We start from the raw sequence: 108,647 nt of genomic DNA on the forward strand, positions 1-108,647 counted from the left end.
AGGTGCACCAATCTGCAGGGGCATGATGACGTTGGCGAAGCCGGCGAACAGCGGGGTGGCGAACATCAGCAGCATCACGGTGCCGTGCATCGTGAACAGCTGGTTGTACTGCTCCTTGGTCTGCAGGATCTGCATGCCGGGCTCGAACAGCTCGGCCCGGATCAGCAGGGCCATGACGCCGCCGAGGCAGAAGAACACGAAAGAGGCGATCAGGTACATGTACCCGATGGTCTTGTGGTCTGTGGAAGTGATCCAGTTGACGACGATGCGTCCCTTGGATTTAGGAACCACGGGAGCGGTGAGCACTCCGGTGGGTGCGGATTGAGTGTATGTAGCCACGTCGCTCCCCTTACTTAATTTCGTTCAGGTTCGGGTTGCGGTCGTACTCTTCGCCGAGGAGACCCGTGTTGCCAGCATCGCGCAGTTCGTCCATGTGGGCCGCGAATTCGGCCTCGGACACTACCTTCACGCGGAACAGCATTTCGGAGTGGTACTCGCCACAGAGTTCGGCGCACTTGCCGTCGTACGTGCCCTCTTTGGTGGGGGTGAACCTGATGTAGTTGGTCTTGCCCGGGATCATGTCGCGCTTCTGCAGGAAGGCGGGAACCCAGAACGAGTGGATGACATCGCGGGAGTTCAGTTCCAGGTCCACGGACTTGCCAACGGGCAGGTACAGCGTGGGGAGCTTCTCTTTATCGATGGTGTCGCCGGTGAGGTGTGCCTGCACCCCGGCCTCATGGACGTCGTCTTCGACGACGTCGCCGGCCTTGTAGTTGAAGTCCCAGGCCCACTGCTTGCCGCGGACGTCCACAACGACGTCGGCGGGCTGTGAGCGGTCATCGATGGCCTGCTGGTCGCGGTCGGTGAAGTAGAAGAACACCAGGACCATGAACAGCGGGATGGTCAGGTAGAAGACCTCAAGCGGCAGGTTGAAGCTGATCTGCTTCGGGAAGCCCTTGGTCCCCTTGCGGCGGCGGTAGGCAACCAGGCACCAGACGATCAAACCCCAAGTAATGATGCCTACAACAAGTGCGGCGATCCATGAGTTGACCCAGAGGTCCATGATCCGGTCAGTGTGATTGGTGGTGCCACGCTCGGTGGGCAGCCACCCCTTCTCTACCTCTGGCGAACATCCAGTCAAAACCAACGCGCCGGCAAGTGCCAAGCCTGAGATCGAAGTGATCGTTTTGCGTCGGCTGCCGGTTCGGTTCTGCGAACTCACAGACGGCCCTTCCTACTTGTTGCTGTTACCCGGCAACGTTGGCTGCCCGGGCACACTAAAAGTTTTACTACTCGGTGTAGAGCTTACCGCTCCGCCGGGCGTTTCGCCCACATGTCGGCACAGTGCGGCCGTGCCGTTTCGGGCACGGCCGCACGAGGTGCCGCCATCGGGCGAAAAGTCCGGGTCAGTGGAACGAATCCCCGCAGGCGCAGGAGCCGCCGGCGTTGGGGTTGTCGATGGTGAAGCCCTGCTTCGAAATGGTGTCCTCAAAGTCAATGCTGGCCCCGCTGAGGTAGGGCACGCTCATCTTGTCGACGACGACTTCAACGCCGTCGTAGTCGCGGACGGCGTCGCCATCGAGCAGGCGCTCGTCAAAGTAAAGCTGGTAAATGAGTCCGGAGCAGCCGCCCGGCTGGACAGCGACGCGGAGGCGGAGATCGGTCCGGCCTTCCTGTTCGAGGAGGCTGCGTACCTTGCCTGCGGCGACGTCAGTCAGCTTGACCTCGTGGGCGGCCAGTTCATCGCTGGCAGCGCTGGTGGTTTCGGTGCTGTTCTCATTGGTTGCGGTGCTCATTGGCCTACCTTCTTAGGACGGTCCTCGGCGGCCCCGCATCAGCGGTGCCTGCCCCTACGGAAACGGTATGGGCTATAGCTACATGCTACGTCGGTCAGACGTATAGCTCTAACTCCTGACGTAACCGTGGAAGGCTGATTGTTGTTCCCTGGGCGTGGCTCGCACCCCCGACGGCGGCGGTGGACTCCTCGGCCGCCGTCGAAAGTTCAGTCCAGCCCGTCGGCATTCAGGCGGGCAAGCAGCAGCGCCTCCGCCACGATGGCATTCCGGAAATCCTCCAGGTGGAGGGATTCGTTGGCGCTGTGCGCCCTGGAATCAGGGTCCTCCACGCCGGTGACGAGGATCTGCACGGCCGGGTACAGCTCGGTCAGGTCTGCGATGAACGGGATGGAACCACCGATTCCCATTTCCACGGCAGGCACACCCCAGGCTTCGCGCAGTGCCCAGAGTGCCAGGGAGGCTGCTTTCGAGGACGTGTCTGTCAGGAACGAATTACCGCTCTCCCCCGGAGTAAACACGACCTTCGCGCCAAACGGCACGTTGGCCTCGACGTGCCGACGCACGGCGTCCATCGCGTCGGCGGGAACCTGCCCCGGCGCGATCCGGAGGCTGAACTTAGCCCTTGCTCGCGGCAACAGCGTATTCGATGCCATATCCACGGCCGGGGCATCAAAGCCGATGATGGACAGCGCAGGCTTGGTCCACAGCCGCGAGGCGATGCTGCCGGAGCCCGCCAATTTGACACCCTCAAGCACCGAGGCGTCCGCCCGGTATTCGGCTTCCGTGAGGTCCACGGCCACGTCGTCACGGGACACCAGGCCGTCGATGGCCACGTTGCCCTCTTCATCGTGGAAGGTGGCAATGAGGCGTGCCAGCAGCGTAGGAGCGTCCAGGACTGGGCCGCCGAACATCCCCGAGTGCACTGCGTGCTCCAGCACCTGGACTTCGATGGTGCCGTCCACCAGTCCGCGCAGGCTGGTGGTCAGGGCAGGAACGCCCACTTTCCAGTTGCTTGAGTCAGCCACCACGATCACGTCGGCGCGAAGCAGTTCCCGGTGGGCTTCGAGGAAGGACCGGAAGGTGGGCGATCCAGCCTCCTCTTCGCCCTCGAAAAAGAACGTCACGCCCAAGCCCAGATCGTCCGCGAGGACTTTGGAGACGGCCGAGTAGGCCGCCACGTGCGCCATGATTCCCGCTTTGTCGTCGGCAGCGCCCCGGCCATAGAGCCTGCCGTCCTTTTCGACGGCGGCAAACGGCTCCGTCTCCCACAACGCCGGATCTCCAGGTGGCTGAACGTCATGGTGGGCGTACAGGAGGATGGTCGGCTTGCCGTTCGAGGCCTCGCGGCGGGCGACGACAGCGGGCCCGCCCGGAGTGCCGTCTTCCTTGTCGCACCGGAGGATCCGGACGTCTTCCACGCCCGACCGCGTCAACAGATCCGCCACGGCCTGGGCGCTGCGGTCCAGGGGTTCGGGATCGAAACTTGGCCAGGCGATGCCGGGGATGGACACCAGTTCCTTAAGTTGGGCCACGGTGGCCCCAAATGCCTGGTCGATAGAACGGCGGAGTTCCTCGGCGTGGATGCTGCCTGCAGGACTGCCGGAGTTGTGCGGGGTCGCCGCTGTGGGAGAAGTCATGGCAAAACCCTACCTGCGCCGGGCACAGCGTGGGCCACACCACAACCCGAAGCTGTTAGGCACTTTCGGCGACGGCGGGCACAAAGATATGGGACTGCCCGCGCGTGACGCCGGACCCCCGCCGTCACGGGGCCGGAGGCACGCCGCCGCAGGGTATTCTGTTGGGGTGTTCGGACGTAAAAAGGAAGCGCCCTCGGCGCAGGAAATCATAGACCAGCAGGCCGCGGAAGCAGCCGCCCGGCAGGACGCCGCGGCAGGCAAAGGTGTGCCCACTCCCAAGCGCAAAGCGCAGGAAGCAGCCCGCAAACGCCCGCTGGTGCCGGAGGACCGCAAGGCCTCCAAGGCGGCTGAGCGCCAGGCAGTCCAGGACCAGCGAATGAAGATGAGGCAGGCACTGGACACTGGTGACGAAAGGTTCCTGCCGCTGCGGGACAAGGGCCCGCAGAAGCGCTTCGCCCGCGACTACGTCGATGCCCGCTTCAGCCTGGGCGAGTACTTGATGTTCGGCGCACTGGTTTTTGTCATCATTTCGCTGCTGGTGCCGTCCACCAGTGATCAGATGATTTACGTCCTGGGCGGTTTCTGGGTGATGTTCCTGGCCGTTTTCGTGGACGTCTTTATCCTGTCCCGCAAGCTCCGTAAGCGGCTGGCCGCGAAATTCGGCGAGGTGGAGCGGGGCGTTGTCTGGTACGGCTCCATGCGGTCGCTGCAATTCCGCAAACTGCGTTTGCCCAAGCCGCTCGTCAAGCGCGGCGAATACCCCTCCTGAACTTTCCGGCCGGTGCACACGCGTCGGCCCTGAGCTACGGAAAACCCCGGCGGTGATACCGCCGGGGTTTTTTGTCTCTGCGGAGCCTCAGGCCCGGCGGTTCTTGGCGAGCTGCCGGTTGATCCGTGCCGCCCAGAAGGGCCCTTCATAAAGGAAGGCTGTGTAGCCCTGGACGAGTGTGGCACCGGCATCCAGGCGGTCCTGGACATCCTGGGCATTCTCGACGCCGCCAACGGCCACCAGCGTGAGGGCACCTCCTGTGGCGTCCCTCAGCCGGCGAAGCACCTCGAGCGAACGCTGCTTAAGTGGGGCGCCGGACAGGCCACCGGCACCGCATTTTTCAACACTCTCGGGCGGCGAGCTAAGCCCGGAGCGTCCGATGGTGGTGTTAGTGGCAATGATGCCGTCCAGCCCAAGGTCAAGCGCCAGGCGTGCGACGTCGTCGATATCTTCGTCGCTGAGGTCAGGCGCAATTTTGACCAGCAAGGGAACGTGCCGGCCCGCAGCCCGGTCAGCTTCCTCCCCCACCGCTGTCAGCAGCGGGCGAAGGCTCTCAACGTCCTGCAGCAGCCGCAGCCCGGGGGTATTGGGCGAACTGACGTTGACTACCAAATAGTCGGCAGCGGGCGCGAGGCTCCGGGCACTGACCAGATAGTCCGCGACGGCGTCCTCGAGTTCAACGACCTTGCTCTTGCCGATATTTACGCCGATGACGGGACGGACGCCGGGGTGCCTGCGCTGAAGCGCGGCACGCGCAGCCTTCAGCCGCGGCTCAACGGTGGCAGCGCCGTCGTTATTGAAGCCCATTCTGTTGATGACCGCCCGGTCCTGGACCAACCTGAAAAGGCGGGGCTTCGGATTGCCCGGCTGCGCCTGGCCGGTGATGGTTCCTACTTCCACATGCCCAAAGCCCAGTTCGGTGAGAGCCTCTATTCCGTGGCCTTCCTTGTCAAAGCCCGCCGCGAGGCCAAACGGCGAGGGGAAGGTAATCCCGAAGGCCGTGGTCTGCAGTGACGGCGACGGTGCAGTGAACTTCTGCAGGATCCTGCCGGCACCGGAGGAATGCGCAAGCCTGATGCCCTTGAATCCGATCTTGTGGGCGCGTTCGGCGTCCATCCATGAAAAGGCCAGCTTAAAGAATGTGGGATATACGCGCATGCCTCTAGTTTTCCGTCTGCGACGGCACAGACCAAACCGGAACCCCAATATCGGCCAATACGCCGGCTGGGTGTCGGAGCAAGCGGCTACTCATGAGTAGGGACGCGGACTAGCATAATTCCATGATCTGGCACCCGGATATCCTTGGTGACGACTTTGAAGCGTGCAGCTTCGAGGCGGCCGGTGATGACGGTGTGGCGCGCACCGCGACGCTCGTGAGGCACCGCCCGGCTGGTGCACCGGTCACAAAGGCTTCCAGCCGCCGTCGGGCAGTGCTCTTCCTGCACGGCTGGAGTGACTACTTTTTCAATGTGGACCTCGCCCGGTTCTGGACAGAGCGAGGCTACGAATTCTTTGCCCTGGACATGCACAACCATGGCCGGAGCCTGCGCCCGGATGCCCCCGGCGGCTATGTGGCAAACCTCGCGGACTACGACGCGGAGATCAGCAAGGCAATCGGCATCATCAGCGGCGATGGGCCGGAGCCGGAGCTCACCATGATGGGGCATTCCACCGGTGGACTGGTTGCCGCGCTGTGGGTGAGCGACCACCCTGGGGCCGCCTCGCATCTGATCCTGAACAGCCCATGGCTGGAAATGCATGGCAATTCGTTGGTCCGCCGTGCCGCCTCCACCATGGTTGGACCCATGGCCCGCTTCCGGCCCGAGGCCATATTGCGCCTTCCCGAACGGGGCTTCTACTGGCGCACCATCAGCAGTTCGGCTGAAGGCGAGTGGGCCCTGGACGACCGATACCGGCCGCCGATGGCATTCCCGTTGCGTGCGGGTTGGCTAAGCGCCGTCCTTGCCGGGCACGCGAGGGTGGCACGGGGCCTGGGCATTGAGATCCCCATCCTTGTCCTCCTTTCGGGAGGAAGCGCGAATGGGCCCTTCTGGACCGAAGAAATGCGGCGCACAGACGCCGTCCTCGACGTTAACATCATTGCCCTGCGGGCATTGACGTTGGGGCGCACAGTAACGGTGGAACGGATCGACGGCGCCCTGCACGATGTCTTCCTCTCGCCGGCCCGGGTCCGCGCCGATGCGTACGCCCGGCTGGAGCGATGGTTGCGCGGTTACGCCGGGGCAAGCTCCAATGACACCGCTCGGGATTCCTACCCGGGCTGACCCTTTGCAGCGCTGCCCGGCAACGCGGCATCCACCGCACCACCGTAGCGCCGGTCCCGCTGGGCGTAAATTTCGACGGCGTCCCAGAGGGTCCGCCGGTCCACATCAGGCCACAGCGTGTCCATAAAGACAAACTCGGCGTACGCTGACTGCCACAGCAGGAAGTTGGACAACCGTTGCTCCCCCGAACTCCGCAGGAACAAGTCCACGTCCGGCAGGTCCGGTTCGTCGAGATACTTCTGGATCGTCTTCTCGGTGATGGCGCCAGGCTTGAGCCGTCCCGCCGCCACCTCGGCGGCAATCGCCGATACGGCATCGGTGATCTCGGCGCGTCCGCCGTAATTAACACACATGTTCAACGTGCACGTGCTGTTGCCGGCGGTGTATTCCTCCGCCTCTTCCAGCTCCCGAATGACCGAACCCCACAGCCTGGGCCGGCGTCCCGACCAGCGGACCCGCACGCCCCACGCGTCCAACTGGTTCCGCTGGCGTCGTAGCACATCCTTGTTAAAACCCATCAGGAACCGGACCTCTTCGGGCGAGCGGCGCCAGTTCTCGGTGGAGAAGGCGTAGACACTCACATACTCGATGCCGAGTTCGATGGCACCTGCCATGACATCCAGCAACGCTGGCTCCCCCGCCTTGTGCCCCTCAATCCGGGGCAGTCCGCGCTGGTTGGCCCAGCGGCCGTTGCCGTCCATCACGATGGCCACGTGCCGGGGAATGAATTCGGCAGGAATCGACGGCGCCACCGCACCTGAGGGGTGCGGGTACGGTGCTACCACGGGGGTGGTCCGCTTTCGGGACGGGCTGTTCTTTCTTCCCAAGGCCACAGTCAGCTACGCTCCACATGTTTGAGTGATTTCACGACACGTTCCAAGTGCCATTGCAGGTAGGCCGCTACCAGTCCGGCAGCTTCCCGTCGATGAGCGGGCAGCGATCCATCCGCCGTCGGCCAATCCCCTGTCAGCAGGGCACCCAGCAGGACAACGGTTTCCGCTGCCGGCGCCGGAGAGCCGGGCGGGCGGCAGTTGCCGCACACCATCCCGCCTACGGGGGCCGAAAACGCCGTGTGCGGTCCAGGGGTGCCGCAGCGGGCACAATCCGTAAAGCTGGGAGCCCAGCCGCCGGTGGCTAGAGCCCGCAGGAGGTAGGAATCCAGAATTAGCCCGGCGGAGTGTTCATCCCGGCTCAGCGATGCCAGCGCCCCTACGAGCAGGTTGTACTGGGCCGTTCCCGCTTCGCCGTCGACGTCGGTAAGCTTTTCGGCGGTTTCCGTCATGGCCGCGGCCACCGTGTAGCGGCCATAGTCCGCGGCGATATTTCCGCCGTAGGCGCCCTTGGCGATGGCCTGGGTGACGATGTCCAGCGTTTTCCCGGACACGAGCTGGAGGTCGGCCACCATGAACGGTTCAAGTCTGGCGCCGAAACGGCTGCTGGTCCGTCGCACACCTTTGGCGACGGCCCGGATCTGCCCGTGGTGCTTGGTCAGCAGCGTGATGATGCGGTCGGCCTCGCCCAGCTTGTGGGTGCGGAGCACCACGGCGTCATCCCGGTAGGACCGGGCAGCGAAGGATTGTTGGACCACGCTTAATCTTCCCATTGTCTGGCGGAATGCGGCCCATTGGGACGGGCAGGCGTTGCGCGCCGGGTGCCGGCGCGCAACGCGTTCCGGGTCAGGCGCGGGCGTCCCTGATGGCGCGGTTGACGGCGGAGATGACTGCCTTGAGAGAGGACATGCTGGTGTTGGCATCGATGCCGATTCCCCACAGGACCCGCTCCCCCACTGCGCATTCGACGTAGGCTGCGGCCATGGCGTTGCCGCCTTCGGACAAGGCGTGCTCGCTGTAGTCGAGGACCCTGACGTCAACGCCATCCTGGCCGAGGATGTCCAGCAGCGCGGCGATGGGGCCGTTGCCGGTCCCGGTCCGGCTGACCTGGCTGCCGTCGATGCCGAGGGACGCGTGCAGCGTCATGCCGCCGTTCTCGTCAGTTTCGGTGCGGACAGTGCCAAGGGAATAGCGCCCCCACTGCCCTTCGGATTCACTCGCAGGCAGGTATTCGTCCTGGAAGACCTGCCACAGCTGGGCTCCGCTGACCTCGCCCCCCACGGTGTCGGTGCGCTTCTGGATCACTCCGGAGAATTCGATCTGGGCGCGGCGCGGCAGGTCCAGGCTGTGCTCGTTCTTGAGCAAGTAGGCCACGCCGCCTTTGCCGGACTGGGAGTTGACCCTGATGACGGCTTCGTAGCTGCGGCCCAGGTCCTTGGGATCCACCGGCAGGTACGGGACCTGCCACGTGAAGTCGGCTACGTCCTTGCCTGCGGCGGCAGCGTCGCGCTCCAGCGCTTCGAAGCCCTTCTTGATGGCGTCCTGGTGCGAGCCTGAGAACGCCGTGAAGACCAGGTCCCCGCCGTACGGGGAACGTTCGGCCACGGGCAGCTGGTTGCAGTACTCCACGGTGCGCCGGACGTCGTCGATGTCCGAGAAGTCGATCATCGGGTCAATGCCCTGGACGAAGAGGTTCAGCCCCAGCGTCACCAGGTCGACGTTGCCGGTCCGTTCGCCGTTGCCGAAGAGGCAGCCTTCAATCCTGTCAGCACCGGCCATGTAGCCCAGCTCAGCGGCAGCGACGCCGGTGCCGCGGTCGTTGTGCGGGTGCAGGGACAGGATGATGCCCTCGCGTGGGTGCAGGTGCCGGCTCATCCATTCGATGGAATCGGCGTAGACATTAGGGGTGGCCATTTCGACCGTGGCCGGCAGGTTAATGATGACCTGGCTGTCTGCGGAGGCTTCAAAAACATCGGCGACGGCGTTGCACACACGGACCGCATACTCCAGTTCCGTGCCGGTGAACGATTCCGGGGAGTATTCGTACGTCACGTGCGTATCGACGAGCGTTTCCTCGTACTTCTTGCACAACCGGGCGCCCTGGAGTGCGATGTCCAGGATTCCGTCTTCATCCTGGTTGAACACCACGCGGCGCTGCAGGACGGACGTGGAGTTGTAGAGGTGGACGATGGCCTGCTTGGCGCCTACCAGGGACTCGTACGTCCGCTCAATCAGGTGTTCACGGGCCTGGGTCAGGACCTGGATCGTGACGTCGTCGGGGATGTGGTTGCCCTCGATGAGCTGGCGGACGAAGTCAAAGTCGGTCTGGGACGCTGACGGGAACCCGACTTCGATCTCCTTGTAGCCCATGCGGACCAGCAGGTCGAACATCTTCATTTTGCGGGCGGGGCTCATCGGGTCAATCAGGGCCTGGTTGCCGTCGCGCAGGTCCACTGCGCACCAGCGCGGAGCCTTGGTGATGATTTTGTCCGGCCACGTGCGGTCCGGCAGTTCAACCGTGATCTGTTCGTGGAACGGGCGGTACCGGTGGGCGGGCATTCCAGAGGGCTTCTGTGCGTTTCGCATTACTATCGGGGCCTTTTCTATGGTTCTTATCTGAAAGGTGGCCGGGCAACACAAACTCCGCGACGAGGATGGGCCTTGCGCTAGATCGCGTCTGAGGCCTCGCCGCGGCAGATAAGAAGAAGGAGCTCTGCGCGCACCTTTTGAGGGTAGCACGCGTGCGTAAGATGAGAGTGCACCACCGTCCTTATCGTCCAGCATGCAGACGCTGCGCCAGTGCCGGCACCGGCACGGACCGTCGCACGAAGGAGCTTACGTGCCCATCTCGGGGATCGATCTGTCCAACTTTGACCACAGCGTCCGGCCGCAGGATGACCTGTACCAGCATGTGAACGGGTCCTGGCTCAAGTCCACCGAAATTCCTGATGACCGCCCACTGGAAGGAACATTCACGGCCCTGCGGGACGGAGCAGAGATCGCAGTCCGGGACATCATTGAGGAAGCCGCCGGCAAGGGCGAAACAGCCAGCGGCATCGAACGGAAGGTCGGGGACCTCTACAACAGCTTCATGGATGAAGCAACGGTGGAGGCAAAGGGCATGGAACCTATCCGCGACCGGCTGGCCCAGGTGTTCGCCACCAGCACGGTGGCGGAGCTCGTGGCACTGGCCGGCAAGCTGTTTCGCGCCGATGTCTCAGGGCTTTTCTACATCTACCCCGCCCCGGATGCCGGGAACCCGGACCGAATCCTGCTGTACACCGGCCAAGGCGGCCTCGGATTGCCGGATGAGTCCTACTACCGCGAAGAGAAGTTCGCGCCGATGGTCTCGGCATACAGTGAGCACGTCCGCACGATGTTCACCCTTGCGGGCATCGACAACCCCGGGGACGCGGCCGCCCGGGTGGTGGCGCTGGAAACCCGGCTGGCTTCGCACCACTGGGACAACGTCACCCTTCGCGACCCGCAGAAGACGTACAACCTGAAGACCGCCGAGGAGGCCGCCGGGCTGTTCCCCCTGCTGGGGACCTGGTTCGACGCCGCCGGAATCGATGCCGACAAACGGCAGGAAATTGTTGTCAGCACACCGGACTTCTTTACCGGGGCCAGCGGACTGATCGAGTCGGAGCCCCTCGCGGTGTGGCAGGAATGGCTCGCGATGCGGGTTATCGGTGCGGCCGCGCCCTATCTTTCACAGGTCTTCGTGGATGCCAACTTCGCGTTCTACGGAACCACCATCAGCGGCACGCCACGGAACAAGGACCGCTGGAAGCGGGGTGTCGGCGTCGTTGAGGCAGCCCTCGGTGAAGCCGTAGGCCAGATCTATGTCTCCCGGCATTTCCCCGAGACGCACAAGGCACGGATGCAGACCCTGGTGGCCAACCTCATCGAGGCCTACCGCCAAAGCATCACGGGCCTTGACTGGATGGGCGAGGACACCAAAGCCGAAGCGCTGCGGAAGCTCGCCGCGTTCCGCGCGAAGATCGGCTACCCGGACAAGTGGATTGACTACTCTGCGGTGGAGATCGATCCGAAGGACCTGTTGGGGAACATTGAGCGGGCCCACAATGCCGACGTCGACCGCCATCTGGATGAGGTGGGCAAGCCCGTGGACCTGAACAAGTGGCTGATGACCCCACAGACGGTCAATGCCTACTACCACCCGATGCTGAACGAGATCGTCTTCCCGGCAGCCATTCTCCAGCCGCCGTTCTTTACCGCGGACGCCGATGACGCCGTCAATTACGGTGGCATCGGGGCTGTCATCGGCCACGAAATCGGCCACGGTTTTGACGATCAGGGATCCCAGTTCGACGGCGGCGGCGCGCTGCGCAACTGGTGGACAGAGGAGGACCGGAAGGCGTTTGAGGAGCTAACGGCCAAGCTCGTAGCCCAGTACGATGCATTGTCCCCGTACGCCGCGCCGGGCCACAACGTTAATGGCAGGCTGACGCTTGGCGAAAACATCGGCGACCTCGGCGGTTTGACCATCGCCTACAAGGCCTATCTCATCAGCCTTGACGGCAAGGAACCGGAAGTCCTGGACGGGCTGACCGGACAGCAGCGCTTCTTCGCCTCATGGGCTGCCGGGTGGCGGCAAGTCATCAGGTCGGAGGAGGCCATCCGGAGGCTGGCCACCGATCCCCACTCCCCCAACGAGTTCCGGACCAATGCCATCGCCAAGAACTTGGATGCCTTCCATGATGCCTTTGGCGTGACCGAAGCGGACGGCATGTGGATGTCGCCCAAGGACCGCGTCAGTATCTGGTAACCACCCCTCAGCAAAGGCGGGCCGGCACATCAGTGCGGCCCGCCTTTGCTTGCTTCTGAAGTGCCCGTCAGCCGGAGACGATGAGTTCCGGATTGGCCTGTTGGCAGACGGCGTCGCCGGCAGTCTGGTTCACGATGTCCTCGGGTAGGGCCACGGCCCCGTACTTGGCGCCGCTGGTGAAGTCGGTTCCAAGGTAAACCTCCACACCCACCAGGGCGGGGGCGGGCAGGATCTGTCCAGCAGGAATCCCAAGCAGCGCAGCCACGTCCGTGGCCACGTCCTCGAAGCCAGGTCCGTAGTACACCACAGACTGTGCCACTGCCTGGGCTTCGAGTTGTCCGGTCTGGGCGAAGCCACCTGAGACCAACGCCTGGACAATCTCCTGCGCGCGCCCGGGAACGCTGGTGCCGTTTGCCACCGTCACGGGCTGGAGTGTTTTGTCGTAGGGCGGCAGCGGCGTCGTCGTTTCCGTGGGCGCCGCAGTGGGTGGAGCGGTTGCCGGGTCAGTGGGTGATGGCGACGGCGTGGTGGGCGCCGTGGGATCAGTGAGGTCCACGTCCTTGCGGAGTGCCGAGAACAACTGGGCGCCTGCCGGCTCAGCGATCTCCAGCCGGTTCACGTCCAGCCGCGCAGTGGTGGTGGGTACGGCAACGAAGGCGACCTTGCTGATGTCAATGTCCTTGAGCCGGTTCCCGATGGTGAGCAGTGACGGCACAGATGCCAGTCCCTCGTCCACGGTCAGGTTCTGCGTGACCACGTCAGCGATGCGGAGCATCTTGGAGGGGTCGGACAGGGTGCCTTCGTCTTTGATCTTGCGGGTCAGGGAGGAGAGGAAGCCCTGCTGTGCCTTGATCCGCCCGAGGTCCCCGCCGTCGGCGAAGGCATGCCGGGTGCGCAGGAAGGCGAGGGCCATTTCGCCTTCCACAGAGGATGTGCCCTTTGGGAGCCGGAGGCGTGAATCCGGATCGTAGACGGCGTCACTAATACAGACTTCAACACCGCCCACGGTGTTGGAGAGTTCCTTGACAGCGTTGAAGTCCGCCATCATGAAGTGGTCGACTTCGAGCCCGGTGAGCTTGTTGACGGTGTCAACGGCACAGCCTATGCCGGCTTGGGCCATGGCCTCATTGATCATGACTCCGCTGCGGGCCGGGTAGACCTGGTTCGTCTTCTGGTCCTTGCACTGGGGAATGTCCACCAGCAGGTCACGGGGGAAACTGATGACATTGACGCGCTTGTTGTCGGCGGAAATGTCCATCAGCATCATCACGTCAGATTGTCCATACCCGCTGGAGTCCTCGGCCGTGCCGTATTCGGAGTTCTTGCCGTCCCTGGTGTCAGAGCCGAGGATCAGGATTTGCATCCGGTCGTTGGAGTCGCTGACAGGCTGGGCGGTGCCGTCCCCTGCGGTGAGCGGTGCTTTGGAGATGTTTGACTGCAGGCGGAAGTACCAATAGCCGGCGAAAGCCAGGCCGCCTACCACCACAACGGTGACGAGCGCGGTGGCTACTTTCAGCCATACCGGCATCCCGCGCTCGGGCCCAAGGTGGCGGGCGGCGCCCACCGCGGCATCTTCCGCGTGACGGGAAACTGGTCCTGATCCGGCTGACAGATCAGCTCCGTACTCGCGCTTGTCGCGGCCTCGCACCACAGGATGTACCTTCCTCTAAAATCTGAATCCGGCCCATTTTAGTAGTCCAGGCTGGGAAAAAGCCGGGTGCCGCCGTCGGGGCACAGGCTAAGACGTTCTCAGAAGCCTAGCTTGACCAGCTGTTTGGGGTCGCGCTGCCAGTCCTTGGCTACCTTCACATGGAGATCAAGGTAGATCCGGGTGCCCAGCAGGGCCTCGATTCCCTTTCGGGCATTCGTGCCCACTTCGCGGAGCCTGCTGCCTCCCTTGCCGATAATGATTGCCTTCTGGGAGGGCCGTTCCACATAGAGGTTCACCCGCACGTCGAGCAGTTGGTTGTCCTCTGCCCGTCCTTCGCGGGGTACGATCTCGTCCACGACCACCGCCAGGGAGTGGGGCAGCTCATCGCGAACTCCCTCCAGGGCGGCCTCGCGAATCAGCTCAGCCACCATTACGGCTTCGGGCTCATCGGTAAGTTCGCCGCCGGGATACAGCGGAGGCGACGGCGGCATGTGGCTGATGAGCACATCGGCCACAGTTTCGACCTGGAAACCGTCAGCGGCTGAGACCGGAACGATGTCCTTCCAGCCTTCGTCCCCGAAGACCTCACGGCCGAGGGCGGCGACGGCGAGGAGCTGTTCCGTCAGCGCCTGGCGATCAACCAGGTCCGCTTTGGTGACGATGGCGATGACCGGCTTGTTGCCCACTGCGGCCAGCTGGGCAGCGATGTACTTGTCGCCGGGACCGATCTTTTCGTTGGCCGGGAGGCAGAACCCGATGGCGTCCACCTCGGCCAGGGTGTCTGCCACAAGATCGTTAAGGCGTTTACCCAGCAGCGTGCGGGGACGGTGCAGCCCGGGGGTATCCACCAGGATCAGCTGGGCGTCGTCACGGTGGACGATCCCGCGGATCGTGTGCCGGGTGGTCTGGGGCTTGGCCGAGGTGATGGCCACCTTCTTGCCCACCAACGCGTTGGTCAGCGTCGATTTGCCGGCGTTCGGGCGCCCCACCAGGACCGAAAAGCCGGCGCGGAAGCCACCGAAATCTTCATTGGAAGGGGCTTTACTTTTCTTGCTCACGTGGAACTCCCTGCTGGGTTGTTTCCGCCTCGTCGAGGAGGTCTTCAAGGTCAGTGTCTACTTTTGGTACGGCTGCCGCAACGATGTGGCTGACGCGGTTGCGGCGGCCTTCAAGCCGTTCGGCGCGCAGCGAGATGCCGCCCACCTCGACGGTGCTTCCCACGATCGGCACCCGGCCGAGGGCCTTCGCCAGCAGCCCGCCAACGGTGTCCACTTCGTCGTCGTCGAGTTCAATATCAAAAAGCTCGCCGAGGTCATCGATGCTCATGCGGGAGCTGACCCGGTAGGAGCCATCATCCAGTGCCACGGCTTCGGCACTTTCGGTATCGTATTCGTCCACGATTTCCCCGACGATCTCCTCGATGAGATCTTCCAGCGTGACCAGGCCCGCCGTGCCACCGTATTCATCGATGACGATGGCCACATGCGTGGATTCTTTCTGTAGCTCACGAAGCAGGTCGCTGACCGGCTTGGACTCCGGAACGTACCGCACCTCACGGGCCAAGGACTCGACAGGCGGTGGTTCCTCGTCCGGCGCCAATTCGTGCAGAGTGGCTGCGACGTCCTTCAGGTAGACGATTCCCAGGATCTGGTCCGTATTGTCCTGGATCACCGGAATCCTGGAATAGCCGGAGCGCAGGAACAAGGACATTGCCCGCCTGAGGCTGGACCCGGCGTCGATGCTGAGGATGTCAGTCCGGGGAACCATGACGGCGCGCACCAGCGTGTCGCCAAAGTCGAAGACGGACTGGATCATCTCCGCCTCGGTGTCCTCAATCATGTCCGATTCACTGGCCCGGTCCACAAGTTCGCGGAATTCCTGTTCGCTGAAGAATGCTTCGTCCCCGCCGGGCGCACCGGGCGCCGCAGCACTGCCCAGTGCCACCAGCCATGCCGGAATGGGACCAAGGACCCAGGTGAGGAACCGGATCAGCGGGGCCGTGAACCTCACGACAGCTGCCGAATGGAGCCGTCCGAGTTGCCGGGGAGAGACGCCAACGATCACGAAACCGAGCAGGGCCATGATGCCCGTGGCTGCCAGCCCGGCGAGCCAGACGTTGTCCAGCAGGCTGTGCAGCAGGACGGCCACGGCCACTGCCGAGGCCATCTCGAACCAGATCCGCCAAAACCTCAGCGCGCGGATGTGCGCCACCGGGTGGGCCATGATGCTTTTCATGGCGTTTCCGCGGCTCCTGAGGAGAGCCTCTTCGGCGTCGTGCCGTGGAAGGAAATTGAACGCAGCCTCAGCCGCGGTCAGGATGGCGGCAATGCTGAGGAAAGCCAGGGCCATGCCAACAAGGAGCAGGGGCGTCACTGCGTGGTCTCGGCGGGAGCTTCTTTGCCGGTGAAGCCGGACAGCAGTTCGCGCTGGAGCCCAAACATTTCAGCTTTTTCTTCGGGCTCTGCGTGGTCGTACCCCAAGAGGTGGAGGATACCGTGGGTGGTCAGCAGGAGCATCTCATCCTGGAGGGAGTGGCCCGCATTTTTGGCCTGGACTTTGGCAACCTGCGGGCAGACTGCAATGTCACCCAGCATTCCCTGCGGAGTGGGCCGGTCCGGAGTTCCAGGGGTCAGTTCATCCATGGGGACGGAGAGCACGTCTGTGGAACCGGGCTCGTCCATCAATTCAAGATGAAGTTTTTCCATCGCTGGTTCATCCACGAGGAGAATGGACAGTTCAGCCTGGGGGTGGATATAAAGCTGGCCAAAGATGTACCTGGACAGTGCAACCAGCTCCGCCTCGTCCACTTGGATACCGGATTCGTTGTTCACTTCAATGCTCATGCCCGCTCCCCCTGCTTTTCACGGCTCACCGAGTGCTTCACCCGGTTCCGTTGGACATCGTCCCAGACGCTGTACGCCTGCACAATGTCACCGACAAGGCGATGGCGTACGACGTCCGTCGCGTCCAGGACGGAGAAATTGATGTCCTCGATACCGCGCAGGATCTCCTCCACGATCCGCAATCCGGAACGCGTCCCAAACGGCAGGTCCACCTGGGTGACGTCCCCGGTCACCACCATTTTGGAACCAAAGCCGAGCCTGGTCAGGAACATCTTCATCTGTTCGGGTGTGGTGTTCTGCGCTTCGTCAAGGATGATGAAGGCATCGTTGAGCGTACGTCCGCGCATATAGGCCAAGGGCGCCACTTCGATGGTGCCGGCGGCCATCAGCCGCGGGATGGACTCCGGGTCCATCATGTCGTGCAGCGCGTCGTAGAGGGGACGGAGGTAGGGGTCGATTTTGTCGCTGAGCGTGCCGGGCAGGAAACCAAGCCGCTCCCCCGCTTCGACGGCCGGCCGGGTGAGGATAATGCGGCTGACTTCCTTCTGCTGAAGCGCCTGGACGGCCTTCGCCATGGCGAGGTAAGTCTTGCCGGTTCCGGCAGGACCGATGCCGAAAATCACCGTGTTGGCGTCGATCGCGTCTACGTAGTTTTTCTGGTTCAGCGTTTTGGGCCGGATGGTCCTGCCCCGGCTGGAAAGAATGTCATGGGTCAGGACATCGACCGGGTTTTGCAGGGACTGGCTCCGCAGCAGCGCCACCAGTTGCTGCAGCACTGCGGGGCTGATCACCGTGCCACGGGCTACCAGGCCCCGGACCTCCTGTAGCAGCCGCATGATCCTGGGGACATCGGCCGCCGGGCCGCTGATGGACAGTTCGTTGCCCCGCACATGGAAATTGACGGCGGGAAACTGATCTTCGATGAAACGCAACGCCTCATCGTGGCTACCGAGCGACTGGACCATCTGATCGGAGTTATCAAAGACAACCACCTCCGTCCGGATGCCGGGAAGGGTGTGGGGAAATTCTCCTGCGGTGCGCTCAGTGTTCAGCCGGCGCTTTCCGTTAGCTGATTCAGTCATGGTGCTGGCCCGCAGGCCTATGGTCCCCTCCAGTTCAAGTACGTAATCCCGCAGACCGCCGTGGCGTGTGGTCCCGCCCGTCGGAGGTCTCCGGATTCATACCATCTTACGCCAGCGCGCCGCTGTCAGCGGCTGGGGGCAGCCTTCCGCCAGTGCCGGAACGGCCCATGTGGGCGGGAAGTTGCCGTCATTAGGTATCAACTTCATATCGGCCTCATATCGTTCCCGTTGCAGTTGTACCGGGCAGCCGTCTTGCGCCACCGAGGCGACTTTCCTTATGCAATGCTGGAAATTCAAGGCCGTCCGGGGACCGGCTGCATCATCGCTGCCAGGAAGGATAGTGCCATCACCGTGCCGGGACCAGAAACGCCCCTTGCCTTGGGTACTGCCCTGGGGCGCATCCGCTCCACCGCCCTGCTGAGCCTCCTGCCTGCCGTCCTGATCCTCACGGGCTGCATCGCGGAGCCAGGGCCGGAGCCCACTGTGGTGCAGAATTCAAGCCAGGGCACCGAAAACACCTCGCCAGGGGTGCCGGCCACCAGCGCACCGCTCGAGACCACACAGTCGTCGAACAAGGCACCCGTCTATTGGATCGGCCGCAGCAACAGCAACGTTTTCCTGTACCGCGAGTTCAGGGACGTGCCCGAACAGGAAAACCCGGTTACAAGGGCACTGCGGGCCATGATGTCTGATAAACCGCTGGACCCGGACTTCTTTACCCCATGGCAGAACCCCAAGAAACTGGCCACGTCCATCTCGGGCAAAAACGTCATCACAGTGGACGTCTCGGAAGATGCCTTCAACAGCAACCTCGACGCCGACATGGCCGGCCGCGCCATCCAGCAGCTCGTCTATACGGCCACGGCAGCCGGGGCGAGTTCCGGGCTCATTGACTCCGGCCAGCAGATCCAGGTGATGATCCTGGTCGACGGCCACACGGACTATCTTGCTTTTGACCACGTGCGCCTCGGCACGCTCATGTCCCGGAGCCCGGGCATGGTGGCGCCGGTCTGGATTATCGATCCGCAGGAGAACGTAGAAGTCGCCGACGGCAGCGTGAAGATTACTGGCCGCAACACCCTGGCCGGTGGCAAGCTCCGCTGGCGGATCCTGCGCGAGGAAGACAACGGCGACAAGACGCCGTACCTGACCGGGGAAACCACAGCCGCGACCGAGGCCGCCCAGTCCGGAGTTTTTACCTTGGCCTTAACCCTCACGCCGGGCAACTATGAGCTTCGCGTCGCGCAGGCGGACACCTCAGGAAACGACCAGGAGCTGAACGTTGATACGCGCAGCTTCAGCGTGCGCTAGCTCGACTGTCAGAGCCCAGGTGCGGACCAGCGGCCCAACACATCGCTGGCCAGGACGACTGCAGCGGGGCCGGCGGTGGACGACCTGAGGACGTGGTGCCCCAGAAGCGCCGTTACGGCACCGGCACTGCACAGCCTGGTCACTTCACGCGGACTGATCCCGCCTTCCGGTCCCACAATGAGCAGGATTTCGCGGGTTTCGCTGCCGTTCGCAGCCGCCTGCCAATTCTCCAAAACGGACCGTAACGGCCGGACAGCGTCCTCGTGCAGGACGATTGCGAGATCGGCCACGCCGGCAGCCGCTGCCAGTCCGGGGGTTTCGACGGCGGCGCGCACCTCAGGAATCCAGGCCCGCCGGGCCTGCTTGGCCGCCGCCGTCGCCACCGACTGCCACTTGGCATGTGCCTTGGCTGCCCGTTCGCCCTTCCACCTCACGATGGACCGTTCGGACTGCCACGGGATGACCGCGTCAATCCCCAGTTCGGTGGCAGTTTCAACTGCTAGCTCGTCTCGGTCGCCCTTGGCCAGCGCCTGCACCAGGACAAGCCGGATGGCGGGCTTTTCTTCGACCGTCAGCGCCGAACACTCCACTGTCAGCTCCGACGGCGACGCCGCCACGACCGTGCCGGTCAACCGCTTGCCGGCCCCGTCTGCGATGTCCACGGACTCGCCGGGGGCAAGCCGCTTGACCGCTACCGCATGCCGCGCCTCAGCCCCTTCCAGGACAAAGTGGCCCCCTGGGACCATGTGGTCCAGCGTCCCGGGAGCGCTAAAAAAAACCGGATTGCTCACCCCTACAGGTTACCGAGCCGGTCCCGCAGCTTGGCAAAGACGCCGCCGCTGGCCGCGAGTTTGCCCTCAGTGAACTGCTCGCCGCGCAGTTTGGCCAGTTGCCGCAACAGGTCTTCCTGCGCCGAATCCAGTTTGGCCGGGGTCTCCACCTGAAGGTGTACCTTGAGGTCGCCGCGGCCATATCCGCGAAGGTGTGTCACGCCCAGGCCGCGCAGGGTGATGATCTCCCCTGACTGGGTTCCCGACTTGACGTCGATTTCCTGCAGCCCGTCGAAGGTTTCCAGGGAAAGTTCGGTTCCCAGCGCGGCAGCGGTCATGGGGATGTTGAGCGTTGCATGGAGGTCGTCGCCGTCACGTACGTACGTGGCGTCGTTGTTGACCCGGATCTCAACGTACAGGTCACCGGCCGGGCCGCCGGCCGGGCCTGCCTCGCCCTGGCCCGACAGCTGGATGCGGGTTCCGGTGGCTACGCCTGCAGGGACCTTGATGGTCATTGACCGCCGGCTACGGATCCGCCCCTGCCCGCTGCATTCGTTGCAGGGGTCCTTGATCACGGTGCCGAAGCCTTCGCAGCTGCCGCAGGGGGCGGCCGTCATGACCTGGCCAAGGATGGAGCGGACCGCTCTCTGGACCTGGCCGCTGCCGCCGCAAATGTCGCAGCGTTCCGGGTGGCTTCCCTCCCGGCAGCAGGAGCCGTTGCACGTGGGGCAAACGACTGCGGTGTCCACCTCAAGCTTCTTATTGACCCCGAACACGGCGTCGCGGAGTTCAATCCGGACACTGATGAGGGCGTCCTGGCCGCGCCGGACCCGTGATGCCGGACCCTGCGATCCGCCAGCGCCGAAGAAGGTATCGAAGATGTCCTGGAAGGCGAAGCCCTGTCCGGCGTAACCGCCGCCGCCGAAGCCGTTGTCGGTACCGTTTTCGTTGCCGGTGGTGTCGTAGACCCTGCGTTTCTGCGGGTCGGAGAGTACCTCGTAGGCGTGGGTCACGGCCTTGAAGCGGTCCGAGGCATCCTCACCGGGGTTGACGTCCGGGTGGAGCGTGCGGGCCAGCTTGCGGTAGGCCTTCTTGATCTCTTCCCCGGTGGCTTCCGGCGAGACTCCAAGGACGTCGTAGTGGCTGCTCAAAGTTCGTATCTCTTCCTGTTTGTACTGCTGCAGTCGGACTGCTTGTACTGCTCTTGTTGCCTGGGGCCCGGCCAGTTGCTGTCAGGGGCCCAGAATCCTCGAAAGGTAGCGGGCCACGGCCCTGACTGCTGCCATGGTGGTGGGGTAGTCCATGCGGGTAGGACCGAGCACCCCGATCTTGGCTGTGCTGTCCGGGCCGTACGCCGTGGCGACCACCGACGCTTCGGTGAGCCCGTCGTACGGGTTTTCGCGGCCGATGCTGACCGTCACGCCGCGCGGATCCTGTGCCATCTCGCTCAACAGGCGCAGCATGACCACTTGTTCCTCAAGCGCTTCCAGCACCGGGCCGATACTCAGGGGAAAGTCGACGTTGGACCGTGCGAGGTTGGCGGTGCCGGCCATGACCATGCGGTCTTCGCGGCTGCTGTGGGCAAGGACCTCCAGACCGTGCGCCAGGGCCTGCGCAGCCTGCCGCTGTCCTGGGCCCAGGCCGGAAACAACTGCCGGCAGCGACTGGGTCAACTGGCTCAGCGGCGTCCCTGCGAGCGAACCGAGGAACCGCCCCCGAATACCTGCCAGGGCGTCGTCACCAAGGTCCTGCCCGACGTCGACCACTTTCTGCTCCACCTTGCCGGTGTTGGCGATCAGGACAACAAGGACCTGGCGGGGAGCCAGCAACACGAACTCGATGTGCCGGATCGTGGCGCGGCTCAGGTGCGGGTACTGGACCACTGCCACCTGGTTGGTCAACTGCGACAGCAGCCGGACAGTGCGCTCCAGGACGTCGTCGAGATCGTCCGGGCCCTCCAGGAGGGTCTGGATGGCACGGCGTTCTGCCGGTGACAGCGGCTTCATGGCCGAAATCTGGTCGACAAACAGCCGGTAGCCCTTGTCTGTGGGGATGCGTCCGGCGCTGGTGTGCGGGGCGGTGATGAGGCCGTCGTCCTCAAGGGCTGCCATGTCGTTGCGGATCGTGGCGCTGGAGACGCCCAAATGGTGGCGTTCGACCAGCGCCTTCGAGCCCACAGGTTCGCGGGAGTGCACGTAGTCCTCAACGATGGCACGCAGTACTTCAAGTTTGCGCGGCTCGCTCACACTCCACCTCCATCCATGGTCACAGGCCGCCGGTTTCCCCGGCGCGTGCACCGGCCGCCGTCTTGGCGCGGCTTAGCACTCGACATGCCTAAGTGCTAACAGTCTAATATGACTCACCCCGTTGTTAGCATTGGTACCGCTCCGGGCGAAATTCCGGGCCAGGATCTAGGCAAGGCGGAACACATCCATGCAGTACCAGAACTGGGGTCCCCGGGAGATCGCCGTCCCCGTGAGGAATCAGCTCCCTGAAGTCCCGGTAGAGCGCGGGATGGTCCTGGAAGAGGTCCAGTCCGGCTGGGTGGGCGCCGTCACGCGGGTCGAGAAGTCAGGCGGAATGCATGTGGTGGCCCTTGAGGACCGGCGGGGCAAATCAAGGTCCTTCCGGCTCGGATTCGGTTTCCTCTTGGAGGGACAGCCGATCCGACTGATGCCCCCGGCGCCGCGGCAAGCCACCGCCCCGGCCGGGCGGACGGCCTCGGGCTCGGTCCGGGTAGCCGGTCAGCGCGCCCAGGTGGCCAAGGCCAGCAGGATCTGGGTGGAAGGAAAGCACGACGCCGAACTGGTGGAAAAAGTCTGGGGAGACGACCTCCGGGTGGAGGGCATCGTCGTCGAGCCTTTGCATGGAATCGATGACCTCGCTGCGGCCGTGGCAGACTTCGCACCGGGGCCGGGCCGCCGGCTTGGAGTGCTCGTTGACCACCTGGTTCCCGATTCCAAGGAATCGCGGATTGCGGATGCCGTGATGGCATCCCCGGGCGCTGCCGGCAATGTCCTGATTGTGGGGCATCCGTACGTTGACGTATGGCAAGCCATCCGGCCTTCCGTGCTGGGAATTGAAAGGTGGCCGGTGGTCCCACGTGGCCAGGACTGGAAGACCGGCATCCTCGCGGCGTTCGGTTGGCCGCATTCCACGAAGGAAGATATCGGCCTGGGCTGGCAGAAACTCCTGGGGGCGGTCCGCAGCTACGCAGACCTTGAAGCCTCGCTGCTGGGCAGGGTTGAAGAGGTCATCGACTTCCTCACCGTTCCCTAGCAGTATTCTTGGTACTGCAGTTGCCAGTGCGCTTGAGCCCGGCACACTGTAACTTTGAATGTTCTACCCCCGCACCATTGCTTTTCGAAGGAAGACACCGTGGCAGAAAACGCACACGAACACAGGGACAACCAGAGCGGCCAGGGCCGCTCCGAGTACCATGGCGTTCCAGCAAATGCGCTGCCGCTAACGGCCAGCGAAGACCGGCAGTGGGCAACCCTGGCGCATTTCGGCGGCATCCTCGGGTGCGTGCCGTCGCTGCTGATCTACCTCATCTTCCGGGAACGTGGGCCGTTTACCGCCCAGGAATCCAAGGAGGCGCTGAACTTCAGCCTGCCGCCCACCATCGCGGCCGTTGTGGCCAACCTTCTGGTGTTCATCCCTGTGGTCGGCAACATTTTCGCCGTGATTGCCACCCTCATCTGGATCGCATTGACTTGCTACTCGGTTGCCGCCGGCATCCACGTGAACCGGGGCCAGCCGCACCGCTACCAGTACAACCTGCGGTGGATCAAATAAGGGTCAGCTTCCGCTGGCTCCGCTAAGCGGCGTCAGGAGGTCCCGAGCCGGGCTTGCAGGAAACGACTCCCGCGTCAGTCCGGCAGGATCCTGCGGACCACGGCGTCAGCCAGCAGACGGCCCTTCAGCGTCAGGACGAGGCTTCCCTGAAAGGCGGAGGCAGGGTCCACCAGCCCGTCGGCGATGAGTCCAGCCACTTCTTTCCGGCCTGACTCCCCCAGCGAACTGATGCCCACACCTGAGACGAGCCGTGCCTCAAGCATGATCCGCTCCATGTCCCGGGTGCCGTCGTCGAGCGTTTCCCGCCCTGCTGCCGGCGAGAGCCCTTGAGCCAACCGGCCGGCGTAGGCGGTGGGGTGCTTGACGTTCCACCAGCGCACGCCGCCCACGTGCGAGTGGGCTCCGGGACCGATGCCCCACCAGTCGTCGCCGCGCCAATAGGCCAGGTTGTGCCGGCACGCCTGCTCCGGCGTCCGTGACCAGTTGCTGACTTCATACCAGCTCAGACCCGCTTCGCGAATCAGCTGGTCCGCGAGTTCATACTTGTCCGCGTGGTCGTCGTCGTCGATTCCGGGGACTTCACCGCGGCGGATCTGGGCTGCCAGCTTGGTACCGTCCTCCACGATCAGCGCGTAGGCGCTGATGTGATCAGGCTGGTACGACAGGGCCGTCTCAAGGGAGTACCGCCAGTCGTCCAGTGACTCTCCCGGTGTGCCGTAGATCAGGTCCAGGCTCACAGCCAGTCCGGCGTCCCGCGCCCATTGCACCACTTGCGGCACGCGGCTGGGGGTATGGGTACGGTCCAGGACCTTCAGCACATGGGGCACGGCGGACTGCATTCCGAAGGAAACCCTGGTAAATCCGGCATCCTTGAGGACGGCAAGGGATTCCGGGGTGACGGAGTCCGGGTTGGCCTCGGTAGTGACCTCAGCGCCGGGCTCCAGGCCCCACTCGCCAATGGCAGCGCCGAGAATTCGGGCCAGGTCCCCGGCCGGAAGCAGCGTTGGCGTCCCGCCGCCGAAGAACACGGTGCTCAGCGGCCGGTCCGGAATTCCGGAGTTCCGCAGCACTGCTGCTGCGAAGTCCACCTCTGAGACGGCCGTGGCGGCGTAGGCATCCTGCGACGCGCCGCCTCCCAGCTCCGTGGCCGTGTAGGTGTTGAAGTCGCAGTATCCGCAGCGGACCGCACAGAACGGAATGTGCACGTACAGCCCGAACGCCCGGTCCGCCGAACCTTCCGCTGCCTGGGCGGGCAGCAGACCGTCCGACGGCGCGGGGTCGCCGAGGGGAAGAACGCTAGGCACGGGTGCGGCCTCCGGTGGTTCCGGCCACGGTCATCACTACTTCTTGGCCTTGTCCTTGGACTCGTCGGTGGTCAGCGCGGCAATGAAGGCTTCCTGCGGGACCTCTACGCGGCCCACCATCTTCATGCGCTTCTTGCCTTCCTTCTGCTTTTCCAGCAGTTTGCGCTTTCGGGAAATGTCACCGCCGTAGCACTTGGCAAGAACGTCCTTGCGGATGGCCCGGATGCTCTCCCTGGCGATGATCCTGGAACCGATGGCAGCCTGGATGGGCACCTCGAACTGCTGGCGGGGAATCAGTTCGCGCAGCTTGGTAGTCATCATTACACCGTAGGCATAGGCCTTGTCGCGGTGCGTGATGGCCGAGAACGCATCCACCTGCTCGCCTTGGAGCATGATGTCCACCTTCACGAGGTCGGCCACCTGCTCGCCGTCCGCTTTCCAGTCCAGTGAGCCATAGCCGCGGGTCTTGGACTTGAGGATGTCGAAGAAGTCGAAGACGATCTCGGCCAGTGGCAGGCGGTACCGGATTTCCACACGGTCCTCGGACAGGTAGTCCATGCCGCCCATCACGCCGCGGCGGCTCTGGCACAACTCCATGATGGCGCCCACGAACTCGTTCGGAGCCAGGATGGTAGCGGACACCATCGGCTCACGGACTTCGGCGATCTTGCCGGAGGGGTATTCGCTGGGGTTGGTCACATGGACAACCTTCTTGTCCTCCAGCGTCACCTCGTATTCCACGTTGGGGGCTGTGGAGATCAGGTCGAGGTTGTATTCGCGTTCGAGCCGTTCCCTGGTGATTTCCAGGTGGAGCAGCCCAAGGAAGCCCACGCGGAAGCCAAATCCAAGAGCGGCGGACGTTTCTGGCTCATACACCAGTGCGGCGTCGTTGAGCATCAGCTTCTCCAGCGCATCGCGGAGCACCGGGTAGTCCGTGCCATCCAGCGGATACAGGCCGGAGAAGACCATGGGCTTGGCATCCGCATAGCCAGGAAGGGAATCAGAGGCAGGCTTGGCAAGGTTGGTGACGGTGTCGCCAACCTTGGACAGCCGGACGTCCTTAACGCCGGTGATGAGGTAGCCGACTTCGCCAACACCAAGGCCTTTGGAAGGGGTGGGTTCCGGGGAGCTCACGCCGATCTCGAGGAGTTCGTGCGTGGCCCTGGTGGACATCATCTGGATGCGTTCGCGGGGGTGCAGCATGCCGTCGACCACGCGGACGTAGGTGACCACGCCGCGGTAGGTGTCATAGACCGAGTCGAAGATCATGGCGCGGGCGGGGGCGTTGGCGTCGCCCACGGGTGCAGGCAGGTCGCGGACGATTTTGTCCAGCAGCGCTTCGACGCCCATACCGGTTTTGCCGGAGACACGAAGCACGTCGTCGGGGTCGCCGCCGATCAGGCTGGCCAGTTCCGCGGCGTACTTTTCGGGCTGGGCAGCCGGGAGGTCGATCTTGTTCAGGACCGGGATGATGGTGAGGTTGTTTTCCATCGCCAAGTAAAGGTTGGCAAGGGTCTGGGCTTCAATGCCCTGGGCCGCATCAACAAGGAGCACCGCACCTTCGCAGGCCGCAAGCGAGCGGGAAACCTCATACGTGAAGTCCACGTGGCCGGGTGTGTCAATCATGTTCAGCGCGTAGCTGGTGCCATCGAGTTCCCAGGGCATACGGACGGCCTGGGACTTGATGGTGATGCCGCGTTCGCGCTCGATGTCCATCCGGTCCAAGTACTGGGCCTTCATGTCGCGGGACTGGACCACTCCGGTGTACTGCAGCATCCGGTCGGCCAGGGTGGACTTACCGTGGTCAATGTGCGCGATGATGCAGAAATTCCGAATAATGGCCGGATCTGTCGCGGCGGGCACCGGGGCGGTGCGGGCCATGGGAGACACGCAGGGTCCTTACTGTTGGCATTCACACGGCCACCACCAGGACACGCCGACGGCGCCCTGCGGACGGGCCGCACATTTTCAACCTCCAGTGTCCCACGTCAGTGCCTGTCGCACCGCATCCGGCCGACAACTCTCCAGCGACATAGCCAGGGCCGCGTTTCCCACGCAGCGATAGGGTTGTCCCATGGCACTGAACTTCCGCTCACTGGTCAATGCGTTCCGGACGTCTATCCGCGTTTTCGACACGATACGGCGGGACCAAAGGACCGCCACCCCCGGCACCAAGGTGGGCAGCCCGGCGCGGACACCGGCGAAACGGGCAAAGCCTGCAGCACCAGCATCCGCTTCCGCCGGCACAGGGACCGCAGCCGATTACCCGGGCGACTTCCACGGCGCTGTAGCCGTCAAGTACGCCCCACATCCTGACGGCTCGCCCGATCCGGGTGAAGTGGTGTGGACCTGGGTGCCCTATGAAGAGGACTACACCAGGGGCAAGGATCGTCCTGTGCTGCTGATCGGGCACAACGGCCGCCACCTCCTGGGGCTTATGCTCACGAGCCGCGACCACGACCAGGAAGCCCACGCCAGCCAGGACTACGTGGATATCGGCACCGGCGCCTGGGACCGGCAGTCCAGGCCAAGCGAAGCCAAGCTTGACCGAATCCTGCAAGTCAGCCCTGATCGGATCCGCCGCGAGGGTGCAGTTCTTGACCGGCAGCGCTTCAATGTTGTCGCGGCTGCACTCCAGAAGCGACACGCGTGGGACCAGGTCCGCTAAATGGCCAGCCTTCGGGCCAATCTGCTATTCTTTATAGCTGTGTGTCCGTGCAGGTCGACGGCCACTGATGGTTGGCCGCCATAGGTATCCCCACGCCGCTCAGTCAATGGCCAATCTGAAAGCCCTCTAGACCATTTCCGCATTAAAAAGAGAGTTCACACGTGGCTAATATCAAGTCCCAGAAGAAGCGCATCCTCACCAACGAGAAGGCACGCCTGCGCAACAACGCAGTCAAGTCTGAGCTGAAGACGGCCATCCGCGCCGTCAACACCGCCGTTGAGTCCACCGACAAGGATGCAGCTGCTGTTGCCCTGGTTGCCGCCAGCCGCAAGCTGGACAAGGCTGTCAGCAAGGGTGTTCTGCACAAGAACAACGCAGCGAACCGCAAGTCGGCGATCTCCAAGAAGGTCAACGCACTGTAAGGTTTCCAGTTCCCTGAACTGATGGTTGTGGCCGGCACCCCTGGGTGCCGGCCACACCGCTTTAAGCGCTACTCAGTCTGGTCTCATATGCATTTTCAGATGCTATGACTCGGCGCTTCCCTTCGATGTGTGGTTCAGGCGGAACTACCTGAGACGAGCAGGAGGGAGTTGATGATGGCGACGACGACGAAGAGAATCGCCAGGCGCCAGTTCTGGGCTCCAAGGACTGTCTTGGCAGCTGCAATGTAGATGCCGGCTGCGATGGCGCCGAACAGGATACGCACCCAGGCTTGACCGAGGAGGCCGATCGCGTCGGGCTGCAAAAACAGTCCCATGATGAGGACAGTGGCCAAAAACGGGATTTGACCCAGAAGAACCCAAAACCAGCTGGCCCTGAGGGTGGGGCCATGTCCTTTGACGATGCCCTTGTACATAAGCCTCAGTACGAGGCCTTGTAGAAACGACGCCAGGATACTCCAGACAATGACGCCCACGCGAAGGAAGGTGACGAGCACTTCGCGGCTCGAAAACTGGTTGTGTTCGGCATTTTCTGTAACTAGCCGTTCAATGCCGGTTCCTACCGCAAATTGGGCAGCTGCACTGTATGCAAGCAGGAGGCAGATGATCCAGACGGGGTTGAGTTTCTTCAGGCTCTGCGGAGTGGGATGACTGGACGTCTCTGGGTTCGCGGAGGTCATTACTTACCTTTCAAGTAGTGCGTGTTCGGCCCACTCGGCAAGTGCCGCCAGGATGTAGAAGATGGCGGGGGCAGTGAGTACTTCGCCCATTGTCTGAGCCATGCAGCGCCAGGTGCCTTCTTTTCTGATCGTTCCGAGAAGTGTCGGCCAGAACAGACGTGCCCCTTGGATGGTGAGTGCCCACGCCACGGTCTCGAGGGGCACATGGACCACGGTGAGCGCAACGGTCTGTTGCAGGCCAACAGCGGCGGTAGCGGCAACCAGGCCCATCCCGAGCCAAAAGCCGTTGAGGATCATCATGACGATCGCACCGTAGTGGGTCAGAAATAGTGCGAGAACGGCCAAGGAAGCGTTGTGCAGAAGAATTCCTGGCGCGCTAATGGAGGTTAGGTCGCTGGTGCTGTCCCACGTGAAGAGAGAAGCAAGACCAATCCCACAGACGATAGCGATCAGAATCTTCAAGAAATCGATGCCCAGATACGGGAAGCGAGTGAGAGGAGTGCTCACCTTCGCGCTCCTGTTGGGCTCAGTTCGACCGCATCATTTTGGCGGACCACGAGATCGTAGTCGGTCCAGTGGTTTTCTTCGTGGGTAGCCACGAGGACCAGACGGCTTTTCCCTACGGTGAGAATGGACTTGCGTGCAGCCAAAGAGGCTTGCTGGTCCAATCCGTTGTTTGGCTCGTCCAGCAGTAGGACATCGACGTTCTTGAGTGCCAAGGCCACCGTCAGAACAAGTCGCTGGCGTTGTCCGAGGGATAGGTCTCCAACCTTGATTGGCATCATCTCTTCCGTCAGAAGATGACGCCAGTCATCTTCTGACGGAAGAGTCAGCGGTCTGACCATAGCCAAGTGTTCTTCGACCGTGAGGTAGTCGAGCGTAAGAAACTCCGTGTCCAGATAGGCCGCCGTGAAGTCCTTTCTCCACCGCGTGATCTCCGTGCAGGATGTCGCGATCACCCCACCGAGGAGCTTGAGCAGGGTCGTTTTGCCGCATCCATTCGGCCCTCGAAGCGCAACAACGCCTCGGTCCGGAAGATCCACAGAGGCTGCGTCGAAAACGAGGTGGGATCCAAAGGCATGATCTACACGCGACAGAGATTTCATGTGTCCTCCGTCTCGGTGGCTGATAGTTCACGCAGCCATGCAGGGGCGTCTTTGAGAGCAAGGACTGTCAAGAGAACAGCCACCAGAGCAAGCGCGCCGGACGTGAGGCCGAGCCAGGGAGTTTGTGCTGCTGGCGGTGTGATCGTTCCCAGAATGCCTGAGAACACAACCGCAAGCCCGGCGCAAAGCGCTGCGCCTAAGCCGGCCTTGGATTTCTGCACCAATTTCGAAATGTGCGAGGCTGGCAAAACGGCAGTCCGACGCTGGACAATCAAGGCATCGATGCTGATCTCTAAAGCGACAAGTGCAAAAAGCAAGAGTGGCACCTGAGTATATTTTCCTAAAAAGAAGAATACGCATAGCCCCAAGGTCAAAGGTGTAGTCACGACTGTTGCGGCCACTAGGCTGTGGAAAATAATCGGCCGTACCCAGGATGGTCTAAGCCGTACGAGGAATAAGGCAAAACCCAGCGTTTCAGGCGAAGCGATCCTTGCGAAGGATGACCGGTAAAGAACCAACCCCAAGAAGAAAACAGCAAGAGCAATATACGGTGCCGTCCTCGGCCATGGGGTCTTTTCCATAATTGACAGAGCCAAGCTTGACAACAGGAAAATGCTTCCTGATTTGATTGATAAATCAGTCAGCAATCCTCGGCTACGCAGGGCGCGGGGGTCAGCGGTGGCCCTGTAAAGGGCAGGTGTAGAGGTGGCGATAATAACGGTACCAGCCAGAATCAACAACAACGCGGAACCAAAACCGGAGCCTAGGTTTTCACCGCCCGCCAACCACGACGCATTCGCAAGAATAATAATGAGGCTGCTCGCAGATAAGACACCAATCAAAACAACGAGCACCCGGATGGTGATTCTCTTCAGAGGTGCCACGACAAGAATTGATGAACCAAACAGAGCCCCGAAGGCTAATAGATTACTGGCGTGGTGCCACTGCAGGTTCTGAAGGACGAGCATACTGGCAAGACCCAGATCCATCAGGACCCAACCCGCGCGCATCCCCGCCTCCAGGGGTATCGAAACGGAATTCCAGCAACGGTGGGCCTGCCTATAGCGACGCCTCGCCTGTAAAAGCGTGACTGCCAACAACACGGCCGCAATGCTCACCACGTCAGGAGTGCTGAGCGGAATTCCCAAGGTGACTAATCCAGCCGACTGAGGCGTCCACAAAAAACCGACGCCGATGATGAGTAATGTCAACAAGTACCCGAAGATCAGTACCTTATTTACCGCTGCAGCGTGAGAGGGAAAACCTATGCTTTTCAGAAGATCCTGGAGTCGGTGGGACCTGCGCCGAAAATCGTCTATGAAGGTGGCTTTACACCCGGAGAGGACCACAGCGCATTCACGCGGACGCCGTTGGTTGACGTGAGGTGATTTCATTGTGGCCATCTCATGGGCTGGTACGAAGGTATTAGGCGTTTACCAGGCAACGAACTGCTTCAGAGCCCATTTCTTGGCCAGGCCAAAAATGAGCCCAGCCACTGCGGCTCCAATGCCGAAAGACGCCACCACTGCTGCCGCCGCCGCGGCCCAAGACAGAGCATTGAGCGCAAAGTAGAGGTTCGTGGCAAGACCAGAAGAAATGCCTAGGGTGGCAACGGCCTGAAAAGCCACCGACATTGTGACGATGAGCGCCAAGGAGGCCCCTCCCACTTTCGCCACGTTGCCTTGGACTGAGCCGTTGGTACGATTCGGACTCTCAACGAGAGCTGACATGAATGTTCCTTTCGTATAGTGACTTTCTTAGCCACTCATGGAAACGCGCCCGACACTTAAGGGGGCTGACATTTCGGGCACGCCATTCGGTGGGGTCAGCTCCCACGACGAACGCTAAGGCCGAAAAAGTCAGGTAGGTGGCCGTTCGCCTGAATTTCAGTGTTGATCGGCGCGAATTTGAGTGGATGCGAGCCGCCTATGAGTAGGTACACGGGGAAAGACCCGCGGCCCTGTGGCACGCCGATGACTTTCCGTGGACGGGCGAGAGCTACCGATCCATGGTCCTGTGTTGCGTTCCTGGAAAGGGGCGGAGCGGCTGTTCAGGCAGCTTCCGCGCTCCGGGACGTACGCGGCTCAAGTTGGCCAGCGGCTAGCAAATAGCCGCCCGGCATTTGGTCCTCTAGCGGCCCCGGGCCGAGGCGGCAATGACCGTGACGGCGTGCTCCACCGCGTAGACCGGATCCCGTGAGAGTCCTTTGACCTGGGCGTCTGCTTCGGCAGTTACCTGGATGGAGCGCACCAGGCCCTCGGGTGTCCAGCGCCGGACGTCCCGCTGAGCCTGTTCCACGAGCCAGGGCTGCATCCCGAGGTCACGGGCTATCTGGGCGGAAGACCCCTGGGCGCCCGCCACTTTGGCTACCGTCCGCAGCTTGGCAGCCAGCGCGGCCACGAGCGGAACGGGGTCGGCTCCAGTGGCCAGGGCGTGGCGCAGCGCAGAAAGCGCTGCTGGACCGTTGCCCGCCATGGCGGCGTCGGCAACCTTGAAGGCCGTGGCCTCGATGCGGCCGCCGTAATAGCGGTCCACCAGCTCAGGGGTCACGGCCCCGGTTGCGTCCGCAATCAGTTGGTTGCAGGCCGCCGCGAGTTCGGCAAGGTTGGCGCCCACTGCGTTGACCAGCGACTGGACGGCGTCGCCGCTGATTTTGCGCCCGGCAGCCCTGAATTCTGCAGTGACGAAAGCGGTCTTGTCTGCATCTTTTTTCAGCGGCTGGCAGTCCACTACCGGCCAGCCCCCCGCCTTGACAGCATCAAGGAGCTTCTTTCCCCGGACACCCCCGCCGTGGCGCAGGACGAGGACTGCATCAGGTTCGGGGCGGGCGACGTACGCGAGGGCATCTGCCAAGAAGGAGTCGTTCATGCTTTCAACGCCCTCGACCTCGATCAGCTTGTTCTCGCCGAAGAGGGAGGGGCTGACGTGCAAAGTAAGTGACCCGGGTTCGTAGGTTCCCGCGTTCAACCGGGTGACTTCGACATCCGGCGAAACAGCCCGCACCTGTGCCCTGACACGGTCCATGGCCCGGATCCCCAAGTACTCTTCCGGACCGCCAATCAACACCACTCCGGCAGGTTCTACATCCCGCCAGGTGGCCGCGCCGGACGCCGTCGCCCTGTTTCGTGCATTCGGCGCAGCGGCCATTCTGGGTTCCTTCCGGAAGTGTTAGTGCAGTGTCTAAGCCTGCCATGACGGGGCCGTAGCTCCAAGCCATCAGAACTATCGCCCCGTTGCAGACATAGGGGCGCAGCCCCATCAGGACACCATGGTCTGAACTAAAAGGTGAAGCCCGGACGAGCTGGAAAATGTAAACGCACGTGCCTTCAGGTGCACCGAGCAGTAACCTGACGCTCGGAGGGGAAGACATGATACTCACTGCACAGATCAAGAAAGCGGCCGACGGCTGGCTCGACCTGCGCGTGATCGAGATGCCGGATCTTGAAGCCCACGCCCGAAAATGTCGAGGACATCCCTGACGCAGTCCGCGACGCCGCGGAAAGACTTACCGGACGCCCCGGACATGACTTCGACGTCGAGGTCAGGTACTAACGCCTACCGTCCAAACGGTCCCCTCCGGAGTGCCGGGGCGTGAGCGCAGCGCGAAGCAACTCGGGGACGAAAAACTGTGGACAGTCAGGATTCTCCGACAGAACTGCGTGATTATTCCATTCGTTGGATGTATCTTCAGTGAGGGGCGTCTATCGCCTCTCACTGGGGGAATTTCGTCGTCCCCGACACATTCAACGAAAGGGATCGACAACGATGAGTTATCAACCTAGGGCCCTGAGCCGTGCTTTGCTGGCGGCAGGCCTGACCGCGGCGCTCTGTGCCGGAGCGACCGCTACGGCGCTGCCGGCGGCCGCCGCAGAGACGAAGCTTCGGGTCGTCCAGCACAACACTGACCAAATTCCGGAGCGCTGGAACGATGTCCTGAAGCTTGCTGGCGACAATGATGTACTGCTCGCTGAAGAGGTCTGCGAGGCTTCGTACGAGACTGCAAAGGCGGCCCATCCCAACTGGACGTTCTCGTTCCACCGGCAGAAACAAACCACTGCGGGCAACGCTGCGGCCGTCTGTCCGACATCAGAAGACGGCACGACCTGGAAGGGGCTGGTCGCCGTTCACACCGGCGCCGGCACCGCCACAGACGTTAATTTCTTCGGCGCCGAAGTCAATAAGGCGAAGGGCCAGACCTTTGGGATGGCTTGTGTGAAGTTTCGAAAGGACGGCAACAAGGTGAATGCCTGCGCGACGCACCTGCAGGCGTACGGCGATGATGTGGATGCAGACCGCACCGAGCAGACCCAAAAAATCAAGAACATCACTAAGCGCTGGATCCACGATGGCATTTCCGTCGTCGTCGGAGGTGACTTCAACACGGGCCCTCAGACAGAGGCAATGACAAACATGTACCAGTACAACGGTGAGGGAAAGTTCGTGGAAGCGCACCAGCTCCAGACCGGAAAGGCGGCTCGCGCGGGCGTAGACACGGTCGACGGTCGGAAGATCGACTATGTATTCTTCTCCGCTAAGCAGACCCCGTTGAAGTCAGGGGGGACCTTTCACGTAGATCGGGTTAAGGACGGACACGCGATCCTTACCGCGACGGCCAACATCAAATAGACCAGTGAGCGGTCGGTCAGTTCAGTCGTTGGAGGACAGGACTGACCGTTCCGTTCCGCTCCGTTGACCCGCTGTGTTTCGGTCATTTAGGCGGAGGCCATGACCGACCATGGGACAGCTGACGAACATACCGAAATATCCAACACGCAAACGAGACTGAGCTAACGGCTGTAGTACCCCATCTATTCGATCTGGATCTGGGGGCCACTGATCCTCCTGGCCTCATGCAATCTCTCCACAGCTTTCACCGCGACCTGCTGAAAGTCGTACAGCGACAAGCGTGCTTGATCACTAAGCCGGCCCAAGAGCCCCTGCTGTCCCCAGTCCGTTTGCGGTGCTGCCCAGGGCCGCGGAAAGTCCGCCCAGCCTGGCACTGTCCATTGTGGCGATGCTTAGCCGTTCGGCCGCGAGGACGGCCTTGCTGGTGAGGGAACCAGCCTTGAGCTGGGATGATGCTCCTCGTGACAGCAGGAGCGTGCCGATGTTGAATGTCGCGCCTCGTGCTGCCCAGTTTGGGTTCGTGTCGGTCTCGTCCGCTTACACGAAGGCCGGTCCCATTGACGCGAACAGGTCCAAGGCCTGCTGGACCGCCGGCGCTTCACGGTCCTTCCTGTCCTGATCGAATGCCGACAACGGCGTGGCTGCGAGTGTCCAAGCGGCCGCGTTCAGCGCGTTCACGCCGATCCTGGTCCGTTCGTCGCGCCAGGTCATGTCATGCGAACTGGATAGCGTCGACCCCGCGTCTCGATGGTCTCTCCGAGACGCGTTTCTGGAACGTCAGTCGGCGGTTCCCGAGCCGTTGCGGGAATCCCCTTCAAATTCCCTGCCCAGCGTTCGCTCGCACCGTGGCTCCAAGCCACGAGGTGGACCGCGGTACGGGGAGCGCGGCCATGCCGGCCAGCGGAGGCCTTCCGCCTTTTCGAGAAGTCGCTCGATGCGGCCGTGCAAGCCCAGCAACAGGTCCGCTGCCATCCGTGGGCGGAGTGCAAGCAGCACCATTGCCAGCGTCAGTACCGACAACGCCACCATGGTCATCACCCCGAAGCCTCCTTCCGGCCACCGAAGTGAGGAACCGGGCAGAGCCGCCATAAACCTGGCCGTCCCGGCAACGCCGCCGCAGAAAACCCCCGCCACCGCGATGAGTACGGTTGCAGCCCATGGCGCCAGTACCGTCAGGGGAACAGCGGCTGTGCCGAGCAACGTCACCGGGGCAACGAGCGGGGCAGCCGCGATGTTCGCCACCAATGAGTAGGTCGAGAATTGTGGCTGCAGAAGCACAATTACGGGACCGCACAGCAGCTGGGCGGACAACGGCACGGCGAACGCTGCCGCCGCCCACCGGGGCACCCAAACAGGAGCCAGGTCCACCAACCGCTGGCCAAGCACAATGATTCCCAGGGTTGCGAGGACCGACAACAGGAAGCCGAAGCTGGTCCCCAGGCCCGGATCGAACAACAGAAGCCCGATCACGGCGAGGCAAAGGAAGCTCAGTCCCCGGCCCGTTCTCCCGCCGGCCAGTGACGCGAGGGCTATTGAACCCATCAGGGCAGCGCGCAGGACACTGGCATCGGGGCCGACCAAGAGGACAAACAGTCCCAATCCGGACAGTGCCAAGGCGGCCGCTGGCACCCTGGGCATGCGCAGGCTGCGGGCCAGCAGCAGGAGGGCACCAAGCACCAGACTGCAGTTGGCGCCGCTGACGGCGGTCAGATGGGTCATGCCCACCGACTGCATGGCGCCATTCAGCCCTTCATCCAAGGCGCTGGTGTCCCCGGTGACCATGCCGGGCAGGAGACCGGCGGGGTCGTGCTCAAGGAACGAGGCGGCGGCGACGTAACGGCTGCGCAGTTGGCCCGGACCCTCCTGCCAGCCCAAGGAGCCTCCTGCCAGCAGGCCCGGAGCCGATGAGGCCGCCAGGATACCGGCCTCGGTCTGCCCCGGATCTGCGGGCTTGAGTTTTCCGGTGGTGCGGAGGCGCTGACCGGCCGCCACGGCGCCCCAGTCGCTTCCGCCCATGACCACGATGTCGGCGTTGGCCCGAAGCAGCTGGCCACCGGTGGTGACTTCAACCGCCGCGGCCGGTACGGCCCACGGGCGAAACGGCTCGAGGCGGTCCCGTGACCTCCAGGACGGCCACCACAGATTCGCCGTCCCGCACGGCATCGGCGAAGGGACCGTGGTTGCGCTGCGAGGACGAGACCGCCGAATGCGCGGCGGTGGACACAGCCAGGAGCACGGCAAGGGCGGCAGTGATCAGGAAGCTGCGGGGAACGGCACTCCGCACGGCCTTGCCAAGGAGAAGGCCCGCGAGAACCAGTAGTCCACAGCTGAGGACCAGAAGGGCGTCCGGCGTCAGCCAGACACCTGCGATGGCGGCACCCCAAACCAGCAGGGCAGCCGGAGCAAGACGGACGTCCGTGCGCCGCCTCGGCCCGTCTACAGCCGGAGTCTTGGGCTTCCCACGGACGTTCTCCGCAACCGCCCGGCGGACCTTTTCCTGTATAGGACTCCCCTGCACTTTCGTGCCGGTCCTGAAGGGTTCCTCTGCCGGCCGGGTGCGGTGTGCGGTGGATTCGACAGCATCAGGCGTCCGGACTGCCGACTCCACAAACCGGTTCCACCGGCTGGGGCTACCCACGGCGGCCTGCTCCTGCCGGACACATCACTCCACGCTCACCAAAGGAAGCAGCGTTTCGAGCATTTTCGGTCCCACGCCGTCCACCGCATCGAGCTCCTCGACTGACGTGAACGGGCCGTGCTCCTTACGCCAATCCACTATCCGCTGGGCCAGCACGGGGCCTACTTTGGGCAGGGTCCCCAGCTCTTCAAGACCAGCGGAGTTGAGATTGGTCTTGCCCCCCACGGAACGTGACGCAGCACCGCCGGCAGCCGAGCCGCCCTCCTCTCCCGAAACGGCACCTGCGGAGTCGGCCGGGAGGGGTTCACCCTGCCGCGGCACATAGATCTTCTGCCCGTCCACGACGACGGCTGCCAGGTTGAGCCGGTCAAGGTCTGCCCCAGGGGTGCCTCCGCCAGCGGCAATGAGGGCATCATTGACGCGGCTTCCCGGCGACAGTTCCACGACGCCCGGCCGGGCAACCGCTCCCGCCACATGCAGCACGGCAGGACCGCCACTCACGGGCTGCGAAGGCTCCGCAACTGTTCCCGCGGTCTGACCACCCTCCATGTCGGGGCTGGCCGACACCGAGCTTCCGGACGACGCCGCCTCACTGATTGGCAGCACTTCGGGACGGCCGGCGGAAACCTGCCACCAGAACCAGGCACCACACAGGACAGCCACAGCTCCCACAAGCAGGGCGGATTTCAGTCCAAGCCGCCACCTCAGGACCGGCCCCCTGCGCACGGGGACCGACGGGGTGCTTGCGCGGATGGCGGGCGCGTGATCGGAGGACGCTCCCCCTCCGAAGCCTTCGGCCGACTGGGAAGACTCCCCCTGGCCGGAGCTGCCGTAGACAAAGGCCTCCTCACCGCCGGGTAACAGCCCGGCGGAGGAAGATCCGAGTGTGGCCTGCAAACGGCTTCCGGCATGGCGCGCCCCAGGACTGGCGGCTCCAGCTTCACGGCGTGACATATCCCCCACGCTAGGGAAGTCCGCCGGAACGGGACAGCGCCGGCAGCGGCTATGTGGAAAGTCCGGGGACGTCGTCGGCCAGCCCCGGGGAGTAGCCCTCCCCCACGATCACAGCCAGGACGCCCAGGCCGGCGTGGGCGGCCAGCACCGCAGGAAGCGAACTGATCTGGGCGCGCGGGCAGTGAGGCAGCGCAGCGGCCAGCCTGTCGGCAAGCGCTTCAGCCTCGGCAGGATTTCCGAAGTGGTGGACGGCGAGGCTGACGCGGCCGGCCGGCCGGGAAGCTGCGTCCTCGGCAGCGATCTCCTCCAACCGGGCAACTGCGCGGGCTGCAGAACGGACCTTTTCCAGCGGAACGATCTTGCCGCCGTCGACCGCGAGGATGGGTTTGATGGCCAGCATGGTTCCCACCAGGGACGCGGCCGCCCCGATCCTGCCGCCCCGGCGGAGCTGCTCCAAACTGGGGACATAAAAGTACACCTTGGTCCGGCCAAGCTGTTCCTGTGCGACGGCCGCCACGGCGGCTGCGTCGCCGCCCGCTGCGGCTGCGACCACAGCGGCCTGCACGCCCAGGCCCAGCGCCATTCCGACTGTCCCGGAATCGACAATTTCGACAGGGATGTCCACCCGGCTGGCCGCGAGCCGGGCCGCATCTGCGGTCCCGGACAAACCGCCGGAAATGTGGATCGAAACAACGGCTTCGTAGCCCCGCCGTCCGGCGGCACGGAACGCCTGTTCGAACTGCCCGGGTGACGGACGGGAAGTCTTAACGGATTTGCCGCTGGCGAGTGCCAGTGCAATGGTTTCGGTGATGTCGTCTTCGCCCTCGCCGTAGATTTCCTCACCCACCATCACGGGCATGGGAATCACAGTCAGGCGCCCGTCGCCGGCGAAGGCTGCGACCCAGTCGGCCGGCAGCGCGGCTGCGGAATCGGTGACCACGGCAGTGCGGACGACGTCGGCCGGGCCGGCACCCGCTGCCCCCGGACGGGGCACGGGCCGGAAGGCCGCCAGACGGTCCCGGAGCCAGAGCCAGGCAGCGGAATCACGGTCGGGCAAGTGCGCCTCCTGGAATTTTTTGCCGGCCGCCGGAAGGATCCGGCGGCCGGTGACCCGGCTAAGCCGGGACGATGTTCACCAGTTTAGGGGCACGCACGATGACTGTGCGGATACCCCGCCCATCGAGGGCGCGCTGAACGTTTTCCGACGCGAGGGCCAGTTCACGCAGCTCGTCTTCACTGATCTCCGGGGAGACCTCGAGACGGTCGCGGACCTTGCCCTGGACCTGGACGACAGCGGTGACGGTTTCCTGCACCAGGAGCGCTTCGTCGTGGGTTGGCCAGCCGGCGTTCGCCACGGAGGCAGGGTGGCCCAGGACGTTCCACATGTCCTCCGCGGTGTACGGCGCGAAGAGACTGAGGATAACGGCAACGGCCTCCGCGGCTTCGCGCACCGCAGGATCGGAACCACCGGCGCCGCCAGCCGCATCAATGGTCTTGCGGGTCGCGTTGACCAGCTCCATCAGTTTGGCCACCACCACGTTGAACTTGTTGCTGTCCAACAGGGCCGCGGCGTCGGCAATCGTGCGGTGGGTCAGCGAACGCAGCGCCCGGTCGCCGGAGGCGGCGTCGGTGCCGGGGGTGCTGGTGACGTCCTGCGCCAGCCGCCAGGCGCGGGCCAGGAACTTCGCAGAGCCCGACGGCGAAACATCCGCCCAGTCGACGTCGTCCTCCGGAGGGGAAGCGAAGATCATGGTGAGCCGGACGGCGTCCACACCGTACTTATCCAGCTGCTCACCAAGGTCAACGCCATTGCCGAGGGACTTGCTCATGGCCTTGCCGCCGTTGAGGACCTGGCCCTGGTTCAGCAGGGCGCTGAACGGTTCGTCGGCGTCGATCATGCCGAGGTCGTGGATGACCTTGGTGAAGAACCGGGCGTAGAGCAGGTGCAGGATGGCGTGCTCCACGCCGCCGACGTACTGGCCAACTGGCATCCAGTCGTTGATCTTCGCGGGGTCGAAGGGGCCGTCCGTGTATTCCGGGGAGACAAACCGCAGGAAGTACCACGACGAATCCACAAACGTATCCATGGTGTCGGTGTCCCGCTTCGCCGGTCCGTGGCAGTTGGGGCATTCAACATTGACCCAGGCCTCGGCGGCAGCCAGCGGCGACGTCCCCTTCGGCGAAAGGTCCTCGCCACGGAGATCTGCGGGGAGGGTGACGGGCAGCTGCTCGTCCGGTACCGCAACCTCACCGCAGGCGGGGCAGTGAATGATGGGGATGGGCGTGCCCCAGAACCGCTGCCGGCTCAACAGCCAGTCACGCAGCCGGAAGTTGACGAACTTCTCGCCGGTGCCCTGCTTTTCAAGGATGCCAATGGCGGCGGGGATGGCCTCAGCCTTTGGCAGGCCATCGAGGACGCCTGAGTTAATCAGGGTGCCCTCCCCCGCAGTTGCCTTACCGGAAGCAGCCGGGTCCTCCTCGCCGGTGTCCAGCACGGCGCGGACGGGCAGGTCGAAGGTCTTGGCGAAGTCAAGGTCACGCTGGTCGTGGGCCGGGACAGCCATGATGGCTCCGGTACCGTAGTCGGCCAGCACGTAGTCTGCGGCCCAGACGGGCAGCTTCTCGCCGTTCAGCGGGTTGACGGCGTACCGGCCGGTAAAGACACCGGTTTTTTCGCGTTCGGTGGACTGGCGTTCGATCTCCGTGAGGGCTTTGACCTGCTCGCGGTACGCGTCCAGGGCGCCGGCATGCTCTTCCGTGACCAGCTCGACGGCGAGCGGCGCGTCAGCGGCGACCACGAAGAACGTGGCGCCGTAAAGGGTGTCGGGGCGGGTGGTGAAGACCGTGACGTCCTTGGCGGGCTTGCCGCCGTCGGCCTCGATCACAAAGGTGACGTGGGCACCTTCGGAACGGCCGATCCAGTTCTTCTGCATGGCCAGCACGCGCTCGGGCCAGTGGCCTCGTAGCTCCTCCATGTCATCGAGGAGCCGGTCGGCGTACTCGGTGATCTTGAAGTACCACTGGTTCAGGGACTTCTTGGTGACCGCGGTGCCGCAGCGTTCGCAGGCCCCGTTGACCACCTGTTCGTTGGCCAGGACGGTCTGGTCCTTAGGGCACCAGTTGACCGGGGAATCCTTGCGGTAGGCCAGGCCACGCTCATAGAAGCGCTTGAACAGCCACTGGGTCCAGCGGTAATACTCCGGGTCGGAAGTGTGCAGCCGCCGTGACCAGTCCGCGGAGATCGCGTACCGCTTGAACGACGCGGCCTGCGTTTCGATATTGGCGTAGGTCCACTCGCTGGGGTGGGCGTTGCGTTTGATGGCGGCGTTCTCCGCCGGCAGGCCGAAGGAGTCCCAACCGATCGGATGCAGGACATCGAAGCCCTGCTGGCGCAGGTACCGTGCCACGACGTCGCCCATGGCAAACGCTTCGGCGTGGCCCATGTGGAGGTCGCCCGATGGGTACGGAAACATGTCCAGGACATAGCGGCGCTCGCGGGAACCGTCATCGGCTGGGGTAAAGACCTTGAGGTCTTCCCATACCTGCGGCCATTTGGCCTCCATAGCCGCGAAGCTGTAGGTGCCCTCCTCAGGCCCCTCAGCTGCCACTGCTGGTGTTCCGGTCTCTGTCTCCGGCTGAACGCTCACTGCTGCCCTCTTCTGTTCTGTTACGGCATCTGTGCGGCCGTAACTTCTCTGATCCCTTCTGCTGCCGGCCCGGCAAACCTGCCCGGACACACAAAAGCCCCTCTCCATGGAGGGGCTGCCGCGCGGCGATCCGGTTGACTCCGGATACCGGGCGGCTAGCTAAGCAGAAGGATCGCACGCATAGAACTACTTTAGCGCACCGGGAAGGGACGCTGCGGTGACCTTTGCCTACCCGTTGCGGCCGGGCGTGAATAGACTGAAATCCGCTGTGCAACAACGGACGGGACCGGTGACCCTGGTGAGTGAAAACATCCTGTTTCCCCCTCTCGGCCACCCCGCCGCGCTGGCCCGGGAGGCCGTCGGCAGCAAGGCTGCTGCGCTTTCGGCCTTGGCGGCAGCAGGTTTCCCGGTACCGCCCGGCTTTGTGGTCACGGGCACTGCCCTTGAGGCCGGAGTATCCCAAGGTGTGACCGGAGGCCTTCAGGCGGCAGCAGCCGCTGCCGGCCCCGGCCCGTATGCAGTAAGGTCCTCGGCCGCTGCGGAAGACCTGCCCGGCGCATCCTTCGCGGGCATGTATGAGAGCTACCTCAACGTGGACGCAGCCGGCCTGCCCGGGGCCGTGGAGCGCTGCTTTGAATCGGCCAGGGCTGACCGCGTCAGGGCCTACGAAGCCTCTATCAGGACCGGCGCCGGCGAGGGGCCGGACACGTACGACGGCGCCGCGGCAGGTGCCTGGTCCGGCATGGCGGTTCTCGTGCAACAGATGGTGGACCCTGTCACCGCGGGCGTCGCCTTGACCGCCAACCCGCTGACCGGAGACCGCAGCGAAACCGTCATCTCCGCGGTTCCGGGCCTCGCCGACGGCCTGGTTTCCGGCGTGGAGACGGGCGAGGAATGGATTGTGCGCGAGGGGCGGCCCGCCCTGGCCCGGGGCGCGGCCGGTGTTCTTTCGGAGGAAAGCGCGACGGCGGTGGCCGCCACTGCGGCGCAGGTGGCCCGGCACTTTGGGCGCCCGCAGGACATTGAGTGGGCACTGGACAAAGCGGGCAAGGTCCAGGTTCTGCAGGCCCGTCCGATGACCGCCCTCCCCGATCCTGTTTCCTGGAACCCGCCCGGAAGGGGCACCTGGCTGCGGAACTTCCGCCTGGGCGAATGGCTGCCTGAGCCGGTCACTCCGCTGTTCATGGACTGGGTCATACCGCGGATCGATGCCGCCTACAACCAGGCCGTCTTCGCGTCCGCCGGCATTTCCGTGCCCATGGGGCATGGGCTGGTCAATGGCTGGTACTACGTCGCCCCGCCGAGCCCCAGGGCGCTCCCCCACCTGCTGTTCGGCGGCGAACCCCGGTCCCTGCCGTACTTCTTCAACTCCGTGGTGCGGCCCATGTTCGACCCCGCCGGGGCGGACAGGACAGTGCTGCGGGGGCTCGAAGACGAATGGCGCACCCAGTGCCTGCCCTCATACCGGGCACTTGTGGAGTCCTCGAGGGGTGTCGTGGAAACGGCTGCCCTGCCCGAGCTGATGGACATCGTGGAGCGTGTGGCGCAGAAAGCAGGAGAATATCTCTGGTTCTTTGCAGCCACCGGCGGTGCTGCCTGGAAGATGGAGATGGCACTCGCGCGGTTCTGGCGCCGAAACATTGCCGGTGCGCCCGCCAGCCGGGCCGCACAGGGCGCATTGGACGCCACCGGATACCAAACACTTCTGGGCGGCCTGGCTCCTGCCCTGCCTGCAAGCGTTCCGCACGCTGTCTACAGCCTCGACTGGTATCACCGGACCGCGGGCGAGCAGCCCGACCCCCACCCAGCGACGCCCCAGACGCCCCAGACGCCCCAGACGCCGAGTATCAACACTCCGCAGCACGTGACTGCACCGCCCGCAACTGAACGGCGCCGGGCGGCTGAGGCGTTGTGCCGTGCGGTGCTGAAGCGGACACGCCAGCTGCACAGGTTTGACACCCTCCTCAGCGCGGCCCAGCACTATGCCCTGCTCCGCGAGGAGCAGGCGAGGGACTTCACGCTTGGCTGGCCGCTGCTGCGCCAGTGTGCCACCGAAATAGGCACCCGCCTTCGGGACAGCGGAATCATCGCCGACCCCGCGGACATCTACTTCCTGACGTTCGATGCCCTGCGCCTGGACGCGCCCCCGCAGCACGAAGAAGTAGCCCGGCGCCGCAAGGAATGGGCACGGCAGCGGAAGCTATCAGCTCCGCTGCAACTGGGAAAGATGCCGCCGGTGGTAGGCAACATGTTCGACCGTATAGCCAACTCGGCACGCAGCACCAGGGACGTGCCGACAGGTGCCTTGGTGGGGCATCCGGCCAGTCCAGGGCGGGCGCAGGGCCGGGTGCGCGTGGTTGACGGTCCGGAGGGATTCTCCCGGTTCCTGCCGGGCGAGATCCTCGTGGCCAAAGCCACGGCGCCGGCATGGACCCCCCTGTTTGCTGTGGCTGCCGCCGTCGTGACGGACGGCGGCAACCTGGCCGCGCACGCTTCCCTCGTGGCCCGCGAGTACGGCATCCCCGCCGTTGTTGGTACCGGCAACGCCACCGAGCTCCTTCGGACAGGGCAGCTGGTTACTGTCGATGGCAACGCGGGGACTGTCGAAGTGGGGAGTCTTTCAGATCAACGGGGTTCTCACGCATAGGCCAGGCTGAGCATCAGGGCCTTCAGCTGTGCATACTGCTCTGTAGCCATCCACGCCCGCGCTGCTTCCCTGCCCGCGAAGGCCGGCTCGGGCGGGGTGTTGAAGATGACACTGGTGATGGAGGCACCACTTCCCATGGTCAGAATGTCACAGCCCGCCATGCTCACCACCGAACAACTACCTCACGTCGTCATCCACCCAGTCCATCGACTTCGTGACGGCCTTACGCCACAGGCGGAGCTGGCGGTCCTGTTCGGCCTGGTCAAGCTGCGGTTCCCAGCGCTTGTCCTCGGACCAGTTGGCCGACAGCTCTCCGAGGTCCTTCCAGAATCCGACGGCGAGGCCTGCGGCGTAGGCCGCGCCCAGGGCGGTGGTTTCCACGACCTCGGGCCGGATTACCGGGACGCCCAGGATGTCCGCCTGAAACTGCATCAGGGCATCGTTGGCAACCATGCCGCCGTCGACCTTTAGCTCCGTGAGCGGAACGCCTGAGTCCGCGTTGACAGCGTCCAGCACCTCGCGGGTCTGGAACGCCGTTGCTTCCAGCGCTGCCCGTGCAATGTGGTTCTTGTTGACGAAGCGGGTCAGGCCCACAATGGCCCCGCGGGCGTCGGAGCGCCAGTACGGGGCGAAGAGGCCGGAGAACGCCGGGACGATGTAAACGCCGCCGTTGTCCTTGACTGACGCCGCCAGCGTCTCCACCTCGGGAGCGCTGCTGATCATGCCCAGGTTGTCCCGCAGCCACTGGATCAGGGACCCGGTGACAGCGATGGAGCCTTCCAGTGCGTAGTGCGGTGCGGCATCTCCCAGCTTGTACCCGACGGTGGTCAGGAGTCCGTTCTTGGAGTGGACGATCTCCTCCCCAGTGTTGAAGATGAGGAAGCAGCCAGTGCCGTAGGTATTCTTGGCTTCGCCCGCCTGGAAGGCCGCCTGGCCGAACGTGGCCGCCTGCTGGTCCCCGAGGATGCCAGCTACGGGGACTTCGCGCAGCAACTGCGACGTGTGGACCGTGCCGTAGACCTCGGAGGAGGATTTGATCTCCGGCATCATGCTCAGCGGGACACCGAAGATCCCCAGGATCTCCTCGTCCCAGCTCAGGGTCTCGAGGTCCATAAACAGGGTGCGGGAGGCATTCGTGACGTCAGTGACGTGCACGCCGCCATCGACCCCGCCAGTCAGGTTCCACAGGACCCAGGCGTCGGTGTTGCCGAAAATAAGTTCACCGGCTTCCGCCTTGGCCCGGGCACCTTCCACGTTGTCCAGGATCCATTTGATCTTGGTGCCGGAGAAATAAGTGGCCAGGGGAAGGCCCACCTTGTGCTTGAACCGTTCCGGCCCGCCGTCCTGGGAGAGCTCGTCAACGATGCTTTGGGTCCGGGTGTCCTGCCAGACGATGGCGTTATAAACAGGCTCGCCGGTGGTCTTGTCCCACACTACGGCGGTTTCGCGCTGGTTGGTGATGCCGACGGCGGCAATGTCGTGCCGGGTCAGGTTCGCCTTGGAGAGCGCGGAGGCAATGACCTCCCGGGTGTTGTTCCAGATCTCGGCGGGGTTGTGCTCCACCCAGCCGGCCTGCGGGAAGATCTGTTCGTGCTCCATCTGGCCCGACGAGACTATATTGCCGCTGTGGTCGAAGACGATGGCCCGGGAGCTGGTGGTGCCCTGGTCAATGGCGATTACGTACTGGTTCATGATGACGTCCTTGTCTGTATACGGGGTGTTGGCTGAACGGTCAGGCGGCGGCAGTAATGATGATCGGGGCTATCCTGGCGACAATACCGCCCAGGGCACCACCGGCCAGGGGTCCCACTACGGGAATCCACGAGTAGGCCCAGTCGCTGGTGCCCTTTCCTTTGATGGGAAGCAAAGCGTGAGCAATCCGGGGCCCCAGGTCACGGGCCGGGTTGATGGCGTAGCCCGTGGGTCCGCCGAGGGAAACACCGATGCCCACCACGAGCAGGGCGACGGCAAGAGGTCCCAGGCCCGAGGGCGTTCCGCCGAGGGTGAGGATCACAAAAACCAGCACGAAACTGCCGATGATCTCGGTGACGAGGTTCCACGGCGTGGAGCGGATCGCCGGGCCCGTGGAGAACACGCCCAGTTTGCTGGCCGTCTCGAGGTCGGCGTCGAGGTGCTGCTTATAGGCGGCCCAGCAGACCACTGCGCCGAGGAAAGCCCCCAGCATTTCGCCGCCGAAGTACGTCAGGGTTGAAGCAACATCAATCGGGACCTCTGGGGCATAAGGACGCTTGCCCTCAACCAGGATCCCGAGGGTGACGGCGGGATTGAGGTGTGCGCCGGACTTGGCAGCAACGAAAACACCCGCGAAAACGGCGATGCCCCACCCCCAGGTCACCATCAGGAACCCGCCGCTGTAGCCTTTGGTGCCCTTTAACGCAACGTTGGCGACCACCCCGCAACCCAGGAGGGTGAGCATCGCAGTTCCGAAGACTTCGGAAAGGAAAACAATTCCAAGAGACATCTTTGACTCCTCTATATCTGTTGTCGGTCCATCGCGGTTGCAGGACCGACCGTAGGGCCGGGGCACGGTGGTGCCCCGGCTTTCAGCCGGGTTGCCTAGGCGACCAAACTGTGGATCTCTACTCGGTGGAGACGCTCCAGCACGTCGTGGGCAGCCCGGATCTGCGCGGCCGTTGTGGCGGGATCCCAACCCAGCGGACCGGCGAGCACCTCCGCCACCTCGTGCAGCAGTTCACCCGTCACCAGGCCGCGGAAGGCAAGGGACGTCCGGCGGATGAGCACATCTGCGAGGTGCCCGATCTGCTCATTGGCGGCCATAAATTCCAGCTCGCGGACACTGAGCTCGCGCGTGGAGTGCAGGAGCCGGTCAGCGCCGCCGTCGAGGTAGTCCATGACTTCCTCGGCGCGGGTGCCATAGCGCGTCAGCAGGACCGCGGTCCGGTCGGCGTCGCGGCTGGCGGACATGTGGGCCTTAATCCATTTCTGGACCCCCGCCTCGTCCTCAGGAAAGCCGGTCCCGCCTCCGATGGCGAGCTTCGCCGTCGAAACCTTCCGTTCCATCCCCAATTCGGCGAGCACGTCGTTGGCCATATGCTCGGCCAGCGCGCGGAACGTTGTCCACTTGCCACCCACCAGGGAAAGAACGACGGCGCCTGCCGCCCCTTCGCGCCGCTCGATCCGATAGTCCCTTGAGACAAATCCTGGCTGGGTTGCGTCGTGCCGCGGGAGCGGGCGGACACCGGAGAACGTGTAGACGATCTGCCCGCGGTTCACCGGGATGTCGGGGAAGACGTGGCTAATCAGTTCAAGGAAGTAGTCGATCTCGCCGTCGGTGCACACCGCGTCCTGGCCCATGTCGGCCTCCACGTCGGTGGTTCCCACCAGGACCCTGTCCCCCATCGGGTAGATCAGGACGATCCGCCCATCCGTGTGCTCAAAGAAGATTTCGCGGCCACGGCATGCTTCGAGCAGTCCGGGGTGGTCCAGGACAATGTGCGAGCCCTTGGTGCCACCCATGAACTGGGAGCCGGCGCCCATCGCCCCGTTGGTCAGGTCCACCCAGGCCCCGGTGGTGTTGACGATGACATCCGCGGTGAAGTCAAAAACGTCGCCGGTGAGCTCGTCCCGCAACTGGACGGTGCTTCCCGCTGTGCGGCCGGTACTGCCGGGCGCCGCGGCGGCTGTCATGGACTGCAGCGAAAGGTAGTTGCTGGCCCGGGCCGTGGCGTCAGCGGGGCCGTCGACGCCCAACCCGGCCTTCTCCCCGTCCTGGAGGACGTCCAGGGTGAGGCGCTCCGGATTGTGCACGGACGCATCAAAGTAGGTGGCCGCATATTTGATGCCGGGGTGGAGGTGCGGCAGTTCGGCCAGTGCACGCTTCCGGCCCCGGAACTGGTGGCGGGGAACGGATCCGCCGTCACGGGAGAACGAATCGTAAAGGCTGAGCCCCACCTTGATGAGGAACGCACCGCGCTCCTTCGGCTTGCCCTGCTGCTTGTGCGTCAGGAAGCGCAACGGGGCCGACAGCACCCCGGAGAAGGTACTAAAAATCGGAATCGTGGTTTGGAGTGGCTTCACGTAGTGGGGCGCGATGCGGAGCAGGCGGTTTCGTTCCACCACTGATTCCCGGACCAGCCGAAACTCGCCGTTTTCCAGGTAGCGGATGCCGCCGTGGATCATGTGCGAGGAGGCACCGCTGGCACCTTGGCAGTAGTCTCCGCGCTCCACCAAGGCAACATCGACACCCTGCAGGGCAAGATCGCGGAACGTGCCCACGCCGTTGATTCCGCCGCCGACGATGAGCACTTTTGCCCGCGGACGCTGCCGCAGGGCCTGCACTGAAGAACGCGCTCCGGAGGCTGCAGACGGCGTGGCTCCGCTGTGGCCGAACAAATCATGGGTTCCCAAAACAACTCCCTTGGGTTTGGTGTATGCGGCTGCCGCCTGGCGAACCGCAGGTCTCCCACTATTGTTTGAAGTAATGGAAAATAGAGTCAACCTCTATGCACAAACGTGCAGAATGGATTCCCCCATGTCACCCTCACGCCACTCCGACACCCTGCGGGCCGCGCAGATGTATTACTTGCAGGACCTCACCATGGACGCCATCGCCCGGGAACTGCGCACGTCCCGTTCCACGGTTTCCCGGCTCCTGTCCTCGGCCCGGGACTCCGGCCTCGTCCAGATCCAGATCCGCAATCCAATGGATACCGGCCCGGAACTGGAGGGCATGATCCGGGACGAGTACAACGTGGACGTGCACGTTGTCCCAATCCTGGAAACCCTGAACGAAGCTGAAACCCTGGACCGCGTAGCCATGCAGGCCGCACGAACGATCGGGCCGCTGGTGGATTCCAACGCCATCATCGGGGTGGCCTGGGGCTCCACGCTGAGCGCAGTGAGCCGGCACCTCACCCGCAAGATCACCCACGACACCGTCATCGTCCAACTCAACGGTGCGGGGAATATGCACACTACGGGCATCACGTACGCCAGCGACATCATGCGCCGCTTCGGAAGTGCCTACGGCGCCCGGGTGGAGCAGTTCCCGGTACCGGCGTTTTTTGACCACGCAGCGACCAAGACGGCCATGTGGAATGAACGCAGCGTGCAACGGATCCTGGAGCTCCAGTCAAGGATGAGCATGGCGATCTTCGGCGTGGGTTCGGTGGACGCCGACTTTCCAAGCCACGTCTACGCAGGGGGCTATTTGGACGAAAGTGACCTCAAGATCCTTGCAGAATCGGATGTTGTGGGCGACGTCGCAACCGTGTTTTTCCGTGGTGACGGGTCTTCTGACGGCATCGTACTCAATGAACGGTCCACCGGCCCTGCGCTCGCGGAACTGAAGCAGGTCCGGCGCCGCATCTGCGTGGTGTCCGGGGCGTCGAAGATCAATGGCCTGCGCGGAGCCTTGACCGCGGGGCTGGCGACCGACCTGATCCTTGATGAAGCAAGCGCGCGGCGCCTGGTCAGTTTCGACGGCCCCACCTGACGGAGTCTGTGTACAGAATGGGTAGAGTCGTTGCTATGAAAACCTCTCCCCGGCTCAGCCTGAACAACGGCGTGCTGATCGACCAGTTGGGATATGGGCTGTACAAGGTTCCGGTCGCGGAGGCGTCCGCCCTGGTGGCCACGGCACTGGGCGCCGGTTACCGGCATTTCGACACCGCAGCCATGTACGGGAATGAAACCGGAGTGGCCCGCGGGATCAGCTCCTCCTTCGGGTACGACGGCGGAACCGGAAGTGGCGGCTCAGGGGAAGCGGCGCCCGCGTTGTCCCGGGAGGACGTTTTCATTACCACGAAGGTCTGGAACGATGACCAGGGCTATGACGCAACGCTCCATGCGTTCGATACCTCCATGGTGAACCTCGGCCTGGACTACATAGACATGTACCTGATCCACTGGCCCTGCGCCCGGCGCGGGCTTTTCACGGAAACCTACCGCGCCCTGGAAACTCTGTATCGCGAAGGCAAAGTGCGTGCCATCGGCGTGTGCAATTTCCAGCCCGCCCACCTGGACCGACTGCTGCATACGGCGGAGGTTGTGCCGGCCGTCAATCAGATCGAACTGCATCCCTGGCTCCAACAGGCTGAGCTCCGGGAGTTGCATGCTGCACTCGGTATCCTGACGGAGGCGTGGAGCCCCCTGGGGCGCGGGCAGGTCCTGGCGGACCCCGTGGTCCTGGCCTGCGCCGCCGAACACGGGGTGACGGCGGCACAGGTCATCCTGCGATGGCATGTCCAGCTGGGCCACATCGCCATCCCCAAAGCCAGCTCGGAGCCCCGGATCCGCGAAAATCTGGACGTCTTCCGCTTTGCGCTTTCGGACCGCGACATGACTGCGCTCGCTGAACTTGACCGGGGATACCGCACCGGGTCCCACCCTGACAACGTCAACTAGGACCGAGGGCCATGAAAACAGCTGACTCCCCGCCTCCCACCACGCCGTCCTACTTCAGCCATGAACTCGCGGCCCGGACCCAGGCCTCTGAGATAGAGCTCAACGGCAGCACCGTGGCCTACTGGACCTATGAACCGGTACAGGCGACACCGGAGACACGGACCATTCTGGTGATCCACGGCTTCAGGGGTGATCACCATGGGCTGCTCAGGGTTGCGGACCAGTTGCCGGGAATGCGGATCATCATGCCGGACCTCCCCGGCTTCGGCAGCTCCGGGGCCTTTGCCTCAGGAACCCATTCCGTGGAGCACTACGGCACGTTCATCACTGACTTTATGGCTGCCTTGGGCCTCGGCCCGGACACCGTGCTGCTGGGCCATTCGTTCGGGTCCATCGTTGCCGCGCACTTCGTGGCAGCCTACCCCGGTGCAGTGTCACCGCTGATCCTCATCAATCCGATTGCGGCACCGGCGTTGGAGGGGCCGAAGGGGATCATGACGAAACTTGCCGTCCTCTACTATCGGCTCGCGGCCCGGCTCCCCCGGAGGCTGGGCCTTGCGTTGCTCCGCAGCCCCCTGATCGTCCGCGTCATGAGCGAGGCCATGGCCAAAACCCCTGACAAAGAGCTTCGCCGGTTCATCCACGGCCAGCACCATGCCTACTTCAGCGCATTCGCCGACCGGGACAGCCTGCTGGAATCCTTCACAGCTTCCGTCAGCGGAAACGTGGCCGAGGTGGCCGGGCAGTTGTCACTGCCGGTCCTGCTCATCGCCGGCGAGAAGGACGAGATTGCGATGCTGCCTGACCAGCACCGCCTCGCCGCGCTGCTGCCTGACGGCACCCTTAAGGTGATCCCCGGCGTCGGGCACCTGATCCACTACGAAACGCCCGCGCCGGCCGCCGGCTTCATCCTCACTTTCCTTAAGGACCACCCCGCGTGAAAATAGTCGTCGACGCCCGCTTCACCCGGACCGACCACCATGACGGAATCAGCCGCTATGGAGCCAGCCTGATAGCCGCAACGGCAAAGATCGCCGACGTGTCCATGCTCATCAGCGATCACCGGCAGCTTGCCCTGCTCCCCGACGTTCCCTACACGCTGATCAACAGCCCGCTCTCCCCGATGGAGCTCTTCGTGGCGCGGAAGATCAACCCGCTCAAAGCTGACGTGGTGGTGTGTCCCATGCAGACCATGGGCACGTGGGGCCGAAAGTACGGACTGGTCCTGACCCTGCACGACCTCATCTACTATGAGCACCCCGCCCCGCCGGGATTCCTGCCAGCACCCGTGCGCGTCTTGTGGCGCCTTTACCACAAGGCGTACTGGCCACAGCGGCTCCTGCTCAACCGGGCTGACATCGTGGCCACCATCAGCAGCACCACGGAAGCACTGATGGCCAAGTACCGGCTCACCAGCCGCCCCGTGCGGATCATCAGCAACGCACCGCAACCAGACCAGGAGCCCCGGGACGCAGCCGCCGGGGCGGAGCACTCGCTCATCTACATGGGTTCGTTCATGCCCTACAAAAACGTGGAGACCATGGTGGCCGGAATGGCCGAACTGCCCGACTTCACCCTGCACCTGCTCAGCAGGATCACCCCCCAACGCAGGGCCGAACTGGAGATCATGGTGCCCCAGGGCGCCAAGGTGGTGTTCCATAACGGGGTGACTGACGACGAGTACGCCACCCTGCTCAAGAGCGCAACTGCCTTGGTGAGCCTCTCCCGGGCGGAGGGATACGGACTGCCACTCGTGGAGGCGATGGCACTGGGCACACCGGTCATCGCCAGCGACATCCCCATCTTCCGGGAGGTTGGCGGTCACGCTGCGTCCTACGTTGACCCCGGCTCTGCCGCGGAGTTTGCCACCGCCGTGAAAAAACTACGCGACGGCGAGCATTGGCAGGACGTGTCGCGGCGCTCCGTGGCGCGGGCGGCAGAGTTCACCTGGGATGAATCCGCCCGGCAACTGGTTGACGTGGCCCATGACATCGTGGCGGCCCGGTCAGGCGGCCGGAAACGTCCGACTGATCCGGCCTGAGCGGCCTAGGCGGGCCGACCGCACTACAGGACATCCACCCCGTCCAGGCGGAGCTGTACCGGTTCCTCGATCCGCTTGGCCGCAGCCGCTGCACGGGCGGCACGCAACACCCGGGTTACCTTCGCTGCCTGCCCATACGGGAAGAACAATAGCGTGCGGACGTCTTCGCCCAGCCGCTGGGGCGTGGCCGCGCCGACGAGCAGCACCGGCGCCGGTCCTGCCGTCCGCAGGGTCACCCCGTCTGCCTCCAGCTGCTTTTCCACACCCTCGGTGAAATGCACGACGGCGGCACGCGGGCCCGTGACAGAGGCGATCCGGACCGCAGGGGGCAACTGGAGCTCCACCCGGAGCGCCAGTTCGCGCTGGGCATAACCGGCGGGATCCCAGCGCAGCAAGGCGCCAACTGCAGCGGTATCGGCCGCCGTGATCACCACGAGCCCACCGTCGGAGGCGGGCCGCACCAGGGCGGCGGCGTTGAACCAGCGCCGGACGGTGTCCTCCCCCGCCCGGAGGTTTTCGCGGCGGAGAAGCGAGTCGCCGTCCAGGAGCAGTGCCGCGGCATATCCCCCGTCCGCTACCGGCTCGGCACCCACCGTGGCGACCACGAGGACCTTTCCGTTGCCGACGTCTGTCTTGACGTGATCCCCTGATGAGGTGACCACCGCCTTGCCGGGGAACGCCCGGCCCAATTCCTCGGCGGTCCGCATCACCCCGGTGGCGCCCTTGCGGAGCCGGCGGCCGCCGCAATGGCTGCACTCCCAGTCCGGGGCCGGGGTGGAGCACCAGCGGCACTGGGGCATTGCGGCGCTGCCACTGGCACCGGCAATGGCCAAGGGGCCCTGGCAGGATCCGCAGCGCGCCGGCTCGCGGCAGGTTTCGCACACCAGCGACGGTGCGTAGCCGGCACGGGCCACCTGGACCAGGACCGGCCCCCGTTCCAGGCCCTCCTTCGCGGCGCGCCAGGCCGCCCCGGGCAGCCTGGCGATGCGGGCCAGCGGGTCACGTTCCTGTTCGAAACTGTCTGCAGTGTTCAAGACCCTGGGTACGGTGGAGCGGACTGCCGTGCGTTCGGCGACCACAGGCATGGCCCAGCCCGTTTCCACCAGCCGCTGCAGCTCTGTGCTGCGGCTGTGACCCGCCATCAGGCAAGCAGTGCCTTCCTGGCCGGCGCGCAGGAGCAGGACGTCGCGCGCGTGCGCGTAGGGAGCACGCTGCTCGATGTGGAGGTCGTTTCCGTCGTCCCAACAAGCCACAAGGCCGAGGTCGCGGACCGGCGCGAATGCCGCCGACCTGGTGCCGATGGCCACCTGCGCGGAACCGTCGAGCACGCGCAGGAAGTTCCGGTACCGCGGTGTTGGGCCGTCCTCGGCGGTCAACCGGGCGACGTCATCGGCAGGCAAGAGTGCCGCCAGCGCCTTTTCGAGGCGGTCCAGGTCACGGTAGTCGGGAACCACCACCACAGCACCCCGGCCGGAGGCACGGACCGCAGCAACGGCTTCAGCGATCAGTTGCGGCCACGCCGAACGCCCAAAGCCCTGGAGGGGACTGAACACCGCGCGCGGAGAACCGCCCTCCCTCAGGTGACGGACAAACGCTTCACCGTTGCGGTACGCCTTCCAACCGCCGGACACAGCATGGTTAGCGGCTGCGGCTGTGTCTTCGACGTCAGAACCCCCGCCCGACGGCGACGCAGGGCCTGATGCCTCTGCCTCCACGGAACGGGCCAGAAACTCCTTTTCAAGCTTGGCCACCCGCGGCGGAACCGCAGCGCGCAGCACATCACTGAGGGTTCCGGCGTAGCGCGCGGCGACTGCCGAGGCCAGGTCCCGGACGGCCGGAGTCAGGACAGGCACCGGCGAGATGACCTTGTACAGCGGAACCAGGGTATGGCCGGCGTCAGATTCGGCGGCGCGTTCCATGATGAAACCGCCCAGTTCCTGGCCACTGAACTTGACCTTGACCCGCACTCCGGGCTGCGCAGCGGCATCGAGGTCCGCCGGCACAATGTAATCAAACGGGCGGTCAAGGTGGGGCAACGCCGACTCCACCAGCACCCTGGCAACCGGGAGGCGCGCGGCCAGGGCAGGACCGGTCTGCGGCGTGCGCGGCGGGAAACCCTGGAGCAAGGACATCTGCACACCGCCGGGAACGTCAGGCTCTGCCTGGACAGCCTTATCTCTTGCCATGTCGGCTACCCCCTACAGCATCCGGCGCGGGCCAGGTTGGTTGCCGGACACTGACTCCGGCGTTCCTTACTGACTGGACACAACCAACCAACCACCTTGCCCTGACATTTTCAGCCGGGCCGGGCGGAAGGCTTGGTCGGCTAGGCAAACTAGGCGTTGAAGAAGGCCTTGAGATCGTCCACGCGGTCCAGGCGCTCCCAGGTGAAGTCGGGATCGTCGCGGCCGAAGTGGCCGTGTGCCGCAGTCTTGGCGTAGATGGGCCGCTTGAGATCCAGGGCGTCGATGATGGCACGCGGGCGGAGGTCGAAGATTTCGGCGATCGCGGCGCTGATCCGCGCCGGGTCCACGGTTTCCGTGCCAAACGTTTCCACGTACGTGCCAACCGGGCGGGCCTGGCCGATCGCGTAGGCAATCTGGATTTCGGCGCGCTTTGCCAAGCCTGCGGCCACCACGTTCTTCGCAACCCAGCGCATGGCGTAGGCGGCCGAACGGTCCACTTTGGACGGGTCCTTGCCCGAGAACGCGCCGCCGCCGTGGCGGGCCATGCCGCCGTAGGTGTCAACGATGATCTTGCGTCCGGTCAGGCCGGCGTCGCCGACGGGTCCGCCGATGACAAATTCTCCCGCGGGGTTCAGGATGTTGGCTGCCCGCGAGATGTCCAGGTTGGCGGCGGCCAGTACCGGATTGATCACGAAGGAGGCGAGGTCGGCGCGGAGCCGGTCCAGGCTGGTTCCTTCGGCGTGCTGGCTGGAGATGACCACGGTTTCCACCGAAACCGGGATGTCCTTGTCGTAGCCCACAGTGACCTGCGTCTTGCCGTCGGGTCGGAGGTAGGAAAGCTCGCCGGACTTGCGCACTTCGGTCAGGCGTTCGGACAGGCGGTGCGCGAGCCAGATCGGCGTCGGCATGTACGACGGCGTTTCATCACTGGCGTAGCCGAACATCAGGCCCTGGTCGCCGGCGCCCTGGAGATCGTAGTCATCCTCCTGGCGGCCCTCGCGGGCCTCGAGGGAGTTGAACACGCCGCCGGCGATGTCGTTTGACTGCTGCCCAATGGAGACGGACACGCCGCAACGTGCGCCATCGAAGCCGTTGGCCGAGGAATCGTAGCCGATGCCAAGGATGGTCTCGCGGACGATCTGCGGGATCTCAACGTAGGCGTCCGTAGTGACCTCGCCGGCAACGTGGACCAGGCCCGTAGTGGCCATGGTTTCGACGGCGACGCGGGACTCCGGATCCGCAGCCAGCAGGGCGTCGAGGATGGCGTCGCTGATCTGGTCACAGATCTTGTCCGGGTGGCCTTCAGTCACCGACTCGGAGGTGAAGAGCCGGAGCGCCGAGGGCGTGGCCCCGTGGGTGTGGGGAATGTGCAGCGGTAAAGTCACTCAACTACCTTACTGGTTGGGAAACGGGCGTCCGGCAGCGTATGTCCCCATGCTAAGGAAACGTTGCCGGCCTGCCGTCAGGCGCGGTGCGAAACGTGGTTCAGCTCATAGCCGATCCGGCTAATAACGGCGGCAGAGACTTCGGTCTTTGATCCTGAAGCCTCCTGGGGTTCGGAGCCGGAGCGCGAAAGGATGACGACGGCGTTGGTGTCCTGGCCAAAGACTTTATCCGTGCCCACATGGTTGACGACCAGCAGATCGCAGCCCTTGCGCCTGAGCTTGGCCTCGGCGTACGCCAGCACATCCCCCTCGCCGTCACCGGTCTCAGCGGCGAAGCCCACAATCAGCTGGCTGCGGCGCGCCTGGTCGTGGGCGGCATCGCGTACTTCCACCAGTTCGTGCAGGATGTCGGGATTCCGGACCAGGGAGATGACGGGGTCAGCGGCGTCGTCGCGCTTCTTGATTTTTGTGCCGGATATCTCGGCGGGACGGAAGTCGGCCACCGCGGCGGCCATAATGACGACGTCGGAATCCGCTGCAGCGGCCAGCGCGGCTTCCCGCAACTGCAGCGCAGTCTCCACTTCCACTACTTCAACGCCGGCCGGCGGCGGTACTTCCATATGTGCAGCCAGGAGCCGGACCGAAGCTCCCGCGTTGCGGGCGGCAACTGCCAGGGCGACGCCCTGCTTGCCCGATGACCGGTTTCCCAGGAAGCGCACCGGGTCCAGTGGTTCGCGTGTACCGCCGGCGCTGATGGTGACCGTTTTTCCGGCAAGCGGCAGTTGATAGTCGGACCTGCCCTGGGCCAGGGCGATGGCGGCGTCGAAGATGGCCTCCGGTTCGGGCAGGCGGCCAGGGCCTGAGTCAGAGCCGGTCAGCCGTCCGGAGGCGGGCTCCAGGACAGCTGCGCCCCGCCCCCGCAATGTCTCCACATTGGCGCGCGTGGCCGGGTGCTGCCACATCTCCGTATGCATGGCCGGGGCAAAAAGCACCGGACCGCTGGCCATCAGAAGGGTGTTCGTGAGGAGGTCGTTGGCTTGGCCGGTGGCGGCACGCGCCAGCAGGTCCGCCGTCGCCGGTGCCACCACGATGAGGTCCGCTTCGTGACCCAACCGCACATGGTTGACCTGGTGGACGTCGTCGAAGACGCTATTGCTGACGGGGTGCCCGGACAGGGCCTCCCACGTAGCGACTCCCACGAAGCGGGTAGCCGCTTCCGTGGGAATCACCGTGACGTCATGGCCGGCTTCAGTAAAAAGCCGGAGGAGCGATGCCACCTTGTAGGCGGCAATCCCTCCCCCGACTCCGAGGACTATGCGCACGTGACCTCCGTCAACAGGCAGTCTGTGTAATTACTCTGCGGCTTCGATCGGCGTGGAAACGAGTTTGCCTTCGTTGATCTCACGCAGGGCGATCGAGAGTGACTTCTCGTTCAGCTTGGTGTCGACCAACGGGCCGACGTACTCGAACAGGCCCTCGTGCAGCTGGGCGTAGTAAGCGTTGATCTGACGTGCACGCTTGGCGCCGAAGATCACCAGGCCGTACTTGGAATCAGCTGCCTCAAGCAGCGAGTCGATCGGCGGGTTGATGATGCCTTCAAGGTTCGTGGACACGAATTCTCCAAATTCTAACGGGCCGACTGCTACCGGCAACTAGTGCGGGTGCGGTGTCAGCCCCATGAGTGAAACAAGCTCGTCCGCTGCCCGGCGAACGTCATCATTGATGACGGTGTGGTCAAACTCCGGTTCAGCGGCAAGTTCTAGTTTAGCGGTTTCCAGCCTTTGCCGCTGTTCCTCCGCAGTTTCGGTGCCGCGGCCTACCAGCCGGCGCACCATTTCGTCCCAGCTCGGCGGCGCGAGGAAGACGAATTGGGCATCCGGGACCGCCGCCTTGACCTGTCGGGCACCCTGCAGGTCGATCTCCAACAGAACCGACTTTCCGTCGGCGATGGCTTCGTTCACGGTGCTTTTCAGCGTGCCGTACGTGTTCTGGCCGTGGACCACTGCCCATTCCAGGAACTCCCCGGCAGCGACCAGGGATTCGAACTCTTCCTTCGATTTAAAGAAGTAGTGGATGCCGTCCTGCTCACCGGGCCGCGGAGCGCGGGTGGTGGCCGATACGGAAAGCCAGACTTCGGGGTAGTTATCCCGGATGTAGGTGGACACGGTGCCTTTGCCAACAGCCGTCGGACCTGCGAGGACTGTCAGTCCCGGTTTCTTGCTCACATATTCCTTTGCGGCGGTTCGGATGGGGCGAACCGTGGCACGCCCTACTTCTCGTCTATAAAATCTACCAGCGCCTGGCGCTGGTGAATGCCCAGCCCCCGGACCCGCCGGGAAGCGGCTATTCCCAGCTGCTCCATAATGGCCGCGGCCCGCACCTTGCCGATGCCAGGCAGCGCCTCAAGGAGCTCGGCCACACGCATCCTCGCAAGGGCGTCGTCGCCGGCCGCCGAACTGATGATGTCCGCGGCCGACGTCTCGCCGTTCTTGAGCCGCTCTTTTGCCGCCGCCCTGGCTGCCCTGGCAGCGGCTGCCTTCTGCAGCGCGTCCGCGCGTTCCGACGCGGATAACGGTCGCAGGCTCATGGAGGACACCCCCGGTTTTCTCGGATGCATCCAAGGCGGCCGCCATTGGACTTGTCCTGAAACCTACCCTCTGGTGCCCCGCGAATCAATGGACCGGCGCTACGCCAGGCTAGCCTTCGCGAAGTCCCTCAAGCGTCCGCAGGGCGGCCTCCTGGAGCCCCCGTATATCGGGGCCGGCGGCAAGGATGTCGCGGCTGGATGTCCCCAGCACCTGCGGGTACGCCGGACCGAACGTCGTGCGCAGGTCAGCCCCGGTGGCGCCCTGCGCCCCCAGCCCCGGGGCAAGGATGGGCCCGCGGACGGCTTGCAGGTCCAGCTGCAGGTCAGTCAGCGCAGAACCCACGGTGGCTCCGACCACGAGTCCAACGGACCCGAGGGGCCCGTCGTAGCGGCGGTTCTCCGCTGCAGCCGCCTCGGTGATCCGCCGGGCCACGGAGTCGCCCCCGCCGATGTGCTGCACGGACGCCCCCTCCGGGTTGGATGTCAATGCCAGGACGAACACACCGCGGCCGTATTCGGCCGCGAGGTCCAGGGCGGGGCGGAGGGATTCAAACCCCAGGTACGGGCTAAGCGTCACGGAGTCGGCTGCCAGTGCCGACCCGTCCCGCAGCCAGGCGTCAGCGTACGCGGCCATGGTGGAGCCGATGTCGCCGCGCTTGGCGTCGGCGATGGTGAGCACCGACTCGTCGCGCGCCGCGGCGAGGAACTCCTCAAGGACGGCCATGCCGGCCGAGCCGTGACGTTCGTAGAGTGCCACCTGTGGCTTGACCGCGGCAGCGAGCGAACCGACCGCCTCCAGGACCGTCAGCGAAAAGCGCCTCAGCCCGGCGGCGTCGTCGTTCAATCCCCAGCTCTTCAGGAGCGCCGGGTGCGGGTCAATGCCCACGCACAGCGGCCCGCGGGCGGCCATGGCCGCCCCCAGCCGGGAGCCGAACGGCTCCCGGACTGTGGAGCTGGTTACTGCGGATCCGGCGTCAGGCATGGTGCACTGCCGTGCCCTGCGACGCGGCGAGCTGCGACGCGGCCAGCGCCGCGGCGTGCTCCTGCAGGCTGGTCACGGACCACTCGTACGTGCGCATGGCCTCGATCGCCTGCACTGCCGCGTTGAATTCAGCCACAGTAGTGATGCAGGGGATGCCGATGGAGGTGGCGGCTGCGCGGAGTTCGTAGCCATCGCTGCGGGCTTCGCCGCCGGACGGAGTGTTGAACACCATGTCGATGTCGCCGGCGATGACGAGGTCCGCGATGGTGCCCTCGCCCTCGGCGCTGCTGCCTTCGGCGACCTTGCGCACCGGGGTGGCCTGGATGCCGTTGCGGCGCAGGACATCAGCGGTACCGCCAGTGGACACGATCTCGAAGCCAAGGTCCGAAAGCCGCTTGACGCCCATGATCACCGACCGCTTATCCCGATTGGCCACGGAGACAAAGATCTTGCCCTCGGTGGGCAGCGCGTTGTTGGCGGCTGCCTGGCTTTTGGCGAACGCGGTGTCGAAGTGCTTGTCGATGCCCATCACTTCACCAGTGGAACGCATTTCCGGGCCGAGCAGGGAGTCGACGACCTTGCCTTCAGGCGTACGGAAGCGGCTGAACGGCAGCACGGCTTCCTTGACGGACACCGGCGCGTCCAGCGGCAGAGTGGAACCGTCTCCCGTTTCCGGCAGCATCTTGTAGGCGCTGCGGAGCTGGCCGATGGTAACGCCTGTACCGATCAGGGCCGCGGCCTTGGCCATCTGGACGCCGGTGGCCTTGGACACAAACGGCACGGTGCGGGAGGCACGCGGGTTCGCTTCCAGGACATAGAGGACGTCCGAGGCGAGGGCGAACTGGATGTTGATCAGGCCGCGCACGCCCACGCCTTCTGCGATGGCGCGGGTGGCTGTGCGGACGCGTTCCAGGACGTTGTTACCCAGGGTGATGGGCGGCAGGACACAGGCGGAGTCGCCGGAGTGGATGCCGGCTTCCTCGATGTGCTCCATGATGCCGCCAAGGTACATGTCCGTGCCGTCGAAGAGCGCGTCAACGTCGATTTCGACGGCGTCTTCCAGGAACCGGTCGATCAGGACCGGGTGGTCCGGGGTGATCTCGGTGGCGTTGGCGATGTAGCGGGAGAGGTTGGCCTCGTCATAGACGATTTCCATACCGCGGCCGCCCAGCACGTAGGACGGGCGGACCAGGACGGGGTAGCCGATCTCGTCAGCGATCTTCTTGGCGTCCTCGAAGGACACGGCGGTGCCGTTCTTCGGGGAGATCAGGCCGGCCTTGTCCAGGACGCGGGAGAACGCCCCGCGGTGCTCGGCGAGGTCGATCGCCTCCGGCGACGTGCCCAGGATGGGGACACCGGCGTCGGCCAGCTGCTGCGCCAGCTTCAGCGGGGTCTGGCCGCCAAGCTGCACGAACACGCCCATGACGCCGCCGGTGCGTTCCTCCGCGGCGATGACCTCCAGGACGTCCTCAAGGGTCAGCGGCTCGAAGTACAGGCGGGTGGAGACGTCGTAGTCGGTGGAGACCGTCTCCGGGTTGCAGTTGACCATGACGGTCTCGTAGCCGGCCTTGCGCAGCGCCATGGAGGCGTGGACGCAGGAGTAGTCGAACTCGATGCCCTGGCCGATGCGGTTCGGACCGGAACCGAGGATCAGGATCGACGGCTTGGAGTGCAGCGCTACCTCGTCCTCCTCGTCGTAGGCCGAGTAGTGGTAGGGGGTGTAGGCGGCGAACTCGGCCGCACAGGTGTCCACAGTCTTGTAGACGGGACGGATCCCCAGCGCCTGGCGAACACCCCGGACCACGGCCTCGGAGTTGTGCGTCAGGGCTCCGATCTGCTCGTCGGAGAAGCCGTGGCGCTTGGCGCGCTTGAGCATGTCCACGGTCAAGGCGCCGGCCTCGCGAATCTCACGGGAGATCTCGTTCAGCAGCTGGAGCTGGTCCAGGAACCACGGATCGATCTTGGTGGCTGCATACAGCTCCTCCACGGTGGCGCCGCCGAGCATGGCCCGCTGGACCTGGTGCAGCCGCTCCGTGGTGGGGCGCTTGGACTTTTCGATGAGTTCCGGGACTTCCCATTCCGGGACGGAGCTGAAGTCCAGCTGCGAGCCCTTCTGTTCCAGGGAGCGGAGAGCCTTCTGCAGCGCTTCGGTGAAGTTCCGGCCCATGGCCATGGCCTCGCCCACGGACTTCATGGTGGTAGTGAGGGTGTTGTCGGCGGCCGGGAACTTCTCGAACGCGAAGCGCGGAACCTTGACCACCACGTAGTCCAGCGTGGGCTCGAAGGAAGCGGGGGTCTTCTGCGTGATGTCGTTCGGGATCTCGTCAAGCGTGTAGCCGAGGGAGAGCTTGGTGGCGATCTTGGCAATGGCGAAGCCGGTAGCCTTCGATGCCAGCGCTGAGGAGCGTGACACACGCGGGTTCATCTCGATGACCACCACACGCCCGGTGTCCGGTTCGATGGCGAACTGAATGTTGCAGCCGCCGGTGTCGACGCCGACTTCGCGGATCACTGCGATGGAGATGTCACGGAGCCGCTGGTACTCACGGTCAGTGAGGGTCAGTGCTGGCGCCACGGTGATGGAGTCGCCTGTGTGAACGCCCACGGGGTCGAAGTTCTCGATGGAGCAGACGACAACCACGTTGTCGTTCTTGTCCCGCATCATCTCGAGCTCGTATTCCTTCCAGCCGAGGATGCTCTCTTCGAGCAGAACCTCGCTGGTGGGGCTGTACTGCAGGCCCTGGCCCACGATGCGGCGGAGGTCATCCTCGTTGTACGCCAGGCCGGAACCCAGCCCGCCCATGGTGAAGGACGGACGCACCACCATGGGGTAGCCCAGGTCTTCGGCGGCCTTGAGGGCCTCGTCCATGGTGTGGATGATGTGGCTGCGGGCAGATTCCGCGCCGCAGCGCTCCACAACGCCCTTGAACTTTTCGCGGTCCTCGCCGAGCTCGATGGCGGCGATGTTCGCGCCGATGAGTTCCACGTTGTACTTCTCCAGCACACCGTTCTTGTCCAGCGCGATGGCCGTGTTCAACGCCGTCTGGCCGCCCAGGGTTGGCAGGACTGCGTCCGGACGCTCCTTGGCGATGATCTTCTCCACCACCTCGGGGGTGATGGGCTCGATGTACGTGGCGTCGGCGAACTCCGGGTCCGTCATGATGGTGGCCGGGTTCGAGTTCACGAGGATGACGCGCAGGCCCTCCTCCTTGAGGACACGAAGTGCCTGGGTGCCGGAGTAGTCGAATTCGGCGGCCTGGCCGATGACGATCGGGCCGGAACCGATGACCAGGACGCTCTTAAGGTCAGTTCTCTTGGGCATTACTTCTTGTCCTCAGTCTTGTTGTCAGTCGTGGTCGGATCGGCGGGGTGCTTCGCGTCAACCGGGTCCTTGGACAGGCCCGCGGTCCTGCCATCGCGGGTACCTTCCATCAGGTCGATGAAGCGGTCGAAAAGGTAGGCGGCGTCGTGCGGTCCGGCTGCCGCCTCGGGGTGGTACTGGACCGAGAAGGCGGGGATGTCCAGGCACGCGAGACCTTCCACGACGTCGTCGTTCAGGCTTACGTGGCTGACCTCGACGCGGCCGTACCGCTCCTCAGGGGCCTGGGTGGCGCCGTCGAGCGGTGCGTCCACGGCGAAACCGTGGTTCTGCGAGGTGATTTCCACTTTGCCGGTGCGGCGGTCCATCACGGGCTGGTTGATGCCGCGGTGGCCGTAGCGCAGCTTGTAGGTGCCAAAGCCCAGGGCGCGGCCCAGGATCTGGTTGCCGAAGCAGATGCCGAAGTACGGCAGCTTCTCGTCCAGGACCGAGCGCAGGAGCTTGACCTGGGCGTCGGCGGTGGCGGGGTCTCCCGGGCCGTTGGACATAAAGAAGCCGTCCGGGTTGACGGCCTTGACGTCCTCAAGGGTGGCGGTGGCGGGCAGCACGTGGACGCGCACGCCGCGTTCGGCGAACCGGATGGGGGTCATCGCCTTGATGCCAAGGTCGATTGCGGCAATGCTGAACCGGGCGTCGCCGTCCCAGCCGTGGTCTTTGGGCTCAACGACGTAGGCCTCATCGACACTGACTTCCTCAGCCAGGCGGGCGCCTTCCATGGGAGCGCTGGCGAGGACGGTGTCCAGGAGTTCCTTGTCGGTGGCCTGGGCGGCGTCGCCGGAGAAGATGCCGGCGCGCATGGTCTTGTGCTCGCGCAGGTGGCGGGTGATGGCGCGGGTGTCCACGCCCTGGATGCCCACGATTCCCTGCTCGACGAGTTCGGAGTCAAGAGATCGCTCCGACCGCCAGTTGGAGGGGCGGCGGGCGGCGTCGCGGACGATGTAGCCGGCTACCCAGATGCGGCGGGACTCAGCGTCTTCGCTGTTGACGCCGGTGTTTCCGATGTGCGGCGCGGTCTGCACCACCAGTTGGCGGGCGTAAGAGGGGTCCGTAATGGTCTCCTGGTAGCCGGTCATGCCAGTGGCGAAGACCGCCTCGCCCAAGGCGGTGCCGGTGGCGCCGTAGCTGGTGCCGCGGAAGATACGGCCGTCCTCCAGAACGAGCGCTGCCGTGGTGGAAACTGCTGGAGTGGCATCCACTTTTTCTGCTGCTGTTTGTGTCACTGTTTTACTTTCCACTCTGGGGATCAGCCTGGGGGGCCGCGGAGATCAATTGCTGAAGGGATTCGAAAAGGGCTGTTTTGTCTGCGGCGCGGCGGGTACGGAAGCCGGTGTCCAGCTCATGGGAGCCCAGCCTCCAGCTGAGAACCAGGAGGCCGTCCTTTTCCACGAACTTGCCGGCCATGCCGCTGTCCTGCCGCACGCCCGTGAGGTCCGCGGCCGGAATGTAGACCGCCGGCGCCCCGGACCGGTCAAAAAGCACACCATGGGCGTAGACCGAGAGGGTCGCGTTGGTCCGGATGCCCAGCCCGTGCACGGCGATCCGGTCCAGCCAGTCCCCCGCGGTGGTTGATGCGACGTACTGGCCTTCCGCTACCTCGAGAGCCGTTCCGGGTGCCTCGGGCACTGCAGGTAACTGCTCGACGTCGGCCTGCCGCTTGAGGCGGTTCCGCCACCCGGTCCAGATCATCAGCAGGACCACGGCGATGATCGCCACCGTGATGATGCCGGTGAGGAGCTTGGTGTCCATCAGGAGACGCCCGCCACTTCGCGGTAGGGGGTGTTGAGCTGGCCGTCCAGGACGGTGGGGTGCCCTTTGTAGAACGTGGCCACCACCTTGCCAGGCAGTTCCAGGCCGGCAAACGGCGAGTTGCGGCCCATGGTTGCCATCTTGGCGGGGTCGACGGTCCAGCGGGCGTTGGGGTCCACCAGGATGAGGTTGGCGGGCTCGCCAGCCTCGAGGGGGCGGCCTTGGTCCGCCAGCCGGCCGATCTGTGCTGCGGCCGTGGAGGTCACCCGGGCGAAGTCGGCCCAGGTCATCAGTCCGGTTTCGATCATGGTGTGCTGGACCACGGACAGCGCGGTTTCCAGCCCGGTCATGCCCATCGCGGCCTGCGCCCACTCGCACTCCTTGTGCTCGCTGGGGTGGGGGGCGTGGTCGGTGCCCACGACGTCGATGGTGCCATCGGCGAGGCCGGCGCGCAGTGCCTGTACGTCCGCGTCGGTCCGCAGCGGCGGGTTGACCTTGTAGACGGGGTTATAGCTGCGGACGAGGTCGTCAGTGAGCAGGAGGTGGTGCGGGGTGACCTCGGCGGTGACGTTGATGCCGCGCTCCTTGGCCCAGCGGATGATCTCCACAGAACCGGCGGTGGATACGTGGCAGACGTGGAGGCGCGAGTTCACGTGCTGGGCGAGCAGGACGTCGCGTGCAATGATGCTCTCCTCGGCGACCGCTGGCCAGCCGGTAAGTCCGAGGACGGCGGAAACTTCGCCCTCGTTCATCTGGGCACCGGCGGTGAGGCGCGGCTCCTGCGCATGCTGGGCCACGACGCCGTCGAACGCCTTGACGTATTCGAGGGCCCTGCGCATCAGGACAGGATCGTGGACGCAGATGCCGTCGTCGGAGAACATGCGGACGCGGGCGCGGGAGTCGGCCATGGCACCGAGCTCGGCCAACTGCTCCCCCGCCAGGCCGACAGTGACTGCGCCGACCGGACGGACATCCACCCAGCCGGCGGCGCGGCCCAGGCTGTAGACCTGCTCCACTACTCCGGCGGTATCCGCCACGGGGGTGCTGTTGGCCATGGCGTGCACGGCGGTGTAGCCGCCAAGGGCGGCCGCGCGGGTACCCGTTTCGACGGTCTCGGCGTCCTCGCGGCCGGGTTCGCGCAGGTGCGTGTGGACGTCCACCATGCCGGGCAGCGCCACCAGGCCCGCTGCCTCAATGACGGTGGCATCGTCGGCGTCGGCGTGCGTGGCTGCGCCGGTTCCCCGGACTGCGATGACGCCGTCGCGGATAAGGAGGTCCTCGGCGCCGGCGCCCAGTACCGCTGCGCCACGTATCAGGTAGGTTCCGTTATTCTCTGCCATCAGTTGCTCTCCTTAGTGGGGGTGGCGGCTGGTTCGCGGGTATCCCCGGAGAGCAGCAGGTACAGGGCGGCCATCCGGACGGAGACGCCGTTCTTCACCTGCGACAGCACGGTGGAGCGGGGCGAATCCGCGGCGGCTGCGGAAATTTCCAGGCCACGGTTCATGGGGCCGGGGTGCATGATGATCGTGTCTTTGAGCCCCAGGCTGTCCAGGGCACGGAGCCGGTTGTCGTCGAAACCCCAGCGGCGGGAGTATTCGCGGGTGGAGGGGAAGAACGAGGCGTTCATCCGCTCGCCCTGCACGCGCAGCATCATGACGGCGTCCACTCCCTGTTCAAGGGTTTCATCCATGTTGTAGCTGACCTTGCACGGCCACTGTTCGACGCCGATGGGCAGCAGGGTGGGCGGGGCTACGAGCGTAACTTCCGCGCCGAGCGTGCGGAGCAGCCAGACGTTGGAGCGGGCTACACGGGAGTGCAGGACGTCTCCGGCAATGGCGACGCGCATGCCCGACAGGTCCGCGCCGATGGATCCGGTGCCGGCGAGCTTCGCCCAGTGACGGCGCATGGTGAAGGCATCCAGGAGTGCCTGGGTGGGGTGTTCGTGGGTGCCGTCCCCGGCGTTGATGACGGCGGCGTCGATCCAGTCGGTGGCTGCCAGGCGGTGGGGCGCACCGGAAGCCCAGTGGCGGATTACTACGGCGTCCGCTCCCATGGCGGCCAGTGTCTGGGCTGTGTCCTTGAGGGACTCACCCTTGGAGACTGAAGACCCCTTGGCCGCGAAGTTGATGACGTCGGCGGACAACCGCTTGGCGGCCGCTTCGAAGGAGATCCTGGTGCGGGTGGAGTCTTCGAAGAAGAGGTTCACTACGGTGCGGCCACGCAGGGCCGGGAGCTTCTTGACCTCACGGTCCCCCACGGCGGCCATTTCTTCGGCGGTGTCGAGGATGCGGATGGCGTTGGACAGGCTCAGGTCTTCGGTTGAGAGGAGGTGTTTCACGCGCCGCCCTCGATAACCACTTCGTTGACCGTGGACCCGTCGGGGGAAGTATCGGTTTCCTCAAGGCGGACCCGGACCTTCTCGGCGGAGGACGTGGGCAGGTTCTTTCCCACGTGGTCGGCCCTGATGGGAAGCTCGCGGTGGCCACGGTCGATCAGCACGGCGAGCCGGACGATCCGTGGACGGCCGAGGTCGATGATGGCGTCCAAGGCGGCACGGATGGTGCGGCCGGAGTACAACACGTCATCGATGAGCACCACGACCTTGTTGTCGATCCCCGTGCGCGGGAGTTGGGTGGGATAGGGAGGCCTGGTGGGCTGGTGGGAGAGGTCGTCGCGGAACATGGTGACGTCCAATTGTCCGACGATCGCGGCGGCGTCAACGGTGGGGTCAGCGGCAGCAATCTTGCGGGCCAGCCGGAGTGCCAGCGGATAGCCGCGCCGCGGAATGCCCAGCAGCACCAGGTCCTTGGAGCCTTTGTTGGCCTCGAGGATCTCATGGGCGATACGAGTGAGGGCGCGGTCAATGTCTGCCTGGTTGAGGACAACCCTGGCTGGAACCGGTGCGCTTGTGACAGAAGTCAACGCTCGTCTCCCCTTTCCCCGCCTCACAGGACGGAATTAAAAGAAGGATTATTTGCGTTCCAAAATTACCACACGGCGCGGTGCGGTCCCTTGCCGGAGGAGCGCGTTAATGGTCACATCCGGGCCCCACCCCTGCGTTGCGCCTTGCCACACCGCAAGCTGCGCCTTTGGAGCCATGATGGACGCACCATAGGCTTTCCTTATGTCGATGCACCCCCATCACCGTCCCGGCCAGCCAGGACCCTCCGGACCGCAGGGACCTCTTCCCAGCCAGGCGAACCCCAGTTGGATGGGCCACGTCCAGCCGGAGTACTACCGGCCGGTGCCGGGCAATGCAGGCGGCCCGGTCCATTCCGTGGTCCAGCCGGTCGCCCAGGGCCGGCAGGGCCCGGTCGCTCCCCCGAGCCGTGCGGGCCTGCTGGTACTGATGATCGGCGGCGGTGCCCTGGCATTCCTCAGCCTGTTCCTGGTGGTTCCGTTCCTCCTAGCCAACACGGGAACCGCCGGGTTCATGGTGGGTTTCATCGCCTCGCTGCTCCCGCTGTCCGCGGTGCTCCTGACAGTCCACGTGATCGACCGGTGGGAGCCGGAACCAAAAAGACTCCTGTTCTTTGCGTTCACTTGGGGCGCCGCAGTATCGATCGCCGTCACGCTGCTCGTCCAGCCGTTCTTTGCGCTCACCTACCAGTTTTCCGACGAACCCGACATCCAGACGTACATGGCCACTGTCCAGGCACCGGTCGTTGAGGAATTCGCCAAGTCCCTCGGGCTGCTGTTGCTGCTGCTGATGGCGCGCAGGCACTTCGACGGACCGGTTGACGGGGTGGTCTTCGCGTTCACGATTGCCGGAGGATTCGCGTTCACGGAGAACATCCTGTACTTCGGCCGGGCCATCGCAGAGTCTGCCAGCCCCGCCACCGACCTGGCCCAGATCTTCCTCCTGCGCGGGGTAATGTCACCGTTCGCCCACGCCATCTTCACCGGAACAACCGGCCTCATCATGGGGTTTGCAGCCCGGCGTTGGCACACGGGCGCGTCGGTTGCGGCGTTTGTGGTGGGCCTGCTTCCAGCGATGTTCCTGCACAACCGGTGGAACAGCATGGGCCAGGGCTTCCTCGCGGACTACATCCTCATCCAGGTGCCCATCTTTGTGCTGTTCATTGGCGTGGTCATCCTGCTGCGCGTCGCCGAAAACCGCCTCACCCGGCAGCGGTTGCTGGAGTATGCCGCGGCAGGTTGGTTCACGCCTGCCGAAGTCGACCTCCTCGCCACGCCAGGCGGCAGGCGCACTGCACTCAGTTGGGCTGCCGGCTACAACCGGCGGCCGCAGATGAAGGCCTTCGTGAAGGCAGTCACGCAGCTCGCCTTCACCCGGCAGCGCATCCTGAGCGGCCGCGACGTGGCGCTGCACCAGGCTGAAGAACGCGATCAGCTGCACCGGATCCTGGCCCTGCGGGCCGCCGTCGCCGGCTGACGGCACCGGCTGGCAGCAAAGCGCGTGCGCTGCCAGCCGGGAAAACGCACAAGGGGCCGGCGTCCGCCAGATGGCGGACGCCGGCCCCTTGGGGATGGACGTGCGGACTAAGCCAGCAGCGAAGGCTTCAGCTGCTGCAGGCGTCCAAGGAGTCCGTTAATGAACGACGGCGACTCGTCGGTTGACAGCGTCTTGGCCAGCGCCACGGCCTCACTGACAGCCACGCCGTCGGGGACGTCGTCGTTGTACAGCAGCTCCCAGGTGCCGATGCGCAAGATGATGCGGTCCACCGAGGGCATGCGCTCCAGGGTCCAGCCCTGTGAGTAGGTCTCCAGGAACTCGTCGATGGCGGTCTGCTGTGAGACCACGCCTTCAACTATTTCCAGGGTGTACGGGTTGACGATCTGGTCCGTGTTTTCCCGCCGGGCCCGGAGGACATCAAAAGCGGAGACCGAGCGTTGCTCAGCTTCGAAAAGAACGTCCAGCGCCCTGTTACGGGCTTTACCGCGTGCGCTCACTACTCGCTGACCCGGCCGAGGTAGCTGCCGTCGCGGGTGTCGACCTTGACCTTCGTGTTGTTCTCGACGAAGAGCGGAACCTGGATCTCGTAGCCGGTTTCGAGCGTGGCGGGCTTGGTGCCCGCGGAGGAGCGGTCGCCCTGCAGGCCCGGCTCGGTGTAGGTGATTTCCAGGACAACGCTGGGGGGAAGTTCAATGTAGAGCGGGGTGCCCTCGTGGATGGCGATGTTGACCATCTGGTTTTCCAGCATGAAGTTGGTGGCGTCGCCTACCGTTGCTCCGGAAACGGTGATTTGGTCGAAGTCGGAGGTGTCCATGAACACGAAGTCCGCGCCGTCCTGGTACAGGTACTGGTAATCGCGGCGGTCAACCGTGGCGGTCTCGATCTTGAGGCCGGCGTTGAAGGTCTTGTCCACAACCTTGCCGGACATCACGTTGCGCATCTTGGTCCGAACGAACGCACCACCCTTGCCAGGCTTGACGTGCTGGAATTCGATGATGTTCCAGAGCTGGCCCTCAAGCTTGAGGACCGTTCCGTTCTTGATGTCGTTAGTGGTTGCCACTGATTTCCTCTGGTTTCTATCTGCCTGGGCGGTCAGACGTATCTATGCCGGCCAGCATGCCAATCGGCCCGCCAGCGCGTGTTTGTCAAAAATCCAAGAACCATTCTACCGGTAAATCCGGCGCGGCTTCGGTCAGGGACGTCCGGGCCGCTGGCGGGCTACTCTCAGCAGGCCAGTTCGAGTACGTCGCGGGCCCGCTGGAGTGCCACGGTGGAAGAGTAGATCAGGGCGGCGTCGGCCGACTGGGCAACCCGCAGGTCCAGTGCCCGGGCGAATGACTCAACAGCGGCGGAGGTCTGGCCGGCCGTGTACTGCGTTTTGCCGAGGAACTGCAGGACCAAAGCCTCACGGGGCGTTCCCTGGACCTCGGCGAGCAGCTGCCGGAACAGCTCCACGGCCCGGTCCAGGCGGTTGGAAACCCGCAGGACCTCGGCTTCGAAAGCCCTCAACCTGAACGATTCGGGATCCCTGAAGCGGGCTTCAGCCAACAGTTCGGCCGCTTCCGGGCCATGGCCTTCCACCAGCAGCACAAAAATGTGGTCGGCGGGGTCGGTGGACACTGCCAAGGCATCCCGGCAGACGTCCTCGTTCACGATCTCCGGCAGCAGGGATTCCGGGTTGATGCGAATCCCGGGGAAGCCGGCCTCCGGCCAGTCGCTGGTGCCTTCAAGGTCGCCCTGCATCAGGAAGCAATTTCCTGGTAGGCGGCGAACAGCAGAGAGGTGTCCGGGACATCGAGGATGCCAGGCTTGGCCACGCCGTCAAGGACAACGAAGCGCAGGAGGTCTCCGCGGGACTTCTTGTCCCTGCGCATGCCATCCAGGAGGCCCTGCCACCGGTCCCGGCGGTAGGTGACGGGCAGGCCGAGTGTCTCGAGGATGCTGCGGTGGCGGTCGGCGTCGGCGTCGCTGAGGCGACCTACGCTGCGGGCCAGCTCAGCGGCGAACATCATGCCGACCGACACTGCCGCGCCGTGGCGCCACGAGTAACGCTCCACGAGTTCGATGGCGTGGCCCAGGGTGTGGCCGTAGTTGAGGATTTCGCGCAGCCCGGATTCCTTAAGGTCCTCCGAAACAACCTTTGCCTTGACAGCGATGGCCCGCTCAATAAGTTCCCGCAGTACGGCGGACTGCGGATCCACCACCGCTTCAGGATCTTTCTCCACGAGGTCCAGGATGGCCGGATCGGCGATGAAACCGCATTTGACCACCTCCGCCATGCCGGAAACCAGCTCGTTTCGCGGCAGCGTGTTCAGGGTGTCCAGATCCACCAGCACCCCTGCGGGCGGATGGAAGGCGCCCACCAGGTTTTTGCCCTCTGCCGTGTTGATGCCGGTTTTACCCCCTACGGAGGCGTCCACCATTCCCAGCAGGCTGGTGGGCATGTGGATGACTTTGACGCCCCTGAGCCACGTGGCGGCCACAAAGCCGGCGAGGTCAGTCACGGCGCCTCCGCCCACGGCGACGATGGCATCAGAGCGGGTGAAGTCGTTCTGGCCCAGTACCTGCCAGCAGAAAGCCGCCACCTGGATGTGCTTGCCTTCCTCGGCATCCGGGATCTCTGCGGTCAGCGAGGTGAACCCGGCGGCGGCGAGTTCGTCCCGCACGGTGTCACCCGTGAGCCGCAGCGCCCGGGGGTGGATGACCAACACACGCCGGACCCGCTCACCCAGGAGTTCCGGAAGGCTGCCGAGCAGGCCCCGGCCGACCACGACGTCGTAGTTCTGGGCAGCCGATTCTCCGGTGACCTTGATAACTGTTGATTCGACGCTCACTTTTCAACTTCCTGTTTGGCAGCTGCGAATTCCCGCAGCGCAACTTCGAGCCGGCGCCCGATTTCGGCGATGGAGCCCTCACGGACGTCCAGAACCACGTCTGCCAGCCGTTCGTAGACCGGCTTCCTGGCGGCGAACATCGAGATCCACTTTCCCATGGCATCGCCGGCGAGCAAGGGACGGCCGGAATTGCGGGCAATGCGGCTGGCCACGGTCTCCGCGTCACATTCCAGGTAGACCACGGTGCAGCTTTCCAGCAGCTGCTGGGTTCCGGAATCCAGGACGGCGCCGCCCCCCAGCGAGATCACTGTTGCGGTGCCGGAGGCCTGTTCCACGACGCTGGCCACGGTCCGGGCTTCGATTTCCCGGAAGGCACGCTCGCCCCGTCCGGCAAAGATGTCAGCGATGGACCCATGGTTGCCCACGATCACGACGTCGGTATCCACAAACGGCGCCCCCAGCTGTTGCGCCAGTTGGTAGCCGATGGCGGACTTTCCGACAGCCATGGGGCCGATCAGGACAATGGGCCTGGCGTCCGCCGCATGTGGTTTGCTGCGGTGGGGCACTAGTGGCCGATCGAGTCCAGGGACGCCGGAATGTTGTCCAGGTAACCCTTGATGTTGCGCTTCGTTTCGGCCACGGAATCGCCGCCAAACTTTTCGGTGACGGCCTCGGCAAGGACCAGTGCCACCATGGCTTCGGCCACAACGCCAGCGGCGGGCACGGCACAGACGTCCGAGCGCTGGTGGTGTGCCTTGGCAGCCTCGCCGGTGCTGACGTCGATGGTCTTCAGGGCACGGGGAACCGTGGCAATGGGCTTCATCGCCGCACGGACGCGCAGCACGTCGCCGATGCTCATGCCGCCTTCGATGCCGCCAGCACGGTTGGATGTGCGGATGATCTTGCCGTCTGCGTCCTTGACGATCTCGTCATGGGCAGCGGAGCCTCGGCGTGCTGCCGTGAGGAAACCGTCGCCGACTTCCACGCCTTTGATGGCCTGGATACCCATGAGGGCAGCGGCCAGCCGGGAGTCGAGCCGACGGTCCCAGTGGACGTAGCTGCCGAGCCCCGGCGGCAGGCCGTAGGCGAGTACCTCAACCACGCCGCCGAGGGTTTCGCCTTCCTTGTGCGCCGCATCGACTTCGGCAACCATGGCGTCTGAGGTCTCGCGGTCGAAGCAGCGCAGCGGGTCAGCGTCCAGGGCGATGACGTTGGCGGGTACGGGCAGCGGCCGGCCTTCGGGCACGGTCACACTGGCGATGGAAACGGTGTGGCTAACGAGCTCGATGCCGAGGTGCTTGAGGAACTGGGCAGCGACCGTGCCCATGGCAACGCGCGTGGCCGTTTCACGGGCGCTGGCACGTTCAAGCACGGGCCGCGCCTCGTCGAATCCGTACTTCTGCATGCCGGTGAAGTCGGCATGTCCGGGACGCGGGCGGGTAAGCGGCGCGTTGCGTGCCTGGTCGGCGAGTACATCCGGGTCTACGGGATCAGCGGACATGATCTGCTCCCATTTGGGCCATTCCGTGTTCCCCACCTGGATGGCGACCGGTCCGCCCTGGGTCAAGCCGTGCCGGACGCCGCCGAGGATGGTTACAACGTCCTGTTCAAACTTCATGCGTGCGCCACGGCCATAGCCGAGGCGGCGGCGAGCCAATGAATCAGCGATCTGCCCGCTGGTGAGTTCCACACCGGCGGGGACGCCTTCAATAATTCCCATCAGAGCCGGACCATGGGATTCACCGGCTGTCAACCAACGCAACATAATTTCCATCCTGCCATGTATGGCGCTCAGAACGCCCGTCGGGGGAGTCCGACTGCGTCACACATCACATCTATGACAGCTGCGTTAACTTCGTCCCCGAGCCGGGAAAAAAGCCGCACCTGTTCCACTGCCTGGTAGAGCAGCATCTCGAGCCCGGGGACTACCGAACCGCCGCCGGCCTGCCACGCCGAGGCAATCAGGCTTGGCCACGGATCGTAGGCCACGTCCAGCAGGACGCCGGTGGTCCGTGCACCGCTGGCGGCCAGTTCGCCGGCAAGTCCATCCGCCGCGCGGGGCGGCAATGTTGAAATAACGACGTCGGCAGCAGCCGCAGGTCCCGCGGCATCCGATAGGAGCCGCACGGCGAGGTCCATGCCGACGCCGGCTGCCGCAGCACGTGCCTCCTGCACCCTGGAGGCGTCACGGACGAACAGCTGCACCGAGCCGGAGCCCAGTTGCTTCAGGGCTGCCACGGCGGCGGCCGCGGTGCCGCCTCCGCCGAGGATCACCGCGGAGGGTGCCGGCTGGGCACCCGCATTTCGGACGGCGTTAACAATTCCGGCGACATCCGTGTTGTAGGCGACACGGCGGACGCTGCCACCTGCCTCTTCGAACGCAACGGTGTTGACCACCCCCAGGATTTTCCCGATGCCGCGGACTTCGTCAACTTCCTGCAGCATTGCCGTCTTCAACGGCATGGTCACGGAAAGTCCGCGCCACCCCTCCTGCGACCTGATCTCCTGCATGAAGCCAGGCAGCGTGCGCTCTGTGAGGTCCACGGCCGTGTAGCTGATGTCGATGCCCAGCTTTGCGTATGCCGCGGTGTGCAGGGCCGGTGACTTCGAGTGGCTGATCGGGTGACCCAGGACGGCAGCCCGCAGGCTCATGCGCAGCGGCCTACGTGGGCTTCACACCAGGTGTTGTACTGGTCCACGTACACGTTGTGCTCCGCCAGGGTCTTGGAGAACTTGGTCTCCTTGGTGTCCAGGTTGATGGTCACCCAGTACAGGTAGTCATTGGCCTTGGGCTTCGCAGCCGCATCAATGGCCGTCTTGCCGGGCGAGCCGATGGGTCCCGGCGGCAGACCGGGGTTGGCGTAGGTGTTGTACGGGTTGGACTTGTCCTGGCGTTCTTCATCCGTGAAGTTGAAGCTCTTCGTGCCCAAGCCGTAGGTCACGGCCGAGTCGACCTGGAGGTACCCGTTGGTCTGGTCGTTGGGCTTGAGCCGGTTGTAGATGGCACCTGCGACGTCCCTGTACTCGGCCTGGCCGCCCTCCGCCTGAACGATGCTGGCGACGATCACGGCCTCGTATTGCTTGGCGGGATCTGTAATGCCCTGCGCCACGAGTTCGTCCACCGTGGTCTTTACCAGGGACTGCAGGATGTCCTTGACCGGCGTGCCCAGCGGGAAGCGATACTCACCGGGAGCGAGGAAGCCCTCAAGGTTCTTGGCGTTGGCCGGCAGGCCGAACTCCGCCGGTTTGTTGCTCAGGGCGGTCAGCTGTTCCAAGGGGACGCCGGATCCCTCAGAGATGGCCTGCAGCGATTCGCCGATCCTCAGACCGGCGCTCAAGGCAAAGTAGATGACCTTGCTCTTGTCCTGGCCCAACAGGACATTGACGGCGTCTGCGTTTTTCATCTCCATTTTGAAGGTGTAGTCGCCCGGGGACAGGGTTCCGCCCGAGGCCATGAAGGCCTGAAGGAAGGTGTCCGCGTTGGCCACCACCTTTTCGCTTTCCAGCTTGCTGGCCATGGACCGGGTACCTTCTCCGGGTTCCACGGACACCACAACCTCGCCAGTGCCGGGACCGGGGAAATCGCTGGGCTTGTCGGTTCCGAGCAGCGGCTTGAGGAACTGGGCCCCCACCGCCACCGCGGTCACAAACACAGCCAGCGTCAGGAACAGCGCGAGGAGGCGGCGCCGGCGCCGCACTTTCTTGGAAGGACGGGGCACTACTGCAACTGCCGAAGCGCCGCCGAGCAGGCCGGCGTCGTGATGGTCATCCGGATGGTAATGCCCGTCGTGGTGAGTCTCGTCGTGGTGAGCGTTCTCATAATGCGCGTCCTCATAGTGCGCGTCCTCATAGTGCACAGCCTCATGATGGCCGTCGTCGTAGTGGTCGGTGTGGTCAGCGCCGACGTAGCTGTGGTCTGTGTGGTGCTGGCCATCCACGTGGTGGGCGGCACCAACGTAGTGCTCTTGGGCGACGTGAAGCCCATGATGGGCGTCCGCGGACGGGATCTCTTCATGCAGTTCCCCTGCCGGCGTCGGCTCCCCCTGCTGGATAGCCGGCGGGGTGTCGGGCGCGGCCGGAACGAGGGGTGTGCCCTCGGGTTCGGCTGGAATGATTGGCGCCGCTTTTGTCTCGGGCGCTGCAGCAGGCACGGAACTGGAAGCCGGCGGGACGTCCGGCACGGCCGGGACCGCTGGAGGGGCTGCAGGTTCGGGCGGGACCGGGGCGGCGTTGTGGCCGTTGCCCCCGTCAAGGTAGTCGAACCCGGTTTCGTAGGCCTGCTCCGGAACAACATTGTTGCTTTCCGTGTGCAGGGACTTCTCCAGCGCGCGGAGTTCCTTGCGGGTCAGCTGCCTGGCCGCACCGTCGCTGGTGGTGCCGGGGGTGTCATCAATGTTGGCCGGGCTCACAGTAGCCTTCCGTTTTCTGAAGATCGAGTCTTGTCCTCCGGGACCGCAGGCGCAGGCGTACTCGCTGCCCCGTCCCCGGATAGCCCCGGACGGGCTGCCGCATTCACGCGGCTGCCGACGTCCGTCCCCCTGGCTTTTTGCATGTCGATGGCGTGCTGGAGAATTCCGGCCGCCGCAACCTGATCCACCACTTTACGGTGGTTGCGGCTGCTCATGCCAGCTTCGTGCAGGTTGCGGTGGGCCGTCACGCTGCTCAGGCGTTCGTCCACGAGGCACACGGGGACGTCCAGACCCCGGCTTTCCAGCTCACCGGCCAGCAGCTCCGCGTAGTCCGTCGCCATCCGCGCGGAGGCGTGCTCCTCCCCCTTCATGGTGCGGGGAAGCCCCACAATGACCTGGACAGCCCCGAGTTCCTCAACGAGCGCCGCAATGACGCGGACATCCGAGTTCTTCTTCGGGTTACGGTCCAACGTCTTGTAGGGCGTTGCCAGGATGCCGTCGCGGTCACAGAGAGCCACGCCGACGCGGACGGTGCCCACGTCCACCCCCAGTTTGATGCCCTGGGGGTAGGCGCGGGATTCTGCAGGACTGGTCATGGAGTGCTTATCGCCGGGAAATCGCGTCCACAACGGCCGCAAGTGCCGGTGCAACCTGGCTTGCGTCCGTGCCGCCGCCCTGGGCCACATCGTCTTTGCCGCCGCCGCCACCACCCAGGATCCCGGCAGCAAGACGCACCAGGGCGCCCGCCTTGACCCCTGCCTCGCGGGCTGCTTCATTGGTGGCCACCAGGATCATGGGCCGGCCGTTGGTGACACCGGCAACAGCCACCGTGGACGCGGCGGAGCCGAGGCGGTTCCGCAGGTCCAGGGCCAGGCCGCGGAGGTCGTCCGCGCCGCTGACCTCGCCGGCGTCGTGGGCGATGACGCTGACGCCGGCGGCATCCTTCGCGGTTCCGGCAATCTGGCCGGCGGCGGCCGCGAGCTGTTCCTTGCGGAGCCGTTCCAGTTCCTTTTCGGCATTCTTGAGCTTCGCCAGGGTCACCGCGATCCGGTCTGCCAGCTGGCCGGACGGGACTTTCAGCATCTCGGTCAATTCCGTCACCAGCGCGCGCTCGGCGGCCAAGTGACGGAAGGCGTCCATGCCCACAAAAGCTTCGACGCGGCGGTTTCCTGAACCGACTGACTGCTCGCCCAGCAACGACAGGCTGCCGATCAGGGACGTGTTGGAGACGTGCGTGCCGCCGCAGAGTTCACGGGACCACGCGCCGTCGATCTCCACCACGCGGACTTCGCTGCCGTAATTCTCGCCAAACAGTGCCATGGCGCCCAGCGCCTTGGCCTCTGCGAGCCCCATGACCTTGGTCTCTACCCGGAAGTTGTTGCGGATGGCCAGGTTTGAGACTTCCTCGATTTCCGAGCGCGTGGCGGTGCTGAGGCCCTCGCCCCAGGCGAAGTCAAAGCGCAGGTAGCCGGCCTTGTTGTAGGAACCGCGCTGGGTGGCTTCCGGGCCCAGGATCTGGTGCAGTGCAGCGTGGACAATGTGGGTGCCGGTGTGGGCCTGTTCCGCGGCGTGGCGCCGTTCCCGGTCGACGGCGGCGCGCACCAGGGCGTCGGAGGGGATCTCGCCTTCGCGGACGATCGCCTTATGGACGCTGAGTCCCTTCAGCGGACGCTGGACATCCAAGACCTCGACGACGAACCCGTCACCGGTGATCAGGCCCGTATCGGCGGCCTGGCCGCCAGCCTCGGCGTAGAACGGGGTCTCGGCGAGGACAAGCTCGATCTCATCCCCGGTAGAGGCCTGTGCCACTGCCCGGCCGCCGCTGAGGATGCCGCGTACGCGGGACTCGCCGTCGAGGTCGGTGTAGCCCGTGAAGACGGTCTCACCCTGGGCCAGGAGTTCCTGGAAGGCGCTGAGGTCGGCGTGACCGCCTTTCTTGCCCTTGGCGTCGGCCTGGGCGCGCTGACGCTGTTCCAGCATCAGCCTGCGGAATTCAGGCTCATCAACCCGGAGTCCAGCCTCTTCAGCCATTTCCAAGGTGAGGTCGATGGGGAAGCCATAGGTGTCGTGGAGCGCGAAGGCATCGGCACCGGACAGCGGCTTGCCGGCGGCCTTCGAGACGGTCACGGCGTCCTCGAGCCGGGCGGTGCCGGATGCGATGGTGCGGAGGAAGGCTTTCTCCTCGGCGTAGGCGATCCTGCTGATCCGGGCGAAGTCCGTTTCCACCACGGGGTAGACACCCTTCATGGCGTCGCGTGAGGCGGGCAGGAGGTCCGGAAGGCAGGCCTTTTCAACGCCGAGCAGGCGCATGGACCGGACGGCACGGCGGATGAGGCGGCGCAGCACGTAGCCGCGGCCTTCATTCGATGGCGTCACGCCGTCGGCGATCAGCATCAGGGCTGAGCGGATGTGGTCACCCACAACGCGCATCCGGACGTCATCGGTGTGGTGCGGATCGTCGTCGGACTCGGCGGAAGTGTATTCCCGCCCGGAAAGCTCCGCTGCCTTGTCGATGACCGGACGGACCTGGTCGGTCTCGTACATGTTCTCGACGCCCTGCAGGATCATGGCCAGGCGTTCCATGCCCAGGCCGGTGTCGATGTTCTTCTTGGGCAGTTCACCCACGATGTCGAAGTCGTCCTTCGAACGGACGTTGTCGATCTGGTACTGCATAAATACCAGGTTCCAGATTTCGACGTAGCGGTTCTCGTCGGCGATCGGTCCGCCGTCGACGCCGTAGGCGGGGCCACGGTCGTAGTAGATCTCGGAGCAGGGGCCTGCGGGGCCGGGCTGCCCGGTGTGCCAGTAGTTGTCAGCCTTGCCCATGCGCTGGATGCGGTCAGCGGGGACGCCGGTGTTCTTGAGCCACAGGTCTTTGGCTTCGTCGTCCTCTTCGTAGACGGTCACCCACAGCAGTTCGGGCGGGAGGCCGTAGCCGCCGTCGGCCACGCTGGTGGTGAGCAGCTCCCAGGCGAACTTGATGGCGTCTTCCTTGAAGTAGTCGCCGAAGGAGAAGTTGCCGCACATCTGGAAGAAGGTGCCATGGCGTGCAGTTTTTCCCACTTCCTCGATGTCACCGGTGCGGATGCACTTCTGCACGCTCGTGGCACGGGCGTAGGGCGCTTCCTCCCGGGCCGTCAGGTACGGGATGAACGGGACCATGCCGGCCACCGTGAACAGCAGGGAGGGGTCGCTGGAGACCAGGGAGGCCGAAGGCACGGCGGTGTGGCCTTTGCTGACGAAAAAGTCGATCCAGCGCTTGGTGATCTCCTGCGACTTCATGAGCTGTCTACATACCCTTCTTGGTTCACGCGTTCTGCAGCGTGACAGTTTTGATTCAGTGGGCAGCCCGGCATACGGGACTGCTGATTAAATTCTCCGCCGGTTCCGGAGCGTCAGCGCCGGACCAGTTCCTGGGACTCGACGCCGAGCGCGGCTCGGAGGTCGGTCTCACGCTCGCGCATTCCGGCCCTCACGGCGTCCGCGAAATCGTAGACGCCGTCGGCCAGCCGGCCCACGGCGCGGTTCAGGCCAACCGGGCCCAGGTTGGCCTGGGCTTCGGTCACTTTGCGGAAGGCGATGACTCCGATAGCTACGCCGATTCCCATCCAGACAAGTCTTTTCATCAGTTTCTCCGGTGGTTTAGCGGCTGCGACGGCCGGCAGCGGGCTTCTTGCGGTTGGCAAAGGCGGAGCGCACACCGTAGCTGAATGCGGCCACCTTGATCAGCGGCGAACCGACGGTTGCCGCCATCAGGGACGACAGCGCGGAGAGGTTGGCGGAGGCGTCGGAAACGTTGGAGGCAATGCCATCCACCTTCTTCAGCTGCTGGTTGGTGGTGGACACTGTTGCCGTCACTTCGTCCATCAGCGGAGTGGCGCCGTCGCTGATAGCACGGATGGATGTGCGCACTTCGTCAAAAACCCGCCCGAGCTTCAGGATGGGCACCGCGAGCAGCAGCACCAGGAGTGCGAACACCCCGGCAGCGATCAGGCCGGCAATATCGCCACCAGACATAGACGTTCATCTCCTCAAAAGCTGTGTGGATCTTCTCCATCTGCCCGCGCACTTGCCGTGCGATCCGCAGATGTCCCCCAAGTACCTTACATACAAAGAAGCCCGCGGCGCTTGCCACGGGCTTCTTTGGATACGCTGCTGGGATTTAGCGTGCGTAGAATTCGACGACGAGCTGCTCTTCGCAGGTCACGGGGACCTCGGAGCGCTTCGGGCGGCGGACCAGGCGTGCCTGCAGGGCGTCAAGCTTGACGTCCAGGTAGGCCGGAACCTGGGGCAGGACGTCGCGGTGTGCGCCGGCTGCTGCAACCTGGAGCGGAACCATGGTTTCGCTGCGGCTGTGGACGTGGACCAGCTGGCCTTCGCCAACGCGGAACGACGGACGGTCAACGCGGACGCCGTCAACCATGATGTGGCGGTGCACAACGAGCTGGCGGGCCTGGGCGATGGTGCGGGCGAAGCCTGCACGCAGCACGAGGGCGTCAAGACGCATTTCGAGCAGTTCGATCAGGTTTTCACCGGTCAGGCCCTTGGTGCGGCGGGCTTCTTCGAAGGCGCGGGTCATCTGGGCTTCGCGGATGCCGTACTGGGCGCGCAGGCGCTGCTTTTCGCGCAGACGTACGGCGTAGTCGGAGTCCTGCTTCTTGCGGGCACGGCCATGCTCACCGGGGCCGTAAGGGCGGCGCTCCATGTACTTGGCGGCCTTGGGGGTCAGAGCGATGCCGAGTGCACGCGAAAGGCGTGCGGTACGGCGAGCACGAGTGTTGTTAGCCACTTGTGTCCTTCCAATATCTGCGGTGTGTCAGTGTTACTGGCCTCCACGACGGAGAGCATCGGCCAACCGCTGCCTTTTGCTACTGGGCACAGGGCTACCCCAACAAATCAGCATAAACACTGAAATTAGCGGGGATGTGCGTCCGTGCCTTGCCAGACAACGATCAATCTTACCAGCATTCGCTATCTTTGCCTTACTTTCCCCACCTGTCCCGATCAAACGCGGCAGTCAGCTGCCCCGGATGATCTTGCGCAGCCGCTCGAGCCTGATCGCGATGTCACGTTCCGCGCCGTTGGCCGTGGGCAGGTAGTAATCCCGCCCCACGAGGTCGTCAGGCGGGTACTGCTGGGTTGCTACCGAGTGCGGGGCGTCGTGGGCGTACTTGTACCCCAGTCCGTGGCCCAGTTGTTTCGAGCCCGGATAGTGGGCGTCGCGCAGGTGCGCCGGAATCCCGTTTCCCAGCCCGGCACGCACATCGGCCACCGCCTTGTTCAGGCCCATGTAGGCCGCGTTGGACTTCGGAGCCGTCGCCAGATGCACCACGGCTTCGGCCAGCACGATCCTGCCTTCCGGCATGCCGATCAGCTGCACCGCCTGGGCCGCAGCCACGGCGGTTTGCAAGGCGGTGGGATCCGCCATGCCGACGTCTTCGGCAGCCGATATCACGATCCGCCGGGCCACGAACCGGGGGTCCTCCCCCGCTTCCAGCATCCGCGCCAGGTAGTGCAGGGCTGCGTCCACGTCGGAACCCCGAACGGACTTGATAAAGGCACTGGCGACGTCGTAGTGCTGATCGCCGGCGCGGTCGTAGCGCACCGCTGCCACGTCCAGTGCCCGTTCTGTGTGCTTCAGCTCAACGGTCACGGGACCGTCGCCGGTGTCGTCGGCATCGCCAAACGCCACGCCTGCGGCGGCCTCAAGGGCGGTCAGGGCGCGCCGGGCATCGCCGCCGGAGAGCCGGACCAGGTGGGCCAGTGCCTCATCGCTGAGTTCGACCTTCGCGTTCAGTCCGCGGGCGTCGGTGACAGCGCGCTGGATCAGTCCTTCGATGTCGTCGTCGGTGAGCGGTTTCAGGGTCAGCAGCAAAGACCTGGACAGGAGCGGTGAAACAACTGAGAAGGAGGGATTTTCCGTGGTGGCCGCCACCAGGACCACCCAGCGGTTTTCCACGCCGGGAAGCAGCGCATCCTGTTGCGCCTTGTTGAACCGGTGGATCTCATCCAGGAACAGCACGGTGGTGGTTTTGTACAGGTCGCGGGCGGTCAGGGCCTCATCCATCACGCGCCTGACGTCCCTGACCCCCGCCGTGATGGCGGACAGCTCCACGAACTTCCGCCCGCGCCCCTTGGCGATCACGTGGGCAAGCGTGGTCTTTCCCGTCCCAGGAGGTCCCCAGAGGATGACCGACGCCGGCCCGGCAGGCCCGCCCGCGTCTGCGCCGGCGGCCAACTGGCGCAGGGGCGAGCCCTGTCCCAGCAGGTGCTGCTGGCCCACCACGTCGTCCAGGGTCCGCGGGCGCATCCTGACTGCCAGCGGGCTGCGGGGCCGGCCGCTGTTGTCCGTGCCGGTGCCGGCGGCGGCTGGCGCACCATTGTCGCCGTCGTCGTCGTTGCCTGGCCCTTGGGCGAAGAGATCATCCACATAGATAGGCTACTCATAGTTCAACGCACCGATCCGCCAGTTCTTCGTCCGCCCAAATTCGCCAGCCCAAAGGGGTCCCATGAGTGCACACGCCGACAGCGCCGGCCGGGCCGGTTCGGTCCGGACGGCCTTTGTGCCCGGCGCCCGCCTCTCCGGTTGGCTGGAGCGCTTCAGCGCCGCCCACGGCGGCTTCCGGCCCAGTGATGACGACGACGGCGTGCGGCTTCTTGCGGCGGACGGCACCACGGCACTGCTGCAGCCGCCCTGGCCCGCGGACGGCCGGCCGGGGCGGGGCGCCGATGCGTTGGAGCGGCTGGCCTCCATCGCCTCCCAGCCGCGTCGATTGGGTCTTCTCCTGGTCCGGCGGGGAGGCTACGGCGTCGCTGTGGCCAGCGAAGGAGTCATTGTGGCGTCCAAAGCGGGCACGAGGTACGTGCAGTCCCGGACGGCGGCGGGCGGCCAGTCGCAGCAGAGGTTTGCACGACGCCGTTCCAACCAGGCGGACGAACTGGTCCAGGCTGTTGCGGGGCAGGCCCGGCAGGTGTTCAGCGGGCAATCGTTCGAATACGTCGTTCCCGGGGGTGACCGCACCCTGGTTGACCTGGTGCTGGAAGAGCCGGTCCTGAAGGACTACGCCAAGCTGCCCCGGCTGGCCTACCTCGACGTGCCCGACCCCCGTGCCGCCGTCCTGAAAAAGGCGGCGGCGGATGCCTGTGCTGTCCGGATCCAGGTCACCGACCCGGCGTCGTAGCACCCACTCCCCTTCGAATTCAGCAGCCGGTCAGGTGCCGTTTGGGCCGTTCCTGGCGGTAGTTGTAGCGGCCGGCCTCCCGGAACCCGGCCTTCGCGTAAAGTTCCTGCGCCCCGCGGTTCGCGGCGGTGACCAGCAGCCAGTAGCCGTTCAGCCCTTGTGACGCTCCGTATCCGGCTAAGGCTTGGAGAACCCGGGTGCCATAGCCGCGGCGCCGCACATCGGACCGCGTGGCCATGCAGTACAGGCCGCCCCAGTCGCCCGGCCCGCCTTGTGGGCCCGGAGGAACGGCAAGCCGTCCGACGGCGGCGGGGACCCCGGCGTCGTCCCTCACCAGTGCGTACAGGGCCGGGCAGCCCTCAAGAATGGCACGGGCGGTGGCAAGGGCCTCATCGCCGCCCCTGCCGTCAACACTCCACCAGAGCCGCAGCCATTCCGCGGAAGGCTCCGCCGTTATTTCGACGCCGGCATCGGGCCCTGGCTCGTTCCCGCCGGCATCCCGCACCATGATCACGGTTTCAGACTGCCGTGTGAAGCCTTCCGCATCGAGGAAGGCATTCAGTGCCTCGTTGCGCGTGGTATCGACGATTTGGAAGATTACCGGCAGCCGCCGGCCACGGTACCAAGCCCGGGCCTGCCGGAGCAGGGCAGGGTTGTCGTGCGGGCTTCCGTCCGGCGCGCGGCGGGGCCAAATTGAGTTGGCGCGCTGGGTCACGCCAGCTGCGGCGCGCAGAACCCACCCGCCAGCGTCTCCCCGGTCGGGCGCCAGCCAGGCTGCGTCCATGACACGTTCAAGGTCCGGCAGGGAAGTATCGGCCACGGTACTCCTTCGTCAACGGCAGGAGGCTCCCCGGTTGTCCGGAGAGCCTCCTGTTCAGATGTGAGCTTTAGCCTACTTGGCGTCCGGTTCAGCCTTCTTGGCTTCCGGCTTGAAGTCGACGCCGGCTTCCTTGCGCTGCTGCGGCGTGATCGGCGCGGGCGCCTGGGTCAGCGGGTCGTAGCCGTTGCCGGTCTTCGGGAAGGCGATGACGTCGCGGATGGACTCAACACCTGCCAGCAGCGCCACTACGCGGTCCCAGCCGAAGGCGATGCCGCCGTGCGGAGGGGCACCGAACTTGAAGCCCTCAAGCAGGAACCCGAACTTGGTCTGGGCGTCTGCCTTGTCCAGGCCCATCAGCTCGAAGACGCGCTCCTGGACATCGCGCTCGTGGATACGGATGGAGCCGCCGCCAATTTCGTTGCCGTTGCACACGATGTCGTAGGCGTAGGAGAGTGCGGATTCCGGGTCCTGGTCGAACGTTTCCAGGAACTCTGGCTTGGGCGAGGTGAAGGCATGGTGGACAGCCGTCCACTTGCCGGCACCAACGGCCACGTCCCCAGAAGCCACGGCTGCGGCGGCCGGTTCGAACATCGGCGCGTCAACCACCCAGCAGAAGGCCCAGGCGTTGGGGTCGATCAGGCCGCTGCGGTGGCCGATCTCCACGCGGGCAGCACCCAGGAGGGCGCGGGCCGCTGATTTCTCGCCAGCGGCGAAGAAGATGCAGTCGCCGGGGTTGGCGCCCACTGCATCGGCCAAGCCAGCACGCTCGGTGTCGGTCAGGTTCTTGGCGACCGGGCCGGCCAGTTCGCCGTCTTCCTTGAAGAGCACGTAAGCCAGGCCCTTGTGTCCGCGTTGCTTGGCGAATTCCTGCCAGCCGTCCAGGGTGCGGCGCGGCTGCGAGGCACCGCCGGGCATCACCACGGCGCCGACGTACGGAGCCTTGAAGACACCGAAGTTTGTGTCCTTGAAGAATTCGGTGAGCTCGGTCAGCTCCACGCCGAAGCGGAGATCGGGCTTATCCGAGCCGTAGCGCGCCATCGCGTCCGCATAGGTGATGCGCTGGATGGGGGTGGGGATCTCGACGTCGATCAGCTTCCACAGTGCCTTGACGATGTTTTCGCCCAGGGCGATGATGTCGTCCTGGTCCACGAAGCTGGCCTCGATGTCCAGCTGGGTGAATTCCGGCTGGCGGTCCGCACGGAAGTCCTCGTCGCGGTAGCAGCGAGCGATCTGGTAGTACTTCTCGAAGCCGCCCACCTGCAGGAGCTGCTTGAAAAGCTGCGGGGACTGCGGCAGGGCGTACCAGGAACCCGGTGCCAGTCGTGCGGGAACCACAAAGTCACGGGCGCCTTCCGGCGTCGAGCGTGTCAGCGTGGGTGTTTCGATCTCGACGTAACCGTCCTGGTGGAGCAGTTCCCGGGCCACCCGGTTCGCTTCGGACCGCAGCCGCAGGTTGCGTGCGGGGCCGGGGCGGCGAAGGTCAAGGTAGCGGTGCTTCAGGCGGGCTTCCTCACCCACCTCAACGTGCTCATCAATCTGGAACGGCAACGGATCTGACGTGTTAAGGATGACTACCTTGTCCGCCATGACCTCGATCTCACCGGTAGCCAGCGCCGGGTTCTCATTGCCCTCAGGCCGCTTGGAGACGGTGCCGGTGATCTGAAGGACGTACTCGTTGCGCAGACCGTGGAAGACCTCTTCCTCACGGACCACAACCTGCGCCACACCGGAGGCATCGCGCAGGTCCACGAATGCGACACCACCGTGGTCACGACGGCGGCCCACCCAGCCAGCCAGGGTTACGGTTTGTCCAATGTGCTCGGAGCGAAGGGATCCGAGGTCATGTGTGCGCAGCACAGCACGCCTTTCTGAAAGAGACAGCAGGAACTTTAGGGAAGTTGCATAGGATCGTTCCGGGAACAATCCCGTTTGAGTTTACCCGTTGGAAAGGCTTCGCCTCCCCCATGACCAGGCACCAGCAACTTCAGCGGAGGCTTGGCGTGTTCGACGCCACCTCGATCGGCCTCGGCTCCATGCTGGGCGCGGGCGTCTTCGTGGCCTTCGCCCCTGCCGCCGGACTCGCCGGACGCTTTCTGGTGGTCTCTGTCCTCCTTGCGGGTGCCGTGGCGTACTGCAACGCGGTCGCCTCGGCAGAACTCGCAGCCAGGTACCCGGCCAGTGGCGGAACCTACGTCTACGGCCGAAAGCGGCTGGGCGCGTGGCCGGGCTTTGTGGCGGGCTGGGGTTTCGTCACCGGAAAGACCGCGTCGTGCGCGGCCATGGCACTGACATTCGGGAACTATGTTGCGCCACAGTACGCCGTTCCGGTCGCGGTTGCCGCGGTAGTGGCGCTGACAGGCGTCAACCTGCTGGGCATTACCCGCACTGCCCTCCTGACCAGGATCCTCTTGGCCGTTGTCCTGGCCACGCTGGTATTTGTCGCCGCTGCCAGCATCGTTGGCCCCCACCCGGGCGTTCAGGCGGCCGACGGCGGTGCTGCCGCCGGCGTCGGGGGCATTCTGCCCGCAGCAGGCCTGATGTTTTTCGCCTTCGCGGGGTACGCGCGCATCGCCACCCTGGGTGAAGAGGTCAAGGATCCCGCGAGGACGATTCCCCGCGCCATCCTGGCCGCCCTCGCTGCCGCCTTCGGCATCTACTTTGTCCTGGCGCTGCTGCTGCTGAACCACTTGTCCCCCGCCGGCCTTGCCGCAACGGCCACGCCGCTGCTGGAGGCGGTACGGAATTCGGCTCTGGGCGCCGGCGCGCCGCTCGTGCAGGCAGGCGCGGCCGCCGCCTGCCTCGGCGCACTCCTGGCGCTGATCACCGGGGTGGGCCGGACCGCGTTGGCGATGGCCCGGGAACGTGACCTGCCCGGTGCCCTGGCGCACGTCGGCGGGAAACATACGGTGCCGTTCGTGGCCGAACTGGCAGTGGCCGCCGTGGTCATTGTCCTGCTGCTCACCACGGACGTCATGACGGTAGTGGGATTCTCCAGCTTTGGCGTCCTGATCTATTACGCGGTCACCAATGCGGCCGCCTACACGCTGCCCGAACACCCTGCACACGGCCCCCGGTGGCTTAATGTCACTGGGTTCCTCGGCTGCCTGCTCCTGGCCTTCACACTTCCGGCCGCCTCGGTGCTGGGCATGGTTGGCGTCCTGGCCGCCGGAGCGGCAGGGCGGTTCCTGGTGCTCCGGCTGCGACGTTAGCGCCGCAGCGGCATGTAAGTTCCGCCGTCGTGGGGCACTTTGGGCAGTCTCACCCTGGAAACAGGCGTGGCGAACCCTTGTGAAGTACCCCACGAAGTGTCGCGTTGGGCCCGGGACGAGCCTGAGGTCAGGCCGGCTGGGCGGATGCCTGGAGGGCAGTAGTGACCTGGACGGACAGGTCTTCGTCGGACGGTGACCAGCTGGCGGGATCGGCGTCCACCTGCACACCGGTTCGGATGTCCTTGACCTGGTGCTTACCGTGCTCGTCGGTGAACCATACAAACGGAATGCCGCGGCGGTCCGCGAACTTGATCTGCTTGCCGAACTTTTCGGCCTTCGCCGCCACCTCGGTGGCGACCCCCCGGCCGCGGAGCTGTGCCGCGACGTCCTGGGCAGCGCCCCAGCTGTCGTCGTCAGTCAGCGCAACGAGCACGGCCGTAGGAACAGAGCGGGAAGCCTTCGCCAAGTCCTGGCTGAGGATGCGCGAGACCAGACGGGTTACCCCAATGGAAAGGCCGACGCCGGGGAACTTGCGGTTGCCTTTGGACGCCAGTGCATCGTAACGGCCGCCGGAGCAGATGGAACCAAGCTGTTCATGGCCCACCAGGACGGTCTCCACGACAGTGCCGGTGTAATAGTCCAGGCCGCGGGCGATGCTGAGGTCCGCGATCACCTTGCCCGGAGCGCGCTGCACCGCTGCCTCAATGACCTGCTCCAGCTCGCTCAGGCCTTCCTCCAGGAGTTCGTTGCTGACGCCGAGGGCGCGGACCCGTGCCGCGAACGATGTGTCTTCCGTGCGGATCGCGGCGAGCTGGAGAGCTGCCTGCGCCTGCTCTTCCGAGGCTCCGAGTTCGGTCTTCAGCAGTTCCGCAACCTTGGCCGGTCCGATCTTTTCCAACTTGTCGATGCTGCGCAGGACCCCTGCAGTGTCATCCAGGCCAATGCCGCGGTAGAAACCTTCGGCCAGTTTGCGGTTATTGATACGCAGGCGGAAATCCGGGATAGGCAAGGCACTGAGGGCCTCGGCGATCACCAGGGCGATCTCCACGTCGTAGCGGAACGGCAGTTCGCCGTCGCCCACCACGTCGATGTCAGCCTGCGTGAATTCGCGGGCGCGGCCCTCCTGCGGACGCTCTCCGCGCCACACTTTCTGAATCTGGTAGCGGCGGAACGGGAAGGCAAGGTAGCCGGCGTTCTCTACGACGTAGCGGGCGAAGGGCACCGTCAGGTCGAAGTGCAGGGCCAGGGCGTGCGGATCGTGCCTGCCGGCCTTGGACTCCTCGCCCTCGTCATCCTGGAGGCGGCTAAGCCCATACACCTCTTTGTCGATTTCGCCCTTGCGCAGCAGCTGGCCAACCGTTTCGACGGCACGGGTCTCGATGGAGGCGAACCCGTGCAGCTCAAAAACCTTGCGGAGGGTGTCCAGCACATGCAGCTCCACCAGCCGCTCCTCGGGAAGCCACTCTGGGAATCCGGACAGGGAGGCGGTGCGTGCCATGGTGGAATATCTCCTCTGGATGAAGGGTGCCTGGGACTTTGCCGGCATTCCACCCGAAACGGGGCGGGAACGGCGGTTGCCGACAACTCATGCATAAACTATGTGCGGCAGTCAGTTTATGCGTCATCCGCCTGCATCTCTAATGTGCGGGTGAGCGCAGTAAATGCTGTCAAGGAACTGCAGGCGCACCGGAACCACCAGGCACGCCGCAGCGGCGACTATCAGGAGGACCATTGGCGGCCAGTTCACGCAGCGCCCGCGAGGCCAAACGGCGCATCCAGCAGATGGAAGCCAAGCGCGAGCTGCGGCGGGAGCAGGAGCAAAGGCGCAAACGGGACAATATTATTGCCGCCGGTGCCGGTGCTGCCGCCGTTATCCTCGCCGTCGTGCTCCAACTCACTGCCTTTGCCGGAAACCCCACGGAAGAGGAATATGCTGCGGCCCAGGCCGGGCTCACCAGCCCTTCCGCCTCCCCCACGCCGTCCGCACCGCCCACTAACGGTCCCAACATTCCGGCGGCGGACACCGCTGCCGGCAAAGTTTTTACCGGGGAAATGACGCTCAACGGGAACGTGCTCGGCATCGAAATCGACGGCACCAAGGCGCCCCAGGCTGCCGCCGTCTTCAAAACGCTCACGGACGAGGGTTTTTACAACGGCAGCGCCTGCCACCGCCTGACCACCGCTGACTCGTTCGGCCTCCTGCAGTGCGGCGGCGCCTCCGCCTCGGCCGACCCGGACTACACCTGGGGTCCCCTCGAGAACACTCCGCCGGACAACACCTACCCTGCCGGCACGATCGCTGTGGCACGCTCCGGCGACAACGCGTACGGAAACGGCAAGCAGTTCTTCGTGGTCTACAAAGACACGGTGATTCCCGCCGACTCGGCCGGGGGCTATACGGTGGTGGGCAAGGTGACCTCCGGAATGGACGCAGTGAATGCCATTGCCGCCGCGGGAATCACTCCCGGTTCCAGCGCCACAGACGGCGCACCTGTGCAACCAGTCACGATAGACTCGGTTTCTCTGAAGTAGGAAGCCAGGCCTTCACGGCCACGGTGCAGTACGTGAGTATTTCCCTCCAAGCGAAAGACTTTTAGCGGTGACAGACAGTCAGAAATCCGACGAAACAGCAGCAGACCTGACCGAGGAAACGGCCCCCGTGGCTGAACCGGCAGTGGCTGACCAAGCAACGGCCGAGGAGTCCGCGGTCCTGGAGCCCGGCAACGGGACGGCATCGGTTGAAGATACACCGACCGACGATGCCGTTTCGGAAGGTGCGCCGTCCGAACCTGCGCCCTCCGATGGTGCACAGTCCGGCGACGCCGTTGCAGAGGAGGCCCCCGCAACTGCTGAGGAATCTTCTGAAACCGATGCCCCGGCCGGTTCCGCTGAGGAGACAGCCTCCGAGGCCGGTGCCCCCGCCGCTGCTGCCGAGGCCGCAACCCCGGCCGATTCCGCTTCTGGGGTATCGCCTCGGCCGGCCGCCGCACCGCGTCCTGCGCCGTCACCGGCCGCTTTCGCGTCCCGTCCTAAGCCGGCGGCCGCCGCTCCTGCTGCGGCACCCGCGCCTGTAGTACCCGCAACGTCTCTGGCCGAGGCTTCGCGCTGGGGCCGCGTCGAAGGCGACGGCCACGTTTTCCTGACCATCGACGGCGAGGAGCATGCAGTCGGGCAGTACCCCGGTGTCAGCAACGACGAAGCCCTGGCGTACTTCGCCCGCAAGTTCGATGACATCCTGGCCCAGATCGTACTGCTGGAACAGCGGGTAAGTTCCAAAGCACCGAGCACCGACATGCAAAAGACGGTCACACACCTGCGCGAACAGCTGGCCGAGCGGAACATGGTGGGCGACATCCGTGCCGCTGAGACCCGCCTCGACAAGCTTTCCGAACAGGTCAAGGAGCTTGAAAAGACCGAGAAGGCCGAGCACGACGCCGTTCGCACCGCGGAGCTGGCCGCCCGCGAAGCGATCGTTGCCGAAGCCGAAAGCATCTCCGGCCAGGACCCTTCCCAAATCCAGTGGAAGACCTCCAGCGCCCGCATGAACGAGCTGTTCGAAAGCTGGAAGACAGCCCAAAAGAGCGGCGTACGCTTGGGCCGCAGCAACGAGGACGCCCTCTGGAAGCGCTTCCGCGCGGCGCGGACCGTCTTCGACCGCCACCGCCGGGCCTACTTCTCCCAGCTGGACAGCAACAACTCGGCGGCAAAGACGGCCAAGGAGAAGCTGATTGCAGAGGCCGAGGCCCTGTCCACCTCCACCGACTGGGGCTATGCGGCGGGTGAATACCGCCGGCTGATGGACGACTGGAAAGCCTCGCCGCGCGCCAGCCGAAAGGATGACGACGCCCTGTGGGCACGCTTCCGCGCGGCCCAGGACGTCTTCTTCACCAACCGGCAGGCCGCCAACGAAGAGATCGACCAGGAATACGCGGCCAACCTCACCGTGAAGGAAGCACTCCTCGTTGAGGCCAACGCAATCCTTCCGGTAAAGGACCTTGCCGCCGCCAAGAAGGCACTCCAGTCCGTCCGCGACCGGTGGGAAGAGGCCGGTAAGGTTCCGCGCGCCGACATGGGCCGCATTGAAGCCGGCCTCCGCAAGGTGGAGGACGCCGTCCGCCACGCGGAAGAGGAAAACTGGCAGCGGTCCAACCCCGAGACCAAAGCGCGCACCAACAGCGCGCTGTCCCAGCTGGAAGCCGCCATCGCAGGTCTGCAGGATGACCTCGCCAAGGCGGAGAAGGCCGGCGACCAGCGCAAGATCAAGGCCGCCAAGGAAGCCCTTGACGCACGGCAGGCATGGCTGGACCAGATCCAGCGCTCGGCCAGCGAACTCTCCTAGGCGGCGGCCCTTCAGGGGCGTCACGGCTGGACACGCAGGTCCGGTTCCGGTTATCCACATAACCGGAGCCGGGCCTGTACTCGTTTGCGGGCAACCCGGCAGGATGGCTGAATGGCCACTCCGTCCCCTTCGCCCGCCGTTGCGGCAACTGCGCCTGCACCTGCTTTCCCCCGGTTCCCCGAACTGTACTCACCGGGTATCCCCTTCACGTGGCCGGAACTTCAGGCGATGGCCGGTGATGGGGTGCTCAGCCAATTCCATCAGCATGGCTATGCCCTCCCAGGCGTTGCTCCATCGCCGCAGATGAGGGCACGGGCAGCGGCCAACAGCGTGCCTGCAGCCATCAGACAACGCGTGGTCGCCGGACGGATGACCGCAGCCTGGATCTACGGGTGCGCCGGCGAACCTGACCGGTTGGCCCTGCTCGTGGATGCCAAGCGTCGCATCTCCAGCCTGCGAAACACCCGAGGGTGCACGCTGCACGAAGTCAGGCTGGGGCCATGCGATGTGGTCAGCCTGGGTGGCCTGATGATCTCCAGTCCGCTCCGCACGGCTCTGGATATCGCCTTGCACGTGGACGCCCAGCGGGCACTTCCAGTGTTGGAGGCGCTGCTGTCCAGGCCACAGAACGACGTCCGGCTACGCCTGCTGGTCCTGGCCATCGAGTCCACGCCGCGCGTGCCCCATAAGCGCTCTGCCCTGGAGAAACTCGCCCGCCTAGCTCCGGCGCTTGTTGCCGGTAGTCCGGTAGACGTCGAAAACGCCGTCGATCCGCCGGACAGCGCTGAGGACGTGGCTAAGGTACTTGGGATCGCCCATCTCGAAGGCGAACCGTGAAATGGCTACCCGATCCGTGGAGGTATGTACGCTCGCGGCCAGAATGTTCACATGGTTCTCGGAAAGGACCCGGGTGACATCAGACAGCAGCGATTTACGGTCCAGCGCTTCGACCTGGATCTCCACCAGGAACACACTCGACTGCGTGGGTGCCCAGTCGACATCCACAATCCTGTCTGGTTGGTCCTTCAGGTCCGAGATGTTGGTGCAGTCGGTGCGGTGTACGGACACGCCGGAGCCGCGCGTGACGAATCCGAGGATCGGGTCCGGGGGTACGGGGGTGCAGCAGCGCGCCAACTTCACCCAGACGTCGCCAACGCCGCGCACTACCACGCCGGAATCAGAGAAGCGGGTCTTGGCAACCTGGGTGGGGATGCTGACTTCGGTGATGTCGTCGTCGGTGCTTTCGCTTCCGCCGAGGCTCTCCACGAGCTTTTCCATCACCGATTGCGCTGACGTGTGACCGTCTCCAACGCCGGCATAGAGGCCGGAGATGTCCACGTACTTGAAGTCTTCCGCCACCGCGGCCAGCGCCTCGTGCGTCATCAGGCGCTGCAGCGGCAGGTTTTGCTTGCGCATAGCGCGGGTCAGGAGTTCCTTGCCGCGGTCGATCGCCTCTTCGCGGCGTTCCTTGCTGAACCACTGGCGGATCTTGTTCCGTGCACGGGCGCTCTTGACGAAATGCTGCCAGTCCTGGCTGGGGCCGGCTCCTTCGGCCTTCGAGGTGAAGATCTCCACCCAGTCGCCGTGGTTCAGTTCACTGTTGAGCGGGACCAGCTTGCCGTTGACGCGGGCACCGATGGTCCGGTGTCCCACCTCGGTGTGGACGGCGTAGGCAAAGTCAACCGGAGTGGATCCGGCCGGCAGTGCCATCACTTCACCCTTGGGCGTGAAAACAAACACTTCACGGGCGTTGATCTCGAACCGGAGCGAATCCAGGAACTCCCCGGGATCGGAAGTCTCCTGCTGCCAGTCCACCAGCGACCGCAGCCAGCCCATGTCACCGTCGCGAGGGCTGCCCGGGCCGGTGGCCGTACGGTTGGGCTGGTCCTTGTACTTCCAGTGTGCGGCCACGCCGTATTCTGCGCGGCGGTGCATCTCGTGGGTCCGGATCTGGATCTCCACCGGCTTGCCGCCAGGCCCAATCACCGTAGTGTGCAGGGACTGGTACATATTGAACTTCGGCATCGCTATGTAGTCCTTGAACCGCCCCGGCAACGGGTTCCAGCGCGCATGCATGGTCCCCAGCGCCGCATAACAGTCCCGCACGGAGTCCACCAGCACGCGGACACCCATCAGGTCATTGATGTCATCGAAGTCTTTGTCCCGGACCACCATCTTTTGGTAGATCGAGTAATAATGCTTCGGCCGGCCGGTAATCGTGGCCTTGATCCTGGCGGCCCGGAGGTCCTCGGTGATCTGGTCGCGAATGACGCCCAGGCTCTTCTCGCGCTCCGGGGTGCGGTCTCCCACCATCCGGACGATTTCCTCATAGACCTTCGGGTAGAGGGCCGCGAAGGACAGGTCCTCCAGTTCCCATTTGATGGTGTTCATGCCCAGGCGGTGGGCAAGGGGTGCGAAGATCTCCAGGGTTTCGCGCGCTTTCCGCGCGGAGGATTCAGCGGAGACAAAGCGCCATGTGCGGGCGTTGTGAAGCCTGTCCGCCAGTTTGATCATCAGGACGCGGATGTCCTTGGCCATGGCCACAACCATTTTGCGAACGGTCTCTGACTGGGCCGCTTCCCCGAAGCTGACCTTGTCCAGCTTGGTGACGCCGTCAACGAGCATGGCAACCTCGGGCCCGAAGTCCCTCTTCAGGTCCGCCAGCGTGTAGGGAGTGTCTTCCACGGTGTCGTGGAGCAGCGCAGCGGCCAGCGTGGTTCCACTAAGGCCCAGCTCGGCCAGAATGGTGGCCACGGCAACGGGGTGGGTGATATACGGGTCACCGCTTTTGCGTTTCTGCCCGCGGTGGCTTCGCTCGGCGACGTCGAAGGCCCGCTGGATGAGGTCGAAGTCCTCTTTTGGGTTATTGGCCCGGACGGTCCTGAGCAACGGTTCGAGGATGGGCGAATAGGTGGCGCCGCCGCGACCGGTGAGCCGTGCCAGGCGCGAACGCGTGCGTTCGCGCCTTCCAGGGAACGTGGGCCGGGCCCCCGAGTTGTCAACGGGGACGGCCTGTCCTGGGCGTGCGGCAGGGACCAGCCCGGTTTGCGGTCCGCGGCCCGGACCGTTATCTCCGTCTGCCGTTGGCGCCGACGCCGAACGTTCTTCCAATGAAGCACCCCTCACGACCCGTTTAATTACCCCAGTCTATTCCCCGATCAGCACACATATGTAACCGGCGATTAAATGCGAAGGGGCCGGCCGGCATCAGTCTCCTGATGCCGGCCGGCCCCTGTGCTTCGGGTGTCAGGCCTGGGCGGGTTCGGCTGGAGCGGCGGCCTTGGACGCGGCCTCGTTCCGCCGGTGCTCCACGCGCTTGGCCTGCTTCACAAGGTCAGGTTCATTCTGGCGCAGCCAGGCATACATGGGGGCTGCCACGAAGATGGTTGCCGCCGTCCCAATAAGGATGCCGACGAACAATGCCAGCGACAGGTCTCTGAGCGTGCCCGCCCCCAGCAGGCCCGCACCGATGAACAGGATGGCGCCCACGGGGAGGATTGCGACCATCATGGTGTTGATGGAACGCACCAGGGTCTGGTTCACCGCGAGGTTGACCTCCTCGCCAAAAGTCCGGCGGGTGGACGCATCAAGATCGGCGGTGTTTTCGCGGATCTTGTCGAAGACCACCACGGTGTCATACAGGGAGTAGCTGAGCACGGTCAGGAACCCGATGATGGCCGAAGGTGTCACCTCAAAGTCGCTCAAGGCATATACCCCGGCAGTGATGAACATCGTCACCGCCATCCCGGCGATAGCAGAGAGGGACATCTTCCAGGTCCGGAAGTAGAGCGCCATGAGGAGCGCAGCGAGCACCACGAAGATGACCAGGCCGATCAGCGCCTGCTTGGTGACGTCGGCGCCCCAGGTGGGACCCACAAAGGTGGACGTCACCTCGTTGTCAGTGACGCCATAAGCAGCCGTCAGCCCCTCCTTGATCTTGAGGGTCTCGTCGTCAGTGAGCTTGTCCGTTTGGATGCGCATGGTGGTGCCGGCCACGTTGGCCACGCGCGGAATGCTTCCCGCGACGACATCCTGAACGGCCTTTTCGCCCACGGCGGCATCGGTGGTCTTGACGTTCGACACGGTGAACTCAGAGCCGCCGCGGAACTCGATGCCCAGGTTGAACCCGCCCTTGGCCACCGGGATAAGGATGGACAGGGCAACGGCCACGGCCGCAATGAGGAACCAGATCTTCTTGGCGCCGACAAAGTCGTACGAGCGCTTGCCTGTGTAGAGCTCGTTACCGAAAGTGGCAAAGCTGGACATTTACTTGTTCTCCTTGGATGCGCTCTTGGAGGAGCCGGTAAGCTGCTCCTGCTTCTCCGCGAGGCGACGTTCCGCGATGGTCATCCTGCGCTCTGCCTCAGCGACAGCACCGGTGTTCTTTGCCCGGACCGCAGCAGGCTTCGAGTCAGGGGTGCGCAGGCGTCCGGCTCCGCGATACAGCGGCACTGCCCCGAGTTGCTTCGGATCAAGGCCGGAGAACCGGTGGCCCTCTCCGAAGAACCTGGTGCGCGCAAGCATCTGCAGCGTCGGGTGCGTGAACATAAAGACGACAATGAGGTCGGCGATGGCTGTCAGGCCGAGCGTGAACGCAAAGCCGCGGACGTTGCCCACTGCCACAAAGTAGAGCACGAGGGCAGCCAGCAGGTTGACTGCCTTGGAGGCCAGGACCGTCCGCTTGGCGCGCTTCCACCCGTTCTCGACGGCGGAGACCAGGCCGCGGCCTTCGCGCAACTCGTCACGGATGCGTTCGAAGTAGACGATGAACGAGTCCGCTGTCTGGCCGATTGCCACGATAAGACCGGCAACGCCGGCGAGTGAGAGCCGGTAGTTTTCGGTCCAGCCCAGGATGGCGATGGCGAGGTACGTCAGTGCACCGGCCACCACCAGCGAGGCGATCGTGACGAAGCCCAGGGCACGATATTGGAAGAGCGAATAAACCACCACGAGCAGCAGGCCGATCACGCCGGCCAGGAGGCCCATGCGGAGCTGCTCGCCACCCAATGTCGCGGAGATCTGCTGCTCACTCTGGATCTCGAAGCTGATAGGCAGCGCACCGAACCGAAGCTGGTCTGAGAGCGCCTTAGCCGTCTGCTCTGTGAAGCCACCGGTGATCTGCGGGCGCCCGTCGGTGATGACAGCAAGGGAGCGCGGCGCGGAGATGACCTGATCGTCGAGCACGATAGCGAACTGTGCCTTGGGGTCGGTGCCGGTTTCGCCGCCGGCTGCCACATAGAACTGGTTCAGGCGTTCGGTGACCTCTTTGAACTTGGCGGTACCTTCGTCGTCGAACTGGATGTTGACGGCCCACTCGTTGGTCACGGCACCCTGCGCGCCCTGCTGAAGCTGGAAGGAGGAGGTGACAATGTTGCTGCCCTTGACCTCCACCGGTCCCAGGATGTATTTAATCGCCGGAGTGGTGGCCGTTGCGGGCTCACAGGTCACGAGCGGCTTGGCAGGGTCGGAGCGCTCCTGCTTGTCCTGGGACGGGTTGTCGCAGTCGAGGGTCTCGAACTGGCGGTAGACCTCGGGCGTGATCCAGTTGGTGTCGCTGCTGTTGGCGGGTTCCGCCGTCGGCTTCGGCAGCTGGTCCTCAGGCGTGAGCGACTCCGTGGGGACCGCCGCGCCTGCTCCGTTGAGGAGAACAGGGCGGAAGTTCATGTCGGCGGAAGCTTGTATCAGGGCCCTCGTCTGAGTGGAGGGCGTGCCCGGAAGGCTGACCACAACGTTCCGGCCTGACTGGGTGCTGATCTCCGCTTCGGCAACGCCGGAGCCGTCCACGCGTTGGCGGATGATGGCCACCGCCTGGTTAAGCTGCTCCTCGTTAATGTCCGAACCGCCCTCAACCTTGGGCGCCAGGATCATCTGGGTGCCGCCTTCGAGGTCCAACGCCAGCTTGGGTGCCCAGCTGGCCTGTCCGGCGATGGTGCCGCCAGCAAGGACAGCCGTCAGCACAGCGAGGACTACGCCAAGCCAGACGAGTACCCTGAGGCCTGATTTTTTGGGGCCAGTTCGTGCCATTGTCGATCTTTCTCTTATTCATGCCAGGAACCGCCGGTGCGAGCAATTGCTCCCACCGGCGGCAACCTGCTGCCGTAGAGGTGCAGAAATGCGTGAGCGGGGACTAGTTGTCCTTCTTGCCCTCGTCGTTGAGGCGCTTCAGGGTCTCGTCCGGGGTCTCGGGGGCAGCGGCGGCGGTTCCGGCAGTTCCGGCGTCCTGCGTGGTCAGCGAGGAGGCGTCGTCAGGGACAACCGTGGGCTCCTCTTCTGCAACAGCAGCCGGCTCCACAATTTTCGTGACAGCCTGGCGGTGAACTGTAGCGAGGTTGCCGGGAGAGAGCTCGAGCACTACCTTGTTCTCTTCATCGTCCATGGAGACAATTCGGCCAAAAAGACCGAAGCTCGTCATGACCTCAACCCCAGGGGCGAACTGGGACTGCAGCGTTGCTTGCTGCTCCTTGGTCTTCTTGTTGCGGCGGAACATCATAAAGATAAAAATTCCGAGCATGGCGAACAAGACGATGTTCATGGGATCCACAGGGATGCTTCCGATCTGTACTGGCGTATTGGTTTAAGGCGCCGTCCTCTTTGAACCGGGTGGCCGGGCGGCGAACCACCTGGCATCCACCGGTAGCTGCTGGAGCCACCTGCGGGAACAAAGACGCGAACGTGCCGGGCGTCATACCCAGTCTAAAGGGAAAAGCTGAAAGGTCGGCGCTAGGGGGTGTTGGGCGCCCAGTTGACGCCGTCTTCATCGCCGTCGCTGTCTGGTTCGAACAGGTCCAGCGGTTCCTGGCTGAACACTCCGGACGGGATGGCGTAACCGAGGTGGGTCCAGGCCGGCGCCATGGCGATGCGGCCCCGCGGTGTCCGGCCCAACAGGCCTTCGCGGACCAGGAACGGCTCCGCGACCGTTTCCACTGTCTCGGTCTCCTCTCCCACCGCTATGGCGAGGGTGGACAGGCCCACGGGCCCGCCGCCGAACTTGGTGATGAGCGCTTCGAGGACGGCACGGTCGAGCCTGTCCAGGCCCCTTTTATCCACTTCATACATATCCAGCGCGGCAGAGGCTGCGCGGGCATCGATCTGCTCGATTCCATGGACCAGTGCCCAGTCACGCACACGGCGGAGCAGGCGGTTGGCGATACGCGGTGTCCCCCGCGACCGTCCGGCGATTTCGCTGAATCCGGCGGAGTTGACCTTCAGGTCCAGCAGGCCGGCGGACCGCCTGAGGACCAACTCAAGTTCCGGAACGGAATAGAACTCAAGATGGCCGGTAAAGCCAAACCTGTCGCGCAACGGACCAGGAAGCAACCCCGCACGCGTGGTGGCACCCACCAGCGTGAAGGGAGGCAGGTCGAGCGGAATCGCAGTGGCACCGGCGCCTTTCCCCACCACAATGTCCACGCGGAAGTCCTCCATGGCCATGTACAGCATTTCCTCGGCCGGGCGGGACATCCGGTGGATCTCGTCCAGGAAGAGGACCTCCCCTTCGGAGAGGGAGGAGAGGATGGCTGCGAGGTCGCCGGCGTGCTGGATGGCCGGACCGCTGCTGATCCGCAGGGGTGCGTTCATTTCAGCTGCCACGATCATTGCGAGCGTGGTTTTGCCGAGGCCTGGAGGCCCCGAGAACAGCACGTGGTCCGCGCTCCGGCCGCGCATCCGCGACGCCTGCAGGACCAGCGACAGCTGTTTCCGGACACGGTGCTGGCCCACAAAATCATCCAGGTTCTTGGGCCGGAGGGCAGCTTCGATGGCCCGGTCTTCGGGCTCTTCCACGGCCGCCACCACGGACGGGTCAGCCACGGCTGCCTACGCGGTTGCCGGCCCGCGCGCCGTCCTGGCCAAGCCAGCGGAGCGTGGTCCGAAGGATTTCCGCGACATTGCCACGGAAAGAGACCTCGGGGTCGTCTGCCAATGCCTTCTCGATGCTGGAGGTGGCGTCCTTTTCCGACCAACCGAGGCTGGTCATGGCGGCCACCACCTGGGGCTTCCAGGCGGCCTCGGCCGGGGTGGCTACACTGGCAGCGCCAACCGTTCCGTGCGGCACCAGCTTGCCGGCGAGTTCCAACACGATCCGGCCAGCCACTTTAGGGCCGATGCCGGGCACTTTCGTGAACGTTTTACTGTCGCCGGTGTGGGCTGCAACCCGGATGGCTTCCGGTTCATGCACGGCAAGGACTGCCAGCGCCAGGCGCGGACCCACACCGCTGACGCTCAGCAGGACGTCGAAGACTTCGCGTTCGTCGTCAGAAGCAAATCCGAACAGGGTCAGCGAATCCTCCCGGACGATCAGGGAGGTGAAGAGCTTGCCTTCTTCGCCGGCGCGGAGGCGGCTGAGGGTCTGGGGCGTGGCGTTGACGCTCATGCCCGCGCCGTTGAGGTCGATCACGGCAGTGGAAAGGCCAACGTGCGCTACGGTTCCGCGAAGGAAACTGATCAAAGCCGGGCTCCTGGTGTACCGCCGGGCTCTTTGGAGCAGAACCGGCTATCCGAACATATCTACGAATACCCTAGCAAGCGCTGCGGCCATTCACCGCGCGCGGCGCGCCTTCGCCTCGGCTTCAGCCCAGGCCCGCTGGGCGGGCGTCAGCGACAGGCTGCCGGGGCCGGTGGTGGCTACTGCGGCGCCGCTGCCGGCACGCCAGGCATGCGTGATGGCCAGCGCCAGCGCATCTGCGGCGTCGGCCGGGCGGGGCGGCGCGTCTAGCCGGAGGATCTTGGTGACCAGTTTGGTCACGGCCTCCTTGTTGGAGTTGCCGCTGCCGGTGACGGCTGCTTTGACTTCCGACGGCGTGTGCAGCGCCACCGGGATGCCGCGCCGGGCCGCGGCGGCGATCACCACGCCGGAGGCCTGCGCCACACCCATCACCGTGCTGACGTTCAGCTGGGAGAAAACGCGTTCGACGGCGAGGACGTGGGGTTCGTAGCGGTCCAGCCAATCGTCGATGGCCAGGGCGATGACCAGAAGCCGTTGGTCCAGGGTTTCGTCCGGGGAGGTACCCACCACTCCGACGCCCACCATGGTGGCCCGCCGGTTCCGCTCGACGTCGACGACGCCAATGCCGCAGCGGGTGAGGCCCGGGTCAACGCCGAGTACTCGCAGCGTCACGCTCCGCCATCCGCCCTAGGCCGCAAAGCGGAAGGTCACTCTGATTCCAGGGCGGCCTGGACTTCGTCGCTGAGGTCGGCGTTGCTGTAGACGTTCTGGACGTCGTCGAGGTCTTCCAGGGCGTCCACAAGCTTCATGAACTTCTTGGCGGCGTCCAGGTCCAGGGGAACCTCCATGGACGGAACGAACTCGGCTTCGTCGGTGTCGTATTCGATCCCCGCTTCCTTAAGGGCGTCGCGGACGGCCTGAAGGTCCTTGGGGTCCGAGTGGATCTCGAAGGTGTCGCCGTTGTCCTTGACTTCCTCAGCGCCGGCGTCGAGGACGGCCATGAGGACGTCGTCCTCGGTGAGTTCCTTCTTGGGCAGGGACACCACGCCCTTGCGGCTGAAGAGGTAGCTGACTGAACCGGGATCCGCGATGGTGCCGCCGTTGCGGGAAATGGCAAGGCGGACTTCGGACGCCGCACGGTTCTTGTTGTCCGTGAGGCACTCGATGAGCAGGGCCGAGCCCTGCGGGCCGCGGCATTCGTACATGATCTCGGTGTAGTCGACCACTTCACCGGTCAGGCCCGCCCCGCGCTTGATGGCGCGGTCGATGTTGTCGGCGGGAACCGAGGTCTTCTTTGCCTTGGTGACAGCAAGTTCCAGGCTCGGGTTGCCGGCGAGGTCCGGACCGCCCATGCGGGCAGCGACTTCGATGTTCTTGATCAGCTTGGCGAACGATTTTGCGCGGCGGCTATCGAGGATGGCCTTCTTGTGCTTGGTCGTTGCCCATTTGGAGTGGCCTGACATGCTTTACGCTTCTCCTCTGATCATGCGGATAAAAAGTTCGTGTACGCGTTTCTCCCCAGTCACTTCCGGGTGGAAGGAGGTGGCCAGCAGTTGGCCTGAACGCACTGCAACAATTCTAGCCGTCCCCGGCAGGGTTGCCGCGTGGGACGCGTGCTCCGGATCGGCCGGCTCCACCTGGGCAAGGACCTCCACGCCGGCGCCGGCGCGTTCCACCCAGGGGCCCCGGATGAAGACGGCGTGCACCGGGGCAACACCTGAATCCGTGGCGCTGAAATCCAGGCCTTTGAAATCCAGGTCCGTTTCGAACGATTCTCGCTGGCGCCCGAAGGCATTGCGCCGGACTGTGATGTCCAGGCCGCCGAAGGTCTGCTGCGGGTTGCCGGCGAGGTCGGTGGCGGGGTCGGCAATCTCGTTGGCCAATAGGATCATGCCGGCGCAGGAGCCGTAGACGGGGAGGCCTTCGCTGATGCGTTCCTTCAACGGCCCGGCCAGGTCAAAGGCCCGGGCGAGTTTGTCGATGGCCGTGGATTCACCGCCCGGAATGATGAGGCCGTCCAGGCCGTCCAGTTCCTTGGGCCTGCGGATTCCTTCACCGGTTGCGCCGGCGGCCTCCACGGCCCGGAGGTGCTCGCGGAAATCGCCCTGGAGCGCCAGGACGCCGATCCGCAGGCCCGAGCCCACGCGTGCAGAAGCGGCCGAAACGGGGTTTGTCATCCATTCAGCATAATGCGCGAACAGCCGCAGTAAGCGCCGGCCGGCCTGACCGGGCAGGGTTCTATGCCGTTGCTGGGATATATTACAGAGCATGCTTTACATCAGTGTTCCGCTCGGCAAGCTCGTCCGCCGGGTGTCCCGGCTCAGGGGCGGCGGGTCCGCCCTGCCCGGGCTGGTGGTCGAGAAAATCGACCCCGGCTTTATGCAGCGGACGCTCGCTACCCTCCCCCACGGCGTGGCGGTGGTCAGTGGAACCAATGGCAAAACCACCACCACCAAGATGGTGGTCGAACTCCTGGAAAGCCAGGGCCTGAAGGTTTTTACCAACCGGACCGGCAGCAACTTCACCCGGGGTGTGGCCGCTTCCCTGCTGGGCGAGGTGGACTGGCGCGGAAGGCTGAGCGCCGACGTCGCCGTCCTGGAACTGGACGAAGCCCATGCCGTGCACTTCGTAAACCGTGTGCCGCCCCGCTACAGCCTCCTGCTGAACGTGCTGCGCGACCAGCTGGACAGGTTCGGCGAGATCGACAAAACGGCGCAGCTGCTGCAGCACATCGCTGCAAAAACCACAGGCACAGTGGTCCTCAACCGCGAAGACCCCCGGGTGGCCCGCATCGCGGACACCCTCACCGGCCAGGACGTGCAGTACTTCGGCCTGGACGACTCCCTTCTCAGCACCTTCCCCAACGATGACGACATGCGGGCTGCCCCCGGCAGCCCCGTGCCCGCCGCTCTCCCCGCAAAGCCGGCTGCCGACGTCGTGCTCCGCAAAGTGGGGCCGGACACCGCCGACTTTGAGTACGACGGCGTCACGGTCACCACCGCGATGAAGCTCCGCGGCGTCTACAACATCTTTAATGCCGCGGCCGCGTTGGCCCTCGCCCGGAGCATCCTCGGAAGCGGCGCCGCAACGGCTGACCACAGCACGCTGCTCACGGCCCTGTCCAAGGTGGAGCCGGCCTTCGGCCGGGGTGAAAGCCTGACAGTCGACGGCCAGCCCCTGGACCTGGTGCTGGTCAAGAACCCCAGCGGTTTCCGGCTGGGACTGAAGTCCTTTCCCGCGGGCGGCTACGCCACCATGATCGCCATCAACGACAACTACGCCGACGGCCGGGACATGTCCTGGCTCTGGGACGTGGAGTTCGATTCGCTCCGCAACGGCGGCGTAGACCAGCTGACGGGCTCCCGGGCTTATGACATGGCGCTGCGGCTGCAGTACGACGACGTCCCTGTCGGGGCGGTCCAGACCGAGATCGCACCGGCGCTGTCGGCGTTCATCCGCGAAGCCAAGGGCAAACCGAAACGGATTTTCTGCACTTACACAGCCATGATGGCCATCCGCCGCGAGCTGTCCAAAATAACCACGGTAGAGGTGGTCTCATGAGCCCGGATACGCAGGACCCACAGGACAGCAAGGGCACCCTCCGTGTCATGCAGCTTTATCCGCGGGACATGAACATCTACGGTGACTGGGGCAACGCGCTGGTCCTCAAGCAACGGATCAAGTGGCATGGCTACACTCCTGAACTGCTCGAGTACAACGTGGGCGACGACTTCCCTGACGAAGTCGACGTGATCCTTGGCGGCGGCGGGCAGGACAGCGGCCAGCTGATTATCCAGGACGACCTTCAATCACGCGCCGGCGTCCTGACCGACCTCGCAGAAGATGGCGCACCGATGCTGCTCATCTGTGGGCTCTACCAGCTGTTCGGACGTTTCTTCAAAACACGCTCGGGCTCGGTCATTCCGGGCATTGGCGTGCTGGACGTGGAAACACACGGTACTGACGAGCGCCTCATCGGCAACGTCAAGGTGGCCACTGCCGAGTTCGGCGACGTCCTCGGGTACGAGAACCACAGCGGCCAGACCACGCTTGGCAGCGGCGTCCGCCCACTGGGAACGGTGGCCAAGGGAACGGGAAACAACAGCCGGGACGGCCATGAGGGCGCGCGATACAAGAACGTGGTGGCCAGCTACTTGCACGGATCACTTCTGCCCAAGAACCCTGCCATTGCAGACTTCCTCATCCGAACCGCCGCCGAACGCAAGTTCGGGACTTTTGTTCCCGGTGGGCCTGACGACCACTTCGCCGCGCTGGCCAGGGAGCACGCCGCCCGGCGCCCGCGCTGAGGGCCTCTACGGTTCCTTGGTGATCAGGAGTTCGTGTGCTCCTGCCGTGGCTGCTCCCATGGACTCCACAACGGTGGCGGTCCTTAGCCTGGTGGCGGCGTCCGCCTCGGGCGTGGCACACACACCCTGGGGTGCATCGGATGCCACGGAGCACCAGCGGTACGGATCACGGACGATGACCGACGGTGCCCAGGCGAGGTCGGAGGCGGTCCATCTGCCCGACGCGTCCTGGCTGAACTGGGCCCGCACCAACAGGCCCTCATTGTTGACGACATACCAGGGCGACAGTTCGGTGACGCCGTTGCCCAGCCCGTAGACAATCCACGTGCCTTTGTAGTTCTCGATGGGCAGCACGGAGTGGGTGTGGTGGCCGTAGATCATGGTGAACTGCCCGCTGTCCACCAACGCGTGTGCCACCTCCTGCTGCTGGGCGTTGGCTTCACTGGCGTATTCGTCCCCGGCGTGCATGGCACCGAGCACGATGTCTGCCCCAAGAGCCCGCGCCTTAATTGCCTTGGCGATCATGGTAGGTGCGTCGAGCATGTCCACTTGCCACGGGTATTCCGGGTAAAGCCCGTTGAGGCCGTAGGTTCCCTGGATGATGGCGATCTTGGCGGCCGGAGTCTGCAGGATCATGATGCCCTGCGACTCAGCTTCCGTCCGGTAGGAACCGGTGTGCTTCAGCCCGGCGGCGTCCAGGGCATCCAGCGTACGCAACAGGCCGTCCGTGCTCCGGTCGATGGTGTGGTTGCTGGCGGTGGTGCAAGCCTGGTATCCCACTGCCTTGGAGGCGGTGATGATCTGCGGCGGGACATTGAACGAAGGGTACGCCGAGAAAGGACCTTCAGGTCCTGCCACCGGTGTTTCCTGGTGGCAGATTGCAAGGTCGCTGGCTTGGATGTACCGGCGCTGGCCTTCAAGGAGCGGCGTGAAGTCCAGCCCGGGTTTGCCCGCCGCAGCCGCGTCCTGCTGGGCCTGCTGCCAGAGCTGGGTATGGACCAGCATGTCGCCGGTGACCAGTACGGACGTGCAACGCAATGTTGGACACGCCGGTCCGGCGCCCGGGGTGGGAGTGGGTGTGGGAGTTGGGGCCGGCGTCGGAGTGGCACTGGGCTGGCCAGTGCCCGCGCTGGTGCCGGCACTTGCCGATGGCTGGGTCTGTTCGGCTATCAGACCGCAGCCCGCCATGGCCCCGGCAAAGATGACCGCGGACAAGGCCGCGCCGGCACGCGCGGCAGTGGCGCCAATTCTGTTCCCCATAAGCGCAATTCTAAGTTTGGAAACAGGCAGAAGCCCGCATTTGGCTCATTGAGATGCTCGGCCACATATGAAAGCTTTACTTCATGACGAATCCGCTCCTCAGTCCCAGCCCGTTGCCGTTCCAGTTACCGCCCTTTGCCGGGATCTCCGAACAGCACTACGCCGAGGCGGTGCACGCAGGGCTGGCCGGGCACCTCGCCGAAATCCAGGCCATTGTGGACAATCCAGAGCCCGCGACATTTGCGAACACCGCCGTGGCCATGGAGCAGGCGGGCAGGTTGCTGGAACGGGCGGCCGCGTCCTTTTTCACCCTGGTGTCAGCAGACGCCTCAGACGCGATCCGCGGCCAGGAAACAGCGCTGACGCCGCTGCTCACTGCACACCAGGACGAGGTCTACCTGAACCGCGCCCTTTTCGACCGTTTTGCAGCCATTGACACCACTGGTCTGGAGCCGGAAGGAGTGCGGCTTGTTGAGGAATACCTGAAGGAGTTCCGGCAGTCGGGGATCCAACTGGACGCCACGGACCAGGAACGGCTGAAGGCCGTGAACGCGGAGCTCTCCAGGCTCGGCACAGAGTTTGGGCAACGGGTGAAGGAAGCCATGAAGTCTGCGGCCCTCCTGCTGGACAGTGCTGAGGACCTGGCCGGCATGCCGACCGACGACATTGCCGGCGCCGCCGAAGCCGCCCGCGCCGCCGGGCACGAAGGCAAGTTCCTCCTGACGCTGATCCAGCCGAGCAACCAGCCCGCCATGGCCGTCCTCGAAAACCGGGATGTCCGCCGTCGGCTGTTCGAATCCTCCATCGGCAGGGGCAGTGACGGGGGCAGCCTGGACGTCCTGGAACTCGTGCGGTCCATGGCCGGACTCCGCGCCGAGAAGGCCAGGCTGCTGGGCTTTGCCAACTACGCCGAACTCGTGGTGGACCGGCAGACTGCCCCGGATTTCGAAGCTGTGCAAGCCATGCTGAACAGGCTGGCCCCCGCCGCCGTCCGGAACGCCGACGCTGAGGCCGCGGCACTGGCTGACCTCGCCGGGCACCCCTTGGAGGCTTGGGACTGGGCCTTCTACTCGGCCAAGGTCCGGCGCGAGAAGTACGCTGTTGATGAGCAGGCCCTCCGCCCCTACTTCGAGCTGGACCGGGTGCTCAAGGACGGGGTCTTCCATGCGGCCACATCCCTGTTTGGCATCACCTTCCATGAACGGGCAGAGCTGGAAGGCTACCACCCGGACGTCCGCGTCTGGGAGGTCCGGAACGAAGACGGCAGCCCGCTGGGACTGTTCCTGGGCGACTACTACGCCCGGGAGTCCAAGCGTGGAGGTGCCTGGATGAACTCGCTGGTGGAACAATCCGGCCTGCTGGGGACCCAGGCGGTGGTCATCAATAACCTGAACATCTCCAAACCGCCGGCCGGGGAACCCACCCTCCTGACGCTGGATGAGCTGCGTACTACCTTCCATGAATTCGGGCACGCGCTTCACGGGCTCTTTTCCAACGTGACGTACCCGCGCTTTTCCGGCACAGGTGTCCCACGGGACTTTGTGGAGTACCCGTCGCAAGTCAACGAGATGTGGATCCTGTGGCCGGAGGTACTGGCAAACTACGCGCGGCACCACGCTACCGGCGAGCCGCTCCCCCAGGAGGTCGTTGACAGGCTGAACGAGTCACGGCTGTGGGGCGAGGGATTCGCCACCACCGAGTACCTGGGCGCCGCGTTGCTCGACCTTGCCTGGCATGTGTTGGATGAAACCGGCATCCCGGACGATGTCCTGGCATTTGAGGCCAAATCCCTCGCCTCCGCCGGAGTGACCCATGCCCTGATTCCGCCCCGCTACCGCACCGGGTATTTCCAGCACATCTTCGCCGGGGCAGGATACGCGGCCGGCTACTACTCGTACATCTGGAGTGAAGTCCTGGACGCGGAAACCGTGGACTGGTTCACAGAAAACGGTGGCATGACCCGCGCCAACGGCGAACGCTTCCGCCAGGAACTGCTTTCACGCGGGAACAGCCGGGACCCGCTGGAATCATTTCGCACGCTCCGGGGACGCGACGCCCAACTGGAACCCCTCCTGAAACGCCGCGGCCTCGAGTAGCCCCTCATCGATTGCTCCGTAGCCGCCGTTTTGAGGCCTCATAAGGGCGGTTGCGGAGCAATCGATGGGAAGAACGACGGCGGGTGGCCACCTTGGAAAAGGTGACCACCCGCCGTCGTACTGCTTTGGAGCTGTTACCAGCCGCGCTCTGCGAGGCGGTGCGGCTGTGGGATCTCGTCGACGTTGATGCCCACCATGGCTTCGCCGAGGCCGCGGGAGGCCTTGGCGATGACGTCGGGGTCATCGAAGAAGGTGGTGGCCTTCACGACGGCGGCGGCGCGCTGGGCGGGGTTGCCGGACTTGAAGATGCCGGAACCGACGAACACGCCGTCGGCGCCGAGCTGCATCATCATCGCCGCGTCCGC

General features: G+C 64.6%; 97 protein-coding genes and 1 pseudogene. 23 read left to right on the forward strand and 75 right to left on the reverse strand.

Annotated features, from left to right (window positions below; translation table 11 throughout):
• The 4 genes from V9L18_RS18060 to V9L18_RS18075 form a co-directional block, all read right to left on the reverse strand.
• The coding region (locus V9L18_RS18060; RefSeq protein ID WP_337348537.1) for a cbb3-type cytochrome c oxidase subunit I at positions 1 to 339 on the reverse strand (339 nt) is incomplete at its 3' end.
• A 10-nt stretch (positions 340 to 349) separates the two neighbouring features.
• Positions 350 to 1,222: an aa3-type cytochrome oxidase subunit II gene (gene ctaC, locus V9L18_RS18065; RefSeq protein WP_337348538.1), complete on the reverse strand. Its 873-nt coding sequence runs from the start codon at positions 1,220 to 1,222 to the stop codon at positions 350 to 352.
• Between the two features lie 184 nt (positions 1,223 to 1,406).
• Positions 1,407 to 1,796 (reverse strand): HesB/IscA family protein, encoded by a 390-nt coding sequence (locus tag V9L18_RS18070; protein ID WP_066291471.1) that lies wholly within the window; start codon positions 1,794 to 1,796, stop codon positions 1,407 to 1,409.
• 206 nt (positions 1,797 to 2,002) lie between these two features.
• Positions 2,003 to 3,433, reverse strand: coding sequence for a dipeptidase (locus V9L18_RS18075; RefSeq protein WP_337348539.1), 1,431 nt, complete (start codon positions 3,431 to 3,433; stop codon positions 2,003 to 2,005).
• A gap of 166 nt (positions 3,434 to 3,599) precedes the next feature.
• Here V9L18_RS18075 and V9L18_RS18080 point away from each other — a divergent pair, with 166 nt between their 5' ends.
• Positions 3,600 to 4,202, forward strand: a complete 603-nt coding sequence (locus V9L18_RS18080; protein ID WP_337348622.1) for a DUF3043 domain-containing protein — start codon at positions 3,600 to 3,602, stop codon at positions 4,200 to 4,202.
• Positions 4,203 to 4,289: 87 nt separating this feature from the next.
• On the opposite strand, the gene V9L18_RS18085 is transcribed toward V9L18_RS18080, so the two are convergent.
• On the reverse strand, positions 4,290 to 5,360 hold the full coding sequence (locus V9L18_RS18085; protein WP_337348540.1) for a quinone-dependent dihydroorotate dehydrogenase: 1,071 nt from the start codon (positions 5,358 to 5,360) through the stop codon (positions 4,290 to 4,292).
• 122 nt (positions 5,361 to 5,482) lie between these two features.
• Between V9L18_RS18085 and V9L18_RS18090 the strand changes: the two genes are divergently transcribed.
• Positions 5,483 to 6,487 (forward strand): alpha/beta hydrolase, encoded by a 1,005-nt coding sequence (locus V9L18_RS18090; protein WP_337348541.1) that lies wholly within the window; start codon positions 5,483 to 5,485, stop codon positions 6,485 to 6,487.
• Here the strand turns inward: V9L18_RS18090 and V9L18_RS18095 are convergent.
• The 3 genes from V9L18_RS18095 to leuA form a co-directional block, all read right to left on the reverse strand.
• The gene (locus tag V9L18_RS18095) at positions 6,475 to 7,320 is read right to left on the reverse strand and encodes an isoprenyl transferase (protein WP_337348542.1); all 846 of its coding nucleotides are present in this window, start codon (positions 7,318 to 7,320) and stop codon (positions 6,475 to 6,477) included. The two genes, V9L18_RS18090 and V9L18_RS18095, sit on opposite strands and share 13 nt — an antisense overlap.
• Before the next feature lie 2 nt (positions 7,321 to 7,322).
• A complete protein-coding gene (gene recO / locus V9L18_RS18100; RefSeq protein ID WP_337348543.1) occupies positions 7,323 to 8,075 on the reverse strand; it encodes a DNA repair protein RecO in 753 nt (250 codons plus the stop codon).
• A gap of 88 nt (positions 8,076 to 8,163) precedes the next feature.
• Entirely contained in the window at positions 8,164 to 9,903 is a 1,740-nt protein-coding gene (leuA, locus tag V9L18_RS18105) for a 2-isopropylmalate synthase (protein ID WP_337348544.1), read from the reverse strand.
• Positions 9,904 to 10,156: 253 nt separating this feature from the next.
• On the opposite strand from leuA, the gene V9L18_RS18110 reads away from it, so the two are divergent.
• Complete coding sequence (locus V9L18_RS18110) at positions 10,157 to 12,109, forward strand: M13 family metallopeptidase (RefSeq protein ID WP_337348545.1); 1,953 nt, start codon at positions 10,157 to 10,159, stop codon at positions 12,107 to 12,109.
• Between the two features lie 67 nt (positions 12,110 to 12,176).
• Here V9L18_RS18110 and V9L18_RS18115 read toward each other — a convergent pair whose 3' ends face one another.
• From V9L18_RS18115 to V9L18_RS18135, 5 genes are all read right to left on the reverse strand, one after another.
• Complete coding sequence (locus V9L18_RS18115; RefSeq protein ID WP_443197971.1) at positions 12,177 to 13,760, reverse strand: LCP family protein; 1,584 nt, start codon at positions 13,758 to 13,760, stop codon at positions 12,177 to 12,179.
• Between the two features lie 98 nt (positions 13,761 to 13,858).
• Entirely contained in the window at positions 13,859 to 14,818 is a 960-nt protein-coding gene (gene era, locus V9L18_RS18120) for a GTPase Era (RefSeq protein WP_337348546.1), read from the reverse strand.
• The gene (locus V9L18_RS18125) at positions 14,802 to 16,133 is read right to left on the reverse strand and encodes a hemolysin family protein (RefSeq protein ID WP_337348547.1); all 1,332 of its coding nucleotides are present in this window, start codon (positions 16,131 to 16,133) and stop codon (positions 14,802 to 14,804) included. Before V9L18_RS18125 ends, era begins: the two co-directional genes overlap by 17 nt.
• Positions 16,130 to 16,603: an rRNA maturation RNase YbeY gene (ybeY, locus tag V9L18_RS18130; protein ID WP_337348548.1), complete on the reverse strand. Its 474-nt coding sequence runs from the start codon at positions 16,601 to 16,603 to the stop codon at positions 16,130 to 16,132. Before ybeY ends, V9L18_RS18125 begins: the two co-directional genes overlap by 4 nt.
• Positions 16,600 to 17,685 carry a PhoH family protein gene (locus V9L18_RS18135; RefSeq protein ID WP_337348549.1) on the reverse strand — a complete coding sequence of 362 codons (1,086 nt, stop codon included), beginning with the start codon at positions 17,683 to 17,685 and terminating at the stop codon, positions 16,600 to 16,602. Before V9L18_RS18135 ends, ybeY begins: the two co-directional genes overlap by 4 nt.
• Positions 17,686 to 18,075: 390 nt before the next feature.
• Between V9L18_RS18135 and V9L18_RS18140 the strand changes: the two genes are divergently transcribed.
• Entirely contained in the window at positions 18,076 to 18,996 is a 921-nt protein-coding gene (locus V9L18_RS18140; RefSeq protein ID WP_337348624.1) for a GerMN domain-containing protein, read from the forward strand.
• Positions 18,997 to 19,004: 8 nt separating this feature from the next.
• On the opposite strand, the gene V9L18_RS18145 is transcribed toward V9L18_RS18140, so the two are convergent.
• The 3 genes from V9L18_RS18145 to hrcA all read right to left on the reverse strand — a co-directional run bounded on the left by V9L18_RS18145 (position 19,005) and on the right by hrcA (position 22,012).
• Entirely contained in the window at positions 19,005 to 19,787 is a 783-nt protein-coding gene (locus V9L18_RS18145; RefSeq protein WP_337348550.1) for a 16S rRNA (uracil(1498)-N(3))-methyltransferase, read from the reverse strand.
• 2 nt (positions 19,788 to 19,789) lie between these two features.
• The gene (dnaJ, locus tag V9L18_RS18150) at positions 19,790 to 20,917 is read right to left on the reverse strand and encodes a molecular chaperone DnaJ (protein WP_337348551.1); all 1,128 of its coding nucleotides are present in this window, start codon (positions 20,915 to 20,917) and stop codon (positions 19,790 to 19,792) included.
• Between the two features lie 81 nt (positions 20,918 to 20,998).
• On the reverse strand, positions 20,999 to 22,012 hold the full coding sequence (gene hrcA / locus V9L18_RS18155) for a heat-inducible transcriptional repressor HrcA (RefSeq protein WP_337348552.1): 1,014 nt from the start codon (positions 22,010 to 22,012) through the stop codon (positions 20,999 to 21,001).
• A 187-nt stretch (positions 22,013 to 22,199) separates the two neighbouring features.
• Here hrcA and V9L18_RS18160 point away from each other — a divergent pair, with 187 nt between their 5' ends.
• Both V9L18_RS18160 and V9L18_RS18165 read left to right on the forward strand, forming a co-directional pair.
• A complete protein-coding gene (locus V9L18_RS18160) occupies positions 22,200 to 23,045 on the forward strand; it encodes a DUF3097 domain-containing protein (protein WP_337348553.1) in 846 nt (281 codons plus the stop codon).
• A 99-nt stretch (positions 23,046 to 23,144) separates the two neighbouring features.
• A complete protein-coding gene (locus V9L18_RS18165; RefSeq protein ID WP_337348554.1) occupies positions 23,145 to 23,564 on the forward strand; it encodes a DUF4870 domain-containing protein in 420 nt (139 codons plus the stop codon).
• A gap of 74 nt (positions 23,565 to 23,638) precedes the next feature.
• Here V9L18_RS18165 and hemW read toward each other — a convergent pair whose 3' ends face one another.
• Both hemW and lepA read right to left on the reverse strand, forming a co-directional pair.
• Positions 23,639 to 24,868: a radical SAM family heme chaperone HemW gene (hemW, locus tag V9L18_RS18170; protein ID WP_337348555.1), complete on the reverse strand. Its 1,230-nt coding sequence runs from the start codon at positions 24,866 to 24,868 to the stop codon at positions 23,639 to 23,641.
• A 36-nt stretch (positions 24,869 to 24,904) separates the two neighbouring features.
• The gene (gene lepA / locus V9L18_RS18175) at positions 24,905 to 26,758 is read right to left on the reverse strand and encodes a translation elongation factor 4 (protein ID WP_337348556.1); all 1,854 of its coding nucleotides are present in this window, start codon (positions 26,756 to 26,758) and stop codon (positions 24,905 to 24,907) included.
• A gap of 184 nt (positions 26,759 to 26,942) precedes the next feature.
• Here lepA and V9L18_RS18180 point away from each other — a divergent pair, with 184 nt between their 5' ends.
• Positions 26,943 to 27,536: a type II toxin-antitoxin system PemK/MazF family toxin gene (locus V9L18_RS18180; protein ID WP_337348557.1), complete on the forward strand. Its 594-nt coding sequence runs from the start codon at positions 26,943 to 26,945 to the stop codon at positions 27,534 to 27,536.
• 161 nt (positions 27,537 to 27,697) lie between these two features.
• On the forward strand, positions 27,698 to 27,958 hold the full coding sequence (gene rpsT / locus V9L18_RS18185) for a 30S ribosomal protein S20 (RefSeq protein ID WP_066291556.1): 261 nt from the start codon (positions 27,698 to 27,700) through the stop codon (positions 27,956 to 27,958).
• A 134-nt stretch (positions 27,959 to 28,092) separates the two neighbouring features.
• On the opposite strand, the gene V9L18_RS18190 is transcribed toward rpsT, so the two are convergent.
• The 6 genes from V9L18_RS18190 to holA form a co-directional block, all read right to left on the reverse strand.
• Positions 28,093 to 28,656 (reverse strand): hypothetical protein, encoded by a 564-nt coding sequence (locus V9L18_RS18190; RefSeq protein ID WP_337348558.1) that lies wholly within the window; start codon positions 28,654 to 28,656, stop codon positions 28,093 to 28,095.
• Positions 28,657 to 28,659: 3 nt separating this feature from the next.
• Positions 28,660 to 29,163, reverse strand: a complete 504-nt coding sequence (locus V9L18_RS18195) for a hypothetical protein (protein WP_337348559.1) — start codon at positions 29,161 to 29,163, stop codon at positions 28,660 to 28,662.
• Complete coding sequence (locus V9L18_RS18200; RefSeq protein ID WP_337348560.1) at positions 29,160 to 29,762, reverse strand: ATP-binding cassette domain-containing protein; 603 nt, start codon at positions 29,760 to 29,762, stop codon at positions 29,160 to 29,162. The genes V9L18_RS18195 and V9L18_RS18200 overlap by 4 nt, the downstream gene beginning before the upstream one ends.
• A complete protein-coding gene (locus V9L18_RS18205; protein ID WP_337348561.1) occupies positions 29,759 to 30,976 on the reverse strand; it encodes a hypothetical protein in 1,218 nt (405 codons plus the stop codon). Before V9L18_RS18205 ends, V9L18_RS18200 begins: the two co-directional genes overlap by 4 nt.
• Positions 30,977 to 31,195: 219 nt before the next feature.
• Positions 31,196 to 31,492 carry a hypothetical protein gene (locus V9L18_RS18210; protein WP_337348562.1) on the reverse strand — a complete coding sequence of 99 codons (297 nt, stop codon included), beginning with the start codon at positions 31,490 to 31,492 and terminating at the stop codon, positions 31,196 to 31,198.
• A gap of 400 nt (positions 31,493 to 31,892) precedes the next feature.
• Complete coding sequence (holA, locus tag V9L18_RS18215; RefSeq protein ID WP_337348563.1) at positions 31,893 to 32,909, reverse strand: DNA polymerase III subunit delta; 1,017 nt, start codon at positions 32,907 to 32,909, stop codon at positions 31,893 to 31,895.
• A 618-nt stretch (positions 32,910 to 33,527) separates the two neighbouring features.
• Here holA and V9L18_RS18220 point away from each other — a divergent pair.
• Positions 33,528 to 34,388 carry a hypothetical protein gene (locus V9L18_RS18220; RefSeq protein ID WP_337348564.1) on the forward strand — a complete coding sequence of 287 codons (861 nt, stop codon included), beginning with the start codon at positions 33,528 to 33,530 and terminating at the stop codon, positions 34,386 to 34,388.
• A 537-nt stretch (positions 34,389 to 34,925) separates the two neighbouring features.
• Here the strand turns inward: V9L18_RS18220 and V9L18_RS18225 are convergent.
• The 6 genes from V9L18_RS18225 to leuS all read right to left on the reverse strand — a co-directional run bounded on the left by V9L18_RS18225 (position 34,926) and on the right by leuS (position 41,627).
• Complete coding sequence (locus V9L18_RS18225; RefSeq protein WP_337348565.1) at positions 34,926 to 35,099, reverse strand: hypothetical protein; 174 nt, start codon at positions 35,097 to 35,099, stop codon at positions 34,926 to 34,928.
• Between the two features lie 66 nt (positions 35,100 to 35,165).
• Positions 35,166 to 36,404 (reverse strand): ComEC/Rec2 family competence protein, encoded by a 1,239-nt coding sequence (locus tag V9L18_RS18230; protein WP_337348566.1) that lies wholly within the window; start codon positions 36,402 to 36,404, stop codon positions 35,166 to 35,168.
• A gap of 49 nt (positions 36,405 to 36,453) precedes the next feature.
• Complete coding sequence (locus tag V9L18_RS18235; protein ID WP_337348567.1) at positions 36,454 to 37,026, reverse strand: hypothetical protein; 573 nt, start codon at positions 37,024 to 37,026, stop codon at positions 36,454 to 36,456.
• Positions 37,027 to 37,050: 24 nt separating this feature from the next.
• Positions 37,051 to 37,980 carry a ComEA family DNA-binding protein gene (locus V9L18_RS18240; RefSeq protein ID WP_337348568.1) on the reverse strand — a complete coding sequence of 310 codons (930 nt, stop codon included), beginning with the start codon at positions 37,978 to 37,980 and terminating at the stop codon, positions 37,051 to 37,053.
• A 49-nt stretch (positions 37,981 to 38,029) separates the two neighbouring features.
• The gene (locus tag V9L18_RS18245; RefSeq protein ID WP_337348569.1) at positions 38,030 to 39,037 is read right to left on the reverse strand and encodes a DegV family protein; all 1,008 of its coding nucleotides are present in this window, start codon (positions 39,035 to 39,037) and stop codon (positions 38,030 to 38,032) included.
• Between the two features lie 58 nt (positions 39,038 to 39,095).
• Complete coding sequence (gene leuS / locus V9L18_RS18250) at positions 39,096 to 41,627, reverse strand: leucine--tRNA ligase (RefSeq protein WP_337348570.1); 2,532 nt, start codon at positions 41,625 to 41,627, stop codon at positions 39,096 to 39,098.
• A 298-nt stretch (positions 41,628 to 41,925) separates the two neighbouring features.
• Here leuS and V9L18_RS18255 point away from each other — a divergent pair, with 298 nt between their 5' ends.
• The gene (locus V9L18_RS18255; protein ID WP_337348571.1) at positions 41,926 to 44,274 is read left to right on the forward strand and encodes a PEP/pyruvate-binding domain-containing protein; all 2,349 of its coding nucleotides are present in this window, start codon (positions 41,926 to 41,928) and stop codon (positions 44,272 to 44,274) included.
• On the opposite strand, the gene V9L18_RS18260 is transcribed toward V9L18_RS18255, so the two are convergent.
• The 4 genes from V9L18_RS18260 to V9L18_RS18275 form a co-directional block, all read right to left on the reverse strand.
• On the reverse strand, positions 44,265 to 44,411 hold the full coding sequence (locus V9L18_RS18260) for a hypothetical protein (RefSeq protein ID WP_337348572.1): 147 nt from the start codon (positions 44,409 to 44,411) through the stop codon (positions 44,265 to 44,267). The two genes, V9L18_RS18255 and V9L18_RS18260, sit on opposite strands and share 10 nt — an antisense overlap.
• 40 nt (positions 44,412 to 44,451) lie before the next feature.
• The gene (gene glpK, locus V9L18_RS18265) at positions 44,452 to 45,966 is read right to left on the reverse strand and encodes a glycerol kinase GlpK (RefSeq protein WP_337348573.1); all 1,515 of its coding nucleotides are present in this window, start codon (positions 45,964 to 45,966) and stop codon (positions 44,452 to 44,454) included.
• Between the two features lie 40 nt (positions 45,967 to 46,006).
• A complete protein-coding gene (locus V9L18_RS18270; RefSeq protein ID WP_337348574.1) occupies positions 46,007 to 46,756 on the reverse strand; it encodes an MIP/aquaporin family protein in 750 nt (249 codons plus the stop codon).
• A 95-nt stretch (positions 46,757 to 46,851) separates the two neighbouring features.
• On the reverse strand, positions 46,852 to 48,663 hold the full coding sequence (locus V9L18_RS18275) for a glycerol-3-phosphate dehydrogenase/oxidase (protein WP_443197972.1): 1,812 nt from the start codon (positions 48,661 to 48,663) through the stop codon (positions 46,852 to 46,854).
• A gap of 124 nt (positions 48,664 to 48,787) precedes the next feature.
• Between V9L18_RS18275 and V9L18_RS18280 the strand changes: the two genes are divergently transcribed.
• From V9L18_RS18280 to V9L18_RS18295, 4 genes are read left to right on the forward strand one after another with little or no spacing between them, the layout of a single operon-like run.
• Positions 48,788 to 49,750, forward strand: coding sequence for a sugar-binding transcriptional regulator (locus V9L18_RS18280; protein ID WP_337348575.1), 963 nt, complete (start codon positions 48,788 to 48,790; stop codon positions 49,748 to 49,750).
• 35 nt (positions 49,751 to 49,785) lie between these two features.
• Positions 49,786 to 50,661 (forward strand): aldo/keto reductase, encoded by an 876-nt coding sequence (locus V9L18_RS18285; RefSeq protein ID WP_337348576.1) that lies wholly within the window; start codon positions 49,786 to 49,788, stop codon positions 50,659 to 50,661.
• A gap of 11 nt (positions 50,662 to 50,672) precedes the next feature.
• The gene (locus tag V9L18_RS18290) at positions 50,673 to 51,602 is read left to right on the forward strand and encodes an alpha/beta fold hydrolase (protein ID WP_337348577.1); all 930 of its coding nucleotides are present in this window, start codon (positions 50,673 to 50,675) and stop codon (positions 51,600 to 51,602) included.
• Entirely contained in the window at positions 51,599 to 52,702 is a 1,104-nt protein-coding gene (locus V9L18_RS18295; protein WP_337348578.1) for a glycosyltransferase family 4 protein, read from the forward strand. The genes V9L18_RS18290 and V9L18_RS18295 overlap by 4 nt, the downstream gene beginning before the upstream one ends.
• A 23-nt stretch (positions 52,703 to 52,725) precedes the next feature.
• Here the strand turns inward: V9L18_RS18295 and V9L18_RS18300 are convergent, their stop codons facing one another.
• The 13 genes from V9L18_RS18300 to pyrR form a co-directional block, all read right to left on the reverse strand.
• Positions 52,726 to 54,888 carry a primosomal protein N' gene (locus V9L18_RS18300; RefSeq protein ID WP_337348579.1) on the reverse strand — a complete coding sequence of 721 codons (2,163 nt, stop codon included), beginning with the start codon at positions 54,886 to 54,888 and terminating at the stop codon, positions 52,726 to 52,728.
• 149 nt (positions 54,889 to 55,037) lie between these two features.
• A complete protein-coding gene (gene metK / locus V9L18_RS18305; protein ID WP_337348580.1) occupies positions 55,038 to 56,273 on the reverse strand; it encodes a methionine adenosyltransferase in 1,236 nt (411 codons plus the stop codon).
• 77 nt (positions 56,274 to 56,350) lie between these two features.
• Positions 56,351 to 57,595: a bifunctional phosphopantothenoylcysteine decarboxylase/phosphopantothenate--cysteine ligase CoaBC gene (gene coaBC, locus V9L18_RS18310; RefSeq protein ID WP_337348581.1), complete on the reverse strand. Its 1,245-nt coding sequence runs from the start codon at positions 57,593 to 57,595 to the stop codon at positions 56,351 to 56,353.
• Positions 57,596 to 57,625: 30 nt separating this feature from the next.
• A complete protein-coding gene (rpoZ, locus tag V9L18_RS18315; protein WP_003800778.1) occupies positions 57,626 to 57,886 on the reverse strand; it encodes a DNA-directed RNA polymerase subunit omega in 261 nt (86 codons plus the stop codon).
• A gap of 39 nt (positions 57,887 to 57,925) precedes the next feature.
• On the reverse strand, positions 57,926 to 58,498 hold the full coding sequence (gmk, locus tag V9L18_RS18320; RefSeq protein WP_337348582.1) for a guanylate kinase: 573 nt from the start codon (positions 58,496 to 58,498) through the stop codon (positions 57,926 to 57,928).
• Between the two features lie 44 nt (positions 58,499 to 58,542).
• The gene (gene mihF, locus V9L18_RS18325) at positions 58,543 to 58,860 is read right to left on the reverse strand and encodes an integration host factor, actinobacterial type (protein ID WP_337348583.1); all 318 of its coding nucleotides are present in this window, start codon (positions 58,858 to 58,860) and stop codon (positions 58,543 to 58,545) included.
• A 109-nt stretch (positions 58,861 to 58,969) separates the two neighbouring features.
• Positions 58,970 to 59,842: an orotidine-5'-phosphate decarboxylase gene (gene pyrF, locus V9L18_RS18330; RefSeq protein WP_337348584.1), complete on the reverse strand. Its 873-nt coding sequence runs from the start codon at positions 59,840 to 59,842 to the stop codon at positions 58,970 to 58,972.
• A complete protein-coding gene (gene carB, locus V9L18_RS18335) occupies positions 59,835 to 63,164 on the reverse strand; it encodes a carbamoyl-phosphate synthase large subunit (RefSeq protein WP_337348585.1) in 3,330 nt (1,109 codons plus the stop codon). The genes pyrF and carB overlap by 8 nt, the downstream gene beginning before the upstream one ends.
• Positions 63,164 to 64,441 carry a glutamine-hydrolyzing carbamoyl-phosphate synthase small subunit gene (carA, locus tag V9L18_RS18340; protein ID WP_337348586.1) on the reverse strand — a complete coding sequence of 426 codons (1,278 nt, stop codon included), beginning with the start codon at positions 64,439 to 64,441 and terminating at the stop codon, positions 63,164 to 63,166. Before carA ends, carB begins: the two co-directional genes overlap by 1 nt.
• Positions 64,442 to 64,445: 4 nt before the next feature.
• Positions 64,446 to 64,967 (reverse strand): PH-like domain-containing protein, encoded by a 522-nt coding sequence (locus V9L18_RS18345; protein WP_337348587.1) that lies wholly within the window; start codon positions 64,965 to 64,967, stop codon positions 64,446 to 64,448.
• A complete protein-coding gene (locus V9L18_RS18350; protein WP_337348588.1) occupies positions 64,967 to 66,307 on the reverse strand; it encodes a dihydroorotase in 1,341 nt (446 codons plus the stop codon). Before V9L18_RS18350 ends, V9L18_RS18345 begins: the two co-directional genes overlap by 1 nt.
• Entirely contained in the window at positions 66,307 to 67,305 is a 999-nt protein-coding gene (locus tag V9L18_RS18355) for an aspartate carbamoyltransferase catalytic subunit (RefSeq protein WP_337348589.1), read from the reverse strand. The genes V9L18_RS18350 and V9L18_RS18355 overlap by 1 nt, the downstream gene beginning before the upstream one ends.
• Positions 67,302 to 67,889: a bifunctional pyr operon transcriptional regulator/uracil phosphoribosyltransferase PyrR gene (gene pyrR / locus V9L18_RS18360; protein ID WP_337348590.1), complete on the reverse strand. Its 588-nt coding sequence runs from the start codon at positions 67,887 to 67,889 to the stop codon at positions 67,302 to 67,304. The genes V9L18_RS18355 and pyrR overlap by 4 nt, the downstream gene beginning before the upstream one ends.
• Positions 67,890 to 68,091: 202 nt before the next feature.
• On the opposite strand from pyrR, the gene V9L18_RS18365 reads away from it, so the two are divergent.
• Positions 68,092 to 69,363 carry a PrsW family intramembrane metalloprotease gene (locus tag V9L18_RS18365; RefSeq protein ID WP_337348591.1) on the forward strand — a complete coding sequence of 424 codons (1,272 nt, stop codon included), beginning with the start codon at positions 68,092 to 68,094 and terminating at the stop codon, positions 69,361 to 69,363.
• A 107-nt stretch (positions 69,364 to 69,470) separates the two neighbouring features.
• Here V9L18_RS18365 and nusB read toward each other — a convergent pair whose 3' ends face one another.
• From nusB to V9L18_RS18435, 14 genes are all read right to left on the reverse strand, one after another.
• On the reverse strand, positions 69,471 to 69,881 hold the full coding sequence (nusB, locus tag V9L18_RS18370; protein ID WP_337348592.1) for a transcription antitermination factor NusB: 411 nt from the start codon (positions 69,879 to 69,881) through the stop codon (positions 69,471 to 69,473).
• On the reverse strand, positions 69,881 to 70,444 hold the full coding sequence (efp, locus tag V9L18_RS18375) for an elongation factor P (protein ID WP_337348593.1): 564 nt from the start codon (positions 70,442 to 70,444) through the stop codon (positions 69,881 to 69,883). Before efp ends, nusB begins: the two co-directional genes overlap by 1 nt.
• A gap of 164 nt (positions 70,445 to 70,608) precedes the next feature.
• Positions 70,609 to 71,127: a tetratricopeptide repeat protein gene (locus V9L18_RS18380; protein ID WP_337348594.1), complete on the reverse strand. Its 519-nt coding sequence runs from the start codon at positions 71,125 to 71,127 to the stop codon at positions 70,609 to 70,611.
• The gene (gene aroB / locus V9L18_RS18385; protein WP_337348595.1) at positions 71,127 to 72,218 is read right to left on the reverse strand and encodes a 3-dehydroquinate synthase; all 1,092 of its coding nucleotides are present in this window, start codon (positions 72,216 to 72,218) and stop codon (positions 71,127 to 71,129) included. The genes V9L18_RS18380 and aroB overlap by 1 nt, the downstream gene beginning before the upstream one ends.
• Positions 72,215 to 72,724 carry a shikimate kinase gene (locus V9L18_RS18390; protein WP_337348626.1) on the reverse strand — a complete coding sequence of 170 codons (510 nt, stop codon included), beginning with the start codon at positions 72,722 to 72,724 and terminating at the stop codon, positions 72,215 to 72,217. Before V9L18_RS18390 ends, aroB begins: the two co-directional genes overlap by 4 nt.
• Positions 72,725 to 72,783: 59 nt before the next feature.
• Entirely contained in the window at positions 72,784 to 73,983 is a 1,200-nt protein-coding gene (aroC, locus tag V9L18_RS18395; RefSeq protein ID WP_337348596.1) for a chorismate synthase, read from the reverse strand.
• Positions 73,984 to 74,009: 26 nt separating this feature from the next.
• Positions 74,010 to 74,870 (reverse strand): shikimate dehydrogenase, encoded by an 861-nt coding sequence (locus V9L18_RS18400; RefSeq protein ID WP_337348597.1) that lies wholly within the window; start codon positions 74,868 to 74,870, stop codon positions 74,010 to 74,012.
• Entirely contained in the window at positions 74,867 to 76,627 is a 1,761-nt protein-coding gene (gene mltG, locus V9L18_RS18405) for an endolytic transglycosylase MltG (RefSeq protein WP_337348598.1), read from the reverse strand. Before mltG ends, V9L18_RS18400 begins: the two co-directional genes overlap by 4 nt.
• Positions 76,624 to 77,223, reverse strand: a complete 600-nt coding sequence (ruvX, locus tag V9L18_RS18410; protein ID WP_337348599.1) for a Holliday junction resolvase RuvX — start codon at positions 77,221 to 77,223, stop codon at positions 76,624 to 76,626. The genes mltG and ruvX overlap by 4 nt, the downstream gene beginning before the upstream one ends.
• Positions 77,224 to 77,230: 7 nt before the next feature.
• A complete protein-coding gene (gene alaS / locus V9L18_RS18415) occupies positions 77,231 to 79,909 on the reverse strand; it encodes an alanine--tRNA ligase (RefSeq protein ID WP_337348600.1) in 2,679 nt (892 codons plus the stop codon).
• Positions 79,910 to 80,022: 113 nt separating this feature from the next.
• Positions 80,023 to 80,253, reverse strand: a complete 231-nt coding sequence (locus V9L18_RS18420) for a hypothetical protein (RefSeq protein ID WP_207307738.1) — start codon at positions 80,251 to 80,253, stop codon at positions 80,023 to 80,025.
• Positions 80,254 to 80,269: 16 nt separating this feature from the next.
• The gene (locus V9L18_RS18425) at positions 80,270 to 80,644 is read right to left on the reverse strand and encodes a DUF948 domain-containing protein (protein ID WP_066291665.1); all 375 of its coding nucleotides are present in this window, start codon (positions 80,642 to 80,644) and stop codon (positions 80,270 to 80,272) included.
• A 145-nt stretch (positions 80,645 to 80,789) separates the two neighbouring features.
• Entirely contained in the window at positions 80,790 to 81,416 is a 627-nt protein-coding gene (gene rpsD / locus V9L18_RS18430) for a 30S ribosomal protein S4 (RefSeq protein WP_066291666.1), read from the reverse strand.
• Between the two features lie 228 nt (positions 81,417 to 81,644).
• Entirely contained in the window at positions 81,645 to 83,057 is a 1,413-nt protein-coding gene (locus tag V9L18_RS18435; protein WP_337348601.1) for a replication-associated recombination protein A, read from the reverse strand.
• 79 nt (positions 83,058 to 83,136) lie between these two features.
• Here V9L18_RS18435 and V9L18_RS18440 point away from each other — a divergent pair, with 79 nt between their 5' ends.
• Positions 83,137 to 83,808, forward strand: coding sequence for an acVLRF1 family peptidyl-tRNA hydrolase (locus V9L18_RS18440; protein WP_337348602.1), 672 nt, complete (start codon positions 83,137 to 83,139; stop codon positions 83,806 to 83,808).
• Positions 83,809 to 83,827: 19 nt separating this feature from the next.
• Here the strand turns inward: V9L18_RS18440 and V9L18_RS18445 are convergent, their stop codons facing one another.
• Both V9L18_RS18445 and aspS read right to left on the reverse strand, forming a co-directional pair.
• Positions 83,828 to 84,628: a GNAT family N-acetyltransferase gene (locus V9L18_RS18445; protein WP_337348603.1), complete on the reverse strand. Its 801-nt coding sequence runs from the start codon at positions 84,626 to 84,628 to the stop codon at positions 83,828 to 83,830.
• A gap of 72 nt (positions 84,629 to 84,700) precedes the next feature.
• Positions 84,701 to 86,485 (reverse strand): aspartate--tRNA ligase, encoded by a 1,785-nt coding sequence (gene aspS / locus V9L18_RS18450; protein ID WP_337348604.1) that lies wholly within the window; start codon positions 86,483 to 86,485, stop codon positions 84,701 to 84,703.
• Between the two features lie 107 nt (positions 86,486 to 86,592).
• Between aspS and V9L18_RS18455 the strand changes: the two genes are divergently transcribed.
• A complete protein-coding gene (locus V9L18_RS18455) occupies positions 86,593 to 87,837 on the forward strand; it encodes an APC family permease (RefSeq protein WP_337348605.1) in 1,245 nt (414 codons plus the stop codon).
• A gap of 127 nt (positions 87,838 to 87,964) precedes the next feature.
• Here the strand turns inward: V9L18_RS18455 and hisS are convergent, their stop codons facing one another.
• Entirely contained in the window at positions 87,965 to 89,335 is a 1,371-nt protein-coding gene (gene hisS, locus V9L18_RS18460; RefSeq protein ID WP_337348606.1) for a histidine--tRNA ligase, read from the reverse strand.
• Between the two features lie 233 nt (positions 89,336 to 89,568).
• Between hisS and V9L18_RS18465 the strand changes: the two genes are divergently transcribed.
• The 3 genes from V9L18_RS18465 (at position 89,569) to V9L18_RS18475 (ending at position 93,013) form a co-directional block, all read left to right on the forward strand.
• Positions 89,569 to 90,369 carry a peptidylprolyl isomerase gene (locus V9L18_RS18465; protein WP_337348607.1) on the forward strand — a complete coding sequence of 267 codons (801 nt, stop codon included), beginning with the start codon at positions 89,569 to 89,571 and terminating at the stop codon, positions 90,367 to 90,369.
• A gap of 67 nt (positions 90,370 to 90,436) precedes the next feature.
• A complete protein-coding gene (locus V9L18_RS18470; protein WP_337348608.1) occupies positions 90,437 to 92,176 on the forward strand; it encodes a DUF349 domain-containing protein in 1,740 nt (579 codons plus the stop codon).
• A 111-nt stretch (positions 92,177 to 92,287) separates the two neighbouring features.
• Positions 92,288 to 93,013 (forward strand): type IV toxin-antitoxin system AbiEi family antitoxin, encoded by a 726-nt coding sequence (locus V9L18_RS18475; RefSeq protein ID WP_337348609.1) that lies wholly within the window; start codon positions 92,288 to 92,290, stop codon positions 93,011 to 93,013.
• Here the strand turns inward: V9L18_RS18475 and V9L18_RS18480 are convergent.
• The 9 genes from V9L18_RS18480 to pdxT form a co-directional block, all read right to left on the reverse strand.
• The gene (locus tag V9L18_RS18480; RefSeq protein WP_337348610.1) at positions 92,894 to 95,287 is read right to left on the reverse strand and encodes a RelA/SpoT family protein; all 2,394 of its coding nucleotides are present in this window, start codon (positions 95,285 to 95,287) and stop codon (positions 92,894 to 92,896) included. The two genes, V9L18_RS18475 and V9L18_RS18480, sit on opposite strands and share 120 nt — an antisense overlap.
• 135 nt (positions 95,288 to 95,422) lie before the next feature.
• Positions 95,423 to 96,442: a protein translocase subunit SecF gene (gene secF / locus V9L18_RS18485; RefSeq protein WP_337348611.1), complete on the reverse strand. Its 1,020-nt coding sequence runs from the start codon at positions 96,440 to 96,442 to the stop codon at positions 95,423 to 95,425.
• Positions 96,443 to 98,200 carry a protein translocase subunit SecD gene (secD, locus tag V9L18_RS18490; protein WP_337348612.1) on the reverse strand — a complete coding sequence of 586 codons (1,758 nt, stop codon included), beginning with the start codon at positions 98,198 to 98,200 and terminating at the stop codon, positions 96,443 to 96,445.
• 103 nt (positions 98,201 to 98,303) lie between these two features.
• Positions 98,304 to 98,708 (reverse strand): preprotein translocase subunit YajC, encoded by a 405-nt coding sequence (yajC, locus tag V9L18_RS18495; protein WP_337348613.1) that lies wholly within the window; start codon positions 98,706 to 98,708, stop codon positions 98,304 to 98,306.
• A gap of 188 nt (positions 98,709 to 98,896) precedes the next feature.
• Positions 98,897 to 99,985 (reverse strand): Holliday junction branch migration DNA helicase RuvB, encoded by a 1,089-nt coding sequence (gene ruvB, locus V9L18_RS18500; protein ID WP_337348614.1) that lies wholly within the window; start codon positions 99,983 to 99,985, stop codon positions 98,897 to 98,899.
• Positions 99,978 to 100,622, reverse strand: coding sequence for a Holliday junction branch migration protein RuvA (ruvA, locus tag V9L18_RS18505; RefSeq protein ID WP_337348615.1), 645 nt, complete (start codon positions 100,620 to 100,622; stop codon positions 99,978 to 99,980). Before ruvA ends, ruvB begins: the two co-directional genes overlap by 8 nt.
• A gap of 90 nt (positions 100,623 to 100,712) precedes the next feature.
• Entirely contained in the window at positions 100,713 to 101,291 is a 579-nt protein-coding gene (gene ruvC / locus V9L18_RS18510; protein WP_066291703.1) for a crossover junction endodeoxyribonuclease RuvC, read from the reverse strand.
• A gap of 35 nt (positions 101,292 to 101,326) precedes the next feature.
• Complete coding sequence (locus tag V9L18_RS18515; RefSeq protein WP_337348616.1) at positions 101,327 to 102,082, reverse strand: YebC/PmpR family DNA-binding transcriptional regulator; 756 nt, start codon at positions 102,080 to 102,082, stop codon at positions 101,327 to 101,329.
• A gap of 3 nt (positions 102,083 to 102,085) precedes the next feature.
• Positions 102,086 to 102,796, reverse strand: a complete 711-nt coding sequence (gene pdxT / locus V9L18_RS18520; RefSeq protein ID WP_337348617.1) for a pyridoxal 5'-phosphate synthase glutaminase subunit PdxT — start codon at positions 102,794 to 102,796, stop codon at positions 102,086 to 102,088.
• A gap of 91 nt (positions 102,797 to 102,887) precedes the next feature.
• On the opposite strand from pdxT, the gene V9L18_RS18525 reads away from it, so the two are divergent.
• Both V9L18_RS18525 and V9L18_RS18530 read left to right on the forward strand, forming a co-directional pair.
• A complete protein-coding gene (locus V9L18_RS18525) occupies positions 102,888 to 104,180 on the forward strand; it encodes a Mur ligase family protein (RefSeq protein ID WP_337348618.1) in 1,293 nt (430 codons plus the stop codon).
• Positions 104,177 to 104,926, forward strand: coding sequence for a type 1 glutamine amidotransferase (locus V9L18_RS18530; protein ID WP_337348619.1), 750 nt, complete (start codon positions 104,177 to 104,179; stop codon positions 104,924 to 104,926). The genes V9L18_RS18525 and V9L18_RS18530 overlap by 4 nt, the downstream gene beginning before the upstream one ends.
• 6 nt (positions 104,927 to 104,932) lie before the next feature.
• Here V9L18_RS18530 and V9L18_RS18535 read toward each other — a convergent pair whose 3' ends face one another.
• Positions 104,933 to 106,186: a CapA family protein gene (locus V9L18_RS18535; RefSeq protein WP_337348620.1), complete on the reverse strand. Its 1,254-nt coding sequence runs from the start codon at positions 106,184 to 106,186 to the stop codon at positions 104,933 to 104,935.
• Positions 106,187 to 106,269: 83 nt separating this feature from the next.
• On the opposite strand from V9L18_RS18535, the gene V9L18_RS18540 reads away from it, so the two are divergent.
• Entirely contained in the window at positions 106,270 to 108,282 is a 2,013-nt protein-coding gene (locus V9L18_RS18540; protein WP_337348621.1) for a M3 family metallopeptidase, read from the forward strand.
• Positions 108,283 to 108,416: 134 nt separating this feature from the next.
• Here V9L18_RS18540 and V9L18_RS18545 read toward each other — a convergent pair.
• A pseudogene (locus V9L18_RS18545) lies at positions 108,417 to 108,647 on the reverse strand (pyridoxal 5'-phosphate synthase lyase subunit PdxS); the annotation flags it as partial.

It is taken from the genome of Pseudarthrobacter sp. CCNWLW217 (genome assembly GCF_037203985.1).
GTDB lineage: Bacteria > Actinomycetota > Actinomycetes > Actinomycetales > Micrococcaceae > Arthrobacter.

Bases quoted from the DNA above. Each gene is read 5' to 3' on its own strand.
- V9L18_RS18070 (WP_066291471.1), bottom strand. From the start codon at position 1,796: ATGAGCACCGCAACCAATGAGAACAGCACCGAAACCACCAGCGCTGCC.
- V9L18_RS18075 (WP_337348539.1), bottom strand. From the start codon at position 3,433: ATGACTTCTCCCACAGCGGCGACCCCGCACAACTCCGGCAGTCCTGCA.
- V9L18_RS18085 (WP_337348540.1), bottom strand. From the start codon at position 5,360: ATGCGCGTATATCCCACATTCTTTAAGCTGGCCTTTTCATGGATGGAC.
- V9L18_RS18090 (WP_337348541.1), top strand. From the start codon at position 5,483: ATGATCTGGCACCCGGATATCCTTGGTGACGACTTTGAAGCGTGCAGC.
- leuA (WP_337348544.1), bottom strand. From the start codon at position 9,903: ATGCGAAACGCACAGAAGCCCTCTGGAATGCCCGCCCACCGGTACCGC.
- ybeY (WP_337348548.1), bottom strand. From the start codon at position 16,603: ATGAGCATTGAAGTGAACAACGAATCCGGTATCCAAGTGGACGAGGCG.
- V9L18_RS18135 (WP_337348549.1), bottom strand. From the start codon at position 17,685: ATGACTGAATCAGCTAACGGAAAGCGCCGGCTGAACACTGAGCGCACC.
- V9L18_RS18160 (WP_337348553.1), top strand. From the start codon at position 22,200: ATGCAGTACCAGAACTGGGGTCCCCGGGAGATCGCCGTCCCCGTGAGG.
- V9L18_RS18180 (WP_337348557.1), top strand. From the start codon at position 26,943: ATGGCACTGAACTTCCGCTCACTGGTCAATGCGTTCCGGACGTCTATC.
- V9L18_RS18190 (WP_337348558.1), bottom strand. From the start codon at position 28,656: ATGACCTCCGCGAACCCAGAGACGTCCAGTCATCCCACTCCGCAGAGC.
- V9L18_RS18200 (WP_337348560.1), bottom strand. From the start codon at position 29,762: ATGAAATCTCTGTCGCGTGTAGATCATGCCTTTGGATCCCACCTCGTT.
- V9L18_RS18210 (WP_337348562.1), bottom strand. From the start codon at position 31,492: ATGTCAGCTCTCGTTGAGAGTCCGAATCGTACCAACGGCTCAGTCCAA.
- holA (WP_337348563.1), bottom strand. From the start codon at position 32,909: ATGGCCGCTGCGCCGAATGCACGAAACAGGGCGACGGCGTCCGGCGCG.
- V9L18_RS18220 (WP_337348564.1), top strand. From the start codon at position 33,528: ATGAGTTATCAACCTAGGGCCCTGAGCCGTGCTTTGCTGGCGGCAGGC.
- V9L18_RS18225 (WP_337348565.1), bottom strand. From the start codon at position 35,099: ATGACCTGGCGCGACGAACGGACCAGGATCGGCGTGAACGCGCTGAAC.
- V9L18_RS18230 (WP_337348566.1), bottom strand. From the start codon at position 36,404: ATGGGCGGAAGCGACTGGGGCGCCGTGGCGGCCGGTCAGCGCCTCCGC.
- V9L18_RS18240 (WP_337348568.1), bottom strand. From the start codon at position 37,980: ATGTCACGCCGTGAAGCTGGAGCCGCCAGTCCTGGGGCGCGCCATGCC.
- V9L18_RS18260 (WP_337348572.1), bottom strand. From the start codon at position 44,411: ATGGGAAGTGGTGCCTCCATCACCAGTGTCATCTTCAACACCCCGCCC.
- glpK (WP_337348573.1), bottom strand. From the start codon at position 45,966: ATGAACCAGTACGTAATCGCCATTGACCAGGGCACCACCAGCTCCCGG.
- V9L18_RS18270 (WP_337348574.1), bottom strand. From the start codon at position 46,756: ATGTCTCTTGGAATTGTTTTCCTTTCCGAAGTCTTCGGAACTGCGATG.
- V9L18_RS18280 (WP_337348575.1), top strand. From the start codon at position 48,788: ATGTCACCCTCACGCCACTCCGACACCCTGCGGGCCGCGCAGATGTAT.
- V9L18_RS18285 (WP_337348576.1), top strand. From the start codon at position 49,786: ATGAAAACCTCTCCCCGGCTCAGCCTGAACAACGGCGTGCTGATCGAC.
- V9L18_RS18290 (WP_337348577.1), top strand. From the start codon at position 50,673: ATGAAAACAGCTGACTCCCCGCCTCCCACCACGCCGTCCTACTTCAGC.
- V9L18_RS18300 (WP_337348579.1), bottom strand. From the start codon at position 54,888: ATGGCAAGAGATAAGGCTGTCCAGGCAGAGCCTGACGTTCCCGGCGGT.
- mihF (WP_337348583.1), bottom strand. From the start codon at position 58,860: ATGAGCCTGCGACCGTTATCCGCGTCGGAACGCGCGGACGCGCTGCAG.
- pyrF (WP_337348584.1), bottom strand. From the start codon at position 59,842: ATGCCTGACGCCGGATCCGCAGTAACCAGCTCCACAGTCCGGGAGCCG.
- carB (WP_337348585.1), bottom strand. From the start codon at position 63,164: ATGCCCAAGAGAACTGACCTTAAGAGCGTCCTGGTCATCGGTTCCGGC.
- V9L18_RS18345 (WP_337348587.1), bottom strand. From the start codon at position 64,967: ATGGACACCAAGCTCCTCACCGGCATCATCACGGTGGCGATCATCGCC.
- V9L18_RS18350 (WP_337348588.1), bottom strand. From the start codon at position 66,307: ATGGCAGAGAATAACGGAACCTACCTGATACGTGGCGCAGCGGTACTG.
- V9L18_RS18365 (WP_337348591.1), top strand. From the start codon at position 68,092: ATGTCGATGCACCCCCATCACCGTCCCGGCCAGCCAGGACCCTCCGGA.
- V9L18_RS18380 (WP_337348594.1), bottom strand. From the start codon at position 71,127: ATGCAGGGCGACCTTGAAGGCACCAGCGACTGGCCGGAGGCCGGCTTC.
- V9L18_RS18390 (WP_337348626.1), bottom strand. From the start codon at position 72,724: ATGGCTGTCGGAAAGTCCGCCATCGGCTACCAACTGGCGCAACAGCTG.
- aroC (WP_337348596.1), bottom strand. From the start codon at position 73,983: ATGTTGCGTTGGTTGACAGCCGGTGAATCCCATGGTCCGGCTCTGATG.
- V9L18_RS18400 (WP_337348597.1), bottom strand. From the start codon at position 74,870: ATGAGCCTGCGGGCTGCCGTCCTGGGTCACCCGATCAGCCACTCGAAG.
- ruvX (WP_337348599.1), bottom strand. From the start codon at position 77,223: ATGACCAGTCCTGCAGAATCCCGCGCCTACCCCCAGGGCATCAAACTG.
- alaS (WP_337348600.1), bottom strand. From the start codon at position 79,909: ATGAAGTCGCAGGAGATCACCAAGCGCTGGATCGACTTTTTCGTCAGC.
- V9L18_RS18420 (WP_207307738.1), bottom strand. From the start codon at position 80,253: ATGAAAAGACTTGTCTGGATGGGAATCGGCGTAGCTATCGGAGTCATC.
- V9L18_RS18425 (WP_066291665.1), bottom strand. From the start codon at position 80,644: ATGTCTGGTGGCGATATTGCCGGCCTGATCGCTGCCGGGGTGTTCGCA.
- V9L18_RS18440 (WP_337348602.1), top strand. From the start codon at position 83,137: ATGAGTGCACACGCCGACAGCGCCGGCCGGGCCGGTTCGGTCCGGACG.
- V9L18_RS18455 (WP_337348605.1), top strand. From the start codon at position 86,593: ATGACCAGGCACCAGCAACTTCAGCGGAGGCTTGGCGTGTTCGACGCC.
- hisS (WP_337348606.1), bottom strand. From the start codon at position 89,335: ATGGCACGCACCGCCTCCCTGTCCGGATTCCCAGAGTGGCTTCCCGAG.
- V9L18_RS18475 (WP_337348609.1), top strand. From the start codon at position 92,288: ATGGCCACTCCGTCCCCTTCGCCCGCCGTTGCGGCAACTGCGCCTGCA.
- secF (WP_337348611.1), bottom strand. From the start codon at position 96,442: ATGTCCAGCTTTGCCACTTTCGGTAACGAGCTCTACACAGGCAAGCGC.
- secD (WP_337348612.1), bottom strand. From the start codon at position 98,200: ATGGCACGAACTGGCCCCAAAAAATCAGGCCTCAGGGTACTCGTCTGG.
- yajC (WP_337348613.1), bottom strand. From the start codon at position 98,708: ATGAACATCGTCTTGTTCGCCATGCTCGGAATTTTTATCTTTATGATG.
- V9L18_RS18515 (WP_337348616.1), bottom strand. From the start codon at position 102,082: ATGTCAGGCCACTCCAAATGGGCAACGACCAAGCACAAGAAGGCCATC.
- pdxT (WP_337348617.1), bottom strand. From the start codon at position 102,796: ATGACAAACCCCGTTTCGGCCGCTTCTGCACGCGTGGGCTCGGGCCTG.
- V9L18_RS18525 (WP_337348618.1), top strand. From the start codon at position 102,888: ATGCTTTACATCAGTGTTCCGCTCGGCAAGCTCGTCCGCCGGGTGTCC.
- V9L18_RS18530 (WP_337348619.1), top strand. From the start codon at position 104,177: ATGAGCCCGGATACGCAGGACCCACAGGACAGCAAGGGCACCCTCCGT.
- V9L18_RS18535 (WP_337348620.1), bottom strand. From the start codon at position 106,186: ATGGGGAACAGAATTGGCGCCACTGCCGCGCGTGCCGGCGCGGCCTTG.
- V9L18_RS18540 (WP_337348621.1), top strand. From the start codon at position 106,270: ATGACGAATCCGCTCCTCAGTCCCAGCCCGTTGCCGTTCCAGTTACCG.